Raw genomic sequence first — 115,343 nt, forward strand, 5'->3', positions numbered from 1 at the left:
GCTATTACACCATCAATGTGTCTGTCAGATCCCGGCCTCTTGCTGCCCTCCCCGAAAGGAAGGGCGAATCAATTTCCTTACTTAATTATGCTATCTGTCTCTTGCAATCTCTCAAAGAACTTGTGTAAAAACCTGTTGTCTTTACCCTGTGGCAACCACTGCTGCCGTTTCTTATTTTTCTAAGCCCACTCGTTTGCGGGGTGCAAAGTTCGGAAGTTTTCATCAAACCACCAAAACTTTTTTCAATCTTTTTTTTCTCTCCCCCCTCCGGAACTTCCTTCCGAAGCGGGCTGCAAAGGTAGGAAACATTTCCCTATCCGCAGCAATCTTTTTTCAACTTTTTTTTCGGCCTTTCTCTGCCGTCCGCCTCTCGTTCAGAACCGGGATGCAAAGGTAGGAAGAGTTTCGGAAACCGCAAACTTTATTTCAAGTTTTTTTTCGGCCGCTTCCCGGTGGAAAACCGCTCTCAAAGCAGCCAGGCCGCCTTTTCAAGCACTTACCCTTTCAGTCTCAAGCCCCGTCCCTGCCGAACCGGGATGCAAAGGTAACAACAGTTTTTTGAGTTGCAACACCCTGCTTGAAAGTTTTCCTCACCTGATGCCTAAGTGACAGAAAATGAGCCGCAAAATTTTAAACGCCTCCTGCCTCCGTCCGAGGCCGCCCCCCCATTGGGAACGGGCGCAGAGTCATAACCATTTCCAAGTGGTGAAAAGTTCACCGCCTGAACACTTTTTTTAAACAATGCTTCTAACTCCTTCCTAAAGCAAAAAGCCCGGCACTGTGGGCCGGGCTTTCTGATTTATATGTATAGCTATTAGGCTACATTCATTGCATCTCTCTTTAAAGTGCTTTTTCTGTCTGGTCCTACCGACACTATAGTAATAGGTACCTGCAGATGCTCTTCTACAAATACGAGGTAGTTTTTAAAGGCTTCCGGAAGCTCTTCTACAGAATCTATTTGGTTCAGATCAACTTTCCAGCCTGGCAGCTCTGTATAAATTGGCTTTACACTTCCTTCCTCCAGTGAATGAGGAACCTTATCTGTTATCTCTCCAGAAGGCAGCTTGTAATGTGTACATATATGTATAGTATCGAACTCTGTCAATACATCAGCTTTCATCATGTTGAGCTGCGTTACGCCATTCAGCATGATAGAGTATTTCAGGCTTGGCAGGTCAACCCAACCGCAACGGCGCGGACGACCTGTTGTTGATCCGAACTCTCTACCGGCTTGTCTTATCTCCTCCCCTACTTCATCAAGAAGTTCTGTTGGGAATGGTCCGCTGCCCACACGCGTACAGTATGCTTTAAAAATACCGTATACTTCGCCTATATGTCTTGGAGCTACACCTAAACCCGTGCAAGCACCGGCCACAAGTGTTGTAGATGAAGTAACAAAAGGATAAGTACCAAAGTCTATATCTAACAATGATCCTTGCGCCCCCTCGGCAAGTATACGCTTTCCGTTCTTCAAAGCCTCGTTGATCATGTATTCGCTGTCAACCAGGTTTAATGACTTCAGGTAATTTACAGCATCAAAGAATGCCTGCTCCTGCTCACCCAGTTCCAGCTGCTGACCATAAAACTCAACTGTCTTTCTATGGCGCTCTACTAATTTGTTATATCTCTCCTGGAAATCATCTGCCAGAATATCTCCAACACGTAAACCTACACGACCTATTTTATCCTGATAAGTTGGGCCAATGCCTTTTAATGTAGAACCGATCTTACCGCTTCCCAGTGCTTCTTCTGAAACTCTGTCGAGTATTCTGTGAGATGGCAGGATGAGTGATGCTTTTTTAGAGATGAATAAGTTCTTGGCTGCGTCAACGCCTCTATCTGTTAGCTTCTGCATTTCGGTGCGAAACACGATAGGGTCTAACACTACGCCATTGCCGATGATGTTTTTGATATGTGGATGAAAGATGCCTGAGGGAATTTGGTGTAGTACGTGCTTGGTACCTTCAAACTCTAATGTATGACCTGCGTTTGGTCCGCCCTGGAAACGGGCAACAATGTCATAGGTCGGTGCCAGTACGTCGACGATTTTTCCTTTTCCTTCGTCGCCCCACTGCAGACCTATTAATATATCAACTGCCATTATGGTTTTAGTATATTGATTCCTTTAAGAATTGAGCCGCAAAGTTATCGTTTTCTGCGATAGTAAAAATCGCGTTTAGCTTTGTAACGATAAGCAGCTTACGGATATGATTAGACGGCTTGATGAGCACAAGTTCGCCGCCGCGGTTTCTAAATTTGGTTAAAAGAGATACTAGCACTCCCATACCGCTACTATCCATGAAGCGAACATTAGACAAATCTACGGCACAAAGCAGCACTTTTCCATCCTGCTCCTTATCAACATTCTCTATCATTTGCTGAGTGTCGGTACCTGCTACCAGGTCACCTTCCAGCCTTATAAATAAAATGTCATCCTTCAGCTCTGCCTGATACTTCATGTTGCTTCTCTTCTGTAGCTTTTTTGGCGCGGCAATCGCCGCAAATACCGTATAGATTTAGGGAATGATGCAAGATATGAAAATTTAACAGTTCACCCACCATCGTCTGGATCTGGTGCACGCGCGGATCACAAAACTCTACCACCTTGTGGCACTCGGTGCAGATAACGTGGTCGTGCTGACGGTAACCATATGACTTTTCGTACTGCGCCAGGTTACGGCCAAACTGGTGCTTGCTTACCAGGTCGTTCTCTACCAAGAGGTCTAATGTATTATAAACTGTAGCGCGGCTAACCTGGTAGTTTTTGTTTTTCATACTTATATAGAGAGACTCCACGTCAAAGTGGCCGTCACGGGAGTAGATCTCCTCGAGTATAGCATAACGCTCTGGTGTTTTACGCAGGCCTTTGCTCTCTAAGTATGCGGTAAAGATTTTCTTTACCTCTTCAAATTTGATATGATCTAATGCCATTTCTGTTCTTACTATTATAAGGTGTACAGCTTTTAGTCAAAACGTTCTACTGTAAGCACACCGTTCACTTTACCCATGCGCTGAATAAGTTTCTCTAGGTGGCTGGTGTCATTTACAAACACCATAATATTCCCTTCGAAAATGCCATCATGAGAATCTATGGTAATGGAGCGCATGTTCACTCTTAAACTTGTTGAGATAATCTTTGTCAGGTCGTTTACCAAGCCAACCCGGTCTGTACCTTTAATGCGGATACCTGCCAAAAATGCCAGCTCCTTCTGATCTGTCCATTTTGCTTTGATGATGCGGTTACCGTAGTTCGACATCAGCTCAATGCCACGCTGGCAGTTGGTGCGGTGTATCTCTATACCATCATCCTCGGTCTGGAAGCCAAACACATCATCGCCCGGAATAGGGTTACAGCATGTTGCTACTTTATACTCTATATTAGAAGTGGTCTCCCCGATCACCAACATATCAGAGTTCACGCCCCTGATCTTCTGTACTTCCTTATCAAAGGACTTCAGATCAAGCATAGAAGAGCCTTTCTCGGCCGTGGCTGTAAAGATAACCTCTTTAATATTTTTGATATCAATATGGCCAGTGGCTATTCTATAGTGCAGGTCCTGCAGTGATGGCACATTAAAGAAAGCCATGAGCTTATTCATATTAGCTTGCGTATCCTGCACATGCAGCTGCTCAAGGCGGCGGTCCAACATGGCTTTGCCTTGCTCAGCACGGTTTTTCCGTTCTTCGCGCAGCGACTCCTTTATTCTGGAGCGGGCCTTGGATGTAACTACATACTGCAGCCACTCTTCGTTTGGCTTCTGCTTTTGCGATGTCAGAATCTCTACCTGGTCTCCGTTCTTTAATTTATAGCTTAGCGGCACCAGTTTCTGATTCACTTTAGCCCCCAAGCACTGCAAACCAATCTGGCTATGGATCTCAAAAGCAAAATCAAGGGCAGTGGCTTTATCCGGAAGTATGATCAGCTCACCTTTAGGCGTAAACACAAACACCTCCTCCACAAAAAGGTTTTTACGGAACTCGTCCATAAATTCCAGGGCGTTGGCCGTGTTGTTCTCCAGCATGTCGCGCACCTTGTTAATCCATACTTCAAGTCCGGACTCACCACCCTGCGAACTGTCGGTTTTATACTTCCAGTGGGCCGCGTAACCGCGCTCCGCAATCTCGTCCATTCGCTTGGTACGTATCTGCACCTCTACCCACTGCCCGGATTTACTCATAACAGTAGTATGGAGCGATTCGTAGCCATTGGCTTTAGGCGTGTTCACCCAGTCGCGCAAGCGGTCAGGGTTTGGCTGATAGAAGTCTGTTATAATAGAGTATACCTGCCAGCATGCTGCTTTCTCATTCTCCAGCGGCACGTCAAGTGTAATCCGTATAGCAAACAGATCGTAAATCTCATCAAAGGTGATGTTCTGTTTCTTTATCTTTTTAAGGATAGAGTAAATAGACTTTGGTCTGCCTTTGATATTGAACTTAAAGCCATACTTGCGCAGCTCCTCCTCTATCGGTGATATAAAGTCTTTGATAAACTTATTACGAGCACTGCGTGTCTGGCGAATTTTGTTGGAGATGTCCTTATACGTATCAGTATCGGTATACTTCAGGTATAAGTCTTCCAACTCTGACTTTATAGCGTACAAGCCCAGGCGGTGTGCCAGCGGCGCGTACAGGTACATAGTTTCAGAGGCAATCTTCAGCTGCTTGTGGCGTGGCATACTGTCCAGCGTACGCATGTTATGCAAGCGGTCAGCCAGTTTAATAAGTATAACCCGAACATCGTCGCTGAGGGTAAGCAGCATTTTACGGAAGTTCTCTGCCTGTTGCGACGAGCCATAATCGAATACGCCTGAGATTTTGGTAAGGCCTTCGATAATACGCGCCACACTTGGACCGAACTCACGCTCCACATCCGCAATCTCCATGTCGGTGTCTTCCACCACATCGTGTAGAAGCGCGGCAACGATAGAAGTAGTACCCAAGCCAATTTCCTCAACGGCAATCTGAGCTACGGCAAGCGGGTGGTATATATAAGGTTCTCCGGACTTGCGACGCATGTCTTTGTGCGCCTCCACAGAAGTATTAAAAGCTTTCTTAATTATCTTGGCATCGTTGTCCTTTAAAAAGGGCTTCGCATACCTCAACAGCTTTCTGTAATACCTTAAGATCTCTTTGCGTTCTGCTTCCGGATCAATTGTTGTAACCATATGCAATTCTAGAATAAGCACTTAGCTTTTAATGCAGCCAATAGCTTACTATAAGTATAAGTGGGTAGTGGCTTTATAAGTTTCAAATATATTTCAAATATAATTGATTCTGTGCTGCAATCAATAACCTCCTGTGTTAAAGGTAGTACGATAGCGACTACATATCTCCATTAAAAAATATTTGAAAAAATTTTGGAGCGGGTATTGCAGTTTAAAATTCCTTGTTTACCTTTGCATCACAATAACAAACAAGCACACTTCAAGCGGATGTGGCGAAATTGGTAGACGCACTAGACTTAGGATCTAGCGCTGCGAGGCATGGGGGTTCGAGTCCCTCCATCCGCACAAAACATAAACCCTCAACAGCCATGTTGGGGGTTTGTTTTTAGTAGATATTTCAAAAACAAAAATTATAAAGCCTTGAATATTACATTAAACCAAACCGACAGCACCAACGCGCAACTGAAGGTGGTACTGGAAGAGGCCGATTACGCTCCAAAGGTAGATCAGCAGGTTAAAGAGTACAGCAAAAAAGCACAGATAAAGGGTTTTAGACCTGGTAAAGTGCCTGCCGGTCTTGTAAAGAAAATGTATGGCAAGAGCATCCTGGTAGAGCAGATCAACCAGCTTTTGCAGCAGGAAATCTCTAAGTACATCAAAGAAAACGATGTAAAACTTTTAGGTGAGCCGCTTCCTGAGCCTAACCAGGCTGAGATTGACTGGGACAACCAGAAAGATTTCGAGTTTACGTATGCAGTTGGTTTACTTCCTGATTTTAACCTTCCGTTGGATAAAAGCGTAGAGGGTTACGCTATCGAGGTTGACCAGAAAACAATTGACGAGGCTTACGAAAACCTGAAGCGCCAGTTTGGCAAAACAGTAAATCCTGAGACATCTGAAGAAGGTGACTTTATTTCTGGTGAGCTGAAGCAGGTAGACGGCGAGTTCCAGTCTAAAACACTTATCCCTACTACCCGTGTAGTTGAAGGCAAAGAGCAGTTTGTAGGCGTTAAGGCAGGTGATGTTATCAAGTTCGATATCCGTAAGGCTTTCGGTGATGACAACGCTGCACTGGCACACGTTACTGGCTTAAGCAAAGAGGTAGTAGCTGACCTGAATGGTGAGTTTGAGTTTACTGTAGACAAGATTAACCGTACTGAGTCTGCTGAGCTTAACCAAGAACTTTTCGATAAGCTTTTCGGTAAAGACGAAGTAAAAACAGAAGAAGAGTTTGACGCTAAGATCCGCGAGACCATCAAGGAGAACTATGAGCGTGAGGCTGACAACCTGTTGTATCGCAACATCATCGATACACTAGTTGATAACGTTAATGTAGAGCTTCCAACTGAGTTCTTTAAGCGTTGGATCCAGGTTACGAACGAAGGCAAATTGACTGCCGAGCAGATCGATGAGAACTTCGATAAGTATGTTCGTGAGCTGAAGTGGTCTATGATCAAGAACAAGGTTGTAGAGGAGAACGAGCTGAAAGTAAGCAACGAAGAAGTTGTAAACAGTACAAAGGAGAAAATGCTTGCACAGTTTAACATGCCAGAGGTTCCTGAAGAACTAATGGAGAGCATGAACAACTATGCAAACCAGTATCTGCAGCAGGACAATGGCCGTAACTACATTAACGAGTACGAGCAATTACTAGCCGAGAAGGTGCTAGCTAAACTTAAAGAACAATTAACTGTTGTTGAAAAGACAGTTACTGCTGAGGACTTCAGAAACATGTCGTTTGAATAAGAACGACTTATAAACTATATTTAAAAAAAGGTCCTTTTTTAAGGACCTTTTTTTATTTTTGAGTAAACCGTAAACCTAAACAATATGATGTTTAACAAAGACGAGTTCCGCAAATTTGCTGTTAAAGGCCAGGGCATGAGCGGCCTGGGCGTAGATCAATATATCAATCACGTAGAAGGCAGGGCTATGCATACCATCGAAAGTATGACCCGTTCTGTAATTGAGGAAAGGCCAACTAACTTCCGTGAGATTGACGTATTCTCACGCCTGATCATGGACCGCATTATTTTCCTGGGCACACAAGTAGACGACTTCATTGCCAATATTATCACGGCTCAGCTGCTGTTCCTGGAGTCGGCAGATGCGAAGAAAGATATCCTGCTGTACATTAACAGCCCAGGTGGCTCGGTGTATGCAGGCCTTGGTATCTATGACACTATGCAGTATGTGAGCCCAGATGTGGCTACTATCTGTACTGGTCTAGCTGCCTCTATGGGTGCTGTGCTACTAGCTGGCGGTGCGCCAAACAAACGCTCTGCCCTACCACATGCCCGCGTAATGATTCACCAGCCAATGGGTGGTGCACAAGGCCAGGCATCCGATATCGAGATCACAGCCCGTGAGATCCTGAAACTGAAGAAGGAGCTATATGAGATTCTGGCACAGCACTCAGGTAAAACCTACCAAGAAGTTTATGATAACTCTGACCGTGACTACTGGATGCGTGCAGAAGAAGCCAAGGAATACGGCTTGATTGACGAGGTATTAACTCGCAAAAAAGCGTAAATCTAAAGTCTTACAACATTATCAAAACCCGCCTCAGAAAACCTGTGGCGGGTTTTTGTTTAACTATATAGCCCACTTTTAAGTATAATTTAGGTGCAGAAGCCGTGTCTAATGCTAAAATTTTTAAAAAATTATCAACAGGCATGTGTGGATATCGATTTCACACATATATCTGATATACAATAACTTATAGTCAATTTTAAGAATATAAATTTTAGTATTTAAACCATTTTTTTGTGACAATAGTAATATTTGCATTATGATATTTATGCAAGTATAAATTTCCAATTTTGTACCTTTGTTTAGCTCCGAGACCCGGGGCTGGACTTTTTTGGATCAATCGTTTCGTATGGCTGAAATAACTTGCTCTTTTTGCGGGAAAAATAAGAAGGATGTATCGGTGATGATTTCCGGTATAAACGCGCACATCTGTGACCGTTGTATTGGACAGGCTCAACAGATTTTAAATGAGGAGAATAAGATACGTGCAAACAGCCGTACTCCGAAGTTCAACCTGATGAAGCCGAAAGAGATGAAGACTTACCTTGACCAGTTTGTGGTTGGGCAAGACGAAGCGAAAAAGGTAATGTCGGTGGCAGTTTACAACCACTACAAGCGCCTGATGCAGCCAACGGAGAACGACGATGTGGTGATTGAAAAGTCTAACATCATTATGGTGGGTGAAACCGGTACTGGTAAAACTTACCTGGCGCGTATGATGGCTGGTATACTCCAGGTGCCTTTTTGTATTGCCGATGCCACTGTATTGACAGAAGCTGGTTATGTAGGCGAAGACGTAGAAAGTATACTTACGAGATTGCTACAGGCAGCTGACTATAACGTAGAGGCAGCAGAGCGTGGCATTGTTTACATCGACGAGATTGACAAGATTGCCCGTAAGAGCGATAACCCATCTATTACCCGCGACGTGAGTGGCGAGGGTGTGCAGCAGGCATTGCTTAAACTGTTAGAGGGTACTGTAGTAAACGTTCCGCCGCAAGGTGGCCGCAAGCACCCGGAGCAGAAAATGATCACGGTAAACACAGAGAACATCCTGTTTATTTGTGGTGGCGCCTTTGTGGGTATTGACAGATTGATCAAGAACCGCTTGAATACCCGTCCTATCGGATTCTCTAAGTCTAAATTGGATGATACAGAAGAGAACGAAAACTTCCTGAAGTATATCACAGCACAGGATCTGAAAAACTTTGGTCTGATACCAGAACTTATCGGCCGACTACCAGTAACTACACACTTAAACCCATTAGATAAGGAAACACTTCGACTCATATTACTGGAGCCTAAGAACTCTATCGTGAAGCAGTACAAGCGCCTGTTCGAGATGGAAAACATCAACCTTAGCTTCGACGAAAGCGCGTTGGATTATATCGTAGAGAAAGCATCGGAGTATAAACTTGGTGCCCGTGGCCTGCGCTCTATCTGCGAAGGTATCATGACAGACGCCATGTTTGAGCTGCCGTCTGAAGAAGGCACTAAGGAATTGGTAATTACCGGAGAATATGCCCGTGAGAAATTTGAAAAATCAACGCTAAAGCAGCTTAAGGTAGCTTAGTTTTGACATAAAGTATAAAAAGCAGAAGCCCCGGCTAATAATTTAGCCGGGGCTTCTGCTTTTTATACTTTTAAAGAATCTTTAACCAATTATGGCGTCAGTGAAGTCAGTTGTACTGGTGCAAAGTATAAAGTATAAAGTCTATACTCTAACCATTTCCTCCTTCAGATACCCTACCATTAACTCAGCGGCACGCTCGGCAGTACGGAAGTTACCTATCTTCTTACGCACAACGTCATATCCATCCAGTTGCTTTTTCAGGAAGTACTTATCAAAAAGAATCTGCTTCAGCTCTGCCACAATCTTCTTCGGTGTAAAGTCATCCTGAATTAGCTCAGTAACCACTGATTTATCCGCAATCAGGTTTACGAGTGAAATGTAAGGCACCTTAATCACCATTTTACCAATAAAGTATGAAATAGCGCTGGTTTTATAGCATACCACCTGCGGCACGTTAAATAGGGCAGTCTCTAAAGTAGCTGTACCAGATGTTACCAAGGCTGCTTTTGAGTGCGCCAGCAGGTCGTAGGTCTGGTCGTAAACGATCTTGATGTTTGGGTCTTTATTGTACTGCTCGTAATATTCTTTAGAGAAGTTTGAGACGCCTGCTACAATAAACTGGTAATCACGGAAGGAAGGTAGCACACTTAGCATCACGTCCAGCATGTTCTCTATCTCCTGTTTGCGGCTACCCGGAAGTATGGCAATGATCGGTTTGTTGTGGTATATCCTGTTCTTTGCCCTGAAATCAGAGACAGTTACGTGGTCTGTAACTGAATCACTCACTGGGTTGCCTACATAATCTACCTTGTAATCGAAGCGGCCGTAGAACTCCTCCTCAAAAGGCATAATCACGAACATGCGATCCACCACCTTTTTAATCTTATGCACGCGTCCCTGGTTCCAGGCCCAGATCTTTGGAGAAATGTAGTAGAATACCTTTAGGTTCTGCTTCTTGGCAAATTTGGCGATGCGCATATTAAACCCAGCATAGTCTACCAGTATCACTACATCGGGTTGCCAAGCTCTAATATCAGCTTTACACTCTTTCAGGAAACCCAGAATTTTGCGCAGGCTCTTGAAAACTTCGGCAAAACCCATAAAAGCCATCTCCTGGTAGTGGCGTACCAGATCCATTCCAGCTGCCTGCATCATGTCGCCGCCCCAACCGCGTATCTCCGCGTTGGGATCCTGCAGGCGCAGCTGCTTTATTAAGTTTGAGGCATGTAAGTCACCGGATCGCTCCCCAGCTATAATGTAATATTTCATGCAGTCCGTTCTGAGCTACCTGTATGGGTAATAATAAAAATTGGGATTGTAAACTGAGGGACTATTCCTCACCGAAATACTCTACGTAGTTTCTTGGCGTTTCGTATAGTTTCAGGCTGTGTAATTTTGCTCTGCCTCCGGTAATTTCAGAGATACGTGGCTCCAGGATTTTCCAGAACTCGATGGTCAGGTTTTCGGTGCTGGCCATTTTGCCCTCCATAAAAGGCACATCCATGTTCAGGTTTTTGTGGTCTACCTTTTTGATGATATGCTCACGGATAAGGGTACTCAGCTGTTTCAGGTCAATTACAAAACCCGTATCCGGGTCTGGCTTGCCTTTAACAGTAGTGATAAGTTCAAAGTTATGGCCATGCCAGTTAACGTTGGCACAAGGGCCGAACACTTCTTTATTCTTCGCCAGCGACCAATTCGGGTTATACAGCTTGTGGGCTGCATTAAAGTGCTCTAACCTGCTTACGTAAATCATTTAACCTCTAAAATTGTAATTCTTTTTGAACAGCAAATATACAAAGAAAGGAACACCAAAGAATGAAGTTATGATTCCAATTGGCAGACCTGCAGGCGGATAAATTACACGCGACAGCAAATCGCAAAGCAGCATAAAGAAACCACCCACAAAAGCACAGAAAAGTAAGTTACCACGACCTGTTGCTCCCATCACGGCACGGGTAACATGCGGGATGATCAACCCTACAAACCCAACAGGACCTGAGGTAGCCACCGCAAAACCTGTAACCACCGACACCACACCCATGATCACCCAACGCGTACGAGCTACTTTTACCCCTAGTGCCTGTGCCCGTTCCGAGCCGAGCAAAAGTACGTTTAGTTGTTTCTGATAAAAAAGGAAAAACAGCAAGGCCAGCACTATGGTAACAGCCGGGTACGCCACCAACTGCCATGTTGCCCGCTCAAAACTCCCCATCGACCAGAAGATCACTGATTTTAGTTTACCTTCGGAGTCTGATAGAAAAGTGAGCATGCCTACCATAGCTGTACAGAGAGAACTTAGGGCAATACCGGCTAAAAGCATTTGGCTTGGAATGAGCTGCCGCTTACGGTAGCCAAGTATAACCACCACCAGCGTAACCAAAAAGGCTCCGGCAAAAGCAAACACCGAGGGCAAGTATAAACCAGCCATACTTATCGGCACAAAGCCAAAGAAAACGATAACCGCACCCAACGATGCGCCTGAAGCCGTGCCTAGCAAGTATGGGTCTGCAAGGCCGTTGTTTACCATGGCCTGCATCAAGTAACCGCAAAAGGCCAATGAAGCTCCTACAACAAGAGCCAATATCAGGCGCGGCAAACGCAGATGTAGTATGGCAAAATGTGTGGTGTTGTCAGGGTTATAGTTAAAGAAGGCATCCCAGATAGTGGTGGCATTGGCCTCGAAAGACCCCACCTGCAGTCCCAGGCCCAACACGACTACAATTAGCAGCAGCGCTACTACAAAGTACAAGCCGCGCCCCATCATGGATACAAAAAGCCCTCCAGCTCCCTTAGCGACTCTACCACCCGCGGCCCCGGCCTGGATTGCAGGTTATCGGTTGGGTCGTAGATGCGGTTATTCTGGTAAGCCTTTACTTTACGAAGCTCCGGGTACAGGTTAAAAAACTCTTTTTCCAGCTTCTCTTTAGAGCCGCCCAGCAACACATCAGGGTTAAGTTTAAGGATATATTCACGGGTAAGCGCCGGGTAAGGCTGCTCAAATACTTCTTTTACAGCATTCTCCGCACCTAAGATTTTGAGTTTATCTGAGAAGATGGTATTCTGTCCGTACACGTATATCGGGTCTTTCCAAGTTATGGCCAGCACCTGCTGCGGCTGTGCTACATTTTTATACTTCCGGGCTATGCTTGCCACCTCTTTCCGCAACGAGTCTGCCAGTTGTGTAGCCTGCTGTTCCCGACCCATTATTTTGCCGATGTCCTCCATACCAGTAAAAACATCCTCTACGGTTCTGTACTTCTGGTAGTATACCGGCACACCCAGTTCTTTCAGCCTTTCTGCCACATCTAGCGGGGTAATGCCTTCCACAGTAAAGATCAGGTCCGGCTTTAGTAGCAATATCTGTTCATAGTCTACCGGGTAGTTGTTTACTACGGGTTTGGTATAAACAGCTGCCGGATAGTCGTCGTTTGGTGTTCTGGCAATAATGGTGCTGGTATCAAGTATAGCATACAGCATCTCCGTCATGGAGGAGGCCAGGGAGAACACTCGTTTCGGCTGCCCATTTAGCTCCAGCTTTCTACCCAGATCATCTTCAAGTATGATCTTTTCTGTTGCTGTACCTTTGGGGCTGTCGCCACCACAACCGTTTAGTACAGAAAGTGCAAGGGCAGCAAAACAAAGTATGGTATACTTTAGAAGGGAAAGCTTTGTGTATTGCGCCAAAGTATAGAGGTGTGTTGCCAAGGTTGCGTGGTTTATTTTCGTAAATTTAGCGCAAATTTCGATACAGGCTTAATTATAAACCTATGATAGTAGTAACCGGCGCGGCGGGCTTTATTGCCAGCTGCCTTGTAAGCAGGCTAAACCAAGCCAACTTTAACGACATAGTGGTAGTAGACAACTTTTCAGTCGTTAAAAAAGAAAGCAACTTAAAAGGCAAAAACATAAAAGAATACGTAGACCGCGACGGCTTTTTTGAGTGGCTGGATGAGAATTACGAAGAGGTAGAGTTTATTTTCCATCTGGGTGCCCGCACCGACACCACCGAGTTTAACAAAGATGTGTTCGACCTGCTGAACCTGAACTACTCCAAGAAAGTATGGAATGCCTGCTGCGAGTACCAGATTCCGTTGGTATATGCCTCTTCGGCGGCAACGTATGGTTCCGGCACTTTAGGCTATGATGATGACGAAGCTACTATTCCGCTACTGAAACCGCTGAATCCTTACGGCGAGTCTAAAAACGACTTCGATATCTGGGCACTGCAGCAAACAGCGAAGCCATTCTTCTGGGCTGGCCTCAAGTTCTTTAATGTGTATGGCCCTAACGAGTACCACAAAGGCAAAATGGCTTCGGTTATTTTCCATGCCTATAACCAGATTAAGGAAAAAGGTAGCATGAAGTTGTTCCGTTCGCACCACCCTGATTTTGCCGACGGTGAGCAGATGCGTGATTTTGTGTATGTGAAGGATGTGGTGGAAGTATGTATGTTCCTGATGCGCCACCGCAAAAACTCCGGTATCTATAACTTGGGCTCCGGCAAGGCGCGTACGTTTATGGCGCTGGCACTTAATACCTTTGAAGCCATGGGTGTAACACCAGAAATTGATTTCATGGACACTCCGGAGAACCTGCGCGACAATTATCAATACTTTACGGAGGCTAACATGAGCAACTTACGTTCTATTGGTTACGACAGACCCTTTTATACTTTGGAAGAGGGTGTTAAGGATTATGTGCAGAATTACCTGATTCCGGGGAAGTACTATTAATCTTGATTTATGAATGCTGAATTATGAATGAGTTTGTAGTTCAGCATTCTTTTTACCTACATATCATAAATCCAATAATCAACTCCAAGAGTATGAAATTCCTTTCTGCTGTATTCCTCGCCCTCTTTATTGGTTTTGCTGCCAATGCTCAAGTCCAGAATCCAACTTATGATAAAGCATTGGCCGACTCGCTGGGTGCAGATGATTACGGCATGAAATCGTACGTGCTTGCTATACTTAAGACTGGCAGCAATACCACTACCGACAAGGAAAAGCTAAACGCGTATTTCCGTGGACATATGGAGAATATCGGCAGGCTGGCAAAAGAGGGAAAACTTGTAGTGGCTGGCCCACTTGGCAAGAACGACAAAAACTACCGTGGCATTTTTATACTAGATGTAAAGACTGTAGAAGAAGCTCAAAAGTTAGTAGAAACAGATCCGGCGGTTAAGGCTAAGATTTTTGATGTGGAGCTTTACCCGTGGTATGGCTCTGCTGCGTTGCCAATGTATTTGCCAGCAAGCGAGAAAATAGCTAAAATCAAACCATGACCGGTGATTAAGGGGATTTCAATGATTATAATTGATTCCCTTTATGCTTAAAAAATGTTGATTCAGAAGATAAGATTTTTAAGATTTATACTTTGGGTTGATGAGTCTTCTAAACTCGAGACTTTTCGAGCCAAAGTTTAAGAGTAGGCCAATTTCAAGGTTGTAAGCTTCAAGGTAATTTACTGCTTGTGCCAGGTGTACATCCTCCAATTTAGCAATAGCTTTAATTTCTACTGGTATAACTCCTTCTACTAGAAAATCAACTCTTCTGCCTCCAACCTTTTCTCCCTTGTAAAAGATGGGCATTTCATACTCCCGTTGCACATGCAGTCCCTGTAGTAGCATTTCTTTCTCCAAGGCACGCTGGTAGATCACCTCCTGAAAGCCATTCTTCAAGATGCGGTGAGCCTCCATTGAGGATCCAATAACCTTAGAGGTAATATCAGCATACTTATGGCTTCTGACCTTTTGATCTATCACCTGTAAATCTGCTGCCTGAGAAATTTTATACATGTTTTACCACAAGTCAAATGTTGTATAAAACAACTCAACCCCAAAGTATCAACTATAATTCAACTCCATCGCAATCAATCAATCAATCAATCAATCAATCAATCAATCAATCAATCAATCAATACAGAAGAAATCTATCTAAATCTTTAAAACCCTCTTAATCACCGGTCTAGAAGAGTACCGACACCTGCGTTCTGCCGGTATGTACCGCCCCTATTCCATTGGCTTTACGTCCGTCGTAGTTAAGGGAAATATTCAGGCCGTTACTCAGGCGCTGCTGCACATTAAATGACCAGGTAAGGTTATTACCGGGGCGAAGCGCATTCAGGATTTCATAACCTATGTAAGAGTTCACTTCACTATCATACTTTATATTCACGAAGCGGAAGTTGCCTGTAACTGTGCGTTTGCCAACCTGGCTTAGCTTTGCCTCCAGTCCCAACTCATTAAAAGTTGCCTCCTGTTCATCATCCGTAGGAGCAAACTCATTCTCTCGTAAAGCAAACTGGTAGTTGCCAGTAAACCTTAGGCGTGTGTTCGGCTGGTACGAGAGCTCTGGTGTTAACTCCTGTGATAGAATTCGGAAATTCTTCGACTCCAAAAAGTTGGATTGACTTTCGCGTACAGCCTGCACTGCCCTTAGCTGCGTACTCAGCACCTCATTCAGGTTTAACCTACCTACCAGTTGGTGGCTACCAACATTGCGCGTTTCGGTACCATTGGCTAGCAAAGACTTCTGCTGATTTTGCTGTACCGTATACTCTACCCCATACTGCGGATTGCTCCTATTATAGTACAAAGTATTTCGTAACGACTTCGCCATCGAGATCAGAAATTCATCTTCAAAATCCTGACTAAAAGGGTTAAAGCGGGTACTCAGGTCGCTATCGGTTGTTTTCTTGTCTATACTTACAAAGCTGAGCATCGAAAACTTTGATGCAAATCCTTTTATTCCTTTTTGGCTGCGCCAGCTACGTGGAGTACTAGTATTTAAGCGATACGTAAAGCGATTAATGTAGGCATTTACATACTCATCTGTCGGCAGGAATATTTTAATGTAACGCTGCTGATCTATGGTTTGCGCCTCCAGGTAATCGTTGAGGTCATTAGGGTTGCCGCCCTCGCGCAGGTAGTGCGTGCCCTGCCCTGGCAATGTTTCCCTGAATATAAATATCCGCTTCAGTTCCCGGCCTGTACCCACTGAATAGCTCAACTCCGACCTGAAAGTACCATCCAGAAATCCAGCATTCCAATCTACACGCGACTGCACCGTCTCTTCATCTTTGTTAGCCTCTAAGTCCAACTTACGGTATGTAGCCTGCACAGCCAAATCACTTTCAGGGCCAAGAATAGTCTGAAGTATGGCGTTGTACGTTTGCCCAATTTCTGGTAAGCCGAGCTCCCCTGTTCCGGTTGGTCGCAGATCCTTGCGATGGCTATAGTCTAGCCTGAAACGTGTGCGTGCTGTATCAGCTGTCTCTAAGTACACCACATGCTCATCAAAATACATGGCAGATCCTGTTACAGAGTCTGTGCCAAGCGCCGTTAATTTATTCTTATCAAAACGGTAAATATAACCCGGAGCAACTTTGCCAAAGTTATACTTTAGGCCCACATCTCCACGGTACCACTCTGACTCCCGCTCCTGTTGCTCGCTGTTTAGGATAAAGAAGTTGTTTCGAAGCTCCAGGCGCCCCAGCTTTTTCCAGGCATCGAGGTAATGCTGCACCCCGTCCAGCTGGTCGTCGCGGTGGCGGCGGCTGATGCGGTAGTTAAAGAAATTTACCAGATCCTGCGTTACACCAACCGAGAAATTCAGAATGTGATCTTCAGTTTTAGCAGGGTTCAGAGGCAGGCTCCAGTCACGGTCAAATTCTATAGGGCGGTAACGGTCAATGGGGTTAAAGTGCTGATCCGTATACTCATAGTTCAAGGTACTGTTCAGTTTATACTTGCCTAACCATTCAAACTCCTTTTCCTGAACCGTATAGCCTGCACGCACAGCTTTGCCCTTGTCATCTCTGGAGTCAATATCGGAAAAGCGGTTGAGGTCATTCTCTGACACGGCCCCCTCGGCAAACACATTTATACCTTTCTGGATTTCGTAGTTTCCGCCAAAGGTCATGAGCTGCTTTTTACGAGGCGTGGGCAGTACCCGCACCGGTGCATAGTTACCCCGCGACATCCCATTTACAGGCGCAACCCAACGATATACTCTTCCATTCACAGCATCTGTAGCTACTACATAATCTCCTTGGTTTGCCCCTACTTCGGTAAAGCGCACATTGTAGAAAGCCTCTTCGGGATTGGTGCTGTACACGTAGATGGTAGCCATACTTTGGCCGTTGTTAAAGGTCGTATCGCGTTTAGCATAGAGTACCTGACTTGGATCAAAAGCCACACTGTCTGCACCGGGAGTTACAGCCTGCTCAAGGTTATCGCCTATACTTGCCAGCAGCCTCTTCTGTTCATCCTGCAGGTCTAGGTTTATTAGGTTATTTGGGTTATCGGATTCGTTGTAGTAGTTACCATATACTTTCAGCTTGCCCAGGTTCTGGTAATGGTTCAACGTATAAATTCCACGGCTGTAGTTCTGATCCGAGTATTCAAAATCTACCCTAATGCGGGTATTACGGGTAATAACGTGACGGGTGGTAAAGGTGATCTCAGCCTGGTTATAATCTATTACATAATCATAGTCATAGCCACGCACCAGCAACCGACCATCCAAAAACACGCGCTCAGAGTTTGCCAGCACAATAATAAAACGCTCATTGTTTGGCCCCCGCAATCGGTAAGGCCCCAATACCCCTTCGATGGCATCTATCTGCTGCGAGGCAAACTTACCCTTCGACACCGAGGCTGCCACTGCTGTTACCCCCTGCCGCTCCGGCGTTTTTCCGAAAATAGTTTCGAACGCACCACCCTGAACATTTTTATAGTACTGCAAAAAGTAGGATGGCTTGTTTTGCAGCACCACATCACCAGCAGTTAACTGCCATTGTTTATGGTTAAGGGTGATGTATACTTTGTCAAACTCCTGTAACTGCTGTGTGTTGCCCTCCGGCTGAAAAGGAATATTTTGGTCTGTGATGGCAGCGGTTATACTTATATCATCAGTAAGTTTACCGTCTAACTGCAGGTTAAGTGCAGAATTCACAAACACGTTCTGGGTGTTACCAAACGAGATGCCGCGCGAGATACTACCGGTTTTGTTCAGCCCCGGCGTCCTGAAGATCTCCTCTTTTGTGCTGATATCCTCCTGGTAAACATCTCTCTGGAAAGGGTTCAAATCCAGTTTGGTAATGTCGCGTTTGAAGGCTGGCTTTGTCAGGTTTAGCGGCATTACCCTAAAACACACAAGTACAGAATCAGGCGCCGGAACCATAGTACCGAACCTATCAATTAGAACAGAATCCGGTGCTGGATAACTTGTAAATCGGAACTCCTGGGTATTGTAATTGTAGTCGAATGCAAATTGCTCTTTCAGCGGGTGCACCAGCGAAACGGTGGCAGGATCAATAGTAAGCGAATCAAGTATAAAAGCCTCCTGCGTTACCGGCAGCCACTTGCAGCGCTGGTTGCTAAAGGAGGTTTGGGCTACCAGCGGAAAGCTAAGCCAGAACAGCAGCAACAGCAAGTACAGTCCTCTTACCCTCATACTTCGGCCAGTGGTAAAGAAATGTAAAACGTTGTGCCACTCCCCTCTTCCGTCTCAAACCAAATCTGGCCACCAGCGTTCTCTATTCCTTTTTTAGCCACAGCCAGGCCAATACCAGATCCTGTATACTTGGTACTAAAATTCGGTATAAACACCTTCCCTTTAATCTCCTCCGGAATTCCACTTCCATTGTCTTTGATAGAGATTAATACCTTTTGGTCTGCCTCTTTTGCTAAAACTATTTTGATGTGAGGCTTACGAGTAGCTGGCACAGCCTGAATAGCATTTAACAGTAGGTTGTTGAACGTACGTACCATCAGGTTTTCATCGGCTACTACAATCGCCGCCTCATCATTGATGTTAGTTTCCACTATGGCTGAGGCAGGATCGTTGTGCAGGTCTGCCGACTTACGCAGTGCAGCAGCCACATCAATGCGTTCCTGCTTCGGTTCCGGCATGGTGGTAAAACTGGAGAAGGAAGTGGCTATATCGCTCAGGATGTTTATCTGTGTGATCAGCGTATGTGATATTTTCTCTATCAGTTGCTCTGTGTTCGGTTTCTTCTCCGAGATAGCTTTCTGTAGGTACTGCAGCGAAAGCTTCATAGGCGTAAGCGGGTTTTTAATCTCATGCGCCACCTGCCTTGCCATTTCACGCCATGCTGCCTCCTTCTCCTGCATCGCCAGCTCCTCTTTGTTTTGCTCCAGCGTAAGTAGCATGCGGTTGTACTCGTTCACCAGCATCCCGATTTCATCTGCCCCCTTGTAAGCAAGCATTTCGTTTTTACCTGTAAGCGAAGTACGTTTTAGCTTATCGGCCAGCATGCGCAGCGGAACAGTCAGCGCCCTGGATGCGAAGAAGGTAAGCACCATAAACATGATAAACATCACGGTAAAGATGTTCATGGTCGTAGTCATCAGCTCGATCAGCTTCAGGTCGAGTTCTTTTTCAGAATCAAAAAATGGAATTCCTACAAAGCCAGATAGCATAGCAGGATCGTTATTAACCCGAAGCGGAAGGTAAACTGCATTAAATGTAAGGCTACCCGTCTGCTCATTAACTAGTACTCGCAGCGCCTGCCGCTCCGATATAGCTGCATAGGCATGCGGATTAACTAATTTAGACAACAATCCTGTTTCAAATATCAGCGGTTGGCTTGTCGTTATCAGTTGGCCATTGCGGTCATAGAGATTAATGTCGGTTTCTGATATAGAGGCAATTTCTGAAATACGCTGCTGCAGTTCGCTCCTGCTGTCCATGATGCCTGTACCTATCAGTTCGTTCAGGTTCTCCTGTATCGCTTTACCACGTTGCTCATAGGTTGTCATCAAGTCTTTTTTGTAAGATGCCGTAACCAAACTGGCAATAGCTATACTTACCAGCAACAAAGGCAGCAGAATACCGAAGTTAAGAAATACCTGTATCTTAGTACTGAAATTGGGTCTAAACTCACGCACATACCTGCGTCTGAATAATAATCCTAAGAGGACAAGAAATACACACCCAGCGACAAATATCAGGAAGAGGAACGAAAAATTTGACAGAATTTCACTGGCACTATACTTCTCGTTAGTTACTACAAGCACCTTATCCTTGCCAGCCGGAACACCAAAATGATGATAGTCTCCCTGGTTATGTCCATCATGATAAAACTCAGAATGGCTAATATGCACCGCATCAAAGTGGGTGGCATAATCATACTCTCCTTCGCTATAGCTTAGCTTATTGTTTTCATAAATGGCATAGCTAAGCATATCTATCCTGAAAGGCTGGTCATACTTCTGGCCGCTTAACAGTTCTGGTACCAGACTGTGTGGTAACAAGCGCTTCAGGTTTAACTGGAGTACAATAGTACCTTTCAGGTTTTCGCTCAGGGGTACGGTAATCACTTTATAATATGTGCGGGCATTATACCTGCTTGGGTCTTTCACCAGAAACAAATTGGCTCGCTCAGTCTGTGTCTCTGGTGTATTATACTTCTGAAGCAGTTCCTGCAACGTAGCTGCAGTTGTATCGGCAGTCTCTAAGGTCTGTCCTTCGCTATCAAACAAAAGCACATCCGTCTCATACTTATCAAAGTACTCCTGCAAATATTGTTTTGATATTTTCCTTTTGATAAAGCCGGCATCAATATATGGGCCCTTCAGCTTAGACTGAATAAGCACATCTTTTGATATTTTACCGGATACTTCTTCAAGTAGATATTCTCCAAGTACATCGTTATCCTGCAGCAAATTAGAAGCAAACTGCTGTTTGTAAATCTTTACTTCATCTTGGTAATGATCAAACAATGCAAATGCTCCTATCACAGCACTCACTACCAGAATCAGAAAAAAGAACAGGTAAGTTCTGTAAGGTAAACTGATCGCTTTAGAGTTCTGCGCAGCAACGGTAACAATAAGCCAGAAAAAGGTGCCTACAAGTATAGCCGCGTAAAAATGGAGCTTGAATGCAGCTGTAAGTGTCAGCAGTAGGATTGTAAGTAAGACCAGTACTTTATAAGGCCATAAATAGCTTACTCTTTGCAGCAGCACCGACACAATTGTACTAAGAATATATGTAAATAACGCAATCGCAATAGTATGGATAACCATCACGCCATAGATAATCAATTTATACTTTGAAAACTCCAGCGACTGTGTTACATCCAGCACCAATGGGGAGTTATAGTATAGGCCATGATAAAATTGGTAAAGTACAGCTAGTAAAAGGTAGAAAATGATAATACAGCCAAAAAGATACTGGTACACTTTATTCGCAGGCACAGTTTTGAGCTGAGACAAAATATTGTTCTGCCTAAATAAGTATACTCCTGCTCCTGCCACTACCATTAGCAGCAACATATTCAACGCCAAATCTCCTATCGACGGAGACCAGAAAGAGGCGGCGTACAGTTTAGGATCAAAAAGCTCAACTTCTGTAACAGAGAAAGGAAGATCTAGCAGCAGCAGGGTTAACCTGAACAACAGCAGTAGCACCAGAAAAGTAATTACTCCTTTGTTATGTTGCCCTCGCCTTATCATATTACGTGCAAGCGTACTAGCAAATATTATGAATAGTACTGCCCCTACTAGCAGCAAAGACAGCTCCAGAATATCACGATCTGTCTGCTTCTGCTCTTTTCCGAAATCTAATGCGAATAAAAACTTTTTATCTGCAGTGTAAACGGCTGGCAATTTCTGATTTCGGTCTAGCTCTACTTTAGCATCCATCTTATGTAGAAGAGCTCTTTTGCCGCCGTTATTTGCATTGAAGTCAATGCTTGTTGTTACAGGCACACATACGTTAACATCATATTCATTTGCCTGAAAGGGCACAACTATAAATACACCGTGTTTACTACGTACTGTTGTAATACGTTTTATTGTTTGGGTAATATCCAGATCAGGTACCATAGTATGGTCTGACCAAAACACCAAATTATTATTCTTGTAAACGAAGGTTGGATAGTGTGACTTATTTAAAAGCCGTGAAAAGGAAAGGCTGTCAGACTCGAGGTAATTACCTATCTGGATACCTTCTTGCTTCGCCTCATCTATACATTTCTGCGTACGCAAAGCCACTTCTGACAATTGATCAGTAGCACTGACAACTCTACCAAAAGATGGAGTATTAAAATGAAGCGCCGCCATTGCAGCAAAGCAAAGCAGCGTTAGAATTAGCAGGATTAAGGGCGTTACCTTCTGGTTCACAATATTGTGTTTATCTACGAATTTAAGTAAAACGCAAGATAACCCCTATAAATTCACGTTGTATTTAGCGTTTGCTATAAGTGGGTTTATACTTTACACCGGCAAAAAAGTACAGCATCAGAATGCGTGCATACCTGAAAAGCAGCGGCGTTGTAAACAATACGATCGTTGCTACAGCGCTTAAGTATACCCAAGTAGGAGGATCATTTGCCAGGAAGTAAAGTAAAACACCTACTACCACAACTATACCCACCGACAAGCCATAGCTGATGTACATAGATCCCCAGAAAAGGCCTACTTCTGTTTCGTAGTATAAATTACAAACAGGGCAAGTCTTATGCATGTGGTCGAACTTGCGTAGGTTAAAGGCAGCATGGGTAAACACCTCACCCTGCCTGCACCGTGGGCATTTGCATGCAAGAATTGCGCCTAATTGTTTAGGCTCCGCCACTCTTCTTTTTCTTATTGCTCTTGTACCATAAAAAGCCAACGGTACCGATAAGCAAATAAGGAACAACCATTAGGTAAAGTATACCCGTATTAAGTCCGGAGCCAACTTCTGACTCGGCCTTTTTGCTACCTGTACCAACATTAGACTCTACAGTTGCGCGGCACATAGCACACTGGCTATAAGCTTCTGATGAGAACAGTGCAAATGAAAGCACCAGAGCCATAATGGCAAATATTTTATTTAGTTTACGCTTCATCACTAATTTAACAGTTATGGTCGCTTACTGGTTTAACAGTTATGGTCGCTTACTGGTTTCAAGTATAGTAGGGCGAAATCAACAAATATACTAACACACCCGTGACAGCTACATAAAGCCAGATCGGGAATGTCCATCTTGAGATGCGGCGATGTCTGGATAGTTGATTTGTTATACCAAAGTATACCGACAATAACACCAACGGCACAATTACAATCGCCAGTACAATATGTGTAAGCAGAATGAAGTAATAAATATACTTTAATGCGCCCTCTTCACCGTATATCGTACGCTCACCTAAAAAGTGGTAGGTAACATACGACACCAGGAAAACAGCAGACAAGCCAAAAGCTACCAACATGGCAGCACGGTGCGCCTTTGTGTTATTTCGCTTGATATGATAATAACCTACTACCAGAGCAATTGCTGTACAAGAATTAAGTATAGCATGAAAAGCAGGCAGGAAAGAAACATCTACATTGGCTTCGCCTGATTTTGGCATGAAGAAAAGTATAGCCACCACAATAGGTATAGCTACAGATAGTACTGCGATCAGCGTCAGGAATTTTCTGTCGCGCGCAGAGGTAAGCTCGCTATTTTCTTTTACTGTATTCATCCAGTAACACATTTATTTCGATTACAAGACGATCTACATCTTCATAATCTGTTCCATCATAAATTCCTCGCACACGCTGCTCCTTGTCTACCAGCATAAACTTCTCGCTGTGAATAAACTCCTGCTGCCCAGGCACCTGCTGCACTGGCAGAAAGAATGCCTCAGAAGCTAAGCTATAGATCTTCTCGCGTGGGCCTGTTAAAAAGTACCATTTCTCCGGATTAGCATTATATTGATCAGCGTAGTTTTTCAGAACTGCCGCAGAATCATGCTCCGGATTTACAGTGATCGAAACAAGTTTAATATTGGGATTGTCTCTGTAAGCTTCCTGTACGCGCGTTAGCTGCGACGACATTTTCTTACAAATACCAGGGCAGGTGGCAAAGAAGAAGTCTACCACATAGATATCATCCTTTAGTTCCTCCGACTTTTCAAAGGTCTCTCCTTCCTGAGTGGTAAGTGTGAAGTCAGGTATTCTACGGAAAATAGTATCGCCTTTAGCATCATATACTACCTCACCAGCATCATCAACTACCGGAAAGTATGTTCTCAATGAGAAGTGGTGCTCTCCGAAGGTAGTGATAAATATAAAAACGAAAATAGGCACTAGTAGTAGGAGACCTAATACCAGTGCCTTTATATTACTCATTGTAAATACTGCTAATTAAAATAATTGGTAATTGATTCGAAGTAATAGCTACCCTCTGAAATCAAAGCCACCATTAACCAGGCAACTAGTGCCATCGGAAGTATAATGCACCATATAAGGGCTTTAGTTTCATGCTTCAAGTGCATAAACTCTGCCACAATATAGAAAGCTTTTACTATGGTAAGAATGATAAAGATTGCGTTACGAGCTGTGCCCGCATCCATTGCGAAAGCGAAAGCAAACTCTATTGCTGTAACTACTACTAGTATGATAAAAGTCTTCCAGATAGCCTTTGTCTGTGGCTTTGGAATTTCACCTACAGGAAGATCGTGATCGTGATGCGTTGCCATATTTTCTTCTGTTTTAGCCGGTATTGCTACCGGTTCCTTTTACAGTTATTTTATACTTAAATTCGATTAGATTAGGTAGAAGAAGGTAAATACGAATACCCAAACAAGGTCTACAAAGTGCCAGTATAAACCAACTTTTTCCACCATTTCGTAATGCCCACGATTATGATATACTCCATTTACTGTGTTGATGAAGATCATAATAAGTAGTACAACTCCTGAGAATACGTGCGTACCGTGGAAACCAGTAATGAAAAAGAACAAATCAGCGAACAACGGCGGTCCGTACTGGTTTATGGTTAAGTTAGCACCAAATACGCGTGTACCATCTGCTAACAACATGCCTTCATCAGTACCAGAAATAAAGTGAGCCCACTCCCATGCCTGGCATCCTAAGAATGTAGCACCAAAAAGAATTGTCCAAAGTAACCACTTCTGCACATCGTTTTTATCCATTCTGTGACCGGCTTCAACAGCAAGTACCATTGTTACCGAGCTAAGAATAAGTATCATAGTCATCAAAGCTACGAATGCAAGTGGCAGGTCCATGCCATGTAAACCAGGGAAAGCGTTGAAAACTTTCTCAGGAATTGGCCAGTACTCTGTTGAAAACGTAAATGCTTCCGGCTCACCAGTATAAGGCAAGTGCTTATGGCGCGAAAGACCGTAAACGATTAGAAACGCACCGAACGTAAATGCATCAGAAAGCAGGAAAAACCACATCATCAGTTTTCCGTAGCTCGCCTTTAACGGCTCATTCCCACCGTCCCATGTACCTTTTTTAGGTGCTTCCAGCGTAGTTGAAGTAGACATAGTTTATGTATTGAAAAAAATGTGTTTAGTGATTAATTCTTAAGAATATATACAAATATAGCCAAAGTCCGCCTAAAAAGTGCCAATATACAGTACACAGCTGTATGCGTAGCAAATTCTTAGAGTGAACTTTATACTTTAAGCTACTCACAAGAGTAATCAGAACAAATACAAGTCCTGTAATTAGGTGAAATCCGTGAACTCCTGTTAATACATACAAAAATGAGCCAGACGGGTTACTTGTGGAGCCGCCAAAATATATGTTGTTCTGTACAAGCTCTGCCCATCCATTCCACTGGCCAATCAAGAAAGCCGCACCCAAAACTGAAGTTAATATCAATCCTAACTTAATAGAACTAAGGTTATCCTTCTTTGCAGATACATATGCCCACTGCATCGTAACACTGCTCAGAACGATAATAACTGTATTAATCAACAGTATTGTCGGCAACTCAAACTCTAGCCAGTTACCCTCTTCTCTTCTTACAATGTATGCACTCGTAAAAGCTGCAAACATCATAATAATACTTATAATAATCAACCAGAGCGAAAACTTTAATGGGTGTACGCCTGATGATGTTGGATTACTTTCTATTCTATTATCAACCATGATCATAGATTATACTTTATCTAATACAAAAGCTATCTGCACAATAGGCAGATATAAAAATGAGCCAAACATAATATTCATAGCAGCTTTCTTTGTACAAGTGCGCATGAGGTAAAATGTTTGAGCCAAAAAAAGAACTCCGCATACTACTGCTATCATCGCAGAGGTAGTACCGGTCATGCCAAACTGCAATGGTAGCAGGCTCAATGGGATTAGCATGAGCGTGTAGATCATAATCTGTACTGCTGTTTTCAAGTCTTTTCCTCCAGCAGTGGGCAGCATTTTAAATCCAGCCTTTTTATAATCGTCGTCCAACACCCAGGCAATTGCCCAAAAGTGCGGGAACTGCCAGAAGAATTGAATTCCAAAAAGTATAACTGCCTCTATATCTATAGAACCTGAGGCTGCTACCCAACCTATTAGGGGTGGCATCGCTCCTGGTATAGCACCTACAAAAACACAGATCGGGTTTATTCGCTTAAGCGGCGTGTAGATAAAGCCATACAGTACCAGCGACAATAGTGACAGAGCAGCTGCCAGCCAGTTGAAGTATAGCCCTAGCAAACTCACACCTGCCACACCTATCACAATGCAGAAAACAACAGCCTCACTTATACTTAGCTGCCCCGTCGGCAACGGGCGCTTTGCAGTTCTTTTCATCACCTTATCCAAATCCTTTTCAAGGATTTGGTTTATAATGTTAGCAGAACCAGTAACCAGTAAACCTCCTAGCATCACCATAGCAATGTTTAGAAAAGAAGCACCTGGATAACCTAGTATGTAACCTATTGCACTCGAGAAAGCAACTGTAAAGCTCAGTCTGAATTTCAAAAGCTTAAAGTATGCTGATGCTTTTTGTGCCATAATTATTGGGAACGCAAGCGAATCTGTCGTATGGATACTCATTACTTAGATACAGCTATTGTTTTATGTGCTGCCTTTTTAGAGGCATAATAATAAACTAACAGTAATTGAAACTGCACTCCAAAAAGTAGTGCCGCAAAGGTTAGGTGGAGAGGCTGTAAAAATGCAGGAATTGCAAAGTATGCTAAAACTACACCTATCACTATTTCTATCCCTACCAGCAATAGCATCGTGCTGGTTAATGTGTTCAGCGTTCGATCCTTCAACTTATACAGCATGTAAGCCAGGTACAGGTGCAACGCAAGTATAAGTATTGAGAAAGAGCGGTGTACATAAAATGATGTACTTAACTGCTCTACCCAACTTTCGCGTCCTGCTCCACTCATTGCAAAAGCTACCTGATCCACCTCCTCGCGTACTTGCGTACCAATCAGAATCTGAATAAATGTAACTCCGGCAATTAACCAAAGGTATAAACTGATCCTACCGCTGTAGGTAACCCTACCCTCTAAGGCTTCTCTATTTGGTCTTGTAACAGCGTATTGTAACAAAGCTACCAGCACTAATGCCAGTGCCATGTGTATTGTAACTGTAACAGGTAATAGATTTGTTGATACTACGATAGAACCTAACCAGCCCTGAATTCCTACTAGTATAAAACTACCTAATGCAAGATAAAAGATTGTCTTATCCGTTTTTAGGTATGGTATAGCGTAAAGTACAGTTAGGAAAATAAAAAAACCTATCAGCACACCAACTAAGCGATTCAGGTATTCGATCCAAGTCTTCGTTACATTGAATTCTGTTTCTATGTACTGGCTCGGATGCGAGAAAATAGAAGCTGAGACCTCTTCAAAACCTACTTTGTCGAGAAATCCAGCAAGCTTCTGGTTCTTTTCTATTCGCTTCTGTTTGTATACCTCTAGGTAGTTTTCTGGTAATTGACTAACATCAGTCGGAGGAACCCAACTGCCGAAGCACTTTGGCCAGTCTGGGCAACCCATACCTGAACCAGTACTACGAACGATTCCTCCGACTAATATTAGAAAGTATACAGCAATAACTGTAAGTACTCCTATAGTTTTAAACCTTTTATGAAAAGATTTATTAACCATTAATTGTTATTCTAAATCTCTCTCGCTTGGCAGGTTTGATGACTGCGTCTGTGAGAAAGGTACGTTTTGTGGAATAAAGTCCTCAGATGCACCTGGCTTGCTGTAATCATAAGGCCATCTGTAAACTGTAGGTATCTCACCCGGCCAGTTGCCATGTCCAGGTAATACAGGAGTTGTCCACTCAAGGGTGTTAGCATGCCACGGATTTTGCGTAGCTCTACGGCCTTTAAAGATGCTGTAGATAAAGTTAAATAAGAAGATAAACTGCGCAGAGAAACCGATGATTGCGGCTAAGCTGATGAACGTATTCATATCAGTGAAGATATTGAATGTCTCAAAGCCTGTCCAGTTGTAATATCTTCTTGGGAAACCAGCTATACCGATGTAGTGCATTGGCATGAATACCAGATAAACAGAAATGAAGGTCATCCAGAAGTGAACAGAACCAAGCTTCTCATCCATCATACGACCGAACATCTTGGGGAACCAGTGGTAAACACCGCAGAACATACCAAAGAAAGCCGCAGCACCCATTACAAGGTGGAAGTGAGCCACTACAAAGTATGTATCGTGCAGCTGAATGTCTAGAGCTGAGTTACCAAGTATAATACCAGTAAGACCACCAGAAATGAACAGGGATACGAAGCCAATGGCAAACAACATACCTGTAGAGAATCTGATGTTACCTCTCCATAGTGTCGCAATCCAGTTAAACACTTTAACCGCAGAGGGTACCGCAATAATCAACGTCAGGAACATGAACACAGATCCCAAGAATGGGTTCATACCTGTTACGAACATGTGGTGCGCCCATACTACGAAAGAAAGGATAGCAATACCGATCATAGATCCAATCATCGCTCTGTAACCAAAGATTGGCTTACGAGAGTTAGTAGCGATTACTTCAGAAACTAGTCCAAAAGCAGGAAGAATTACAATGTATACCTCCGGGTGACCTAAGAACCAGAACAAGTGCTGGAACAGGATTGGGCTACCACCTGTATTAGTTAGAGCCTCACCAGCGATGTAGATATCAGACAAGTAGAAGCTGGTTCCGAAGCTTCTGTCAAAGATCAATAGTAGAGCTGCTGAGAACAATACCGGGAATGAAAGCAAACCAAGTATAGCTGTGAAGAATAATGCCCAAACAGTAAGCGGAAGCTTCGTCATAGACATTCCTTTTGTTCTCAGGTTGATGATGGTGGTAATGTAGTTAACACCTGCCAACAGCTGTGATACAATGAAAAGAGCCATTGAAATCAACCACATCGTCATACCTGTACCTGAACCCTGAATTGCCTGTGGTAATGCACTTAATGGAGGGTAAACCGTCCAACCGCCTCCTGCAGGGCCTGTATCCAGGAACAGAGACATAAACATAACTACGCTTGACAGGAAGAACACCCAGAACGAAAGCATGTTCATGAATCCAGAGGCCATGTCTCTTGCTCCAATCTGTAGCGGAATCAAGAAGTTAGCGAATGTACCGCTTAGACCGGCTGTTAGTACAAAGAACACCATGATCGTACCATGCATAGTCACCATAGCGAGGTAAAACTCTGGGTTCAGTTTGCCGTTCTCAATCCATCCTCCCAAAATTGGCTCCAGGAAAGTAAAGGTAGCTTCTGGCCAACCTAACTGTAGACGGAAAAGTATAGAAAGGAAACCTCCAACAAAAGCCCAGAAAATACCTGCAAACAAAAACTGCTTAGCAATTACTTTATGGTCTTGGCTAAAGATGTACTTCTCTAGGAAGTTCTGATCGTGATGGTGATCATGCTCTTCGTGTGCATGATGTACATCTGGATGAATAGATATATCTGTACTAGACATTTTAAAAGTATTTAAATGCTATAATTCTGATTTTACCTCTTCAGCTTTCTCTGTCTTGTTAGCTGCAACTGCTTGCTCACTAGTAGAAGAGAATTTTGCTGCTACCTCAGGGTTTTGCACTGCAAAAGGAGTCTGCTTTGCTAACCAAGCCTGGTAATCTTCAGGCTCGTCAACTATCAAGATGTAGCGCATCGCAAAGTGGCCACGGCCGCAAATCTCAGTACAAGCAAGCTCATATTTGAAATCAGGGTTACCTGTTTCGCTGCGCATTTCGTCAGTAGTTTTTGTAGGTACAAACCAGAACTTTGTTGGCATACCTGGCACAGCATCCATCTTAACTCTGAAGTGAGGTAGGAACACACTGTGGATCACATCGCGAGATCGGATCTTGAAAAGTACAGGCTGGCCTTTTGGCACGTGAATTTCCATTGGCATGAAGTCGTCCATGGCAGCAGGATCACTAAAGTCAACACCAAACTCGTTTGTTGCCGTAATCAGCGTGTGCTTTGCAACTCCAAGTTCGCCATCCGCTCCAGGGTAACGAACCATCCAGTTAAACTGCTTACCCATTACCTCAATTACAACAGCATCCTCTGGAGCTGCACTTGTAATTTTAGTCCAGGTTTTCCAGCCACCAAATACTAATAAAGCCATTACCACTGCCGGTATCATCGTCCAAACTATCTCTAGCTTGTTGTTGTGCGGATAGTAGTAAGCACGCTTGTCGTCTTGGTGCTGATATTTGAAAGAATAGATGAATAAAAGAACCTGTGTAATAACAAACACTATTCCGATAACAACCATTGTTGTCCAGAACAAGTCATCTGTCCACTCACCATGAACAGAGGCTAATGGTAAGTTCATGGTGTCCCATGAATCGGCGAATGACCACGCAAAGGCGGCCCCACCTCCTATTAGGAATAACAGGAACAATGTACTGTTAACGCGGTTGCTGGTTCTCGTTGTACCAACAGCACGCTGTGATGAACCCCTGAAGATAGAGGCTAGCGTACCTATCCTGAACAATAAGAACAGGACAACGAATAATAAAACTATGGATAAACCTATGGCGAACGTAATCATTATATAACGCTTTTAGTATAGTCTCTAAACATGATGGTGAACACTTTCTTCGAGGAACGGGTGGTTTACCGGAACCAGCGAAGCTTTTGTCAATCCCTTCGTGAAAGTTAACAGGAACACACCCAGAAATACCAGAGCAGTACCAATTTCTATAAATCCTAAACCAGCGTCACCCCGAAGTGTTCCAGGCATCATCATTAGGTAGAAATCAAACCAATGACCAATTAAGATGGCTATAGTTACAATCTTTAGCATGATCATCTGGCGCTTTGCATCTCTTGTCATTAGAACAAGGAAAGGGAATGCAAAGTTTATCAAAAGGTTAAAGAAAAATATCCAAGTATACTTCCCATCGCTTCCGCTCAGACGCTCTAAGAAATAGATCGATTCCTCAGGTATGTTTGCATACCATATAAGAACGAACTGAGAGAACCAGATGTAAGTCCAGAAGATAGAGAAGGCAAATACAAATTTTCCTAAGTCGTGCAGGTGGTTTGAATTAACATGCTTCAGGTAACCATTCTGCTTAAGAATGATTACTGTTAATGTTGTAGCAGCAAGACCTGATACAAACCAGCTCGCAAATACATACCAACCGAACATGGTAGAGAACCAGTGTGTATCAATTGATAATACCCAGTCCCATGCTGACATCGAAGATGATACACCGAAGATTACCAGGAATATCGCTGAAATTCTGATGCTCTTGTGGTAATAGGATGTTCCACCGTGGATGTCTTCATTGATAGAAGTTCTTCTTAACCAGTTAAAGAAAAGAATCCACAACGCAAAGAATACAACCATTCTGATCAGGAAGAACCAGAAGTTTAGGTATCCTGACTTACCTGCAATAATTGGGTCGTAACGTGGATCATTTACATCATATAAATATTCATGTGTCCAGTGAAATATATCATGTCCACCGAATAGGAAAACAACTAGCATTACTACTGCACCAATTGGCAGATAATAGCTCAGTGCTTCCGGAATTCTTTTGATCAATACAGACCATCCTGCGTAAGCTACATATTGCACTGCTACGAAGAATGTACCAATAAGGGCAATACCTGTAAAGTATACGTTATTCAACCATAGGTTTACAAATAGTCTTTTAGCCCATGAAGCTGCTTCATGACCAGCTGCGGTAGCCTCACCGTGTCCTTCACCGTGATCAGCTCCTCCGCCTAAGGCCATAAAGATTATCCCTGCTATAAGCAATACAACACCTATAGCTATCATTAAGAAAAACTTATTGTTTGTTTTTCTGGAAATGATGAGTCTTTCTTCTGTCATTATCTTTTAATAATTATGCCTTAGACTTAATTTTTAGGTGTTTCTTTCGTTGGTGTTCCTGCTGGCGTACCAGTTACAGGATTGTCAGTTATAGACTCACCACCAGCCTCATCTCTAACTTCAGAATCAGCGTCTACAGCTGTTGCTGTTTCTCCTTTCTGAAGCTGCTGTACATACATCACAATTTTCCAGCGTTCAGTTGGATCAACCTGAGAGCCATGTGGCATCATGCGGCCTCTACCATTTGTTATTACATGGAATATATGACCAGCAGGAAGAGTTGCTACACGACCTGCAGTATAAGATGGAACTCCTTTAAACTTCTGCCCTACTAATCCTTGTCCATCTCCTTGCTCACCGTGGCATGGAGCGCAAAAGCGCGTATAAAGTACTTTTCCTTCTTCAAGGTTAGCTGTAGTGCGCTGTAATGGGTTTGTTAACTCAACACCTGCAGTTTCAGCATCATCTTTCGACAAATAAAGATTGTATCCCTCTTTACCGCGGGCTACTGTACCAGCAGCAGGTTGGCGCATGTTCATACCGCCTGGGTTATACTTGTTTTCTTTTATTTGTGAATATGGATCAAGAGGAACAGAGTGGTACATATCTGGTGCATACTCTAATCCTGGATCTTGCTCATTACTGCAGGCTACTACCAATGCAGATGAGAAAAGTATAGCTGAGGCTCTAAAACCTATTTTAGATATTCTTTTCATTATTTTATTACCTCCTTCTCATTAACTTCGATTGCACCGTTAGAGCGAAGCAGGTTATTTAAAGCAGACAAATCAGTAACACCTTCTTTTATTTCGATTGCCATTACAAACTTGTCGTCTGTAGAGCGTTTATCGAAAACATTTACACGAAGTGATGGCTTAAGCTTACTCACTATAAAGAAAGTTATTACCATACCGAAGGCTGCACATAATACAGTAAGCTCGAACGTTACTGGGATGAATGATGGAAGTGCAATGTGCGGCTTACCACCAATGATCATCGGCCAGTCGAATCCTAGCATCCAGATTTGCATCCAAAGTGCGAATGATGTTCCAAATAAGCCGCAGAAGAAAGCGACAATTGGAAGTCTTGAGCGCTTGATACCTAATACATCATCAATTCCGTGTACTGGATAAGGTGAAAATACATCGTAAATCTTAGTACCGGCAGCGCGGATGTTTTCGATGGCTGATAACAGCACATCTTCATCATCATAAATACCTAGAACAAACTTTTTATTCATTGCTGTGATGTGGATTAGTATTCAATTCTTTTTCAGTTCCGTGCATGGTTTTATGCGGATGGTGCTTCACTCCTGAAGATGACTTAAGGATAGCCTTAACTTCTGCCATGTTAACCACTGGGAAAAACTTAGCGAATAAGAAGAAAAGTGTGAAGAACAAACCGATTGTACCAACATAAACTCCAATATCAATCATAGTTGGAGAGAACATGGCCCATGATGATGGAAGGTAATCTCTGTGAAGCGATGTTACGATAATTACGAAACGCTCGAACCACATACCGATGTTCACAAAGATGGAGATGATGAACGTCGCTGTTAAGCTTCTTCTGATCTTTCTGAACCAGAATAGCTGAGGCGTAATTACGTTACATGTCATCATCGACCAGTATGCCCACCAGTAAGGACCGAAAGCACGATTGATGAACGCATACTGCTCATACTCTACACCTGAATACCAAGCGATGAAGAACTCTGTAGTATAAGCGATACCTACAATAGATCCTGTCAGGATAATTACCTTGTTCATCGACTCCACGTGCTCTAGTGTAATATAGTGCTCCAGGTGGAAAGTCTTTCTGGTAATGATCATCAGGGTTAACACCATTGCGAAACCTGAGAAGATCGCACCGGCAACGAAGTATGGAGGGAAGATCGTGGTGTGCCATCCCGGAATTACTGACGTTGCAAAGTCAAAAGATACGATGGTGTGTACAGAAAGTACCAGTGGCGTTGCAAGACCAGCAAGAATCAATGATACTGTCTCGTAACGTGACCAAGCTTTAGCAGAACCAGTCCAGCCAAATGATAAAACTGAATAAGCTCTTCTTGCGATTGGGCCTGTTGCTCTGTCTCGGATGGTAGCAAAGTCAGGAATAAGACCGATGTACCAGAATACTAAAGAAACAGAGAAGTACGTTGAGATGGCAAATACGTCCCAAAGAAGCGGTGAGTTAAAGTTAACCCAAAGCGAACCGAACGTGTTTGGCAACGGAAGTACCCAGTAAGCTAACCAAGGACGTCCCATGTGTAGTACCGGGAACATCGCGGCGCAAATTACGGCGAAGATCGTCATCGCCTCAGCTGCGCGGTTAATAGAAGTTCTCCACTTCTGGCGGAATAGTAAAAGGATTGCTGAGATCAGTGTACCTGCGTGACCGATACCTACCCACCATACGAAGTTGGTAATATCCCAGGCCCAGCCTACTGTTTTATTCAATCCCCACTCACCGATACCGTACCAAAGCGTACGATAGCAGGAGTAAATAAATATAGCTAAGCCAACTAACGATACAGCAAGGGCAGCTGCCCAACGTGCGTTGGGCTTGGCCTCCACTTGTCTGCAGACATCATTGGTGATGTCGTGGTATGTTTTCCCCCCCGTTACTAGAGGCTCTCTTATCGGAGATACGTGCTGCATAGCGCTATAGAAATTTTATTTTTAAGCTAAGTTTCTAATTTTTGTCAGGTAAGTTACGTTTGGCTGAACGTTTAGCTCCTCCAGTACGTGGAATGCACGCTCACCTTTCTGACGAGCAAGAACTCTTGAAATACGGCTTTCCGGATCCTTCATGTCTCCGAAGATGATTGCTTCAGTTGGGCATGACTGCGCACAAGCTGTTACAATTTCACCATCTTTCGGTCTTCTGTTTTCACGTTTCGCCTCTAGTTTACCTAGCTGCACACGCTGAACGCAGAATGAGCACTTCTCCATCACACCTCTACCGCGTACAGTTACATCTGGGTTCAACACCATCTTACCAAGATCATTGTTCATTGGCTCGTTAAAGTTGAACTTCTCGTTGTTTGCATAAGCAAACCAGTTGAAGCGACGTACTTTGTAAGGGCAGTTATTAGCGCAGTAACGTGTACCTACGCAACGGTTGTAAACCATTTGGTTGATACCTTCAGAACTGTGCATTGTAGCGGCAACAGGGCAAACTGTTTCGCAAGGAGCGTGGTTACAGTGCTGGCAAAGCATTGGCTGGAAAATAACTGAAGGGTTTTCAGCAGGATTTTCCATCGTAGCATAATCCTTTTCCTCGTGCTCAACTGCGCTGTAATATCTGTCGATACGCATCCAGTGCATTTCGCGACGGTTAAGAACTTCCGCCTTACCAACTACAGGTATGTTGTTTTCTACGTTACAGCTAATGGTACAAGAACCGCAACCAATACATGAGTTAAGGTCGATAACCATACCCCAGTGGTGGTTTTTGTACTCGTAATCATCCCATAGAGAAATTGCAGCTGGCTTTGCAGGGCCTTCGTGCGTAGCAATACGGATGTATTCCGTAACCTCTTTAGGGTTAGCTTTATAATTTGTCAGCGTATTCTCCTGAACAACCAGACGGTCCATGATAGTATGGTGAGTCTGTGTCTGAGCAATTGGAGAAGTAGCACCTGTTTTCTTTAAAGAAACCGGGCTGCTATACGCTACTGTATTATCAATTACATTAGCAATTTGGAAAGCATTAGCGCCAAGGCCATTTGCTACCGGACCTGCTTCCAGACTGCGACCATAACCCATTGCGATAGCTACAGTACCATTAGCCTGTCCAGGTTGTATTAGCGCTGGAAGTTCAAATGTCTGACCTGTTGGCAGTGTAACTGCAAGTACATCTCCTTGCACCACTTCCATTTCTTTTGCCATTGCGATCGGCATCGCTACGTAGTTACCCCAGGTAGCTTTAGAAATTGGATCAGGAAGTTCCTGTAACCATGGGTTGTTCGCCTCAGAACCAGAACCTATACCTACTTTCTCGTATAGTACAGCCTCAATGCCGGCTGGTTTTATATTTCTTACAGTTGTAGATACCGCAACTGTAGAAGGAGCAACTTTCAGCATGCTTGAGCCATTCTCCAGAACGCCGTCATGCACAGCTTTCTCCCAGAACTTGTTAAAGTCACCGGTAGCTACTTTTCTCCAGTTATTGCGGATGTACTCGTAGAAGTTTGTGCTGTTACCACTCCACTTCAACAAGCTGTCCTGCATCTGGCGGGTTGTGAAGATAGGGCTGATTACCGGCTGAGAAATGCTCAGGAAACCTCTCTTCGGCTCGAAATCATTCCAAGACTCCAGGTAGTGGTTATCAGGCGTAACAAAATCAGCAAGAACAGCTGTTTCGTCTACTCTTTCTGCAAAAGATACTTTAAGCGCTACTTTCTTCAAACCAGCTATTACTTTCTCCGCAAGCGGATGATCGTATGCAGGGTTTGAGTTATAAAAGAATATAGCACCTACAGATCCAGCGTTCATCTCATTGATAAGACGAATCATCTGTGCATCATTACCCTGCTTTACAAAATATGGAGAAGCAGAATCAATTGTTGTACCTTCAGCACCTAGTGCTCTGTTTATAGAAGCAACCATTGCCTGTACAGCAGGATCGTTTGAGCCTGATACCACCAATGCTTTGCCTCTGTTAGCTTGCAGGTCTCTGATAGCTGCTGCCAAAGCTTTACCGTCACCGATCTTAGCTGAAGTAGAACCGCCACCAGTTATTGCGTTATAAATAGCTGTAACTACTGCCGCTTCTTCAGAAGGCTTGATAGGCACTCGAACGTCAGCATTACCACCCGTCATCGAAAGTATTGTTTCGAACTGGTAGTGACGAGACATCTCCGGGTTATCGGCGTCAATTTTTCTATTTTGGATGTACTGCTTAGCAAAAGGAACTGGAGCACCCCATGTACCTAAAAAGTCAGCACCAATGCTTACAATGACGTTAGCTTTGCTGAAATCGTAGCCAGGGAAAACACCACCGTTTGCAGCAAGTAATGCTGATGCAGAGTTTGCATCATATACTACGTGTTCGAAGTTACCGAAACGTGCACCGAACTCATCGATCAACTGCTTGGTAGATGGGCTAATGATAGTTGAAGAAACTATAGCAACCTTACCGTTTACAGACGCTAAACGAGAAGCAATCTGCTTATCTACTTCTTCCCATTTCGCCTCTTTGCCTTTGATTAGCGGGAAACGAAGACGGTTATTGTCATAAACACCTAATACAGAAGCCTGTGCTCTTGAGCTTGTTCCGTAAGGCGTTACAGATGAAGAAGGGTTTGGCTCAATTTTAATCGGTCTACCCTCACGCGTTTTAACAAGAATGCTATTATAGTCACCGTTCAGGTAGTAGGTAGAAGCATACCAGTTAGCTACACCTGGCTCTACATCTACCGGTTTGTTTAAGTAAGGTATAGCTTTTCTTACCGGGGCCTCGCACGAAGCCAAAGATACTGCAGCCATACTAAAGCCAAGAAGCTTTAAGAAGTCACGGCGCTGCGTTTTGCCGTTCGAAGTCGAACCTTCACCTTTCGCTTCGTCTAGTGGCAGGAATTCTGGAAACTCGTTATGAGCATGTTTAGCGAACTCAGGAGTGTTATTTAACTCCTCAATTCCTTTCCAGTATTTTATTCTGTCTTGCATATTATATCTAGAAAACTCGAATACTAATTGAAATGATATTGATTAATAGTGGCACTTAGAACACTCTGTACCACCATTCGACGACACCGTAAATGCGCCAGCAGAAGAAGCTTCGTGCAGCTCTACAAGCTTATCGTAGTACTCGTTGCCTTCTGTGTTAAGCGGAGTTTCGCGGTGGCAGTCGATACACCAGCCCATTGTTAATGGAGAATACTGGTAAACAACATCCATTTCCTCAATTGGTCCGTGGCAGGTCTGGCACTCTACACCACCAACTTGTGTATGCTGTGAGTGGTTAAAGTATGCCAGGTCAGGCAGGTTGTGAATGCGCACCCACTCGATTGGCCTGTTACGCTCAATTGCCTTGTAAATTTTCTGAATCTCAGGAGACTCTGTTTTGATTTGGCTGTGGCAGTTCATACAAATATTCGCTGAAGGAATACTTGCACTCTTGCTTTCATATACTGTAGTGTGGCAGTAGTTACAGTTGATTTGGTGCTCACCTGCGTGCAGTTTATGCGAGAAAGCAATAGGCTGCTTTGGCTGGTACCCTTCCTGAATACCGATACCCATAACTTTATCTATAGTGAGATCCAGAAGTACCACCACAAAGATCAACACAACAAGTGTGCGAACAGCATTTGACTTGTAGATCTTAGAGAAGTCGAAACGCTGGTTTACGATTTCATTATCGTACTCATCCAGCGTACGTGTCTTGTTTAGGTAGTTCTTTAAAAGAGATGTGATCAGTAAAAGTGTCACCACTAGAACGATCAACACAACGATAAGCACCACAAGCACAATGTCAAGATAGCCTCCTACTGCTCCAATCGCATCAGTTCCAACGTTCTCACCTGCAACCGCATCCTCAGGACCAGCTACCGGAGCAGAAACAACGCCTTTACCTGATTTGATATAGGCAAGAATAGACTTTACCTCATCATCGCTAAGAGCAAAAGAAGGCATTGCCTGCTTATTGTACTCGTTGTAGATAGCAACCGCATCTTTATCGCCTGCCTGAATAAGTGCCTGAGAGTTTTTAATCCACTTGATCAACCAAGCTTCATTTCTTCTCTCTGTTACACCTTGCAGACCAGGGCCTACAATAACATCAGAACCAGCTGAGTGACAAACAACGCAATTGTTTTTGAACAGGGCTTCTCCAGCATCAATCACGGCAGGATCACCTGCTGGTGTTGCACTAGTAGTTGCACCTTCTGTAGCACCGGGCACTACTCCTTTTGCTGCCACGTCAGCCTGCTCAGCAGCTTGCTCTTGGGCAAAAGCGCCAAAAGAAACTACCAACGCAAACAAGAAGGCAAAAAAGACTTTGGATTTAGTTTTAATTATACAGCTAATCATAGCCAAGATCACTTGTGTGTGTTTAGTATAATGGTGAATTTACTTTACGGGCACAAATCTACTATGCGAATTCCATTAATCAAATAGAATAAGTGTATTTTTGGACTGTTGTACACCCCATACCCCGCAATCTGCCAAAACCTTGTCCATTTAATTGCAAAGGCCTTTTATTTAGAATTATTTTAAATAGAATTGACTTTGCAAAATTGCACTAAAGACTTCGCTTTACCATACTTTTAGGGTATTTGCCAGCCACAGTTTTACACATCCTGTTAGCCCAGAATCGGTCATTCTTACAACCAAACAATTCATAGGATTGTTTGACTATTTTTTAGTTTAGCTTGGGGCCACACTCCTTATAATATATAGGTGTAGGATTATACTTTGTCTTCATCTTATTATTGTAGCAGCTCTACCCGCAGTTACCCCACATTAACTTTTAATGAGGACTTTCATTTGCTATTCAAATTCTTTCCTTCTATATTTGCAGCCTTAAATTCAAAATTATATATCGAACCGAATGGAATTGAGAAATTACGAAACTGTCTTCATTCTGACGCCGTTGTTGAACGACGTTCAGATGCAAGAAACGGTCGAGAAGTTCAGACAGGTGCTTAAGGAAAATGGCGCCGACATTATCCACGAAGAAAACTGGGGTCTTCGCAAACTGGCTTATCCAATCCAGAAGAAGTCTACAGGTTTCTACCACCTGATCGAGTTCAAAGCAACTCCGAGCATTGTGGACGCACTTGAGCTGACTTACCGCCGTGACGAAAAAGTTGTTCGTTTCTTGACTACTGTACTTGACAAGCACGCAGTTGCTTACAACGAGCGCAGAAGAAACGGAGAGTTCAAATCACAAGCTAAAAAAGAGGAGGTTAAAGGGTAATGAGCTTAGTTAACGAAAGAGTACACAAACAAGAAAACCGTCAGAAATACTGCCGTTTCAAGAAGAGCGGAATTAAGTATATCGACTACAAAGACGGTAACTTCCTGCTTAAGTTTGTAAACGAGCAGGGTAAGATTCTTCCAAGAAGACTTACAGGTACTAGCCTGAAATTCCAGCGCAAAGTATCTCAGGCGGTTGCCAGAGCAAGACACCTTGCTATTTTACCTTATGTAACAGATTCTTTAAAATAAGGAGGGCAAACGATGGAAGTAATACTTAAAGATGACGTTAAAGGCCTAGGCTACAAAAACGATACAGTAACAGTTAAGCCAGGATATGGCCGTAACTACCTTATCCCACAGGGTTTAGCGGTTATCGCTAGCACATCTAACAAGAAGGTTGTTGCTGAGAACATCCGTCAGGCTGCTCACAAAGCTGAGAAAATCCAGAACGACGCACAGGAGCTGGCTAACAGTATCGGTGACCTAACTCTTGAGATTCCTGCTAAAGTTGGTGAGTCTGGCAAGATATTCGGTTCTGTTACAACACTTCAGGTTTCTGATGCCCTTAAGGCAAAAGGGTTTGATGTAGACCGTAAGCGTATTTCTTTTGATCAGGATGTGAAGTCTGCAGGTGAATATACTGCAACGCTTAACCTGCACAAAGAAGTGAAGCACCAGGTTAAATTTAACGTGGTTGCTGAATAAGCAGATTAAAAAGACTACTACCAAAGCGTTCTGCCCTACAGGCAGAACGCTTTTTTTTGCCTTCACTCTAAGATCCTTTCCTTTAATAGCCTCAGTTATTTTCAGATTGATCGAAGTTGTTTATAGTTTGATCTCTTACCAATTAGCCCATTATATTTCCTTTTAAAGTTAGGGCATACACTCTCCCACCGTTAGTTCATTTATTCTCCAAGTAAATTACCCCTAATCCTTTTTGAGTATTTTTATATTTTATTCAAATATAGTTATAGTCACATGAAACTTTAACTCATTTCGCTAAGTAATTGTCTACTCAATGTCCCAACAACATTAGATATAGTAAATTAAAAACCAAATAAATACAATACAGTTACTTTATGATAAAATTGATTTGTACTACTGTATTCATTTCTCTTGCTACTTGGGGAAATACAGTGCTCGCGCAAAGTTCGCCTGTTACTTCTGGTGGCACAGCAAGTGATGATGATAAAGCTATTACTATTAGCTACTCATATGGTCAGATATTTTATACTATAAACAGTAATGATGAATTAACAATTACTACGGGTATACAGCAACCACAAATAATTATTATATCAAAAGGCAGGAAAGACAAAGGAAGCACTATTACTGCTTACCCAAATCCATCAACAGATTTTTTTGTGCTCCACATAGATAGTGATTCCTATGAAGATATAAGCTATGCTATTTATAGCTCACAAGGCAGTCTTATAGTAAGGCGTACACCTTTAGTTGCTTCAAAAGTAACCATCTCAACAGACGAATTACAGCGAGGAAACTATTATTTAAAAGTTTTCAATAAAGATGAGCATATCAAGACCCTAAAAATTGTAAACGAAAAATAATATATGAAAAAACTCTTTACACTCTTTTCAGCGATTCTGCTCGCTGTGAGCGTCTATGCTCAGGTTCCTCAGATGTTGAGTTATCAAGCTATAATTAGAAATTCAGACAATGCATTAATTAGTAATTCTTCAGTAAATATGCGAATAAGTGTATTACAAGGATCATCGAACGGTGTAGTTGTTTACGAAGAAACTCAAAATACAAATACAGATGCTAATGGTTTGATCTCAATAGAAATAGGCAAAGGTATAACCACAAAGGGAGAGTTTGCAGCTATCGACTGGAAAACAGGCCCTTATTTTATAAGAACAGAAACTACTTTAACGAAAGGTAAAACTTATACAATTGTAGGAACAAGTCAGCTTATGAGCGTTCCGTACGCTTTGTATGCAGAAAGTAGTGGAACTCCAGGACCGGCGGGACCGGCGGGTGAAACAGGAGCCACAGGACCGGCAGGACCAGCGGGACCAGCGGGTGAAACAGGAGCCACAGGACCAGCGGGACCGGCGGGTGAAACAGGAGCCACAGGACCGGCAGGACCGGCGGGACCAGCGGGACCAGCGGGTGAAACAGGAGCCACAGGACCGGCAGGACCAGAAGGGCCGGCGGGATCTACTAAAATAGCTTTTCTAAGAGATGAGCGCCCGTCTGGAGTACATGGAGGATCATGCGTTGGCTACGTATGGAACACTCGTGTTCTAAACACCTTAGGTGGTGAGACAAGTTTTATATCACTAGCCAACAATAGGTTTACGCTACAGCCTGGTCGTTATTTTATTGAAGTTACTGCACCCACTTATGCTGCATCTTTGTCACAAGCTAAAATAAAAGCTATCGAAACGAATATGGATGTAATGTACGGGAGTACCACCTTATCAAATCCTACATCACCAAGTATAGCAATTTCTATTATTCAAGGTGAAATAATAATTAATACCCCTACAACATTTGAAATTCAGCAAAGATGTGGAGCCGAAAGACTAAATATTGGCCTTGGTGTCGCATCAAGTTTTGGAACAGGAGAAACATATACACAGGCAAAAGTAACTAAAATTGAATAAGTTATAGTTAAATAAATAATAGTTCTAATATTAGAAAAAAGCGTTCTGCCTGTAGGCAGAACGCTTTTTTTTGTACCTTAGGTACTGATTCCTGTAGCCCAAAGTATACTTATTGGGGACTGAAGCTACACGAACCATCAACTGGAAGTATATGTTTTCAGACAGGGCTTCACATTAATACTCAGCCATACTTATACTTGCATTATGTTTCGCACAGAAGTAGTTGTACCCAAATCCGGACTTGACCTGGCCTTAGAGGATAAGGTAGTAACTATTGGTTCCTGCTTTGCAGAAGTGATCGGGAGCAAACTACAGCAAAACAAAGTAGATGTGCTGGTTAACCCCTTTGGCACCATTTTTAACCCGGTTTCGGTGTGCAGGCTCTTAAATGCGGCACTTGGCAGAGAGTATGATTTTGAGCAACACCTGGTGCACCACAACAAGATCTGGCATGCGTATGACCTGCACTCCTCTGTCTCCTCCCCTGACAAAGACCAACTCCTTTCGCAGATTCATGAGCGCCTGCAGACTACAAAACAACACCTGCAGCAGTCATCACTCCTGATTATTACCCTCGGCACGGCAGTAGCATATGAGTTGGTGCAAACAAGCGAGGTGGTGGCCAATTGCCATAAATTACCAGCTAAGAACTTTAACCGCGTGCTTCTTAACCTCGAAGAGACCAAAGTATACTTTGAGGAAACACTGGCATTGCTTAAAAGTATAAACCCAGGGCTAAAAGTGCTGTTAACGGTAAGCCCGGTGCGCCATGTAAAAGAAACCCTGCAAATGAACAGCGTGAGCAAATCCGAGCTGCGCCTGCTCTGCCATTACCTACAGGAGAACAACCCGGATGTACTGTACTTTCCTGCCTACGAGGTTATGATGGATGATCTGCGCGACTACCGTTACTATAAAGATGATATGCTGCACCCAACTTCGCTGGCTGAGAATTATATCTGGGAGAAATTTGTGAAGGCATATTATAATGAGTCATTCCAGCAGTTTACTGTGGAGTGGGAAAAGATTGCGCGCGCGCTTTCCCATAAGCCATTTTACCCGGAGTCGGAGGCACATCAGGCTTTTTTGAAGAGCACAGCCACGCAGCTGCAGCACATCGCAGACAAGTATAAAATTGATGTTGCCGCAGAGCAACACGCCCTGCATCAGCAAACTTTGACACGCTAGAAGCCATACTTATACCTTTTACTGCCTTTCTGGCTAATACTTTTGCTCTTACTGCCCGTAACTAATAATAGCCCTGTTCAGGTTAAATGGTACGTGTATGGCAAAGACAAAGAAAGCAAACCGACTTTTAGACGAAAGTAGCCCTTATCTGCTGCAGCATGCTTACAACCCTGTAGACTGGTATCCGTGGGGAGAAGATGCGCTGAATCGTGCCAAGCAGGAAGATAAACCCATACTTGTAAGTATAGGCTATGCCGCCTGCCATTGGTGCCACGTAATGGAGCATCAGTCTTTTGAGAGCGAAAAAATAGCTGAGGTGATGAACCAGCACTTCGTTTGCATAAAAGTAGACCGCGAAGAGCGGCCCGATGTGGATGCTGTTTATATGGATGCTCTACAGGCAATGGGCTTACAAGGCGGCTGGCCCCTGAACGTTTTCCTGAACCCGGATGCAAAGCCATTTTATGGAGGCACTTATTTCCCGCCACAGCAGTGGCTAACCCTGCTACGCAACATTGCGACGGCCTTTACCCAAAACCGACAGGAGCTGGATACCTCGGCAGAGCAATTTGCCGAACACCTTAACCGCAGCGAACTCGAAGTGTACGGCTTAAAGCAGCATGAGCTGCAGGTGCAGGAAGAGGAACTGAAGCAGATGTACTACACCTTCAGCTCACGCTTCGACAAAAAGCACGGCGGCCTCTCTCCTGCCCCCAAGTTCCCGATGCCTAGCAACTACCTGTGGTTGCTGCGCTACATCCATCATTCCCAAAACGAACAAGCTTTAAAGCACCTGCACTTAACATTGCAGCAGATGGCCTATGGTGGTATCAACGACCAGGTTGGCGGTGGATTTGCCCGCTACTCAGTAGACGAAGAGTGGCTGGTACCGCACTTCGAAAAGATGCTGTACGACAATGGTCAGCTTGTATCACTTTATGCGGAGGCTTACCAGGCTACACGTGAAACACTTTACCATGATGTTGTTTACGAAACCATTGCCTTTGTGGAGCGTGAGCTGAAGAGCCCAGAAGGAGGCTTCTACTCGTCCCTGGATGCAGACAGCGAAGGAGAAGAAGGCAAATTTTATACGTTCACGAAGAATGAACTACACCAGTTGTTCGGATCTGAAGAGCCACTGTTTTCAAAATACTACCATGCCACGGCAGCAGGTAATTTTGAGCATGGCCGCAACATTCTGTACCGCCGCATCAGCGACGAAGCATTTGCCGAAGAGAACGAACTGGAACTGGAGGTGCTGCAGGATATGGTTCAGAATTGGAAAGAGAGAATAATGGAAGTACGGTCCACTCGTGTGCGGCCTGCTTTAGACGACAAAATCCTCTGCTCCTGGAACGCCCTGATGCTAAAGGGGCTCGCAGATGCCTATTATACTTTCGGTAACAAGCATTTTCTGAAGCTGGCTATCCAGAACGCGGAGTTTATACTTAAGAACCTGTGCAAAGACGGAAGACTCTATCACAGTTATAAGAATGGCAAAGCAAGTATAGACGCTTTCCTGGAGGACTATGCCTTACTTACCTCAGCCTTGATACGCTTGTATGAAGTTACCTTTGAAGAAAAGTGGCTGCAAAAGGCAAAAGAGCTGACAGTTTATACTTTGAACAACTTCTTTGACGAGGCTGAGGGTTTGTTTTATTTTACCGATAAATCTTCCCAAAAGCTGATAGCGCGCAAAAAAGAGATCATAGACAATGTAATTCCATCCTCAAACTCTGTGATGGCCATCAACCTGCACCTGCTGGGGCAATATTTTGATGAGCAGCAATACGAAGAACTGTCTGATAGTATGTTGGCAAAAGTAAATGAGCTGATAATTAAAGAGCCCAGCCACCTTAGCAACTGGGCTATACTATATTATTATAAACTGGCTCACCCAACCGAGATAGCCATTGTAGGACCAGAGGCCCCGGAAATGCGCGCCGAGCTAAGCTCATTTTACCTGCCTAACGTTATACTAGCTGGTACACAAGATATAAGCGACCTGCCACTGCTAGAGCACAGAGTGGCTATACAGGGTAAAACAACCGTTTATGTTTGCCAGGACAAAACCTGTAAATTCCCCGTACATACCGCGGCAGAGGCCTTAGAGCAGGTCAGAGGAAAACAGGAAAGTGAGAAATTTCCTGCTCTCTGACAGGTTACCGAAGCACATTGTCAGTTCTGTAAACAAGAAGCTGGCTGTAGTGGCCTCTGTAGTGGTATAGCAGTATACTTAGCAGGCCCAGCACGATAAAACCGTTCAGCAAAAGGCTTTGGTCTGCAAAAAGATGGAAAAGAAAGATGTTACAGCCTATCGGCACAAGTATCAGCAAAGCCATTGGCACAAACCTATTAATAAGCAGCAGGATTCCGGCTGTTAGCTCTGCAGCTTTTAATGGAATAATAACATAAGGCGTGGAAACAAGCACCTGCATGAAAGGCACATGTACAGAAGTAGCACCTAAAGGCTCAATCCCAATTAGCAGCAAAAATCCGTTAATCCCGGCGAAGGCGAAGATAGCCCCCAAAAGTACTCTGGCAATGGTAATAGTGATTTTGGTTTTCATAGAGTTAGATTTTTACCTCTATGACAACAGCCTTTTGGTTTTGTGACAACGAATGAAGAAAATTTTACAAAAAAGTATGTAAATGCTGAATTTTATCCGGATTCCGCACAAAATACATTTCGCTTATTCCGCCTGCGTCTGCTGCCAGAATAGCAATGGTATCTGGTTTACCATTGATAAACACTACAGCAGCAGGTGAATTGTTCAGGTAGGCGAATTTGAAAACTGCCCTGATGCCATTCTTGCTATAAATGCCTTTCAGGAACTTAGATGCGTTTTTCTTGCCATGGATGTTATTAACTGCGGCAGGCACTTTGCCTCCTCCATCTGAGTAAAAAACCACATCTTCTCTTAACTGCTCAATCAGTGTGGTTAGATTGCCGGACAGGCAGGCCTCCTCGAATAAGTTTAGTATCTTCTTTTTCCGCGCCGGATCCACATGGTGGCGTTTAGATGCAGACAGCTTTTCTTTTGCTCTGTGGTATAACTGGCGGCAATGGTCCTGCTTTATTCCAAAGCTATCAGCTAATTCATCGTAAGGCGTACCAAAGCTCTCGCGAAGCAGGTATACTCCTCTTTCCAGTGGCGAAAGCTTTTCCATTAAAAGCATAAAGCCGTAATCCAGTTGCTCGTCGGTAACAGTATAGCCCTCTTTTTGGGGAGTGGTAAGTGGCTCTGGCAACCAGAGTCCGAAGTAATTATCCTGCTCTTGTTTCCGCTTCTTAAGATAATTGAGTGCTGTATTGGCCACGGCCTTTGCCAAATATGCTTTACTGTTAATTACTGCAGCCTCCTGGTGCAGCCATTTTTCCAGTACATCCTGCAGAATATCTTCGCTGTCGGCAACAGAGGCTGTCATTTTATAAGCTATACTATGCAGTAGCGGCCTTACACTTTCAAAAGCTGTAGCTTTATTTACAAGCAATGTGGTCATACCAGAGTCCTATGTAGAGCAAATGTGGCTGATTTTCTGCAAATAAACCATAAAACTGCATTTTACACGTTCTGTACCATTAGCAGTGCCTTAGTTATGTTGCGTTCCAGGATGTCTGCAATTCGGCAACCAAGCATTTAGCATTTACCTCCTTTTTTACGACCTTTGCAGAAGCATCTATACTAACACCCTTTGTCAGAGCTACTAAATTTTAATTACCCGCCGGAGCAGGCTGTGGAGCGTGTCACGTTTTTCGCTGACGTAATTCTGCCGCTGCCTTTGCCGAAGCTTTATACTTACCGCATCCCGTTCGAGATGAACGACGAGGTGATGGTAGGAGCGCGGGTAATTGTACAGTTCGGTGCAAAGAAGGTGCTAAGTTGCATTGTAGCCGAGATCCATCAGAATGCTCCGGCAGACTACCAGGCAAAGTATATTCTGGACGTACTCGATGATAAACCGATCATCACCACACCGCAGTTAAAGCTGTTCAAGTGGATTGCGGATTACTACATGTGCACCCTTGGTGAGGTAATTAATGCTGCCCTTCCGTCTGCTCTTAAACTCAGCAGCGAATCACGCATTCAGCTGCACCCGCACTATAACCCAGAAGAAGACGAGCTTATACTTGCCCCACAGGAAGAGAAGATCATCTATGCACTGCAGCACAACCAGGCACTTACTTTTACCGATATAGGCAACCTGCTGCAGATCAAAAGCTACCACAAGTTTATCAAGTCGCTTATCCAGAAGGAGGCGATCATTATATATGAGCAGGTAAGCGACAAGTTCTCGCCGAAGGTGGTGAAGAAGTTGCGTATTTCCGAGCATTTTGTGCAGGACGAGGGCATGCTGGAAGAGTTGTTTAACCAACTGGCACCACAGCCCAAGCAACTCGATGTGCTGCTGAATTACCTGCAGAAAGTGCCGGTGCACCAGGACATCCACCTGAACTTCAAAGGCATCGAGAAAAGCGAACTGACCAACTCCCCTCACCTGTCGGCCTCGTCTATTAACACGCTGATAAAAAAAGGCGTTTTAGAGCAGTTTGACCAGGTGGTATCAAGGTTTCCCGTGGAGCATCAGGCCAAATTACTGCCTATGACGCTGTCTGAACACCAGGCAAAGGCGAAGGATGAGATTCTGGGGCTGTTCAAGGAGAAAGATACTGTGCTGCTACATGGAGTTACAGGTAGTGGTAAAACAGAAGTATACATCGACCTGATCAAACATGCCCTAGACGGCGGAGGCCAGGTGTTATACTTGTTGCCTGAGATTGCCCTTACTGCCCAGATCGTGCAGCGCCTGATGAAGGTTTTTGGTGAAAAGCTAGGGGTATACCACTCTAAATTTTCTGATAACGAGCGTGCCGAAGTATGGCAGGGTATACTTTCTGGTCGTTTCCAGGTGGTGGTAGGTGTGCGGTCTTCTGTATTCCTGCCCTTCCACGATCTTTCTCTGATCATAATTGATGAGGAGCATGAGGCAAGCTACAAGCAGTACGACCCGGCTCCACGATACAACGCACGCGAAACAGCCTTGATGATGGCACATTTGCAGGGTGCTAAAACGTTGCTTGGTTCAGCCACTCCGTCAGTAGAGACCTATTACAACTGCAAAACCGGCCGCTGGGGACTAGTGGAGATGCATAAACGCTTCGGAGAGGCGCAGCTCCCTGAAATTGAGCTGGTAAACACACGCGAAGAGCAGCACCGTAAAAATATGCACAGCCATTTCTCAGGCAAGCTTTTAACAGCTATTGAGGAGCGGCTTAACCGGAAAGAGCAGGTTATACTTTTCCAGAACCGGCGCGGCTACGCACCCTTCATCAGCTGCGATGAGTGCAGCTGGATACCCAAGTGCAAGCACTGCGCGGTAAGCTTATCGTACCACAAGTATAATAACGAGCTTCGCTGCCACTATTGCGGCTACCACGAACGCATGCCCCACGACTGCCCTGCCTGCGGCGCCACTACCCTTAAAAGTATGGGCTTCGGTACAGAGAAGGTAGAAGACGAGTTAAAGCTGATGCTGCCAAGCGCCGATGTGCAGCGTATGGACTTAGACACCACCAAGAAGAAGAACAGCTATCAGCAGATAATCGCTGACTTTGAAACAGGCAAGACCAATGTGCTGGTGGGCACGCAGATGGTAACTAAAGGCCTCGACTTTGAGCACGTGAGTCTTGTGGGTATACTTAATGCCGATACGATTATCAACTTCCCCGATTTCAGAGCGCATGAGCGCGCGTACCAGCTGTTTGTACAGGTAAGTGGGCGTGCTGGCCGTAAAGAAAAGCCGGGTGCAGTTATTATTCAGACGCGCGATCCGCTGCAGCCAATCTTCAGGAAAGTGCGCAGCAATGATTATTTAAGCCTGTACGAGCACGAAATTGAGGAGCGTTTGCGCTTTGGCTACCCTCCTTTTGTGCGGATGATAAAGGTTACCGTGAAGCATGTGGATGAACGCACTTCCGAAAATGCAGCCATCGTATTGGCCAAAGACCTGACCGACAGGCTTGGGAAACAGCAGGTGCTGGGGCCCGAGGTGCCGTATATCTTTAAAATACGTAACCTGTTTCTGCAGGAGGTGCACATCAAGTTGCCCCGTGAAACCACCAACCTGCGATCTGCCAAAGGCCAGATTGCCCAGGCAATATTTAACCTAAAGCTTCTCCCCGATTTTAAAGACGTGCGGATTGTTGCCGACGTAGATCCCGTTTAGCCTTCCCCTTACTTCTTTTGTCTTATTCTACCTGCTATTGGGCTGGCCCTATGGTGCGTGTGTAAGTTTAACACTTTTTTAACATAAGCCGAAGCAACTAGCCACAGCTGTAATGCATCTTTTAATCATAACAAGTATAAAAAGCATACTTGTGTTAAGGAACGGTTAAAGAAAAGTTAAATGTTACTAAGAATACTTGGCTCGATGCAATACCACACCTATTAAAGGCGTATTAATTATACAACCACGTTACCAGCGCAGCTATCATCTCACCTGCTTAGCTGCTGGTTTTACACACTACTACCAAATATCAAAACCCAATCCTAATTCAAAAACCACTATGAAGAATTTATTGAAATCTGCCGCCATCTTATCATTCACTCTATTAACCGTAACAGCCTGGGCAGGCGACCCCGGAGACGGTTGTGCCTCTAAAAACACTGGACAGAGCTTTTCACAACTACTGGATAACAACAGTATGCGGCTCTGGGAAATTGAGCTGAAACCAGGCCAATTTGCAGATGTGCATGCGCACCCGGGCCAGAAAGCTTATGCTGCTACAAGTGGCACACTGAAGATAACCACTTCGGAAGGTAAAACGGAAGAGATAAAAGTTAGAGCCGGCGATTTGCTCTGGACAGATGCTACCAAGTATAAAACAGTGAATATGGGCTCTGAAGCCTTTAAAGCTGTTGTTTACGAGGAGAAAGCAGAGCAAATTCAGTCTGCGAAAAATTTTTACTCATTTTTTTCGCAAAATTAACAACCACGTCCAAACCGTTGCCGTATAAATAAATACCTTTGGCTAAAAGTTGAAAACCTGAAAGTCTGATTAATCTACCAAGATAATATAGGCTTTCAGGTTTTTCCTTTTCTATAATTTCCCTTTAGGCATCGTTCTTTTTGCGTAGCAGGATGAACAGGTAAATCAGTCCGAATGCCAAGAAAACAACCAACAGGAACACATCCATCCCACTGTAATTCCCTTGTAAGATTCTATAACCGTTAAGTGCTGCAAACACAAAGCATACTACGGTCATCACTATTCTATAAGGTCGACGGTTTTGCATAAAGGGTATAGTTAAGATTTAGGATGAAGGATTACTTTTCTCCTTCCAGATCAGGTAAATGTAAAACAGGCCTAGCACAACAAAGGCACCAACTTTAAAAAGGTCCTGCCATGCATAATTACCTGGCCCTTGAAGCAGTTCTTTTAGCTTAAGCCCTGCAAATAGAAAGCAGACACTAGCCAGTGCCATTCTAATATATGTCCTTTTCATTTATTTAGTTTATACTTCCGAATATAAGCATAAAACCAAAACTTCCTTATTAGAGCGCAAGGTATAAAGCCACGAAAACTGTGATGAGGAAGGCACCAAGTATATTCAGCACAAAGCCAGTCTTCACCATCGTGGCAATAGGCACTTGTTTGCTGCCGTACACGATAGCGTTAGGAGGAGTAGCCACTGGCAGCATAAAGGCAAAGCTACAGGCAATTACAACACCCAGCACCGGATAGAGCAAAGGCATGTTTATCTCCAGTAGCACACCTATAATAATAGGTACGAATGTGATGGCGATGGCTGTATTAGAGCTTACCTCTGTTAAGAACAGCACCAGCAACACTAGTATAAATATGAGCATCAATTGCTGTGTTGGATCTATTATGATAGTAATGCCTCTGCCAATCATATCTGCCAGACCAGAAGACACAACTAATTGCCCAAGTGCCATACCTCCCCCAAAAAGCAGGATAGTATCCCAATCGATTTTAGCTAAATCATCGGAGGTTATAGTGCCTAATCCCTTGTTCTCCTGACCAGGTGGAATAAGGAACAGTAGCAGTGCCGCCAGTACAGCCACAGTGCTTTCAGCGAAATAGGTACTCATAAAAGTATAGGCTTCTTCAAAGCCGAGCAGGTTCAGAAAACCTGGTGCAAGCCAAAGTATAACGGCAAGCACAAACACTCCCATGGTTACCAATTCTCCTTTTTTCAACCGCTCTTTTTTACTAGCCTCTCTCTCAACATAGTCTTTAACCAATTGCTTTTTGTACCCGCTTTTGCTCAGGTAGTAATACATATATAGCAACATGGCTCCATACATAGTAAGTGAAACAGGCAAAGCCATCAGCATCCATTGCAGAAAATCGATGCGTACCCCTTGCTGAGCTAAGTAATTTACACCTATAAGATTCGGCGGGGAGCCTATAATAGTGCTAATACCACCAATAGAGGCGCTGTAAGCAATTCCTAACAAAAAATACACAGCGGCTGAATCACTTCCCTCCTCCTGGCGGCAAACCAGTTGCGTAACACCTAAAGTAAGCGGCAATAGCATAGCTACCGTTACCGAATTACTCACCCACATCGAGAGCACAAAAGACACCAGCGAAAACCCGAGGAATAACCGGAACAGGCTTTTCTGAAAGTATGGCTGCGATAGTATAAACAAGGCAATGCGCTTGTCAAGGCCGTGGCGCGTCATGGAGCGGGCCAGTAGAAAGCTACCGATAAAGAGCAGAATAATCGGATGGCCCAGGTTCTGAAAAGCTGTCTCGATCTCGGCTACTCCTACCATCACTGCCAATAGCACCCCCAGAAACGCCGTCATGGAAAGTGGAATTACCTCTGTCATCCAAAACACCAGGCAGAAAATCATAATGGCAGCCACCACCCGCGCCTCGAAAGGCAAACCTACGGCAAGGTACCAGACAATTATAGCTGCCACAGGAGCCAGTAGCAAACCAATGTTTCTGCGGGACAGGTGCATAGGGTAGAAGTATATTTGCAGGTATAGGTTTTAAAGATAAGACTTTATAGATATATAGTACAGCTATTAGTGTTTGGGTATCTTGTTTTTGCGGCACAAGGTTAAACCACCCTTGCCACTTTACATTACCCTTGCCCTCTGCTTCTAACATACGATACCTGTACCTTTGCAAATAGCAGTACCAAATTCCCCGCCTTAGATAAGGAGGGGTAAGGGTGGTTGGAACAGGCACTGCAGAAAAGCAAAATGGGATCTCGTAACGATTGTCATCCCCCTACCCCCTTTAAGGGGCACCTTTAGCCTTTGCTTTAGCTTCACTACAAGTTTCACAGTCTAAGTCATTCTTCGGACAGGTCGAGACCCGTTCCTACAAAACAAGAGCAGAAACAAAAAGGCTGCTATAACAAAATCTGTTATAGCAGCCTCTCTAAATAAGTGTCTATACGTTATGCTAAATAACGCTCACGCATGATTCTGAGGTGATGGATTTCATGGCCAAGTATAGTATAGCCGATAGCACGAACGCTTATTTCTAAACCGCTGGCAACACCTTTCTGGCTCAAGGCCTCCTCGTCAAAGCTTTTAAACAGTTCAATCGAAGCAGTTCTTACCGCTGTGTACTCAGCAAGTATAGAATTGATGTCACGGCTGTCAGCTTTAGATGGTGCAACATACTTATTCTCATCAAAACCTGGCAGTTCCGTCTTGTCCTGGCGGGCAAAGCGGAGGGCGCGGTAAGAGAAAATACGCTCTGCATCGAGCATGTGCACCAGCAGTTCTTTAATACTCCATTTCTCAGGGGCATAGCGGTGTAGTAGCTGTTCTTCCGTCAGGCCCTGCATTAAGCCGGCAATGTAGGAGTAGCTGGCAGTAAGTCCCTCAATTAAATCCTCTGCTTTTGCCTCATTTATGTAGTTACCAACATAGCCGCTGTACTCATCGGTGGTTGGGTAAGTTATGATCGTAGCCATTTTATACTTTGGTTATTATACCGCGAAGGTAATACATTTTGATTAGCTAATACTTAACAAAAACAAAAGCGCCGCAACCTGAGTGGCTGCGGCGCTTTTAGCTATACGTTTTCTACTGCCCTACAACAAATACGGCATTGCCAAACAGCAATTTACCGCTCTGCCAGAACCCTCTGAACAGCGGGTTGTCGGCCAGGTAAACTACTTGCCCTCTGCCCATGTTCTGGGTGCCAAGTATAAGCGCATCCTGTAGTTTCTGTTTGATATCAGCACCTACAAAACCAGTGGCATAGTTATTCTTTTTCAGCACACCCACATTCCAGCCTTCCTCTAAAAACTGGAAAGTATCCGATGATCGCACCAAGGCAAAGTATGAGTCGCCGTAACCAAAGGCAAGCGGGTGAGTTTTATCCAGATCTACCCGGAACACGCTGCCCTGCACTTCTTCGCGCAGTGCTTCACGCTCACGGTCGGCGTAGGTGCGTAGATTGGCATAAGGGTCCTCTTTTTCCTTTTTGTCTTTTTTATCCTTACCCTCTTCTTCTTTAGCATCCTTCTTCTTCAGGTTAAAGTCTTTTTTACCGGCTAAGAAACCAGCAGCACTCTCCATGGCAATTAATTTACCGCCGCCACGTACCCAAGTCTTTACCTGCTCCAGCGTTTTCTCGTCGAGCACTTTGCTGTAGTTACCAGTTGGTAAGATGAGCACATCAAACTCGTGCAGCGGCACATTGCTAAAGTATGAGGTATTCAGTACTGTAACCGGGTAACCAATCTGCTGCTCAAAGTAATGCCATACTTCCCCGAAACCATAAGGCGACACACCCTCTCCGGACATAACCGCTACTTTTGGCATTTTAAGGTAACGCACACTGCCTGAGCCAAAATCGGCACCGCTGCTTACAAAGCCTGTGCCGGTGGCACTCAGGGTAACATCATACTTTGCAGCCAACTCGCGCACGGTAGCATCCAGCTTATCACTAAGCCTTTCGTTGCCGGTACGGGTAATAATCAATGTGCCTGCTTCATACTTTTGTCCCTCGGTTTCGAATGCTTTCTCGGCCATGCGCACCTTCACGTCCTGCTTCATCAGCTCCGTCAGAAATCGTAAGTCGTTCAGGCTGTTCCAGCGGGCCAGATAGGCGTATGGTTTGGCAATATTTATACTTTGTGCAGATGCTGCAGCCGGCTTGTTGTTGCTTACATCAACTTTGTTTTTAACTGCATAAGCCTGCACTCCATATGCATAAGGCAATGCCCACGAAGTAATATCATAAGTAAGGGAGTCCTCAAGGTTTGCTCTTGGCTCAAACAGTACCTTTACCAAAGTAGACTTTGGCTGATACATACTCACTACCAAGTCGTTCTGGCCTAATTTTATACTTTCGTCTTTGCCGGTACTGTAGTTAAAGCCCTTTGCAGAAGTGTTTTTACCAACATAGCCATACTTTATGCCTTGATTATCGAGGTAAGTTGTCAGTGCTTTTATGTTGCCGGCACTTCTACTGTCATTCTTAATCACAAATGCTTTATAGTCACCTGCTGGTTTGTTCAAGTTATTTTCATGGTACTTTCTGAACTCTTGCTTTAGCTGATCTGCTTTCTCAGAGGTGGCCTTAATAGTAGCCTCGCTGGCAGTAACATGATGTGCAATTCTATCAACCAGTGTAAGCGTATCGCCGTCTTGTTTTTTATAGGCTAAACCTGCCCGGCCTGAACCACCTTGTTCATATGTCATGCCGATAGCACCATTAAAGGTAGGCCACGTATCGCCATAGCTTGGGTAAAACAGGTCGAAGTTTTCGCGGGTAAAGTAAAGCCAGTTGTTTTTGTCAAAGTACTGGCGGTTGTAGTCTCCGATGGTGTTCTGGAACTGGCGCTGCCACGGTGTTATACTTTCATGAAACGGCTTGGCTGCCGGCGAGAAGTAGTATGGCGACTCAGGCCCCATCTCGTGAAAATCGGCGTGCACCTGCGGCAACCAGCTGTTATACTCCTTCAGGCGCTGCTTCGACTCGATCTGTGTCTGCCAGGCCCAGTCGCGGTTCAGGTCAAAATAGTAGTGGTTTGGTCTGCCACCTGGCCACGGCTCCCAGTGCTCCCAAGCATAAGGAGATGCGTTGCCACCTTGGTTTGATGCTTGCTTATACCACTGCACATAACGTTCACGGCCGTCAGGATTTACGCAAGGATCAAGTATAACCACAGCGTTCTGTAGCCACTGCTTTGTCTGCGCATTGCTTGGGTTTACAAGGTCATACAATACCTGCATCACAGCCTCTGAGCTTACCGATTCATTACCATGTATGTTGTAACTTAGCCATACTATGGCCGGCTGGCTGCCTTGTACCTGCCCGTTTTGAACGCCTGCCAAACGTAGGTTATTTTCCCGGATCTGCTCCAGCCTTGGCAGGTTTTCTTCGGAGGCTATATAAGCCAGCAACAGTGGTCGGCCTTCGTAGGTGCGACCATACTCCTGCAGTTTCATGCGGTTTGGCGCCTGCGCTGCCAAGTAGCTTACATAGTCTACAATGCGGGCGTGTGTTGTAAACTGTTTGCCTAACTTATAGCCTAGAAACTGCTCGGGTGTTTTAATAGCTTGCTGCGCCAAAGCAGCCTGCATACTTAGCAGCACAAAGGCTAAAGCGAAAAATCGCTTCATGGTTTGTATCATATTGCTGTTTTTGAAGAATAGAAATACAATCTGGAGATAATTGTTGAATTTGACAAGTATACGTGATTCAGCCATAGAAGCTACATGCAAAGTAAAGGGTCAAGAGATCACGCATGTTTGCTGTTTTTTTCGGTATGCATGCAGATAAAAAGAAAAAAACGCGTACTTTTGCATTCACGAACCTACTTTAAATGTATGTACATCTCAAATTAACTGTACTATGCATAGATTAGGTAGCTGATCAGGAGTACCCGCGCTTTCATACTTAATAAACAAACGATTCATGATCAGTATTCATCAGCCTTTATTGCCTGGCTCAAAATGGCATTATACTTCAGAAACTAAATTAACTAAACTTACATTCAGACCCGGGGCTTTGCTCCGGGTTTTGTTTTTTATACTTATCCTTCTCTGCACGTATTAGAAAATATGCAGCAGATTTTAATTTATTTACTCCGCATTTTAGGTAAGATTGTCACATTTCTGGCCGACTTTGTTGTGCTGTTTTTTGCGGCAGGATTTATCCTTAGCAGCTTTCCTGTTAACAGCAGCTTTGCTCAAACAACCGAGCCTGACTCTATAGAGGTGTATGTGACTTCTAACGGGGTACACACTGATATTATAGTCCCAGTAGTAACTCCTTACATTGACTGGCGCACCAAAGTACCGCTGCACCACTTTGGCAACGTAGACAGTACTTATTCCTATCTCGCTTTTGGCTGGGGCGACAGACGCTTTTACATGGAAACTCCTAAATGGGGAGACTTAAAACCAGGCGTGGCCATGTCGGCGGCATTTTGGCCCACACGTACAGCCATGCACCTGGAGTATATCAAGAACAGGTTGGAGCCGAACAGGCACCAGCGGCCTATACTTATATCACCAGCACAATACAAAAACTTAATCACCTACATCAACAAATCCTTCCAGAAAAAGAACGGCAATTACATGCACATCAGTAATTCCGGCTACTCCCACAACGATACCTTTTACGAGGCACACGGTAAATTTTACCTGTTCAAAAATTGCAACAACTGGGTTAACCATGGCCTGAAGGCTATGAAAGTGAAAACTGCTATCTGGGCTCCCTTCCCATACGCTATCATGCGCCACCTGCGGTAGTTGTACAACCCTTTTTATTGCTGCCCTGCTTTCTAATTAGTGTTAAGCAGCTGAGTTTGTGTTTAATCCTGTTTGGTAATCAATATTTTAAGGAATTATACCTTAACATAAGACCAATCAGAAATTGAAGGGCTTGAGCATCTGCAGATATTATAGAATCTGCATATATTCAAGGCTAAACCTTAAACACAACCACAAACCTATGCAAACCTATACTAAACTGCTCCGCTGGCCTTTGCTGCTGATAGCTTTCTGCTTCAGTGCTTCGGCAAGTATAGCACAGGCTGTTAACCAGGACTCGCTGTACATCCGGCAGAACTACGAAAAAGCAGAGTACCAGATACCAATGCGTGACGGTAAAAAGCTATTCACAGTAGTTTACTCACCAAAAGACAACAGCAAAAAGTACCCGATTCTGATGAACCGTACGCCTTATTCTGTTGGTCCTTATGGTGAGGGATACAAAACCAGCCTCGGACCAAGCACTACACTTATGCGTGACGGCTACATTTTTGTGTACCAAGATGTGCGCGGCACCTATATGTCGGAGGGTGAGTTCGTGAACATGACGCCACATGTTGCCAACAAAAAAGGTAAGAAAGATACCGACGAAAGCACCGATACTTATGATACTGTAGACTGGCTAATCAAGAAACTAGACAACGACAACGGACGCGTGGGGCAATGGGGGATCTCCTACCCTGGCTTTTATGCAGCTGCCGGTCTCATGAGCAACCACCCGGCACTTAAAGCAGTATCGCCACAGGCGCCTATCGCCGATTGGTTCTGGGATGACTTTCACCACAACGGCGCCACGTTCCTTCCACACGCCTTTAATTTTCTAGCTAGCTTTGGTTTGCCACGCCCGGAGCCAACCACCAAACGTAACCCACGCTTCGACCACGGCACGCCGGATGGCTACGAGTTTTTCCTGCGTATGGGGCCACTAAAGAATGCAAACGAGAAGTACTACAAGAACCAGGTTGCCTTCTGGAACGACATGGTGGAGCACCCGAACTACGATAAATTTTGGCAAGACCGCAACATACTACCTCACCTTAAAAACCTGAAAGGCACAGCTGTAATGACTGTTGGTGGATGGTACGATGCAGAAGACCTGTACGGCCCATTGAAGATCTACCAGACCATTGAAAAGAATAACCCAAAGCTGACTAACTTGATCGTAATGGGCCCTTGGGTACATGGAGGCTGGGCTCGCACTGATGGCTCTAGCCTTGGCAACGTGTCTTTTGGGCAGAAGAACTCGCCTTGGTACCAGCAGGAAGTAGAAGCCAGATTCTTTAACCACTACCTAAAAGAAGACGCTAAGACAGAGGTAAAACTACCGGAGGCCATCATGTTTGAAGGTGGCAACAACAAATGGCGCGAGTTTGAAGTATGGCCGCCAAAACAAGCGCAGGAGCGTACGTTATACTTGCATGCAAACGGCAAAATGAGCTTTACTGCACCAACTGCCAGCGAGCCCACTTCTTCAGAATTTATCAGTGATCCAAGCAAACCGGTTCCATTCACAGAGGCTGTTGCTACCGGCATGACGCGTGAATACATGACCGACGATCAGCGTTTTGCCAGCCGCCGCCCTGATGTGCTTACCTTCCAAACAGACGTGCTGACAGAGGACATTACCCTTGCCGGTGAGATTCTGGCCCAGCTAAAAGTTGCCACCACCGGCACCGACGCCGACTGGGTTGTAAAGCTGATTGACGTTTACCCTGATACAGCAAGTGCCACAGCTCATCAGCCTAAAAAACCAATGGGAGGCTATCAGGCGATGGTACGCAGCGAAGTTTTCCGTGGCCGCTTCCGTAACAGTTTTGAAAAGCCCGAGCCGTTCACACCAAACCAGGTAACGCCGGTAAACGTGGAACTCCAGGATGTGCTGTATACTTTCAAGAAGGGCCACCGCATCATGGTTCAGATACAAAGCACCTGGTTCCCGCTAGTAGACAGAAACCCTCAGAAGTACGTGGACAATATCTTTAAAGCCAACGAAGAGGATTTTATTAAAGCTACGCACAAAGTATACCACTCACTGCAGCAGCCAACCAGCTTAAAGGTAAAGGTGCTATAGCTGTATATTACCCTCCTAAGAGGGATGGATTTTAATCCTTTATATCAACTAGCAGATGTAGGTAACTCTATAAAGCAAAAGAGCCAGGTAAAATACCTGGCTCTTTCAGCTTTAAACCCTAATTAGCTTATTTTATTGTTTTAATAGTTTGAAATGGTTGGTTACACTTCCCATTCTGGTTGTCACAAAGTATACACCCTGCGGCAGGTTAGATTCAAGTATCAGTTGCTCTGAGTTCACACCCTTCTCAACCATAATCGTTTTGTGAATCAACTGCTTGCCTACAGAGTTCGACAGAACTATTTCCATCTCCCCATCCTGCTCCGCGTCAATGTTCATCTCTATTTTGTTCACAAATGGGTTAGGATAAACAACAATCTTATTCGTAACGCTGCCAAACTCAACCGCCTTCGGACCAAAGTACTCTACCTGTCCGCTGTGGTCCATTTGCTTCAGTCTGTAGTAGCGTGTACCGTGCTTACCATTCTCCTTGTCAACATACTTGTAGACCTGCTTCTGGCTCGAATTACCGTTTTTCGTCGCCACAAAGTCTAGTTTTCTGTAGTTCTGGCCATCTTCCGACACCTGTACTTCGAAGCCCTCGTTGTCACGCTCCATCGCCGTAGCCCATTCCAGTACCACTTCGTTGCCTTGCTTTTGAGCATTTAGGTAGATGATCTCTACTGGGAATGGCTTAACGTCTGTGTTATTGATAAAGTACCTTATACAACTAACACTATTCAGTATTTCTACTTGAATCTCTGGTTTTTCTGAAGGATTTTGCTCTGTATAAAAGTCCTCTTTACCTCTTTTCACTTCTATCCAATCTCCTGTAGTACGTCTAGACCATATATACTCAGGATTTGTCCCAAATGCATCTGCACTATATTTACTGCGGTCAATTGTAACATCCCACTTAGTCATGCTAGAATTCCAAGTAACAATTAATAAAGGATCTATGAGTGTGGTAAGAGGAGTTACAGTTACGGCACTTGTGGCAGATACGCTTGAGCAAACTTTGCTATCGGTAACTGTCACGGTGTAGTTACCAGCTACATTTGTCATAAAGCTAGCAACATTGCCAGGGTTAGTTTCCCCATTTGATCCACGCCATGTGCTAGGAACTTGCCAGCTATAGGTGTAAGGGCCAGTGCCCGAAGATACACTCGCGGATACTAAAACAGGAGTTGTTTCGCAAGTAGTCGGGTTATTGACTGCAACCATCGGTAGTGGATTTACAGTTACCACCGCATTTCCAGTCATATCCCTAGGGCAACTTGCTATGTTTGTGCCACTCACTGTCGTTGCTCTTACAGTATAAGTACCAGCTAGTGTTTGCAGTGGGAAAGTAATCTCTCCTCCTGTACCAGAAATTGGGCTTCCTACGTTTGAGGTTAAACTGTTTACTGTACGCTGTAGTTGATAGCTAACTCCAGTTTGCGAACTGCTCAATTTAATAGACTTACCTGTTCCTCCGGCGCAATACTCACCACCACCTGAAACTGTCATAAGTTGTGGCAATGCAGTAACATAAACTGTAATCAAACCAAATACTGAGCAGGTGCTGCCGCTTGCTGTAGTAGGCCTGATGCTATAAGTTCCTGCCACAGTCTGGTTCCCGAAGCTGATGGCACCACCTGTACCCGCAACCGGTGACCCTACTGGATTTCCACCAAAGAGTAGTTGATATGAAACTCCTGATTGTGAATTAGCTAAGCCTACAGGCACGCCTGCGCCACCTTCACAGTATGCGCCTCCGCCTGTTAATGTTTGTGGCACAACAACATTAATAGTTACATTATTAGATCTGTTGTTATTTGCACACTTCTTAACAGATTGATTCCGCTCAATGTCTGTAATAAAACGCAGGTACACCTGATCTCCATCAACAAATCCGCCAGCTGCCGCCGCATCTGTTGTAAGTGTGTAAGTATACTTGTCCTTTACAAAATCCTGAGCAGGCCCTAACAACACATCTCCTCTCGAGAGCACAAACTCAACTTTTGTATTTGCTTTCAACCAATCAAAAGCATTGTTAAGATTTGCCGTAAGTGTTACAGAACCATTACTGCATATAGGATTTGGAGCTACTGCTAGTGTGGCAGAATAACCTGGTAGTTCAGCGCTGTACATCCTGTTTGACTGGATTGTTGGCAAAACTGTACCACATTGTGTTAAGTTTACATATACATGGTAGTAGTCCTGAGAAGACAAACCCGCATCAGTTGTGAAGTATAGGTCATTCTTTCTTTCTACATCGTGGTTTTTACCCCACTGATAAGTAGCAGCATCACGGCTTACTATCTTTGCGCTCAGGTCTTTCATCACCTTAGGCTGGAAGAATCTATATGCAAGATTTTTTACAGCCTGTGGCGTATCATCGTTTGGATCTGGTGTATCTGAACCTGGGAAAGGATAGTTCATATTTGGCTCAGGGAAACTAGAAGCCCCTGTTGGCACTGCAGTTCCGTTAGAATAAATAGGCTGGCCATTTGCATCTACTAAATATGGATATATAATGTCTCCTTCTTCAAGATCTCTGTAGATAGTAGTTGTATAAGTAACTTGTACACCGCGGCAAAACGGATGTGGATCTGCAGTAACTACAGCTCTGTAAGTAGAGCGTTTTATGGTTACTGTTTTACTTAAAACAGTCGAGCATTGTGGATTTGATCCAGAAGTGAGGGTATAAGTAATTGTTACAGTCTTTTCTGCTGCCGATCCAAGTAAGGCACAAGCATCAAAGGATGTCTTAACTACTCCATCTATTCTAAAAGTACCTCCTGTTGGATTACTTCCCAGATTTATTATACCTTGTCCTGAGTATACATTAGCAAACTTACCATCTCCGTCGCTGTCGCTGTCGTTTCCTAGAGTAATGCTGTTGATGACAGGATTTGGATTAACGGTAACAGTAATGGAAGCAGAGGGAAGATTGATACAAGTACCTGAACTTACTACTCTTCTAAAGTAAGTTGTAGTTGTTAAGGCTCCTGGTTGGTAATTCTGCAGGTTGTTTGGATTTGGCCCTGCTGCTGTAGTCCATGTTGAGTTATTGGTGCTTTGCTGCCACAAGTATGTATAAGAGCCCGTCCCGCCTGCCGGGGCACTACCTGTAAGCTGAGTTGGTATGCTACCAGAGCATATAGTCTGTGTACCAGAAATTGTGTTATTGCTGATTACTGGTGTTACTGTAACAGCCACTGCCGCACTTGCATTTGAGCACCCTCCACCACTCACAACGCGCCTGTAGTAGATTGTTGTAGTGGTAGTAACAGTAGTGGTTGGTGGTGTATAGGAGGCACTATTAGCCCCAGTTCCCCCTGTTACATTAGCATAAGTGCCAATTTCAGAGCTACTGCTTTGCCACTGGTAGGTGTATGGCGTACTTCCACCACTTAGGCTAGTGCCGCTTGCCTGTCCTAGTGGTGCTACAGCCCCTCCTGAGCAAACTATTTGGGTACCAGCTATCTGGTTACCTGCAATCACAGAATTAACTGTAACAGCTAACGCATTACTTGTGCTTGAGCAGTTCTCAGAAGTTACTATGCGGCGGTAATACATGGTACCAATAGTACCTGTAGATGGCACATAACTTGACTGAGTACTTGTTCCACCTGCATTCACCCATTGGTCTGTGCCATTAGGGCTTTGCTGCCACTGGTATGATTTTGCAGTAATTCCTCCCGTTACAGTACCATCTAGTGCAGATGCTATCGCACCCTGGCAGTAAGTAGTAGTACCTGAGATGCTGTTGGCTGTAATTGCGGGCGTTACTGTAACACCTAACACATTACTAGTATTGTTTGAGCACTCCCCGGAAGTAATTAAACGTCTGTAGTATACTGTACCTGCAGTAGCTGTAGACGGCATATACTTATCATCTGTTGCCCCATTAATATCGGAGAAAGTTCCTGTTGCACTTGAGCTGCTCTGCCACTGGTAAGAGTAAGCTCCTGTACCACCAGCAACTGCACCACCTAATGCTGTTGCTTCCGCACCCTGACAGTAGTTTTGCGTTCCTGCAATCGAATTTGTTGTAATACTTGGCGTAACCGTTACAGCAAATGCTGCACTTATATTAGTACACTCGCCAGAGTTAACTATACGTCTGTAGTACATTATGCCACCTGTTAAAGTGGAAGGAGTATAACTAGCTTGGTTATTAGTACCTGATGCTAAACCCCAAGTGGAATTATCAGCACTCTGCTCCCATTTATAAGTATAACTACCGTTACCCCCGCTGATGGTGCCAGAGCTCAATGCAGTTGCAGTTGCATTTTGGCAGTACTTAGAAGTGCCTGAAATGTTATTCCCTGCAATTAACGGTTGCACTGTAAGTGTAATAGACTCACTTGCAGCATTACAAGACGGGGCACCATTAGTTGTTAGAAGTGTAACGCTTGTTGTACCGGAGAATGAAGCAGGACCCGTAATGGTAGCAGTTGAAGTGGTGATTCCATTTACAGTGCTTTGAGTAGTTCCGGTAACCGTAAATCCGTTTGTAGCACTCCAACTTCCTGTGCCTCCTGAGTATGTACCTGTAACTGTAAAAACATTATAGCCACTAGCAACCTGGCACTGTGTTTCAGGGCTTGAGGTTATATCTGCAGTTGGCTGCGGCAGTACAGTTACTTGGATCGGCTGAGATGTTTTGAAACAATCACTAATATTACCCTCAGTTACATCTTTTACTTTCACGCGATAATAACCGGAAGTATTTGCAACGTATGTATTTGAAGTTACTGGAACTTCAGGTATTAGAGTAAAGCCAGCCTCAGTGTTTGTGGGGCTAAACTCCCACATATACTCATATGTTTGACCTGAAGGTGCAGAGTTTGCACTAATTTGCACAGTTCCTCCTTGGCAGAAAGTTGTAGTTCCAGCGGTGATAGTAGCCTCATTGGGTAATTTAGCAACTATCACAGATACAGTCTTTGATGTTAAAGCACAGCCTTTATCTGTAGTAATAACTACATAATAACTGCCTGTATCTACTGCGCGGAATGTGCTAGTAGTACCTACAGTAGAATTATCATTGGCGTTAAACCATTTATAAGTGTATCCTGAGACAAAATTTGTAACAAGATCTACATAATTACCATCACAGAACTCTGTTGGGCCTGTAGGTGTAATAGTTACATCTGGAAGCGGATTAACAGTTACTGTTACAGTTTTAGGCTCTGACTGGCAACCATTAGTTGTTCCCACAACAGTGTAAGTTGTAGTTGTAGTTGGGTTTGCTGTTACACTTGCTCCAGAAGTTGCGCTTAACCCTGTGGCCGGTGACCATACGTAACTATCAGCGCCACTTGCGGATAAGGTAGTGCTCTGGTTTAAGCAGATTGATGAATTGCCTGTAAGCGATACAGTAGGCTGCTGTTTTATATTTACAACTTTGCTTGCCTTGTTTGTGCAGGAATTTTCGTCTGTGTAACTATATTCCACTGTGTAGCTTCCTGCAGCCAGAACACTTGGATTAAGTTCTGTAATACTTGTTACCACTTCTGTACCGGAACTGTTTAAAATACGGAAGACACCGCCTGAAGGGCTACCTGTTAGTGGAACCTTTGTATCAGAGGTACAGTAGGCCGCTGCTAGATTTGTGGTGATGCTCACTGAAGGTAGCGGGTTCACTGTCGCTGTCACCGGTACGCGTACACTCTCGCACATGGTGCTTGTGTTGTAGCTAGCGGCGTAGTAGGTGGTGGTTGAGCTAAGGCTTGGCGTGGTGTAACTGTTGCCAGTGGCTAAATGGGAACCACCCGAGGCAGCAGCGTACCATCTCACTTCCGTACCGTTGGCGCCAACCGTTCCGCTTAGCGTCACCGCCCCTTGGTTGCATACGGCGGCGCCCACCAAAATTGGCGTACTAGGGATTGGGTTAACCGTAACGGACATCGATGTCGAAGGGGCACCGGCGCAGTTGCCAATTGTGTTAGTCACCACTACGTTATAGTTGCCGCTAGAGGTAGCCCGATAGGTGGAACCTGTGGCGTTATCTATTTTAGAGGTGCCGTTGTACCACTGATAAGTATAGCTACCACCCGCCGGCGTGGCGTTGGCCGTCAGCGTCACCTCCCCGCCTTGGCAAAACGTGGTCGTCCCTGAGGCTGAAACAGTGGCAGAAGGAACTGAGTAAACAGTAGCAGAAATTGGAACTCGTGCACTCTCACACAGAGTAACAGTATTGTAGCTAGCTACATAGTAAGTAACTGTCTGATTTAAAATAGGCGTTTCATAAGTTAAACCAGATGCAAATGCACTACCTCCTGTAGCAGATGTATACCATAAAATTGCGTTGCCACCATTACCAAAATGAGCATACAATGTAACTGAACCAGGACCACACGTAGAGCCATTAGTTATTGCTGGTAAATCTGGAGGAGTAATTATAGTTGCAGTTACGACTGATCTACTACTCTCGCAATTCCCAAATACGGTAGATACGTAGTATGTAGTAGTAGATGCCAAAGATGGTGTAGTATAAGTTGCGCCTGTAGCGCCACTTATTGGAGATCCTCCAGATGCCACTGCGTACCACCTGTAGCTTCCTCCTACTGGAGCTCCAGAAGCAGAAAGCTGCACACTCCCAGCACCACAACGAGAATTAGAAGTAGTTGAAGGAGCCTGTAATGGAGTTTGAAGCACCGTTACAGTTCCTGCGTTTTGCCAGTTATATGAACCATTTTCTCTGTTTGCAACCTCAACTAAAATTGAGCCTTGCACACTGAAATAATTATCAGGAATATTTATAGAGATGGAGTTTTGTGAGGTTCTCTCTACCAAACTAGTATTCAGCAGATCTCCATTGAGTCTAGCTTCTACTTGGTTACCTGTACTTATAATAAATCCTGACCCATTGATAGTTACTTTGTAATTTGTTTGACCAACTGTAGTACAAGTTGGTGTCATACTTGTTACAACTTGCGCCATCGCTACATTGGCCAGCAGCATAAAAAATAGCAGGAGTAGACTAACAACTGATACCTCATAGTACCGTGCCAGGTGCGCTCCAGCAATCAATTGTGTAAAATTCTTTTTCATAAATTAGGGGTTAAAGGTTTGGGGCTAATAGATGGTTTTGGATCTTAAATTTTTACCACATCATATATAACAAAAGCTATATTTGCTTTACAAAAGAGCATAGAATGGCTGAGAATATGATTTTTGCGCTTTCAAGAGCACTAAATCATACTTTAAAAAAGGATAAATTGTCTTTAAACAATTTATTGCAGGAACTTTAAGGCTGCAGGTTTAAATATGAATCAATTTAAACTACTTGCTGAAATACAATTACTTTGTCTTTGGCGTAAACTTATATCATATTTAATATATATTGTTCATTTCTAATATTAATAGGACCTTTCAAAGTTTATTTACACTATAATATTAAAAATGTTACATGATATATTTAAAAAGAATAAGTCTATTGTATACTATTCAATGTCTCACCATACACTTTTAATTAAAAAAGTACCTAAAAACAATATAGCACAAGATTAATGCATCAGAAATTGCACTAGCATATCATCAAAAAAATTTAATTTTTCTTTTAATAGATGATTTAAAAGTATGCTGATTTAGTTTTCTAATACTGCAGTAAATATTTGAATGTATTAACCCACATATGCCGCTAAGACTGCTTTACTCAGGCTTATTCAGATGATGTAATGACAGGCGGAACTCAGGAGGCTGCGATGAAAAGGCGAGCAACAGAATGTATAGAAAGGATATAGCCTTATGCCAAATCGTTAAACCTGTAGCTATTAGGCTGTTCCAAAATTTAGTTAGGATAGGTGCTAGTCCTTAAAAGGGATAAAGGAGAATCCCCTAAAACAGCACAGCCCCACAAATTTGTAGGGCTGTGCTGTTTTAACTACTTCTTCTTTCTTAACAGCAATCTATCTTTGGCTCCGCGGTTTACAAAGTATAAATCCTTCAGACCATCGCTATTAAAATCAGCAACTTTTATACCTATGCCTTCAAGATCCAGGTTCGGCGGCAGAATGTAGCTTGTGCGTTCTGTAAATACTCCTTTGCCATTGTTCAGGTAGGCCCTCACCGGTCTGTTCTTAAAAATATCTACAGTAATCAGATCCAGGTCCTTGTCACCATCTACATCTACAAACGCTCCTTCCATAGTATGTTCTTCCGAAACAGGAAGACGCTTATTGGTATCATCAGTAAACACTCCTTTGCCATTATTAATAAGCAACCTGTTTTGCTTTTGCTTACCAGGCCTGAAAGCCACATTGGCAAAGTATAGATCCAGGTCGCCGTCTCCGTCAACATCGGCTAGTGTTACCTTCCGGGTTTCTTCTGCGGTACTGGCAGGCAATCGCGATGCAGATTCATCTTTAAAGAAGCCTCTGCCATCATTGATCAACACCCTGTTACCATCTTCATTTCCGACAAGCAGATCATCATCACCATCCTTATCAATATCAGCTAGTTTCAAATCCTGGGTTATGTCCAGCAGTTGAGGCAGACGCTGTGACGTTTCATTTTTAAAAGTGCCGTCGCCGTTATTGATATATAGGTAGTTTTGACCTGGAGTATCCTTTGCTGCAGCATTTCCGAATAACAGATCCGGTTTTCCGTCACTATTAACATCCTTTACCAGTACAGCATTGCTTACGCTGTTCAACACAAGGTTGTGACGCATTTCAAAAGCTCCGCTACCGTTGTTAAACCAGAGCTCATGCACCGTGTGGTCTTCTGTAGCAAACACAATATCTAAATCACCATCTCCGTCTAGATCGGCAATGGCGATGTCTTCGCTATCTAGCACGATGAATGGGAGTTGCTCCTGAGGCACTTGCCTAAAGCCTCCTTTGCCATCACCAAACATAACCAAGTTCGGAGCATACTCATTTGCGATCACAATATCCAAGAATCCATCTTTGTTCAGGTCGGCAGCCTCCACATCCATACCCGGACCCGATACTGCCTTCTCCGGCAAGTTAGCGCTGGCATCTACATAAAATACAGAATCCTGAGCGGCAACTGCTTTGGCTGCCTTTTTCTTGGCTTGTGCCGCAGCCGGCATGTCAGCTAAGCCAACAGCAGTGGTTAGCAGAAGGAGAGCTAATGCTTTTTTCATTGCATATTGATTATATATTATCAGATCATTAATAGTAAAACAGCAGAATTGCATAAAGCTGGGATTTACTTGAGTCAAAATATAGCCATTTACAGGAGCAATAGCCAAAGAGCTTGCAGTTTTAGCAATTTAGTAGCGTCACTTTCTTAATCTACTCCAGAATATTTGAAAAACCTTCGCAAAACGGTAAATTGCAATAGCAACTATTCTAACCTAACTAACTAAACTACTTGCATGAAAAACTTTAAAGCGTTTGCGGTTGCTGCTATGCTTGGCCTTAGCCAACTGGCAACTGCCCAACAAACGGAGCTTTCATACTACCTACCTCAAAGTGTACAGTATAACAAGGCCGTACCCACCCCCAAAGAAATACTTGGCTATAATGTTGGCGAATGGCATGTGAGCCACGACCAATTGGCTATGTACATGCGCCAGATGGCACAGCTTTCTGACAGGATTACGATTACAGAGTATGGCCGCACCCACGAAAACCGTCCGCTATACTTGCTTACTGTAACCTCACCGGAAAACCATAAGAACATAGAGGCCATAAAGGCTAACCATAAAAAACTGACTAATCCTTCAGAGTCCGGTAGCCTTAACATCAAAGACATGCCGGCTGTAGTATGGATGGGATATAGTGTACATGGTAATGAGCCAAGTGGAAGCAATGCTTCGTTGTTGTCAGTTTACCACCTGGCTGCAGCCCAAGGACCAGAGATTGAAAAACTTTTAAAAGAAACGGTTATACTTATTGACCCTTCTATTAATCCTGATGGCTTGAATCGTTTTGCCAGTTGGGTAAATTCACACCGAAGTAAAAACCTTATCACCGACAGCAACAGCGCTGAGTTTGAGGAGGCATGGCCACGTGGCAGAACAAACCACTACTGGTTCGATCTTAACCGTGACTGGCTACCGTTGCAGCACCCTGAGTCAAGAGGCAGACTGGCTAAGTTTCATGAGTGGAAGCCAAATGTATTGACAGACCACCACGAGATGGGCACTAACGCTACATTTTTCTTCCAGCCAGGCATACCAAGCCGCAACCACCCGCTGTCGCCGGAGAATGGCTTTAAGTTAACACAGAAGATCGGCACCTATCACGCGAAGGCTTTGGACAAGATCGGATCGTTTTACTATACCGAAGAAAGCTACGACGACTTTTACTATGGCAAAGGCTCTACTTACCCAGATGTAAACGGTTCGGTGGGTATACTTTTTGAGCAGGCAAGTTCCAGGGGCCATGCACAAGAGAGCGTGAACGGTGTACTTTCTTTCCCTTTCACTATCCGCAACCAGTTTACCACTACCCTCTCTACTTTAGAGGCAGCACAGGCTATGCGCGAAGAACTGCTTGCCCACCAGAGAGATTTCTACAAAGAAGCCTACAATGATTCTAAAAAAGCTCCGGTAAAAGCTTATGTGTTCGGGTCTGAACAAGACAAAGCAAGAGCTTATCACTTAGCAGAGATTATCAAGCAGCACCAGATTGAAGTATACAGACCTAAGGAGTCCTTCAAAATAGGAAACACAACTTACACCCCTGAGAATGCTTATATCGTGCCTACCGAGCAGCCGCAGTATAAACTAATCGAAGGGATGTTTGAAAAGCGCACCAAGTTTCAGGACAGCCTTTTCTACGACATCTCTGCCTGGACTTTCCCGCTGGCTTTTGACTTGGATCATGAGGCTCTTTCAAGCAAAAACTTTAAGAGCAACCAACTGGGCCAAAAGGTAGAAAATGTTACTTTCCCGAAAGGTGAGATTGTTGGAGAAAAAAGTAACTATGCCTATGTGTTTGAATGGCATGGCTATTACGCCCCACGTGCACTTAACACCCTGATGGAGCGAGGCATAGTAACCAGAGTTGCAACCGACAAGTTTACAACAGGCAATGGTAAGCAGTTCGACTATGGCACTATACTTATACCTGTAACAGGTCAGCCGGTAAATGCCGACGAACTACACAAGATATTACAACAGGTTGCTAGCGCAAATGCATTACAGATCCACGCTATGGCCACCGGCTTTACACCACAAGGTATAAAGCTTGGCAGCCCGATGATGACAAGTCTGCAGCAGCCGAAGATCCTGATGTTGATTGGTGATGGCGTAAACAGCAATGATGTCGGAGAGGCATGGCACCTATTAGACGAAAGATTCAATATGAAGCCTACTCTTGTTACTACCGACAGGTTTAACCGCATCGGACTGAACAAGTATAACGTGATTGTAATGGCAGACGGCAACTACAACAATATCTCCAAAGACAGGATGCGCAGTTGGGTACAGCAAGGTGGCACTGTAGTAGGAATGGGAGATGCCGTTAGATGGTTAGCCGATAATGGCATTGGCAATATTACCATTAAGAAGAGTGGAAACGGCACCTCTCCACAAAAACCTTATGCAGACATGAGCAACGAAGCTGGTGCACAGGTTATTGGCGGTGCCATTTTCGAGACCAAATTAGATTTGACACACCCACTGGCTTATGGTTACACTGATGCACAGATGCCAATCTTCAGAAGCAACACCCTGTTCTTAGAGCGCTCTAAGAGCCCATATGCTAACCCGGTCATGTATACTTCTAATCCCTTAATGGCAGGTTATATATCTAAGCCTAATTTGCAGCAGGTAAAGAACTCTGCCGCTGTCGATGTTTCGGCAGTAGGTGCAGGTAAAGTTATTGCAATGCCAGATAATCCAAACTTCAGGGCATTCTGGTATGGCACCAATAAACTGTTCTTAAACAGTATCTTTTTTGGCCAGATAATTAGTGGCAGTTCTGCCCGTGCTGAGGACGCACATAATTAAAGCTAATTTAAAATATAAGTCTATTAATGGAGCCCAGGCTGATAGCCTGGGCTTTTTCTTTGCATCATTTTTTGCACAATAAAGCACCCCATCTCAAGGTCATTCTATAGCCACATTAAAATCATTCAATTACCTCACTTACCCTCTTTTATTTAAGCTATAAGACATAGTAAAACTAATAACAATTATTAATATATAAATAATACAAATAATTATCGCATAAACACATGTTACTATATTTACCAAAGTCTCCTGGTATAAAAGGTATTATATACTAATTTACACCGATTTGCAGATTTGGCTGTGTTATAATTTTTGCAATATTGCTAAGGCATTTACAAATCATTATCCAAAAATATACAAAGCTTATTTTAATTATAACTTTAACAATCAAAGTCTAAACTCACAATTTAACTCTTTGAATAGTTATATACTTTAATAAAAATTTTTAACAGCTGATTTGAACTTTATTTTTTCTTAATACCTTTTTTCCGGCATCAGATTTTGTTGAAAACAACGTGCTTATGAGAATACTTTTACCCTTTATCTTTTTTGCTGCATTTTTTATTGGGATAGCGATGCCACAGGCAGTTGCCCAATGTGTAGCACCGTCCGTTTCTTTTCCAGCTGGTAAATCCAGTGTGCAGTACTGTGGACCAACCACTGTTGAGTTTAGTACCAACAGTATAAATCATAAGCCGACATATACAGCAAACGGCGGGACTATAAATTCATATTCCTGGAAAGTTAATGGGATAGTAACCGCAACAGTTGCAAACCCTATTATTAACTTTCCGAATGCAGGAACCTATACCGTTACTGTTACTGCTACCAGCACCTGCGGCAATGTGTCCGAAGTAGCAACTCAAAGCATAGTAGTTGAGGGCTTACCTGATGCTCCGCTTGTGGAGGATGTGTATGCCTGCCAGGGCAGTAAAGCTACTCTTTGGGTGCAGGACGCCAGGGATGAGTTAATTTACAGGTGGTATACCACACCAACAGGCGGCACGCCAGTAGTATGGGGAACATCATACACTACCGGCAACCTCAGCGCAAATGTTACACTATATGTAGAGGCCGTTACACAAAGCGGCTGCGTTAGCGCAACCAGAACTGAAGCTACAGCCTTTGCCTCTTCCATTGTAGGTGGCGCGCAAAGCATTGGAAGCGATCAGGAAATATGCGCTGGCGTAATTCCTGCCATGCTTACCGGTGCTGCACCAACAGCAGGCTCTATAACCTACCAATGGTACCATAGCACAACTAACTCATTAACAGACTTCACCCCTATCGCCACTGGTCGCGATAAAGATTACCAGTCTCCTGCCCTGAACCAAACTACCTGGTTTAAAAGAGTAGCCTACCGGGATGGTTGCGCAGTGGAGTCGAACGTTGTAAAGATTACAGTTAATACCCCGCCTGCCACACCTGTTGCAAGCAATGTAAGTATATGCTCGGGTAACCAGGCAACCTTAAGGGTGGAAAATCCTGATGCATCTGTGGTTTACAGGTGGTACGCATCTGCTACATCTACAACAGTGGTTGGTTCGGGTACAAGCTATGTAACACCAACTCTTACTGCAGACAGATCTTATTGGGTGGAAGCATCTACTACTTCGGCCACCAATTGCTTTAATACTACACGAACCGAAGTAAAAGTAATTGTAACGCAGGCTGTAACTAACAACAGTATTACTGCCGGACAGGCAATTTGTAGCGGTGGCACTCCTTCTAAGCTGATAGGCTCTATTCCTAGCGGAGGAGGCAGCTCTAGCGGCGTAGGAGGTTACATTTACCAGTGGCAGCGAAGCGAAGATGGTACTTTCTTTACTGATATACCAGGCGCTAATGCACCTGATTATGCTCCGCCGGCGCTGCAAACTACTACCTGGTACCGCAGAAAGGTAAGAACATCCAGCCCATGCCCTGAGATCATCAGTAACGCTGTAAAAATAACAGTTACACCACTTCCTGTTTCCATAAACATTGTGCCTCCGTCTATTTGTACAGGCACGCAGGCAACACTTGTTATCACTAACCCCGAAGAGGGCTTCACTTACCGCTGGTACGATGTAGCTGCCGGAAGTCCTATACTTGGTACAGGCACCTCTTATACTACAGTGGCCTTAACATCTGGCAAAACATACTATGTAGATGCTTTAACTGCCGATGGCTGTATTACAACGCGCAGCCCTGTTGATGTTACAGTGTTACCATTACCGCAGAAACCGGTTGTAGACCCTGCACTTGTGTGCCAGGGCAGCAGTGCTACACTGGTTGTTAAAGTAACTGACCCTAACCTATTTTACCGCTGGTTTGATGAGAGCAACACCCTTGTTGCAAGCGGCACCAGCTATACTACACCTCCGTTAAGCGCCAATGCTACTTATCATGTAGAGGCCGTAACAAAAGCATCGCCAGGATGCGCCAGCTCCAGAACATCCGTGGAAGTTACCATCTCTGCACCGATCACTAACAATACTATCTCAGGAGAACAGCAGATTTGTAACGGTGCTACTCCAGTAAGCTTGACAGGCTCATTGCCAGTGGGCGGTAGCGGAGGTTACACTTACCAATGGGAGCGCAGCGAGGATGGTACTTTCTTCACAGCCCTCACGTCAGGCACTGGAAAGGATTATGCACCTGGCGCTTTAACAACCACCACTTGGTATCGCAGAAAAGTTAGAGGCTCAGGCCCTTGCCCTGAAGAAGAAAGTAATATTATCAGAGTTACAGTTAACCCTTTACCTACAGTACCTGTTGTAAACAGCACTACCATCTGTACCAATACCAGTACGACCCTCAGCGTTGTTTCTCCAGATGCAAATGTTACCTACAAGTGGTATTTGGTGGCAACAGCAGGGACGCCTTTCAGAATAGGAACAACTTATACTACTGAGACACTTACATCCAGCAGAACTTACTATGTAGAGGCTGTTTCGGCGGAAGGCTGTGTGAACCCAACCCGCCGCCAGGTGACAGTAAATGTGACGCCACTGCCAAACACACCGCAGGCCGATAACACAGCTATATGCGCAGGAAGCACTGCAACCTTAACAGTGCTTGGCCCTGATGCAACCCTGAATTACAAATGGTACAGTGCACCTGCAAACGGCACATTATTAGCTACCGGCACAAGCTATACTACAGGTGCGTTATCAGCCAGCACAACGGTATATGTAGAGGCTGAAACTGCTCAAGGCTGCACGAGCCCAAGCAGAAGAGCTGTTTACATAGATGTTACGCCCCTACCAGCCATACCTGAGGCAGGCAATGCAACTATTTGCGCCGGCGATATGGCAACCTTGTTCATCAACAACCCAGACCCTACAGTTACTTATAAGTGGTACGACGGAAGCAATTTGCTTACTACCGGCATCTCTTATACTACCGATGTACTTACAAGCAGCACCTCATACTTTGTAGAAGCTGTTTCGAATACTACTACTGCCTGCGCCAGCCCATCGCGCAGAATGGTTACTGTTACTGTAATACCAACAATATCTAACAATACGGTAAGTGGCACCCAGACTATTTGTAGTGGAAGCACACCGGCAAGACTGCCCGGCACATTGCCAAACGGAGGCGGCGGAGATTATACTTACCAGTGGGAGCGCAGTGAGGATGGCGTTAACTTTACAAACATTGCAGGCGCCGTTAACCAAGACTATGCACCGGGAGCACTTACGATCACCACCTGGTACAGAAGAAAAGTAAAAGGCAACAGCACCTGCCCTGAGCATGTGAGCTCGCCGGTTAAAGTAACAGTGGCGCCACTTCCGGCTACACCAGCTGCTAACAATGTAACGGTATGTGCTGGTGAGAATGCTACACTAGCCATACTTTCTCCGGATGCGTCTTTAACTTACAAGTGGTATACTGCTGCAACAGGAGGAAGCGCATTGGCTACAGGCGTTACGTTTACAACCAGTGCTGTAGCTGCCAACACCACCTATTATGTTGACGCTACCAGCGGCACAGGCTGCGTGAGTTCCAGAAAAGCCATCCTTGTGTCGGTAAGGCCATTACCAGACATGCCACTTGCCAGCGACAAAACAATTTGCGCCGGCCAGAAAACTACCCTGTCTGTTACATCTCCGGATCCGACACTGACTTACAGATGGTATAATACGAACGGAACACTATTAGCCACAGGGACCACGTACAACACAGATTTCCTGAGTGCGAGCACAACATACTATTTGGAGGCGTCTAACACGACCAATCCTGTATGTACAAGCCCACGCAAAACAGTAGTTGTAACCGTAAACCCTCAGCCAACAGCACCGATTGTACCGGACGCAACTACCTGCGCAGGCGCTACAGCAGCGCTGGCTGTTCAGTCTCCGGATGCTACTTTGACTTACAGATGGTATACTGTAGCTACAGGAGGTACACCAGTTGCTACCGGCACCACTTATACTACACCTACCCTTACTTCGGGCAGCACTTATTACGTGGAAGCAGTTTCTGGAACAGGTTGCGCCAGCTCAAGAGTAGAGGCTGTTGTTAATGTTACTCCACTGCCAGCCACACCTGCTGCAGACAATGTTGCTGTTTGCGAAGGAGCACCGGCAGAATTAAATGTCAGAAATGCTGATCCAGGCTATACTTACAGATGGTATACAGCAGCTGCAGGTGGCACACTGCTTGCAACCGGCACCAACTACACCATAAGCTCTGTAAGCGCCACAACAACATACTACCTGGAAGCAGTTACGTCAGGCGGTTGTGTTAGCCCGTCAAGAGCAGCCGTAACAGTAAGCGTTACATCTTTACCGGCTACTCCGGATGCAGAAAATGTAACTATCTGTGCCGGCGATAGAACCACGCTTTGGGTTATCAACCCTAACCCGGGTATGACTTACCGCTGGTACGACGGTACTTCGCTGTTGGCTACCGGAGTATCTTACACTACTAATACCCTTACAAGCAGCGCTACTTATTACCTGGAAGCCGTTACAAACACAGCCACAGCCTGTGTAAGCCCATCGCGCAAAGCGGTAACCGTAACGGTAACTCCTGGTATCAGTAACAACAGCATTACAGCTGACCAGAGCATTTGTAGCGGCATTACGCCTGCCCAAATTTCCGGCGCATTGCCAGCTGGCGGTGGAGGCAGTTATACTTACCAGTGGGAGCGCAGCGAAGATGGCGTGACCTTTACAAGTATAGCCGGCGCTACAAATCAGGATTACACTCCGGGAGCTTTAACAATTTCTACCTGGTACAGAAGAAAAGTTAAAGGAAACAGTACTTGCCCTGAACACACCAGTAACGCTGTAAAAGTTACTGTTTCTTCGCTTCCTGCAACACCAAATGCCAATGCGGCTACGGTTTGCTACGGAGAGAGCGCCACACTTAATGTGTCATCGCCTGATGCATCTTTAACTTACAAATGGTATGCAGCAGCTACAGGCGGAAGCCCACTGGCAAGCGGCACCTCTTTTGCGACGGGCACTGTTACAGCAAATACCACCTTTTATGTAGAAGCAACCAACACTGCTGGTTGCGTGAGCAGCAGAAGACCAATAGCTGTTACCGTACGTCCGCTGCCAGAAATGCCACAGGCCAGTGACAAAGCGATCTGTGCCGGTGAGAGAACCACACTTACCGTAGCGTCTCCGGATCCAGGTCTGACATACAGATGGTTTGCTTCGAATGGCACACTACTGGCAACCGGAACTACCTACACAACTGATTTCCTGAACGCGAGCACTACTTACTTCCTAGAGGCATCCAACACCACCAACCCGGTTTGCACCAGCCCTAGAAAGACAGTAGTAGTTACAGTGAATCCGCAGCCAACGGCACCAACAGCACCAGGTGTTACAGCCTGTGCCGGATCAACAGCCGAACTGGCAGTTCAGACACCAGATGCAGCGCTTGTTTACAAATGGTATACTGCTGCAACAGGCGGAACACCGATCAGAACTGGCACTACATACACTACACCTGCTTTAACATCTGCCAGCACCTATTATGTGGAAGCTGTTTCTGCTACAGGTTGTGTGAGCACGCGTACGGCGGTTGCAGTGACGGTGACACCGTTGCCTGCCACGCCGGCTGCTGATAACCTGGCTATTTGTGCAGGTGCTCCGGCCGAACTTACCGTAACAGACGCAGACCCTGCCCTCACTTACAGATGGTATACTGAGGCTGCCGGCGGAACATTGCTTGCCACAGGCAACACCTACACCATCGGATCTCTTGACCAGACCACGACATATTACTTAGAAGCAGTTACAGCCAATGGTTGTGCCAGTGCGTCAAGAGCAACGGTTACGGTAGACGTTACGCCACTTCCGGCAACTCCGGAGGCTGACAATGCAACAATTTGTGCAGGCGATGCCGCAACACTTTGGGTAAAGAATCCAAGCCCTAGCCTGACCTACCGCTGGTACGCCGGCAGCACACTGGTTGGCACAGGATTATCTTATACTACAAATACACTTATCAACAGCGCTACATATTACCTGGAAGCAGTAAGCAATACAGCTACTGTCTGCACCAGCCCGTCGCGCCGAACGGTAACTGTAACAGTAACTCCTGGCATCAGCAATAACAGCATTACAGCTAACCAGACTATCTGCAGTGGCACTACACCTACTGCACTTGCAGGCTCTGTGCCAACTGGTGGCGGAGGCGGTTATACTTTCCAGTGGGAGCGCAGCGAGGACGGTACCAACTTTACTGCCATTGCCAGCGCTACAGCACAAAACTACACTCCTGGCAGCTTAACAACCACTACTTGGTTCCGCAGAAAAGTAAAAGCAGCCAGTTCATGTCCGGAGCAAATCAGTAATGTTGTACAGGTAATAGTATCTCCACTACCGGCTATGCCAGCAGCGAACAATGCTACTGTTTGCCAGGGAGCCACTGCAACATTGAGCGTTGCCTCTCCTAACGCAGCCTTCATTTACCGCTGGTATACTTCGGCATCTGGTGGAAGCAGCCTGGCAACTGGCGACAGTTATACTACCGTTGCACTGGAGAACACGGCTACCTATTATGTAGAGGCCGTAAGCGGCACTGGCTGCACCAGCCCGAGAAAAGCCATCACGGTAACGGTAACAGCTACTCCTGAAACGCCAGAAGCTACAGACAAAACAATATGCGCCGGCCAGACAGCTACGCTTGCTGTTACTGCTCCGATGCTAAGCTATACTTACAGATGGTACAACAGCGGCGGAACACTGGTTGCCACAGGCACCTCGTTCACTACTCCTGCCCTTTCTGCTAACGCTACTTATTATGTAGAAGCAGTTACAGGAGGCGCTTCGGCTTGTGTGAGCAGCCGCAAAGCAGTTGCAGTAAATGTAACAGCGCTGCCTGCCGTGCCTACTGCCGATGATGTAACAATATGTGCAGCTACAACAGCAACGCTTTCTGTTAAAACGGTGGAGCCGGGTATTACCTACAACTGGTACACAGTAGCAACAGGCGGAGCACCGGTAGCTAACGGCACTTCATTTACAACTGGCACCCTTACTTCTAACAGAACATATTACCTGGAGGCAGTATCGGCAAACGGCTGTGCCAGCCCGGCACGCAGAGCGGTAGCAATTACTGTTACACCGCAGCCTGCACAGCCATCTGTGCCAGACTACACAGTATGCTATGGAGAGCGCGTAACAATGGCCGTTGCATCACCAGACGGCACAGTAGTGTATCGCTGGTACGACAGAACAGGAGCACCATTGGCAACAGGCATCTCTTATACAACAGATGCACAGACGGCAAGCACTACTTTCTATGTAGAGGCAGTTACTCAAACTTCACCTGCCTGCGTTAGCCCGCGGGAGGCGGTAAATGTAAACGTGACAACCCTGCCAGCTACTCCGGTTGTAGATAACACAACGATTTGCACCGGCGGCAGCACCACCTTGTTTGTTAAAAACGCCTCGCCTTCGGCAGTGTATAAGTGGTACGATGACAACGAAACCTTACTTGCTACAGGCACTACCCTAACGACAGCAACCCTAACCAACGATGCTATTTATTATGTAGTGGCATCTACTGCTTCGGGATGTGTAAACCCTGCGCGTGCAGTCGTAACAGTATCGGTTACGCAGCAGATCACGAACAACAGCATCTCTGCAGACCAGACCATTTGCAGCAGCGGAACACCAAGCAGATTAGGAGGAAGCCAGCCGGGTAACACGAATGGCAACATCCAGTTTCAGTGGGAGAGCAGCGAAGACGGCACTAACTTTACAAGTATAACCAACGCCACCGGCAGAGATTACCAACCGACTGCCCTTAACGTGACAACCTGGTTCAGAAGAAAAGTAACAGTAGAAGGAAGCACCTGTGCTGCGCATTACAGCAACGTGGTAAAGGTAACGACCATTGCCCTGCCACTTACGCCAGCAGCCAGCAACGTAACGATCTGCGCCGGTGCGCAGGCTAACCTGCGCGTAAGCTCTGTGGAGTCTACTTATACTTACCGATGGTTTGAAACAGCAACAGGTGGTAACAGCATCGCTACCGGAGAGTCTTTTGCAGTTGATGGCCTGACAGCAGACAAAACATACTATGTAGAGGCGATGAACGCGAATGGTTGTATCAGCCCTCGCAAAGCAGTAACAATTTATGTAACACCACTTCCTGCCACGCCTCAGGCCGCAGACAAGATGGTATGTGCCGGTGGAAACACAACACTTAGCGTTACAAACCCGGATACAAAACTGAATTACCGCTGGTTCGATGCAAGTGGCGCTTTGGTAGCCAACAGCTCGTCGTTCACAACGCAGAATCTTACAGCCAATACGGTATACTTTGTAGAGGCTTATACAAACACTGCTCAGGCCTGCGCCAGCCAGCGTAAGATGGTAAATGTGTCTGTAACGGCACTACCAACAATGCCTGAGGCTGATGACGCGTTTGTTTGTGCCGGAGGTGCAGCTACTCTAAGCGTGAAGCAACCAGACGCAGCCCTGACCTACAGATGGTACAGCGCTGCGACAGGAGGCACACCGCTTTCAGCACAGCCTACACTGGAAACAGGAGCACTTACATCTGACAGAACATACTTTGTAGAGGCTGTAAATGCAGCAGGTTGTGTAAGCCCGAGAGAAGCCGTAAATGTTTCTGTAACGCAGTTGCCAGCAGAGCCGCTTGCCTCCAACAAGGCAATTTGTGCCGGACAATTAGTAGAGCTAAGCGTGAACCAGCCGGATGTTAATCTTACATACAGATGGTTCGACAGTGCAGGCAAGCTATTGGCAACAGGAAACAAGTATGCTGTAAGCGGATTAACTGCCAGCGCTACATACTATGTAGAGGCCATGACAGCAACAGGTTGCGCCAGCCCTACCCGTAAAGCAGTGGTAGTAAGCGTATCGCAGCTACCAGGCACGCCAGCGGTAGAGAATGCAGCCATCTGTGCCGGCGAACGAGTAACCCTGTTCGTGAAGAACCCAGATCCTACATTGGAATACCGCTGGTATAACGATGCAGCCGGTACTAACCTGATTGGCTCTGGCATCTCTTATACTTCTACAGATGCGTTGTACTCCGGCAAATCATACTTCGTAGAGGCGGTGAACACAGCAGGATGCGCCAGCGCTACCAGAAAGCAGGTGGATGTACGCGTAACCGGCAAGCCAGGCACACCGGTAGTAAATGATGCTACGGTTTGTGCAGGCGCCAGCGCTACACTAAGCATTACAGCACCGGATGGCGCTATGGTGTACAAGTGGTACGATGTAAATGGCACGTTCCTGCACACCGGTACTACTTATACTACAGTTCCGCTATCATCTAAAGCAACGTTCCATGTGGTGGCAAACACTACTACCACACCGGCCTGCGCCAGCGATGTAGAAGTAGTAACTGTAAACATCACGACTCCACTTACAAACAACACCATCAGCGCCAGCCAGACAATCTGCAGCGCAACAACACCTGCTCGCCTGAGCGGCTCGATGCCTAACGGTGGCACCACTGCAACTATCACTTACCAGTGGGAAAACAGCACAGACGGTGTGAACTTTGTAAGTATAGTAGGAGCCTACGCTCAGGATTATGCACCGGGAGTATTAACTACAGATACCTGGTTCAGAAGAGTAGCACGTGCCGCAGGGCCTTGCAGCGAAACAGTGAGCAATGCCGTGAAAGTGACAGTGATCCCTCTACCGGCCACACCAGTTGCAGACAACCAGCGCGTATGTGTAGGAACCTCTGCTACCCTGAAGGTGCTTAACCCGTCTTCTACAGCCGAGAACATCACGTACCGTTGGTACAATGTTGCCTCTGGCGGAAGTGCATTGGCTTCGGGAATCTCCTTTGTAACACCTGCCCTTTCTGCCAATACTACTTATTATGTGGAGGCTACAAACGGCAACGGATGCATCAGCAGCACACGTCGTGCGGTTCAGGTACTGGTAGACCAGCCAATCACGAACAACACGATCAGCAGCAGCCAGACAGTATGTACCGGCAGCAAAGCCGCAGCCTTGTTTGGCTCACAGCCTGACGGTGGCTCCGGAGCTTATACTTACCAGTGGCAGCGCAGTGCAGATGGTGCAAACTTTACAGACATCTCCGGCGCAACAGGCCAGGGCTACGCACCAACTGAGGACTTTACGAAAACAACCTGGTTCAGAAGAAAAGTAAAAGCAGGAGGACCTTGTACCGAAAGTATAAGCACACCAATCAAGATTGAGGTTGTGTTCTCTCCTACTGCTCCTACTGTAACTTCTGCTGCCATTTGCCCAGGCGTGAGCACCACGCTTACAGCTACTGCAATGGCCGGCTTAACAGTAGAGTGGTATGATGCAGCTCAGGGTGGTACACTGGTATTTGTTGGCAACGCTTATACTACGCCAGTACTTAACTCAACCACATCCTTCTGGGTGCAGGCAGTTAGCAGCAGCGGTTGTGTGAGCAAGCGCCAGGTGGCAAAAGTAGATGTTGTAGGTCCGCAGGTAACAGTGTCTGATGACCTGACCATTATCGAAGGCAAAACAGTGCAGTTAAGTGCAACAGGCGGTGCTGCCTACAAGTGGTCACCGGCTGAAGGTTTGTCTGATCCGAACATCTCTACTCCGGTAGCCAAGCCTGCCAAAACTACTACTTATGTGGTGGAGGTAACTACCCGCGAAGGCTGCGTGGTTACAAAGCAGGTAACGGTAACGGTGCTTCCAAAAATCATCATCACCAACGTGATTACGCCAAACGCCGACGGGTACAACGATAAGTTTGACATCAAAGGCATCGAGAACTACCCTAACGCCACGGTTGAGATCTACACCCGCTGGGGTGAGCAGGTGTTCCAGTCCAAAGGATATCCGGAGGCATGGAATGGCACCAAGAACGGTAATGCGCTGCCAGTGGGAGCTTATTACTACATCATCAAGTTAGACGCCACGTCTGCACCAATTTCAGGAAGTGTAACAATTGTAAAATAATCGCCAGAGATGAAAAGAGTTTTAGCAATAGCCTTGGTTGTTATCGCCGCAGTTGGACAAACGCTGGCGCAACAGAAACCGCAGCACACACAGTATGTGCTTAATAATTACCTTACAAACCCTGCAGTAGGCGGCATAGAAAGCTATGCCGACCTGCGCAGCAGCTTCCGCAGCCAGTGGGTAGGCATAGAGGGAGCGCCACAAACGTTTTATACTACGATACATGCACCGCTAGGCAAGCAGAGCAGTGGTTCGCCGAAGGCCAGGAAACCAAACACCTACGGCTTTTCGAAAAGAAGCAGCTACAAAAAAACCATGCCGCACCACGGTGTGGGTGCTGTTATTCAAGTAGACAAGGCCGGACTATTGAAAGCCTCTACCCTGAACGGAAGCTATTCCTACCATCTGCCACTGACGAATTACTTTACCCTATCAAGTGGTATTTCGGCAGGCTTAACGCAGTACAGTGTAAATACAGTAGAGGCAAACCCGAATGATCCGAATGATCCTTACCTGACAACCACCGCGAAGCTTAACTCCACAAAGCTGGACCTGGGCCTGGGAATGTGGTTGTATACGCCGGACTTTTACATCGGTATTTCGGGGGCACAACTGGTAAAGAGCGGGTCAGATATTCAGGGCGATGAACCTAACCTGAGTTTGCAACCGCACTTTTATACGACTGCCGGTCTGCGTTTCCAGCCAAGCGAGGATCTGGCGCTGGTACCTTCGGTAATGGTGAAAGCCACCACCACCTCTGCCCCGGCCATAGACGTGAACCTGCGTGCGCTGTACAACCAGCAAGTATGGGGCGGCGTAACGTATCGCCACACAGATTCCTGGGCTGCCATGGCCGGTGTTAACCTGAATTACCTGCTGGACCTGAGCTACGCTTACGAAATGGCTACATCCAATTTAAAGCAGGCAACGGTGGGCACGCACGAAGTGGTGCTGGGAATAAAGCTGAACAACCGCAGAAAAGTAATTTGCCCGCAGTTTATGTGGTAAACCCTAACTTATACTTATGACATTACCTTTACCCTAGTTCCTATTACCAATTATGAAAGCTAGTACAGAGGCCGGGGCAGATGCTCCGGCTTTTGCTTTTTATACTCGCCAACTGTTAATAGTGTTAGAAAGTATAAACCATTACCTTTGCAGCATCAACATCAGATAAAGTATAAACCTATGAGTGCTAAAAGCTTTGAAATGCTGTTAGAGTTGGCTTTTGATACAGACAAGCCTGCAGTTTATGAAGAAGGCGCAGCCAATGCTTACCAGCAGTTTGAAAGAGCTTACAGAGACGCTCAGGTAAAAGGAGGCAAGCCAACCGAGGAGTTAAACTTCAGGTTTGAGCGCCTGCGTTTAGGTGTGGCCATTGCCTTTGTAAAAGCTTTTATCCGGTTGTCCGAAAATGAAAAGAGCCATGAGGCACTTGAGGTTTTAGACAGTGCGCTAAAGGCTAAGAACACGCGTGAGATTGACAAGATCGTTCAGAAGCAGATCGGTAAATTTGACCACCTGTACCACGAAATATTTGTGAACGAGCAGCGTGAATATATACTTGGCATGTTTGAGCGCACCCTGGATGCAGCCAGCAAAGAGGAACTGGACGAGCTGATTTTTGAAGGACTTGAGCTGCTGCCTGAAGTAGACTGGGATGCGAAAGATCACGGCGATGATGATGATAACGAGCCACTAGACGAGGAATTTCTAAAGAACCTTTAACGCCAACCCAGACAAGAGAAGTATGGAAATTACGCTGACCACCCCAGCCCTTTTGTTTCCTGCCATATCGCTTTTGTTGCTAGCATACACCAACCGCTTTATTGCGCTGGCAAACCTTATCCGCAGCCTTAAACAACGCTACGCCTCTACACACAGCCACTTGGTGTACGGTCAAATCAAGAACCTGCGCACACGGCTTATACTTATCCGTAACATGCAGGCCTTTGGCATCAGCAGCATTTTTGGCTGCGTAGCCTGTATGTTTATACTTTTTGCCGGCTACAGCACCGCTGGTAAATACCTGTTCGGTTTAAGTATGGTTTTGCTCATGTTCTCGCTGGCACTTGCCCTGCGCGAGATCCAGATTTCTGTAAACGCCCTTCAGCTGGAACTCGACGACCTGGAGGAGGAAAACGAGGAAAGAAGCAGGTAGCGTTTCTTTCTTCATCGGCATATCTCCACTGCAAACATCTTAAGAGAAAGACTTTTCAATCTAACTGAGAGCTTAGTTAAATTTATTTTAGAGCAGCATAAACAGTACCATTTTATACTTGGCTGATTATCCTCAGCCTATACTTCCCCTCTAAACCCACACAATAAAGTATAAATTTTAAGAATAATAGTTATAAAAATAGCATCTTAAAACAGCCAAAGCAGTATAAGAAAATTTTCGGGTAAACCTCTGCTCTTATCTCGGGGTGGTGTTAGCTTATACTTAGCTGCAATAAAATGGCAAAACGTTTTTTACTGCTGTTATTACCTTTCTTTTTGTGCTTCACAGCGTCTGCCACTCACATAGTTGGTGGGGAGTTTGAGCTACGCCATATTTCCGATAACAACTATAGGCTGTTCTTTAATTTATACTTCGACCAGGTAAACGGCAGTCCCGGAGCAAGAGACATGGCCGTAAATGTCAATATTTTTGAGAAAGGGACTAATAGTTTTATCACCAGCATAAGGCTACCCTTCAGGTCAGAGTCTGCGATGAACTACACCAACGTAGGCTGTACCACCAGCGATATTAAAACAACGGTGATGCTATACTATGAAGATGTTTTCCTGGACCCAGCTATTTACACCAACGCTGCCGGATACTATGCTGTATGGGAACGCTGCTGCCGTAACAACACCGTTACAAACATATCAGAGCCGGGTTCTGCCGGTACCACATTTTACATGGAGTTTCCGGCAGTAGTAAAAAACGGCAACGCTTTCAGAAACTCCTCTCCAAAGCTTTCGCCGCCACCTAACGACTATGCCTGTGTTGACGAATTGTTTTACTATAACTTCGGGAGCACCGATGCCGACGGAGACCAACTGGTTTATGACCTGGTTACTCCCCTAAACGGAAACAGCTCCCCCACCAGCATTATTCCGCCCCCAACCAGCGGCCCCTACCAGGAAATAAGTTGGCTGTCCGGATACTCTAAAGACCAGCAGATACAAGGTGACCCGGCAGTTACGATTGATGAAAAGACCGGCAGGCTAACCGTGAAACCAGCCCATACAGGTTTATTTGTGTTTGGCGTACGCTGCCAGGAGTACAGAAACGGAGTAAAGATCGGAGAAGTACGACGTGACTTTCAATTGCTGGTGAAGGCCTGCCGAAAGAATGAAGATCCTATTGTATCGGCTATCACAGATGGCGCGGCTAAAACCTATAAAGAGGGAGAACTGATCCGCATCACTCCCACAAGCTCACGCTGCATTAAAGTATACTTTACAGATCCCGATAAAGACGAGACGCTACGGCTAACAACAAAGCCAGTTAACTTTAACAATAACTACTTCAGCTTTAAAGGCGTAACAACCGGCATGGTGAACACGGCAGGCGGAGAAAAAGTACTGGAAGCGTCGCTGTGCCTGGACAGGTGCTTTGACACTAAAGGACAAACTTACCTGCTTGACCTGATCGTGAGTGACAATGGCGACAATGGATGTGGCTTGCCCAAAACTGATACCCTGCGCCTAAGTATGGTGGTGGAACCGATGCCAGACAAACCACCGGGGCTTAGCTTTTCCACAAACAAAACAGTGTATACAGTAGATGCCGGTGATGTGCTAACGTTTGATGTAACCGGACGCGACCCTGATAACGAAGAGGTAATCATCTCAGCACAGGGCAAGGGCTTTGATCTGAGCTCTCAGGGTATAACGTTTGATTCCAGAACTGGCGTTGGCACGATTACTTCTCCTTTTACCTGGCAGATAACCTGCGAAACTATAAAACAACCCAGTTACCAGATCGAGTTTAAGGTGGTGTCTCCTACCTGCGGCAACAATGTTACCAGAACAGAGATAGTCGAGATAAAGACAAAGCAATACAACATCACAAACAATACGGCATCTGCAGGCCAAACCATCTGTACTGGCGAATCCCCCATCAGGCTAACCGGCAGTTTACCGGCGGGAGGCAACGCGCCTTATGTTTATACCTGGGAGATGAGTACCGCCGGCGCAAGCAACAGCTTTACCCCTGCACCGGGAGCAAACAACGCACAGCACTACAGCCCTCCGGCACTTACGCAAACAACCTGGTACAGAAGAAAAGTTACCTCCGGCCTTTGCACCGAAAGTATAAGCGAGGCAGTCAAGGTCACAGTTAATGAATTGATCAGTAACAACGTAGTGTCGGGAGCTCAGACTATTTGTACCAACACTGCACCTGCCATACTTACAGGCCAGAACCCAAGCGGCGGAAACGGCACTTATACTTATCGCTGGGAGTACAGCCACGAGAGTGAGAGCAGCGGCTTTAAACCTGCCCCCGGAACAAATAATCAGCCGCAATATCAGCCTGGCGCCCTCACCCAAACAACCTGGTACAGAAGAGTGGCTATTTCTGACCCCTGTCCTGCTGTACCAAGCCAGGCTGTAAAGATTACAGTTGTGCCAGTAGTTACAGAGAACATCATTAGCGAAAGCCAACTGGTCTGCTATGACAAAACAACTAAACCACTGGCAGGCAATCAGCCAAAGGGCGGCACCGGCACTTATACCTATCGCTGGGAGTACAGCACCACCAGTGCTACCGCAGGGTTTGCCACTGCTCCAGGCAACAACACCGGCGCGACGTATACCTCAGGACCTTTAACACAAAAGACCTGGTTCCGGAGAGTCGTAGGGTCGGCACCCTGCGAGAGCATTAGCAATGTTATACTTGCTACTGTAGATCCGCTACCTGATATTCCGCTTGCCAGAGGCGCCACTGTATGCCCTAACGAGACCGCAACAATTACGGCAAGCACACCTGTTTCGAGCTATAAACTGGAGTGGTACGACCAGCCAACAGGCGGTGATCTACTACACACAGGCAGCTCTTACACAACACCTGCACTGGCTGCAAGTAAGGACTATTATGTGCAAACGGTTAACAGCAACGGTTGTGCCTGCTCCCCAAGAGTAAAGGTAACAGCCACGGTAGCGCCTCCCGCTGCTGATGCCGGCAAGGACAAGACCATTATTCAGGGCAAGCAAACCGAACTGAGAGCAACAGGCGGCACTAAATTTTCATGGTCTCCGGCAGCTGGTTTATCAGATCCGAACATAGCAACCCCCGTGGCCAGCCCCCGGGAAACGACAACTTATAAAGTAACCGTAACATCGGAGTATGGCTGCGTGTCTACTGATGAAGTAACTATTACTGTGCTGCCTCGCATAGAACCCACCAACGCCATTACCCTAAACGGCGACAACGTGAATGATACCTGGCATATCCGGAACATAGAATATTACCCCAACTGTAAAGTAAAAGTGTTTACTCGCTGGGGCAACCTGATCTACGATTCCAAAGGTTACCAGGAGCCATGGAACGGCATGCACAACGGTAAACCTCTGCCTATGGCTGCTTACTACTATGTTATTGATCTGGGAATGGAGGAAGAACCGATCTCAGGAAGTATAACCCTGATAAAGTAACAGCCTATGAAATCAATTTATACTTTATTCTTCCTGCTTCTACTTTTCGGTACAGTTAGTGCCCAGCAGTTGCCGCAGCACACACAGTACACCCAGAACAACTTTCTGTTAAATCCTGCAGTGGCTGGCATCGAAAATTATATTGACCTGCGTACCAGTTACCGCACCCAATGGGTTGGGTTGGAAGGTGCCCCTACCAGTTTCTACACTAGCCTGCATTCCTCCATCAACAAAAACGACAGAAACACGAAACGTTATAGCCTGCGTAATGGAAGTGCTGGCAAAGGCTCAGGTGCTAATAAGAATAATCGTTTTTACATAAAGCCCCACCACGGAATAGGAGCCATTGCCCAGGTAGATAAAGCAGGACTCCTGAACACATTTTCATTAAGTATGAGCTATGCTTACCATCTGCCCCTGACCAAAAACCTGAACATGTCGGCGGGTGTAACAGCAGGTTTTAAGCAGCTACGGCTAAACAGGAAAGCATTAGATGTTCTAACCCCTGAAGATCCTTTTCTTGCTGGTGATGCAGGGCACATGAATAAAGCTGACCTAGGAGTAGGCTTCTGGATTTACAGCTCGAACTTTTATGTGGGATTTTCGGGGATGCAACTTTTGAGGGGCGGAAAAGAAAATCCCGGTGCAGAGCCTTCCGCAGCACTTCAGCAGCACTATTATGCAACAGGCGGCATCAGGATAAGAGCATCAGAACTGATAACTGTTACTCCTTCTGTGATGGTGAAAACAGCTGAAAATGGTCTTTCGATGGTGGATGCAAATGCAAAAGTAATCTACGGTGACCGTTTCTGGCTTGGCACCTCCTACCGCCACAACGATGCCCTTACCGGAACAGTCGGTTTTTACCTCAACCATATGCTCGACGTCAGCTATTCCTACGACATCACCACATCAGACCTGAACAGGGTAAGCGCCAATAGCCATGAAGTAGTAGTGGGGCTCAAGCTGAACAATAAACAGAAAGTGCTTTGTCCGAAATGGATCTGGTAAGTATAGTTGTGCTGCAAAGCGTTTATGCGCTACCTTTGCACTACGATTAACCGTTTTACCATGACCGATCCAAAGAAGCTGGCCATCAAAGATTTTGTGTACGAGCTGCCAGACGAACGCATTGCTAAATTTCCGCTGCCCGAGCGCGACCAGTCTAAATTGTTGCAGTACCACCAGGGCCAGATCTCAGATCATACTTTTACTGACCTGCCGCAGCTGCTGCCATCTCATACTTTACTCGTGTTTAACGATACCAAAGTCGTTCAGGCAAGGCTGCTGATGCAGAAAGAAACGGGCGGGATTGTGGAGATATTTTGCTTGGAGCCTGTGGCCCCACACCGCGAGGTTCAGCTAGCTATGCAGCAAACCGGCAGCAGCACCTGGAAATGTCTGGTAGGTAATAATAAGCGCTGGAAAAGAGGCCCTGTAAAGCTACAGTTTGAAGGTGGCGAACTGCAGGCGGAGCGTGAGGCACAGCAGGAAGGCCATTTTCTTATCCGCTTCACTTGGACGCCTGCAGACTTAACTTTTGCAGAGGTGCTGGAGCAGTGTGGTAAGCTGCCTTTGCCTCCTTACCTTAACCGTGAGTTGACTGCTGAAGACCATACCCGCTACCAAACGATTTATGCGAATCAGCAAGGCGCCGTTGCTGTACCAACAGCAGGTCTGCATTTTACGGACAGGGTGATGGAGCAACTAAAGCTGCAAAGTATAGATACCGCTTACCTGACACTGCACGTAGGAGCCGGCACCTTCAAGCCAGTGAAAGCCGACACCATGGAAGCCCATGAAATGCACGCAGAGCAGCTGTTTATCTCAAAGGCTTTCTTAGAGAAGTTGCTACAGCATCTAGGTAATCCAGTTATACCTGTGGGCACTACAAGTATGCGTTCTCTTGAAAGTCTTTACTGGTTAGGTTTTAAAGTATGGCAGCAACCAAACCTACCTGTACAGGAGCTGCACGTAACACAATGGCAAGCATACGAAAGTACAGAGTTGCCAACTGCTGAAGAAGTACTAACTGCGCTGCTGAAGTATATGGAGCAGCAGAATACTGATTACCTGCATGCCAGCACCCAGATCATCATAGCGCCGGGGTATACATTTAGAATATGCAACGGTTTGGTTACCAACTTCCATCAGCCTGAGAGTACGCTACTATTGTTGGTTTCAGCTTTGATTGGGGAGAACTGGCGCAAAGTATACCAGCATGCCATGGAGAATGATTACAGGTTTTTGAGTTATGGTGATAGTTCTTTGCTACTGCCGTAGAAACAAGATAAAAATAAAACAGCAAGGGCCACTTCTTCAAGTGGCCCTTGCTGTTTTATACATTTTGCTGGCTTGGGTTTGTAACCCATGTCTTACTTATAGTGTCGGATTTGAAACCCAACTGGGCCAGAGGCCCATACTATAGCTAGTCACGAGCGAAGACGCTCGCGCCATGAGATTTTATTTAAACGCCTTAGCTCCGTTGCCATTCAAGCCATACTCTGAGATCAGGTACACCAGTGATGCCATAGAGGCGGCACCAAGCTGCATTTCGCGGCGGTTTACCTGCTCAAAGGTGTCTATTACAGTATGGTGATAATCAAAGTAACGCTGTGAGTCCGGGCGGAAACCAATTAGGGCTACTGTACCCTGGCCTTTCAATGGACCGATATCGGCACCACCGCCACCACGGGTTAAGTCGTGCAGGCCGTAAGGTGCCAGCAAAGGTTTCCATGTTAGCACCTGTGCATATTGCCCGTCGTTGCCGTCAATGCCGAAACCGCGTGGTGTAAATCCACCAGCATCTGACTCGATAGCCGCAATGTGCTTCTCCCCTTTTGTTTTGGCCTCTTCAGCATACTTACGTCCACCACGCAGGCCGTTCTCCTCGTTCATGAACATCACGGCACGAATTGTACGCTTCGGTTTTATGCCCATCTCTTTGAACAAACGCAGCACCTCAATCGATTGCACACAGCCTGTACCGTCGTCGTGCGCACCTTCACCTAGATCCCACGAGTCCAGGTGACCACCTACCACGATAATCTCATCAGGCTTTTCTGTTCCTTTTATCTCACCAATCACATTGTAAGAAAGCACGTCCGGCAATGTTTCGCAGGTCATGCGCATGTAGAACTTCAGGTTCGGATCATTCTTGAGTAATTTACTTAATTGCTCTGCTCCGTTTGTGCTGATAGCTGCTGCAGGAATCTTGGTTACATCATCCTGATAACGGGTATTTCCTGTGTGCGGCACATCCTGGAAGTCGTTGGTCATAGAACGCACCAGCACGCCAACTGCACCAAGCTTGGCAGCTGACACCGGACCACCGCCACGCTGATCCACAGCACCGCCGTAAGCGGCGCCTGTAATTACATGCGTGTTATCAAAAGGGCGGTTGAAGAAAACGATCTTACCCTGTACTTTCTTCTTACCCAGCTTCTCCAGTTCCTCAAAGCTTTTCACTTCTACTACTTCAGCACTCAGGCCATTCTCGCCGGTACCTACCGAGCTACCTAGGGCACAGATATTTACATCAGCAGTCCCTACTAATTTAGAATTGATAATGCGGCCAACTTCATTGTCGCCACGCACCCAATGCGGCACCATTACTTCTTGCAGGTATACCCTGTCGAGGCCCATTTTCTCCATTACCTGGCGGCTCCACTCTACTGCGGCAGCTGCCTGTGGAGATCCACTTAAACGACCACCAATGTTCTTGGTAAGGTAACGCAGGTTCTCGTAGCTTTCGTAGCTGGTGAGGGCGTTGTCGTAGATGTTTTTGATCGTGGTGGAGTCGGCTTTATAGTTCTGCTGCGCCATAGCCGGCATGGTAACCAGCGCCGTAGCTGCCACTACCGCATTTCGTAAGGCTTTTTTCGTTAGCATTGTTAGGTTTGAGTTTAGTAGTTTAGTTTAGGTGCTTCAAGATAAGAATTTTTGGATTACTCGCTCGGGGTTTGAACATGGAAATATATGGTAGGGTTCCTCTGCTGTTTTGTAGGACTTAGTATAATTACCCTCAATGTCTAGAAAAAGTATAGTCATCAAACCCACACCTTCTCTTTTTAAGAAACTTGTTTGCTCTTAGCTAGCTTTCCGCCTCGCCGGCTGGGCCTTGCTTTTCTCCTTGATGAGAAAAGTAAGCAAAAGAATCAAGACGCTCCAAACTCGCTGAACGCTCGGACAGTGGAGCGTCGTAAAATGCACCTTTCAAAAGTCGTTGCTCCGAACTAAGTTTTCCATTTGTACTTCCATAGCAAAGGCAGAAGCGAAGAAGTGTTGATTCCAGTATCTCTGTGGGGGTAGGGCCCTCTTTAAAGTAGATCCGGTGCCCGGAGGGCAGCGCGTCAGCGCAGGAGGAAACACAGCGGCGATGCAGAGAAACGAGGCCACGCGGCCTTGAGGGCACCAAAGCAAGAGGTGAAACAATATAGCAAGTAAGACTGAGGAAAAGAGCTTGCTACTTAAAATAGCGGAAACAACGCTTACTATAGTAACAACACCAGCTACAGCCACAAAAAAGGCAGATGCTTCACAACATCTGCCTCCTATACTTTACTTCGCTTTCAGCAACTTCTCCAGATCCTTCTTGCTAACATTCAGCAAGCCAACTTCTGGTAACCTCGCGGTTAACTCCCGCCAGTTATCATCTTTGCGGTATACTTCGCGCAGAATCTTGGCAGCCGCATCTACCTGGCCGCTGCTGGCTAAACCTATAGCGTGCCAGTACTTCATCTCCAGGTTTTCCGGAAACATGGCTTCGGCTTTGCCATACTCTTCCATAGCTTTTTGCATCTGCCCCTTTTCGATAGCCAAATCACCGTTGTTCATGTGCTCGTAGGCACGGTGTACTTTTAGCAGTCGCGCCAGTTCATCGAGCGGTTTTTCATGATCGTCTACACGTAAGTCAATGATCTTATCATCCCATGGCTGTTCAGACCTCTGCCCTTTTACCACTACCAGCGCTGCAGACTGTTTACCACGGATATCGCCTCCCTCTTGCTCTGCTGCCTGCATAGCTATCAGCACACGCTCAGCCAGCGGCTGCCCTTCACTTCTCTCGAAAGCCTTTGCCATGGCAGGCCATACTTTGTCGGTCAGCATCATGTTGGCCTGCACAGAGAAGTTCTTACCTGTAATATGCCCGGCATAGCGGATGCATTGTTTACCCGTATGTGTTGCCACGTTACCTTTGGAATCAAGTATAGAAACCTGACGCACCTCACGGGCCTCGTCCTTAGCTAAAAGTATGGCCAGCGCCTCCTCAGCAGTTTTACCTTCTTTTAAAAGCTGTAAACCTAATGGCCCATAAGATTTATTCACAAACGATTGGGTAGCTACCACGCCTACACCAGCCTCTACCCAAGGCACCGCAGTGCCCACCGAAAACCAATGACTTTGCACGCCGACGGCCATTTCTCCGGTTTTAGGATCACGGGCAACAATAGAGTAAGTATGCGCCAGCGGCTCTTCGGCCTTAAACACCTGCGCCTGGCTTTGGGCGGTACCTGTGGCTACCGCAAAGGCTGAACTCAGCATAAGTAAAGTCTTTTTTATTCGGATCATATAATTCTGTTTGTAGCTCTGTTACGGTAAGATAGGCATTTTGTGATAAAGTATAAATGACTGCCAATATAACCTCTGACAAGAATAGAAGTATAAACTGTATTGCACCAATTATGGGTGCGCTGCGAAATCGCAGCAACAAGCAACCTTTTATACATGAAATACACTACACGAGAACGTAAACCGTCGCGCATGGCCGTGCTGATAGACGGAGACAACGCCCAACCCAGCCTTATTGTAAAACTTTTAGCCGAGGTGGGCAAATATGGCCCGCCTACTATTCGCAGAATTTACGGCGACTGGACCACCCCTCAAATGAACGGCTGGAAAGATTGCCTGAACAACCACGCGATACAGCCTATTCAGCAGTTCCGCTATACCGTCGGCAAAAATGCTACTGACAGCGCCCTGATCATAGATGCCATGGATCTGCTGCACAGCGAACTGGTGGATGGCTTTTGCATCGTATCCTCCGACAGCGACTATACCCGATTGGCAACACGAATTAGAGAGGCTGGCATTTTTGTAATGGGAATTGGCCAGCGCAAAACACCCAAACCCTTCGTTAATGCCTGCAACGTGTTCATCTTTACCGAAAACCTTACCGATGACATTGACGAGCGCAAAATTGAAGAAGCTGAAAAGGGGCCTGAAGGCGGCAGCCAAGCCAAACCTAACCCGTTGCCCTTGCTAAAAGAAGCTTTTGTTATGGCCTCAGATGAGGATGGCTGGGCACATCTGGGCGCTATGGGTACAAACCTGCGCCAACTGGACCCTAGTTTCGACCCCCGTACTTTTGGCTATAACCAGCTGCTACAGCTTATCAAGGCGTACAAAGATGTGTTCACAATCCGGAAAGAAGACGATAAGGGCCCATCAGCAGTTTATATAAAACGCAAAGATAAGCGTCGTGCCAAGCCACGGCAGAAAGTGCAGGAGAAGCCGCAGCAGCGTACACAAGTATAACTCTTCACCATTTAAAGCAAAGCTATGCTATGAAAAGTCTGATTTACACCGTTGCACTCTGTCTGCTTATAGTTGTAGCAGCAAAGGCACAAACTAAAACGTCGTGCTGCGTAAAGCCTGCCGCCGATGCAGCAGAAACGACAGAAGCTACTATAAAATTTGCTATGTTGGGTAACGACGAATCTTTCAGAGAGAAGCACGAAAACCCGTTGCCATTCACGTTGGAGAACAAAAAGGGAAAGACCATCACCTACAAAACCCCTGACGGTAAAACAGCAACTGCCTACGAGATAAAAGCTCCGAAAAAGACTGACGAATACCTGTTCGTGTTTCATGAGTGGTGGGGCCTGAACGACTACATCAGAAAAGAAGCGGAGCGTTTTGCTCAGGAACTTGGCAACGTGAACGTGATTGCCCTGGATCTGTATGATGGTAAAGTGGCAACAGAGCGTGAGAAAGCAGCCGAATACATGCAGGCTGTAAAAACCGATCGTGCCAAAGCCATCATCAACGGAGCCATTGCCTATGCCGGAAAAGACGCTGACATTGCTACCGTTGGCTGGTGTTTTGGCGGTGCCTGGTCGTTACAGGCTGGTATACTTGCCGGCGACAAGGCCGAGGCGATAGTCATGTACTATGGCATGCCGGAGCAGAACGTTGAGAATCTGAAAAAACTGGACGCACCAGTACTAGGCATCTTCGCCAGCCAGGATAATTCTATTACACCGCAAGTAGTAGAGGAGTTTAAGCAGAATATGGATAAAGCCGACAGAAAGCTAACGGTAAAAATGTATGACGCCGTGCATGCCTTTGCTAATCCAAGTAACCCGAAGTATAACAAAGAATACGCCGAGGAGGCCCATAAACTTGCCGTAGACTTTATTAAAAAACACCTCGACTAGGATCAGGATTTACAGGATTTTAGGATAAACAGGATTGCCTTCAGAGATTAGAATTTATAAGCATCATGTAGAGATGCAATATTTTGCGTCTCTTTCCTTTTACTAAAGACCTCGCAGCGTGCGCAGCTCCTGCGAGCGTCTAGGGTAGATAAGCTGTAGCTACGAAGAAACAGCCAGATGCTCGCGGGTCATATAGACACCGCGAGATCTTTGTGGCTTATCCTTTATTTCAAGTATAAGATATTCAGCCTCAAAGGCAATCCTGTCCATCCCAAAATCCTGTAAATCCTGATCTGGCTTGCTTTTATTCCTGATTTTTCCTAAATCATAGGTTAAAACCTAAACAAACTAACCTTACAACACTACTCATGAATAAAACTTTGCGCAGAACCGGCTCTGTTGCCTGTTTACTGCTAGCTATGACTGTGGCATCGCCAGAAACCATAGCACAGAAGCAGAAAACGCGCAGCAGCAAACAAAAAGACGCTCCTGCAGCCGTTGATCCTAAACTATATGATGGCATAACCTGGCGCAGTATCGGTCCTTACCGTGGTGGTCGTTCGGCTACTGCGACTGGTGTACCGGGTAAGCCTAACCTATACTACTTCGGAGCAACCGGTGGCGGTGTTTGGCGCACCACCGATGGCGGCTCTACCTGGGATAATATTTCAGATGGCACTTTTGGTGGCTCTATTGGAGCCGTTGCGGTTAGCGAAGCTGATCCAAATGTGATTTATGTAGGTGAAGGCGAGAAAACTGTGCGTGGCAATGTATCCTCAGGGCATGGTGTCTGGAAATCGGTGGATGCCGGTAAAACATGGCAGCACATTGGACTAAAAGACTCTAAGCACATTGGCCGCATCCGTATCCATCCTAAAAACCCGGATATAGTATACGTGGCCGTGATGGGCGACTTATACAAGTCGCATGAGGAGCGTGGCGTGTATAAAAGTATAGACGGCGGTAAAACATGGAAGCGCGTGCTGTTTGCAAATAAAGACGCCGGCGCTGTCGATCTGATCATCGACCCGAATAATAGCCGCAACCTGTATGCCACTACCTGGAATGTGCGCCGTACGCCGTATAGCCTATCTTCTGGCGGACCAGGTTCAGGTATCTGGAAAAGTACAGACGGTGGCGACACCTGGAAAGAGATCTCTAAAAACCAAGGCTTGCCAAAGGGTACATTGGGCATCATAGGCGTAGCTGTTTCGCCGGTTAATTCTGAAAGAGTTTATGCCATGGTAGAGGCTGAAGAAGGCGGCCTTTTCCGCTCCGACGACAGCGGTCTTACCTGGAAAAAAGTAAACGATGATAGAAACCTGCGCCAGCGTGCCTGGTACTATACCCGCGTGTATGCTGACCCGAAAGATGAGGACGTGGTTTATGTTCTGAACGTGTCGTACCATCGTTCTAAAGACGGAGGTCGTACCTTTGAGAGCAGCAATGCTCCACACGGCGACCACCATGACCTTTGGATCGCACCAGAGGATCCATCGCGTATGATCATAGCCGACGACGGTGGTGCACAGGTAACCACAGACGGTGGCATGAACTGGAGCACCTATCATAACCAAAACACAGCTCAGTTCTACCGTGTAACTACAGATAACCATTTCCCTTATCGCATTTACGGTGCGCAGCAGGACAACTCTACTGTTCGTATTTCGCATCGTTCTGACGGATATGCCATCACAGAAGATGATTGGGAAACGACAGCTGGCTCAGAAAGTGCACACCTGGCAGTAGATCCAACAAATCCAGAAATTGTGTATGGCGGTAACTATGGCGGCTTTCTGTCACGAGTAAACCACAGCAATAACCAGGAACGCGTGATAAACGTGTGGCCGGACAACCCGATGGGCCATGGTGCGGAGGGCATGAAGTATAGATTCCAGTGGAACTTCCCGATTCTCTTCTCGCCAAACGATCCTAAGAAACTTTACACCACGTCTAACCACGTGCACGTTACCCATAACGAAGGCCAGTCTTGGGAAACTATCTCTCCAGATCTGACGCGCAACGACTCTACTAAATTAGGTCCGTCTGGTGGTCCGATCACAAAAGACAACACCAGCGTGGAGTACTACAGCACTATCTTCGCCATTAACGAGTCTGCTATAGAGCCAGGTGTGATCTGGACAGGTTCTGATGATGGATTAATACATGTAACGCGCGACAATGGCAAGAACTGGACAAACGTAACACCTAAGAAAATGCCTGAGTGGATCATGATCAACAGCATCGACCCACACCCAACCATTAAAGGCGGCGCTTACGTGGCAGCTACCATGTATAAGTCAGGCGATTTCAGGCCATACCTATACAAGACCACCGACTATGGCAAAACCTGGACTAAGATCACCGATGGTATTCCGGAGAACCACTTTACCCGCGTAGTGCGTGCCGACCAGAAGCGTCCGGGCTTGCTTTACGCTGGTACAGAGTATGGCATGTACATTTCGTTCAACGACGGAGACAGCTGGCAGCCATTCCAGTTGAATCTGCCTATCGTGCCGATCACCGACATGACCATCAAAAACGACAACCTGATCGCTTCTACACAGGGCCGTGGTTTTTGGTTGATTGATGACATTACGCCATTGCACAGCATGAACTCTGGTATAGCCAACAGTAAATTCCACCTGTATAAGCCACTGGACGCTTACAAAATGGACGGAGGCAGCCGTGGCAACTCTAAAACCGCAGGCCAGAACCATCCGGGTGGTGTAATGGTGCACTATTACCTGCCAATGGCTCCGGATTCTGCTACAGTTGTGAAGATGGAGATCATGGATGAGAACGGTAAACTGATCCGCAGCTATGCCAGCAACGCCAAAGAGCGCAACGAGAAGCTGGAGGTGAAGAAGGGTATGAACCGCTTTGTGTGGGATATGCGCTACCCGGAGGCTAGCCGCTTTGATGGCATGATTATCTGGGGTGGTGGCACGCAAGGTCCGAAAGCCATACCTGGTAATTATAAAGCAAAGCTAACGGTAAACAAAGAAAGCCAGGAAACTACCTTTGCCATACTTCCAGATCCTCGCACCAAAGCTAACCCGGAAGACCTGAAGGCGCAGTTCACGTTCCTGATGGATGTACGCGACAAGCTGACTGAAACACACGATGCGATAAAAGACATCCGCACGATGCGTGGGCAGCTGAAGACTTTGACCGGAAACCTGAAGAGCCAGGGCAGCGACTACAAAGCCATTTTAGAATCAGCTAACGCGATTGAGAAGAAGATCACAAAGATTGAGGAGACGCTGTACCAGACAAAAAACAGCAGTGGCCAGGATCCGCTTAACTTCCCTATCCGCCTGAATAACAAACTGGCGAACCTAGTGGGCCAAGTAAGCACCGGAGATTTCCGTCCAACCGATCAGGCCTATGCCTTTAAGAAAGAGGTAACAGCCCAGATCGATGCGCAGTTGAATGAACTGAAGAAAGTGAAGGAGCAGGATGTTCCGGCACTTAACAAGATGATTCAGCAGCAGGGCGTGGACTTTATTAGTGTGAAGAAGAAAGACGAGAAAAAGACTGATGCCAATCCGACTTCATCGGTAAAGGAGTAGCCGGAAGAACTAATAAGTAAAAAGCCCCTGCCACATGAGTAGCAGGGGCTTTTTGTTCTATTGCCCTTGTTGGTTTTCCACCAATAACTTATACTTCAAAGTATCAATTTTATTTCCTTCTACTGCCGCGCAGTTACATAACTCGATAGGCTTACACCAGATATTTTCTTCCATTCGCCAAAGCTGGATTGCTTGGAAAAAACGCTGCCACCTATCTTCCCTCCTAGTGCAATAGCTTGTCTATGTTCATCTTGCTCTGGCAAATACTCAACTCCTATAAAGAAATCCTCCGTCAGGTACAAATCATACTTTGTCAGATCTAAAGTTAGCCAGCCATCTTTCGTTGAAACCTTCTGTATTATATTTTTCTCCACCAGTCTCTCTCCAGGAGATCCGCTATTATTTTTATAAAAGTTAATGCGGAAAATAGCTGAGTCCAGCACTGTACTAGCCAGGTAAAAGTGAGCTGAGAGAACCTCTGCCGGCTTGTTCTTTACTTCTATAAAATTCGCAAATTCGAAAACATCTTTCGACTCCTTTTTGTCAGGCACACCCCAAACTCCAGGCAAGCGCCCGGTAACGCCAAGCTTTCTAATCTTCATTTTGTGGCTTTTGACCACCACCTCCTGCAAAGCCATTGTCTTTTCGCTGAGTTTAATCTGTAGCGGCTTTTTCTTTACTAACTCCCGCACCGGCACCGACAGCTGCTGATAGCCAATAGCAGAAAATGTGAGCGTATCCTGCAGGTGCTGCTGTGGTAGCTTAAGTATAAACCTGCCTTGTTCGTCTGAGGCTGTGCCGATGTTCTTCTTGCGGATGCCGATGTTTACATAAGATAAGTTTTGCCCGCTAGCCTCTGCCTTTACTGTACCAGAAAGGTTTATGTCCTGAGCTTGGGCTAGTGTAAGGGTAAAAACAGATAGTAACGCAAATAGTATTGCCTTCATAGGTGTGGGGTTCATAATGTTTAAATTGCTTCTTCCACTTTCACAACTACAGTCTTCTGCTGTGTTGCATTCTCGGTAGTAGGATAAGGATTTATTTGCAATAGGACAAGTTTATACTTTATTCCGTCAAGGGTGATAGTACTGGAATCCGTCTCGTTGAAGGTCTTGTTTGCACATTGGCCCAGGCATAAGTTCAGGTTTACCGTCTCGCCGTTTTTCGTCCCAAGGCTAAGGGCCACATCAGCTTTTCCGGCCCACATACACGAAACACCAGTAGGGCAGCGGGAGTCGTTTATACTTGCAACCTTTATTACAACCGGATCACCTTCTGCGCCAGACGATCTTTTGGCAATTACCTGCACCGGCACCTCAGGCAACAATTTCAGCTCATCGCCAAAGTATAAAGCGTTGGGCAACGACACGTTCTGTTTGCACCCCAGAAGCAGGACTACAACAGCAAGTATAAACAACAGCTTTCTCATGATCTTTAATCCGCACTAATGGAAATATCAGCCAAAGTAACGGATAATAGCTGTTATTGGTACTTCACCAGCAGCTTTACAGCGGTTTTTTCTCCGCTTCTCTTTGTTGTGGGGTAAGGCAGTACTTCTTTTAATGTGATGTTGTAGCGGGTGCCTCCTACTTCTACATCCAAAGTATGTTTGCTTCGAGCAGGCTCCGGACGGCAATCGCCGATACACATTTGCACCTGCTTTTCTATCTCTGTTCCGCTGGATGCCTTAAGTATTACATTCGCGTTACCAAGCCAGGCACAGATGGCATCAGCAGGACAACGGGAGTCGGTTACAGAATGTAGATACAAGGTAAGGGTTTTGCCATTCTCGCCGGTAATGTTTACCCGCTTTCCAAGCTCCACGGTAAACGTCTCACCCATTTGAGCTTCTGTAGTAAAGTCATCAAATTCATACTTGTTGCATTGCCACAGCAGAAGCATCAAAAGCAGCGGGTACAGGTAGTTTGTCATAGTTTTGTAGGCAGCATTTGTACGGTTTCAAACAGAAGAGCCGCAAAACCTGAAAAAGGTTGCATGGCAAAAATTTGCTCCTGCCTTTTAAACTTTAAATGCATCCTCAAGTCTGACTTAAATTGGAAAACTCACCCTATTGTATGAACTTGTAAGTCGGAAAACGGCAAAAACCAGAAAATGCAGCCCCACACGAAACAAAAAGTTAACAAGCTTAGCGGCACCCTGCGCGAGTACCGGGTGTATCACCGCTATGTAGGCTTAGTAATTGGGCTGTTTGTGCTGATCAGTAGTATAACAGGCATACTTTTAGGCTGGAAGAAAGATGTAGACCTGCTGCAGCCCCCGCTCATAGAAGGACAAACGCCTGACTTAAGCCAGTGGGTTTCGATGGCTGATCTGGCCGCCGCAGCCTATGCCGGCCTCGACTCTGCCCAAAGTATAAAAGACAACCCTATCGACAGGATTGAGGCCCGACCTGAGAAAGGCATGGTAAAAGTGCTTTTTAGCGAAGGCTATTGGGAAGTGCAGTTAGACGGTAGTTCGGGAAAAGTTTTATCGGTTGCCCAACGCCACTCCGACTGGATAGAAAAGATCCACGACGGCTCCATTATCAGCGACCTGTTTAAACTGGTAAGTATGAATCTGCTTGGCCTGGGGCTGCTTATACTTACCGTTACCGGTGCTACGCTTTGGTTCTACCCGAAGCGAATCCGCAAACTCAAAAGCAACTAACACAAATGAATAAAGTACCGGGGCTGTTTTTCCTGCTCCTGATCATATGCCACTTTTGCCTGGCGCAACAAATAAAAGTAGTTGACAAAACAACGCTACAGCCATTAACAGGCGTTGTTATTTCGGCTACAGACAAGTCTGTTGTTACAAATGAAAAAGGGCTGGCGGAACTGAACGGCAGTTTAACCGGCACTTCTCCGCTTAACTTTACTTATGTGGGATATCAGCCCCGCACACTCAGCCTGAAACAGCTACAGGATTTAAACTTTGTGATAGCGCTAACGCAGCAAAGCTATAACCTGAACGAAGTGGTGGTGTCGGCGGGCAGGTTCACGCAACAACAGCAACTTGTGCCACAGCAGGTTGAGGTGCTAAGCCGCAGAGAGCTGGAGTTTTTGAGTCAGCCTACTACTGCCGATGTGGTGCAGCAAACAGGTAAAGTGCTGGTGCAGAAAAGCCAGATGGGAGGCGGCAGCCCCATCATACGCGGCTTTGAGGCAAATAAAGTACTGCTGGTGGTAGATGGGGTGCGCATGAACAACGCCATTTACCGTGGCGGACATCTGCAGAATATCATAACGCTAGACAACAGCATGCTCGATCGTGCCGAGGTAGTGTTTGGCCCCAGCTCTGTAGTTTACGGATCTGATGCGCTGGGTGGTGTGCTGCACTTCCATACGTTGCAGCCTCAACTGGCAACTGATGATAACAAGCTGATCAAAGGCAGCGCCTTTACACGTTACGCTACAGCTCCAGACGAGAAAACGATTCATGCCCAGCTAAACTATGGCCGTAAAAAGTGGGGAAGTCTGACAAGTATAACCGTTTCTGATTTTGGAAACTTAAGGCAGGGCAAGAACCGCAAGAGTGAATACGGCGACTTGGGCATCCGAAATTTCTATGCTGACAGAATAGCCGGCCGCGACACCATGCTGTTGAATTCAAACCCGAACGTCCAACGACCAACAGGTTATACCCAGTTTGATGTGCTGCAAAAGGTGCTGTATAAACCAACTACAAACATAAGCCATACTTTAAACCTGCAACTGAGCACCAGCACCGATGTGCCGCGCTACGACAGGCTAACAGAATATTCTGGAAGTAAACTGAAATTTGCAGATTGGTATTATGGACCGCAGGAGCGTTTATTGACAGCTTATGCTTTGGGGCTTTCTAGAAAAACCTCTCTTTATGATGAAGCTAAACTGGTAACTGCTTACCAAAGGCTGGAAGAGAGTCGCCATAACCGCCGCTTCGGCAAAAACAACTTGTCGCACCAAACAGAGCAGGTACAGGTATACAGCTTAAATGCCGACCTTAGCAAAGGTATAAACCAGCACCGACTGCAGTACGGTATAGAGGCTACATACAACGATGTAAACTCTATAGCTACCGAAGAAAACATTGTATCAGGCGCCATAAAGCTACAGTCGACCCGATACCCCGATGCAGGTTCCAGTATGCACAGTGGCGCCGCCTACTTTACCCACACTTGGGATGTAAAACCATGGTTGATCCTGAGCCATGGCCTGCGCTATAGCTATGTTGGTCTGGATGCGGAGTTTGAAGACAAAACGTTTTTCCCATTTTTAGCGGATGAGCTGCAGCAAAGAAACCATGCACTTTCGGGCAATGCCGGTATGGTTATGTTGCCGGGCAATGGCTGGCGATTTACAGCACTAGGCTCTACAGGCTTCCGGGCACCAAATGTAGATGACCTGAGCAAAGTATTCGACTCTACTCCCGGAAATGTGATCGTACCAAATCCTGACCTGAAGCCGGAGTATACTTACAACCTCGAAGCAAGTGCCTCTAAAAGTATTAAAGAGCGCCTGCACCTGGAACTGGTTGGCTACTACACCTGGTACCGCGACGCCATCACTACTCAGCCGGTGCTATTTAACGGACAGGATTCTATTGAGTATAATGGACAGCTGAGTCTGGTGACAGCTAATGTAAATGCCGGCAAGGCTTACCTCTACGGCTACAGCGCCAGCCTGAAAGCCGATGTTACCGAAGCCCTTAGCCTGAGCTCTTCGCTTAACTATACCTATGGCAGAATAAAGCAAAGCGAAGGTGACATTCCGCTGGACCATGTGCCCCCGCTCTTTGGCCGCACAAGTATAAACTTACAATTAAAGCGACTACGAGCAGAGGCATTTATACTTTACAATGGTGCTAAAGAGCTGGAAGATTATAACCCAAGTGGCGAAGACAATATAAAATATGCCACACCGCATGGCATGCCAAGCTGGTACACGTTGAACTTACGTGCAGCTTACCAGCTTACCCCTCACCTACAGCTGCAAGCCGCCCTCGAAAACATCACCGACAGGTTTTACCGTGTGTTTGCATCAGGTATTAGTGCGCCGGGGCGTAATGTGGTGCTCACTTTGCGGGCAAACTTCTAGGCTTCTCTAATCTCTTCTTTTCTACTGCTATAGCCTCTTTCACAAGTTATTATGGCTTGTTCACTCACATTTTCACACATCACAGTAAAATTTATTTTACATCATGTAAAAAACACTTGACATATGTAAAATATTCTTTACATTTGTATCGAACATTAGCACAAAATAAAACTATGAAAAACCGTTTCCTTTTTCCGCACCGTTTTAAGATGATCGGGTGGATCCTTTTCGTGCCGGCCGTTATACTTGGCTTGCTAATTACACTCCTCGACTACGCTCCTTTTGAGTGGAATGCTACTGTATTTGCTATTTATGATGGAGGTCTGTTTGAGGCCAATAAAGTGATGGCGCTGGTAGAAAACAATGTGTTTGATGAACTAGTAGGCATTGCTGCCATAGTGGGCGGTTTGCTAGCAGCTTTTTCTAAAGAGAAAGACGAGGACGAGTATATCGCGCAGATCAGGCTGGAATCTTTGCTGTGGGCCACCTACATCAACTATGGCTTCCTGCTGTTCTCCATTCTCTTCATTTACGGCTCGGGCTTTTACCAGATTATGATCTTTAACATGTTCACGCTGCTGTTTATCTTCCTGATACGCTTCAATTTCATACTTTACAAATCAGCGAGGGCCGTAGCATGAAGAACAGCATAAAGGTAGAACGCGCCATTCACAGCCTTACCCAGGAAGATCTGGCAAAAGAAATAGGGGTAAGCCGGCAGACTATTAACGCCATGGAGGCCAACAAGTATGTACCCTCTACGGTACTCGCTCTTAAGATTGCGCGCCTATTTAAGAAGCCGGTGGAGGAGATTTTTGAGTTGAGTGAGGAGGATTAGATTTAAGTTAAAACAGCAGAGGCTTGAAAACTATCAGTTAACAAACCTCTGCTGTTTTTCTATTTCAATGCATTTTGTGCCTCTGGAAAAGCTAGCTTTGCCCATTCCAGGTGCATCTTTCCGGAGTAGTGCAGTCCATCACTAGCTACCAAGCTTCTATCTTCTGCTGCTTTCTCAGAAAAGGATGTGATGTTAACAAAAGTAACATCTGCCTTCTGTGCTTCATCGGCGGCTACCGCATTAAAAGCCGCAATTTCTTCAGTTATCTGCTCTCTATTAAAATTGCTGCCATATGGCGTTGCAGCCCAGTTAGGTATAGATAGCACAATAACATTTGAAGGATCTCCTTTAGCCAGACTAATTGATGTCTGCAACAGTTCTCTGAACTCGGAGCGGTAGGTGCTTATACTTTGCTTCCTGTACTGATTATTCACACCAATCATTAACGATACCAAATCGAATTGCTGTTTCAGCCCTTCCTTTCTGATGGCACTGCTAAGTTCTGAGGTAGTCCAGCCGGTACGGGCAATGGTATAAGGATTCCCAACATCTACTCCACTTTCACGCAAAAGGCCCGCTAACAATACACCCCAACGATCTGCCTCAGCCACACTTTCACCGATAGTATAAGAATCCCCGAGGGCAAGATAAGTGTAGGTATGATCTGTATCTATGGCTGGCGCCGGTGTATCTTCTTTGCATCCAAACAAGAAAAGCGGCACAAGCAAGAACAAAGTATAGAACCTTTGTTTCATAAGCGAAATATTATTCATCATATGTTATTGTCATAGCAAACCAACTACTATTACTATTACCAATTAGCAGGAATCGAGCCAATCATAACAGCGTCTGCATTACCAGTCAATATCATTCTAACTGTAAACTTGCCTCTCCCCTTCCAAATTCACGCACAAATCCTTAGATTTAGACACACAAACTGATCTAAACCCTACCATGCAAAAACGTATACTTTCGGTTGCGATGTTGATTGCCCTTTCGGGATGTGCTGTGCAGGCGCAGAAATCGTCATCAAAGCAACCTAATGCTACACCCGCCAGTGAAAGGCTGCAGGCTCAACAGAAGAGGCAGCAACTGGAGCAGGCTTCCTTAGCCTCTAACTTAAAGCTTCGCAACGTTGGCCCAACCGTAATGAGTGGCCGCATCACTGACCTGGAAGTTTCGCCTAAAGACCCGACTGTATTTTATGCTGCCTATGCCTCTGGCGGACTCTGGAAAACTACCAATAACGGACAGTCGTTTGAGCCGCTTTTCGATGAGCAGGCCGTGATGACCATAGGCGATATTGCAGTAGACTGGAACAATAATGAAACCATCTGGATAGGTACCGGCGAGAGTAACTCCAGCCGTTCTTCTTATTCAGGGGTAGGTGTTTATAAGAGCACCGACGGGGGCAAAACGTGGCAGCATATGGGCCTTGATGATACACATCATATTGGTAAAGTTCTCATTCACCCGACTGATCCTAATACTGTGTGGGTAGCAGCACTTGGCCACCTATACTCGCCAAACAAAGAACGCGGCGTGTTTAAAACTACCGACGGTGGCAAAACCTGGAAGAAGACGCTGTACATCGACGACAACACCGGCGCTATCGATTTGCAGGTAGACCCGAAAAACCCTAACAATGTATATGCTGCCTTCTGGCACCGTGAGCGCCGCGCCTGGAACTTTGTAGAAGGCGGCAAGTCTTCCGGCATTCACAAATCTACAGACGGCGGTAATACTTGGACGGATATTAGTACTGCCAGCAGCGGCTTCCCCGACAACGAGAATGTGGGGCGTATTGGTCTGAGCCTGTACCCGGGCAACCCGAACATTATCTATGCCTTGGTTGATAATTATGACCGCCGGCCAGCCGAGAAAAAAGCGAATCAGCCGGAGATGCTCGACAACGATCTGTTCAAAGGCATGACAGCAGAGGCTTTCCTAAAACTGGATGACAAGAGCCTGAATGAATTCCTGGACCAGAACCGTTTCCCGAGAGAAATCACTGCCAAAAGCTTAAAGGCACAGGTAAAGAGTGGTGAGCTAAAACCAGCAGCCCTTTACGATTACCTGACCGATCCAACTGCAGAGCGTTACGCCACTGAGGTGAAAGGCGCTGAAGTATATCGCACCGATGATGGCGGCAAAACCTGGAAGAAAACCCACGACAGCTTCATCAACGACATGTACTCCAGCTACGGCTACTACTTTGGTGTGGTGCGCGTGTCTCCGTTAAATCCTGATAAGATCTATATTCTGGGTGTGCCATTGCTTACTTCTGACGACGGTGGTAAAACGTTCCGCAACATCGAAGGCGAGAACGTACACTCCGACCACCAGGCGCTATGGGTAAGCCCTGACAAACCAGGTTACCTGATTAACGGCAACGACGGCGGTATCAACATTACCTATGACGATGGCAAAACCTGGTTCTACGCCAACAACCCATCGGTAGGTCAGTTCTACTCTGTTGCCGTGGATATGGCCAAGCCTTACAACGTGTATGGCGGTTTACAAGACAACGGCACATGGATGGGACCAAGCAACTATAAGTATAGCCTCGACTGGACAAGCCGTGGAAAGTACCCGTACGAGCGTATTGGTGGTGGCGACGGCATGATGGTGCAGGTAGACTGGCGCGACAATAACATTGTGTACTATGGTTCACAATACGGCAACTATACGCGCCTGAACAAAGCAACCGGCGAGCGTACTTTCATCAAACCAACACACAAACTGGGTGAGACACCACTTCGCTTTAACTGGGAATCTCCTATCCACCTGAGCCGCCACAACCAGGACATTTTATACTTTGGCTCCAACAAATTCCACCGCTCCATGAAAAAGGGCGAGGACATGGAAACTTTGTCTGGTGACCTGACTAACGGCGGCCGCAAAGGTGATGTAGGCTACGGCACCCTTACAAGTATAGACGAGTCGCCGCTGCGTTTTGGGTTGCTATACACTGGCTCTGATGACGGTGTGATTCAGCATTCAAAGGACGGTGGTTATACCTGGACGCGCATCTCTGATAAATTACCGCAGAACCTGTGGGTATCTACTGTTGTAGCTTCGGCGCATAAGCAAGACCGCGTTTATGCTTCACTTAACGGCTACCGCTACGATGATTTTACGCCATACCTGTACGTGAGTGAAGACAATGGTAAGAAATGGGAGCGCATCGGCGGCAATCTTCCTATGGAAGCCATCAACGTGGTAAAAGAAGATCCGAAGAATCCGAACCTGTTGTATGTGGGCACCGATCACGGTTTATACCTCTCTTTAGATAGAGGCAAAACGTTTATGGCCATGAGCAATGGCATGCCAGCTGTTTCTGTCCACGACGTGGTGGTACACCCACGTGAGAACGACTTAGTAGTAGGTACTCATGGCCGTTCCATCTACATTGCGCCAGTTGATCACCTGCAGCAACTTACACCAGAGCTGATGCAGGAGAAACTGCACCTATTTGCCTTTAAGCCTGTTAACTACAGTGATCGTTGGGGCAGCAAGTGGGGTGCCTGGGGCGAGGTGATGGAGCCGGAACTGGTAGTGCCATTCTATACCTCAGCAGCCGGTAACACCACCATCCGCATTAAAACCGACAAAGGCCAGGTGCTGAAAGAGTTTAAAGACGAAAGCGAAAAAGGCTTGAACTATGTAAGCTACAATCTGTCTGTAGATGAGGCTAATTCCAGAGTTTATGAGACCGCTCTGAACACAGGCAAAAAAGAAGGTACTGAAAGTATAAAAGTAGCTCCTGCCGATAACAAGGTAATTTACCTGCAGCCGGGCAAGTATACCGTGGAGGTAGAAAGCAATGGCGTTAAGAAGACGCAGGAATTTACCTTGAAAGCTCCTGAGAGAAGAAGCAGAGGATAAATTATACTTGGTTAAACTATTGAGAAGAGGCAGCTGTTATGGCTGCCTCTTTTTGTTGTAACCTGTCGTGAATAGTTTTCAGTTGGTGTAAACTCACCCCTACCCCTCCCAAGAGGGGAATCATTACTATTATGCGAAACTCCCTTCTTGGGAGGGTAGGTAAACGTAATTTTGGTTAGATAATTAAATTTTTTAAATTATTTCGTAGGGACAGGTCGCGACCTGTCCGTGTTTTGGCTATGAACAGCCATTGCTACATCACTCCCCAGGTTATTCAATGATTTCAATGCTATTTCAGGTTTAGTAACTGCTATAGCTATGTGGCTAAAGCCGTCGTTCGGACAGGTCACGACCTGTCCCTACAAAAGGCCAAACGTAGCGTAGGTATAAATAGGAAACCTGAGGAAGCATCCCTTCGAAGTATGGATATGACTAGTTATGTAACAAATCCGCTTTCAGACTGAACTACTTTACACCTGAGCCGCCACCCCTTATTTTAGGCCCTTCACCATATCATCATCACTTAATAGCAACACACTTACCTGGCTCAGAGTAAACCCCAAGATGTTGCCTTGTAATAATGTCGCATTACCCTGTAAACGTCTGGTGTAATTCAGACAAACTCAGGGTATACGAACCAGTGTTGTGACAGAATGACATAAAAAATGGCACGATTCACCCTTGGCACAAGGGTTGTTATACTACTGGCAACAGAAAAATTGAATTGAGGAACTATATAATAAAACTATAGAATGGGAAAAATAATAGGTATTGACTTAGGTACAACCAACTCTTGCGTTGCCGTAATGGAAGGTAACGAGCCGGTGGTTATACCAAACAGCGAAGGCCGCAGAACTACTCCGTCTATCGTTGCTTTCCTGGATAACGGAAACGGCGAGCGTAAAGTAGGTGACCCGGCTAAACGTCAGGCGATAACGAACCCGCAGAACACAATTGCTTCTATCAAGCGCTTTATGGGCCACAGCTACAACGAAGTTAGCGAAGAGGCAAAGCAGGTATCTTACAAGGTACAGCAGGGTAGCAATAACACCGTGCGTGTTCAGATCGGCGACAGAGAATATACGCCACAGGAGATCTCTGCTATGGTACTTCAGAAAATGAAGGCTACTGCAGAAGATTACCTGGGTACAACAGTAACAGAGGCGGTAATTACCGTACCTGCTTACTTTAACGACGCACAGCGTCAGGCTACAAAAGAGGCCGGCCAGATTGCAGGCCTTGAGGTGAAGCGTATCATAAACGAGCCAACAGCAGCAGCACTTGCTTATGGCTTGGATAAAAAGCACAAAGATCAGAAGATCGCAGTGTTCGACCTTGGCGGTGGTACGTTTGATATCTCCATACTTGAGCTTGGCGATGGTGTGTTTGAGGTACTTTCTACGAATGGTGACACGCACCTTGGTGGTGACGACTTCGACGCTAAGATCATTAACTGGCTGGCAGAGGAGTTTAAAAACGACGAAGGCGTAGACCTGCGTAAAGACCCAATGGCGCTGCAGCGTTTGAAAGAAGCTGCTGAGAAAGCAAAGATCGAGCTTTCTTCTTCTAACGAAACAGAGATCAACCTGCCATACATAATGCCGGTTGACGGTGTTCCGAAGCACTTAGTGCGCAAACTGACTCGCTCTAAATTTGAGCAGCTGACTGACGACTTGATCCGTCGCTCTATGGAGCCTTGCAAGAAAGCGCTTCAGGATGCAGGCCTTTCTACTTCAGACATCGATGAGGTGATCTTGGTAGGTGGTTCTACGCGTATCCCTAAAGTGCAGGAAGAAGTTGAGAAGTTCTTCGGCAAAAAGCCATCTAAAGGTGTTAACCCGGATGAGGTTGTAGCAGTAGGTGCTGCGATTCAGGGTGGTGTATTGACAGGTGAAGTTAAAGACGTACTTCTTCTTGACGTAACGCCGCTTTCTCTTGGTATCGAGACTATGGGAGGTGTGATGACTAAGTTGATTGAGTCTAACACAACGATCCCTACTAAAAAGTCTGAGACTTTCTCTACGGCATCTGACAACCAGCCGTCTGTAGAGATCCACGTGTTGCAGGGTGAGCGCCCAATGGCGAAAGATAACCGTACCATCGGCCGCTTCCACTTGTCAGATATTCCGCCAGCGCCACGCGGTGTTCCTCAGATCGAGGTAACATTCGACATCGACGCCAACGGTATCTTGCATGTAACAGCACGCGATAAGGCTACAGGCAAAGAGCAGAAGATCCGTATCGAGGCTTCTTCTGGTCTGAGCGAGCAGGAAATTGAGAAGATGCGCCAGGAGGCAGAAGCTAATGCAGAAGCTGATAAGAAAGCGAAGGAGGAGATTGAGAAGCTGAACACAGCCGACTCTATGATCTTCCAGACTGAAAAGCAGCTGAAAGAGTATGGCGATAAGTTATCTGCAGGCAACAAGTCTAATATTGAGAATGCATTGACTGAGCTTAAAACTGCACACGGTTCTAAAGACGTGGCTGGTATCGACAAAGCTATCGAGAACCTGAACAATGCATGGAGTGCAGCCTCTCAGGAGATGTACAACGCTACACAGGGTCAGGGAGCTGATGCAGGTGCAGGCGCAGCTGGTGGCAACGGCCAGCCAGGTGGTCAGCAGCAGGCTGATGATAGCGGCGTAACCGATGTAGATTACGAAGAAGTAGACGGCAATAAATAAGCTGAAGCTTTAAGTATAAAGTATAAATCCCCTGTCGAGATTTCGGCAGGGGATTTTTTTGTTTGCTTGGAATTAGCTAACATAGTGTAAACAAAATATCTACCCTTTTTATGAAACGACTTATACTACTTGCCTGCTGCACTTTTATACTTGCAGAAGCCAGCGCACAGGATACTGGCAAATCCTTTTTTGTTACAGCAAGTGCAGGTGGCAGCTACCATAAAGAAAACCAGTTTTCGAAGTCCACATCTTTGCAGCTAAGTACAAGTATAAACTACCTGCTTAAGGAACGATGGGCTTTGGGTTTAGCGGCAGAGAATACCCGTGGCACCATAGAGACAGGCCAAAAGTCTGCGCCAATTAATAGCGGCACTGGCTACACTAATTTCTATAGCGCTGCCGAAACTAAGCTAAAGACATGGTTTTTAGGTCCGCAGGTGCGGTATTACCATCCCTTAACCAGTAAACTATCAGCTTTCGGCGAAGCACAGGCAGGATTATACTTTCAGGCTGCTGAAACCAAAAGTAATTCTGAATCTTATTACTATAGCCCCGGAGGTTATTCTAACCCTTCTGGCACTCCTACTGCAAAAAGCTACAGTGATTCGAAAAATGAAGCACTTTCTGTGAGAGCGGTAACGTCTCTGGGCCTGGTTTACTTCCTGAAGCCACGGTTTGGCCTTGAGCTTAAAACAAGTGTTCTATACTATAACCATGGCCTGGACGACAGCAGACTACCGGACGGGGCAGAGCAGGCAAAGAATTTAGATTTCGACTTAAGTTTAGCTAACTCAAGATTTGGAGCCAGCTTTTATTTCTAATGCTGCTAAAACAAACAGGGCCACTTTTTAGGTGGCCCTGTTTGTTTTATACTACTATACTTAGTCCAGATCTCTGTCCCCTCTTTTCAGCTCCTCCACAGAGCGCATTACCTTATCCTTCAGGCCGGTTTTATACTTATCCAGTTTATCAGCTACAGCAGCGTTTGATGTTCCAATTATCTGCGCAGCAAGTATACCAGCATTCAGTGCACCATCCAAAGCAACAGTAGCCACAGGAACACCACCCGGCATCTGAAGTATAGACAGCACAGAATCCCAGCCATCGATAGAGTTGCTCGATTTTACCGGCACGCCAATCACAGGCAAAGTAGTGATAGAAGCCACCATACCCGGCAAATGCGCAGCGCCTCCGGCTCCGGCTATAATCACTTTCAGGCCACGCTTTTTGGCGTTCTCAGCATACTCGAACATGCGGTGCGGCGTGCGGTGCGCTGAGACAATGGTAAGCTCGTAAGGTACGCCTAAAGTCTCCAGAACTTCGGCGGCAGCGTCCATTACTTTAAGGTCGGACTGGCTGCCCATGATGATGCCAACTAAGGGTTGCGTTGAAGTTTGATCGGCCATGATTTATGCTTTTACTTTGATTACGTTTTTAACTTGTTCGGCACGCTCCTGCGCCTCTTCTACATCTTTACCCAGCACCGTGATGTGCCCCATTTTGCGGGCAGGGCGGGTATACTTTTTACCGTACAGGTGGATGTAAACTCCCGGTACAGCCAAGGCTTCCTGCAGGCCTTCATACCTTGCCTCGCCGTCGTAGCCAGGCTCGCCTAAAAGGTTCAGCATAACGGCAGCGCTTTGAATTTCGGTAGAGCCCAGGGGCAGGTTAAGTATAGCACGCAGGTGCTGCTCGTACTGCGAAGTATAATTTGCCTTTATAGTATGATGCCCACTGTTATGCGGACGCGGCGCCACTTCATTTACCAGTATCTGTCCATCTTTTGTCAGGAACATCTCCACGGCAAGTATACCCACCATATTAAAGCTTTCGATTACACGAGTGGCAATCTCAATGGCCAGGCGCTGTAGTTTGTAAGGCACATTGGCAGGTGCAAAAAGTGAATCTACCAGGTTGTGCTCCGGATGAAAGCTCAGCTCCACCACCGGGAAAGCCGTTACCTCGCCGCTTTCATTACGCGCCACGATCACCGAGATCTCCTTCTCAAAAGTAACCAGCTTCTCCAGCACCGAAGGCTCTTCAAAAGCATCCAGCGTATCTGCTACACCTCCCAATCTTTTTACTCCTCGGCCATCATAGCCTTCTCGGCGCAATTTCTGAAAGGCGGGTAAAAAGTGCAGGTTATCCTCCAGTTCTGCCTTGTCTTTTAAGATCAGGAAATCCGAGGTAGGGATGTTATGTTTCTTGTAGAACTCTTTCTGTAGTCCTTTGTCCTGGATGGTTCGTACTGTCTGGGCATCAGGATATACTTTAACCCCCTCCTGCTCCAGTTTTTCCAGCGCATCGGCGTTTACGTGCTCTATCTCAATCGTAATGATATCGCAGTTCTTCCCGAACTCATACACCGTTTCAAAGTCGCGGAAACTGCCCACATAAAACTCGTTGCAGATGTCTTTGCAGGGTGCGTTCTCATCGGGGTCAAGCACTAAGGTGTAAAGGTTAAAATCAAGCCCGGCCTGCATCAGCATTCGGCCAAGCTGGCCTCCGCCTAGTATGCCCAGTTTTACTTCTCCTTTCATAGGTATGATTTGTTTGAGGTGATCGTTCATCAAAAATAAGGATTATACTTTAAAACGGCTTCAAAAACCCGGCTTTAGCAACAAAGCTTTTGATTTACATCTATTAAAACCTATATTTAAGGCTATACTTTGCTCACCACAAACGCTTTCATGGAAATCATACTTGCCACTTTTTCTGCCCTGTTCTCTGTAGTTAATCCCTTTGGGGCCATGCCGGTGTTTCTTACTCTTACCCAAGACGATACACCAGCCAGCCGCAACCAACAGGCGCTGAAGGCATGTCTATATATGGTGGGAATTCTGGCAGTTTTTTTTCTGGCAGGGCAGTATGTGCTCAACTTCTTTGGCATCCGCATCCAC

The 115,343-nt window shown here is 45.6% G+C and carries 80 protein-coding genes and 1 tRNA gene (1 of these 81 running past the window's edge); 36 read left to right on the top strand and 45 right to left on the bottom strand.

What is annotated here, in order from left to right; translation table 11 throughout:
- Nucleotides 1-814: 814 nt before the first annotated feature.
- From H8S84_RS10925 to H8S84_RS10940, 4 genes are read right to left on the bottom strand one after another with little or no spacing between them, the layout of a single operon-like run.
- A complete protein-coding gene (locus tag H8S84_RS10925) occupies nt 815-2,101 on the bottom strand; it encodes an adenylosuccinate synthase (protein WP_187067388.1) in 1,287 nt (428 codons plus the stop codon).
- A 7-nt stretch (nt 2,102-2,108) separates the two neighbouring features.
- A complete protein-coding gene (locus H8S84_RS10930) occupies nt 2,109-2,459 on the bottom strand; it encodes an STAS domain-containing protein (protein WP_187067389.1) in 351 nt (116 codons plus the stop codon).
- Entirely contained in the window at nt 2,431-2,931 is a 501-nt protein-coding gene (locus H8S84_RS10935; protein WP_187067390.1) for a Fur family transcriptional regulator, read from the bottom strand. Before H8S84_RS10935 ends, H8S84_RS10930 begins: the two co-directional genes overlap by 29 nt.
- A 32-nt stretch (nt 2,932-2,963) precedes the next feature.
- Nucleotides 2,964-5,165: a RelA/SpoT family protein gene (locus tag H8S84_RS10940; protein WP_187067391.1), complete on the bottom strand. Its 2,202-nt coding sequence runs from the start codon at nt 5,163-5,165 to the stop codon at nt 2,964-2,966.
- A gap of 263 nt (nt 5,166-5,428) precedes the next feature.
- Between H8S84_RS10940 and H8S84_RS10945 the strand changes: the two genes are divergently transcribed.
- From H8S84_RS10945 to clpX, 4 genes are all read left to right on the top strand, one after another.
- Nucleotides 5,429-5,510: transfer RNA gene (locus tag H8S84_RS10945), tRNA-Leu, on the top strand.
- Between the two features lie 75 nt (nt 5,511-5,585).
- Nucleotides 5,586-6,911: a trigger factor gene (tig, locus tag H8S84_RS10950; RefSeq protein ID WP_187067392.1), complete on the top strand. Its 1,326-nt coding sequence runs from the start codon at nt 5,586-5,588 to the stop codon at nt 6,909-6,911.
- Between the two features lie 87 nt (nt 6,912-6,998).
- Complete coding sequence (locus H8S84_RS10955) at nt 6,999-7,697, top strand: ClpP family protease (protein ID WP_262890235.1); 699 nt, start codon at nt 6,999-7,001, stop codon at nt 7,695-7,697.
- Nucleotides 7,698-8,046: 349 nt separating this feature from the next.
- On the top strand, nt 8,047-9,270 hold the full coding sequence (clpX, locus tag H8S84_RS10960) for an ATP-dependent Clp protease ATP-binding subunit ClpX (protein ID WP_187067393.1): 1,224 nt from the start codon (nt 8,047-8,049) through the stop codon (nt 9,268-9,270).
- Between the two features lie 141 nt (nt 9,271-9,411).
- Here clpX and lpxB read toward each other — a convergent pair whose 3' ends face one another.
- From lpxB to H8S84_RS10980, 4 genes are all read right to left on the bottom strand, one after another.
- Entirely contained in the window at nt 9,412-10,539 is a 1,128-nt protein-coding gene (gene lpxB / locus H8S84_RS10965) for a lipid-A-disaccharide synthase (RefSeq protein ID WP_187067394.1), read from the bottom strand.
- A gap of 61 nt (nt 10,540-10,600) precedes the next feature.
- A complete protein-coding gene (locus H8S84_RS10970) occupies nt 10,601-11,026 on the bottom strand; it encodes a 6-pyruvoyl trahydropterin synthase family protein (RefSeq protein ID WP_187067395.1) in 426 nt (141 codons plus the stop codon).
- Nucleotides 11,027-12,037: a FecCD family ABC transporter permease gene (locus H8S84_RS10975; protein WP_230407146.1), complete on the bottom strand. Its 1,011-nt coding sequence runs from the start codon at nt 12,035-12,037 to the stop codon at nt 11,027-11,029.
- Complete coding sequence (locus tag H8S84_RS10980; protein WP_222621646.1) at nt 12,034-12,978, bottom strand: ABC transporter substrate-binding protein; 945 nt, start codon at nt 12,976-12,978, stop codon at nt 12,034-12,036. Before H8S84_RS10980 ends, H8S84_RS10975 begins: the two co-directional genes overlap by 4 nt.
- 62 nt (nt 12,979-13,040) lie before the next feature.
- Between H8S84_RS10980 and rfaD the strand changes: the two genes are divergently transcribed.
- Both rfaD and H8S84_RS10990 read left to right on the top strand, forming a co-directional pair.
- Nucleotides 13,041-14,006 (top strand): ADP-glyceromanno-heptose 6-epimerase, encoded by a 966-nt coding sequence (rfaD, locus tag H8S84_RS10985; RefSeq protein ID WP_187067396.1) that lies wholly within the window; start codon nt 13,041-13,043, stop codon nt 14,004-14,006.
- A 92-nt stretch (nt 14,007-14,098) separates the two neighbouring features.
- On the top strand, nt 14,099-14,557 hold the full coding sequence (locus H8S84_RS10990) for a YciI family protein (RefSeq protein ID WP_187067397.1): 459 nt from the start codon (nt 14,099-14,101) through the stop codon (nt 14,555-14,557).
- 78 nt (nt 14,558-14,635) lie between these two features.
- Here H8S84_RS10990 and H8S84_RS10995 read toward each other — a convergent pair whose 3' ends face one another.
- The 20 genes from H8S84_RS10995 to H8S84_RS11090 all read right to left on the bottom strand — a co-directional run bounded on the left by H8S84_RS10995 (nt 14,636) and on the right by H8S84_RS11090 (nt 39,390).
- Nucleotides 14,636-15,070, bottom strand: a complete 435-nt coding sequence (locus H8S84_RS10995) for a GxxExxY protein (RefSeq protein ID WP_187067398.1) — start codon at nt 15,068-15,070, stop codon at nt 14,636-14,638.
- Nucleotides 15,071-15,239: 169 nt separating this feature from the next.
- A complete protein-coding gene (locus H8S84_RS11000; protein WP_187067399.1) occupies nt 15,240-18,731 on the bottom strand; it encodes a hypothetical protein in 3,492 nt (1,163 codons plus the stop codon).
- Nucleotides 18,728-22,423 (bottom strand): ATP-binding protein, encoded by a 3,696-nt coding sequence (locus H8S84_RS11005; RefSeq protein WP_317175439.1) that lies wholly within the window; start codon nt 22,421-22,423, stop codon nt 18,728-18,730. The genes H8S84_RS11000 and H8S84_RS11005 overlap by 4 nt, the downstream gene beginning before the upstream one ends.
- A gap of 64 nt (nt 22,424-22,487) precedes the next feature.
- Nucleotides 22,488-22,766: a DUF983 domain-containing protein gene (locus H8S84_RS11010; RefSeq protein ID WP_187067400.1), complete on the bottom strand. Its 279-nt coding sequence runs from the start codon at nt 22,764-22,766 to the stop codon at nt 22,488-22,490.
- Between the two features lie 94 nt (nt 22,767-22,860).
- The gene (locus tag H8S84_RS11015; protein ID WP_230407147.1) at nt 22,861-23,130 is read right to left on the bottom strand and encodes a hypothetical protein; all 270 of its coding nucleotides are present in this window, start codon (nt 23,128-23,130) and stop codon (nt 22,861-22,863) included.
- A 58-nt stretch (nt 23,131-23,188) separates the two neighbouring features.
- On the bottom strand, nt 23,189-23,746 hold the full coding sequence (locus H8S84_RS11020) for a DUF420 domain-containing protein (RefSeq protein ID WP_187067401.1): 558 nt from the start codon (nt 23,744-23,746) through the stop codon (nt 23,189-23,191).
- Nucleotides 23,724-24,395, bottom strand: a complete 672-nt coding sequence (locus H8S84_RS11025; RefSeq protein ID WP_187067402.1) for an SCO family protein — start codon at nt 24,393-24,395, stop codon at nt 23,724-23,726. The genes H8S84_RS11020 and H8S84_RS11025 overlap by 23 nt, the downstream gene beginning before the upstream one ends.
- An 11-nt stretch (nt 24,396-24,406) precedes the next feature.
- Nucleotides 24,407-24,745 (bottom strand): cytochrome C oxidase subunit IV family protein, encoded by a 339-nt coding sequence (locus H8S84_RS11030; protein WP_187067403.1) that lies wholly within the window; start codon nt 24,743-24,745, stop codon nt 24,407-24,409.
- A 66-nt stretch (nt 24,746-24,811) separates the two neighbouring features.
- On the bottom strand, nt 24,812-25,558 hold the full coding sequence (locus H8S84_RS11035; RefSeq protein WP_187067404.1) for a cytochrome c oxidase subunit 3: 747 nt from the start codon (nt 25,556-25,558) through the stop codon (nt 24,812-24,814).
- Between the two features lie 25 nt (nt 25,559-25,583).
- Nucleotides 25,584-26,174: a cytochrome c oxidase subunit 3 gene (locus H8S84_RS11040; RefSeq protein ID WP_187067405.1), complete on the bottom strand. Its 591-nt coding sequence runs from the start codon at nt 26,172-26,174 to the stop codon at nt 25,584-25,586.
- A gap of 3 nt (nt 26,175-26,177) precedes the next feature.
- Nucleotides 26,178-27,074 (bottom strand): heme o synthase, encoded by an 897-nt coding sequence (gene cyoE / locus H8S84_RS11045; RefSeq protein ID WP_187067406.1) that lies wholly within the window; start codon nt 27,072-27,074, stop codon nt 26,178-26,180.
- The gene (locus H8S84_RS11050) at nt 27,074-28,147 is read right to left on the bottom strand and encodes a COX15/CtaA family protein (RefSeq protein WP_187067407.1); all 1,074 of its coding nucleotides are present in this window, start codon (nt 28,145-28,147) and stop codon (nt 27,074-27,076) included. The genes cyoE and H8S84_RS11050 overlap by 1 nt, the downstream gene beginning before the upstream one ends.
- A gap of 6 nt (nt 28,148-28,153) precedes the next feature.
- Nucleotides 28,154-29,980, bottom strand: coding sequence for a cytochrome c oxidase subunit I (locus tag H8S84_RS11055; RefSeq protein WP_187067408.1), 1,827 nt, complete (start codon nt 29,978-29,980; stop codon nt 28,154-28,156).
- Nucleotides 29,981-29,998: 18 nt separating this feature from the next.
- The gene (locus H8S84_RS11060; protein ID WP_187067409.1) at nt 29,999-31,063 is read right to left on the bottom strand and encodes a cytochrome c oxidase subunit II; all 1,065 of its coding nucleotides are present in this window, start codon (nt 31,061-31,063) and stop codon (nt 29,999-30,001) included.
- Between the two features lie 24 nt (nt 31,064-31,087).
- Nucleotides 31,088-32,356, bottom strand: a complete 1,269-nt coding sequence (locus H8S84_RS11065; RefSeq protein ID WP_187067410.1) for a quinol:cytochrome C oxidoreductase — start codon at nt 32,354-32,356, stop codon at nt 31,088-31,090.
- Between the two features lie 26 nt (nt 32,357-32,382).
- Nucleotides 32,383-33,072 (bottom strand): c-type cytochrome, encoded by a 690-nt coding sequence (locus H8S84_RS11070; RefSeq protein WP_187067411.1) that lies wholly within the window; start codon nt 33,070-33,072, stop codon nt 32,383-32,385.
- Nucleotides 33,072-33,596, bottom strand: coding sequence for a DUF3341 domain-containing protein (locus H8S84_RS11075; RefSeq protein WP_187067412.1), 525 nt, complete (start codon nt 33,594-33,596; stop codon nt 33,072-33,074). The genes H8S84_RS11070 and H8S84_RS11075 overlap by 1 nt, the downstream gene beginning before the upstream one ends.
- Complete coding sequence (gene nrfD, locus H8S84_RS11080) at nt 33,589-35,016, bottom strand: NrfD/PsrC family molybdoenzyme membrane anchor subunit (protein ID WP_187067413.1); 1,428 nt, start codon at nt 35,014-35,016, stop codon at nt 33,589-33,591. The genes H8S84_RS11075 and nrfD overlap by 8 nt, the downstream gene beginning before the upstream one ends.
- Before the next feature lie 21 nt (nt 35,017-35,037).
- The gene (locus H8S84_RS11085; RefSeq protein WP_187067414.1) at nt 35,038-38,028 is read right to left on the bottom strand and encodes a TAT-variant-translocated molybdopterin oxidoreductase; all 2,991 of its coding nucleotides are present in this window, start codon (nt 38,026-38,028) and stop codon (nt 35,038-35,040) included.
- A gap of 42 nt (nt 38,029-38,070) precedes the next feature.
- On the bottom strand, nt 38,071-39,390 hold the full coding sequence (locus H8S84_RS11090) for a c-type cytochrome (protein WP_187067415.1): 1,320 nt from the start codon (nt 39,388-39,390) through the stop codon (nt 38,071-38,073).
- Nucleotides 39,391-39,910: 520 nt separating this feature from the next.
- On the opposite strand from H8S84_RS11090, the gene rpsF reads away from it, so the two are divergent.
- The 7 genes from rpsF (at nt 39,911) to H8S84_RS11125 (ending at nt 46,257) form a co-directional block, all read left to right on the top strand.
- A complete protein-coding gene (gene rpsF, locus H8S84_RS11095; protein ID WP_187067416.1) occupies nt 39,911-40,279 on the top strand; it encodes a 30S ribosomal protein S6 in 369 nt (122 codons plus the stop codon).
- Nucleotides 40,279-40,530: a 30S ribosomal protein S18 gene (gene rpsR / locus H8S84_RS11100; protein WP_007652662.1), complete on the top strand. Its 252-nt coding sequence runs from the start codon at nt 40,279-40,281 to the stop codon at nt 40,528-40,530. The genes rpsF and rpsR overlap by 1 nt, the downstream gene beginning before the upstream one ends.
- A gap of 12 nt (nt 40,531-40,542) precedes the next feature.
- Nucleotides 40,543-40,986, top strand: a complete 444-nt coding sequence (gene rplI / locus H8S84_RS11105) for a 50S ribosomal protein L9 (RefSeq protein ID WP_187067417.1) — start codon at nt 40,543-40,545, stop codon at nt 40,984-40,986.
- A gap of 374 nt (nt 40,987-41,360) precedes the next feature.
- On the top strand, nt 41,361-41,849 hold the full coding sequence (locus H8S84_RS11110; protein WP_187067418.1) for a T9SS type A sorting domain-containing protein: 489 nt from the start codon (nt 41,361-41,363) through the stop codon (nt 41,847-41,849).
- Between the two features lie 3 nt (nt 41,850-41,852).
- Nucleotides 41,853-42,911, top strand: coding sequence for a hypothetical protein (locus H8S84_RS11115; RefSeq protein ID WP_187067419.1), 1,059 nt, complete (start codon nt 41,853-41,855; stop codon nt 42,909-42,911).
- A 204-nt stretch (nt 42,912-43,115) separates the two neighbouring features.
- Nucleotides 43,116-44,099, top strand: a complete 984-nt coding sequence (locus H8S84_RS11120) for a GSCFA domain-containing protein (protein ID WP_187067420.1) — start codon at nt 43,116-43,118, stop codon at nt 44,097-44,099.
- A 97-nt stretch (nt 44,100-44,196) separates the two neighbouring features.
- Nucleotides 44,197-46,257, top strand: a complete 2,061-nt coding sequence (locus H8S84_RS11125) for a thioredoxin domain-containing protein (RefSeq protein ID WP_187067421.1) — start codon at nt 44,197-44,199, stop codon at nt 46,255-46,257.
- Between the two features lie 4 nt (nt 46,258-46,261).
- Here H8S84_RS11125 and H8S84_RS11130 read toward each other — a convergent pair whose 3' ends face one another.
- Together H8S84_RS11130 and H8S84_RS11135 are read right to left on the bottom strand one after the other, a co-directional pair.
- A complete protein-coding gene (locus H8S84_RS11130) occupies nt 46,262-46,669 on the bottom strand; it encodes a hypothetical protein (RefSeq protein WP_187067422.1) in 408 nt (135 codons plus the stop codon).
- A gap of 64 nt (nt 46,670-46,733) precedes the next feature.
- Nucleotides 46,734-47,603, bottom strand: a complete 870-nt coding sequence (locus H8S84_RS11135; RefSeq protein WP_187067423.1) for a sigma-70 family RNA polymerase sigma factor — start codon at nt 47,601-47,603, stop codon at nt 46,734-46,736.
- A gap of 192 nt (nt 47,604-47,795) precedes the next feature.
- Between H8S84_RS11135 and priA the strand changes: the two genes are divergently transcribed.
- Both priA and H8S84_RS11145 read left to right on the top strand, forming a co-directional pair.
- Nucleotides 47,796-50,327 (top strand): replication restart helicase PriA, encoded by a 2,532-nt coding sequence (priA, locus tag H8S84_RS11140; RefSeq protein WP_187067424.1) that lies wholly within the window; start codon nt 47,796-47,798, stop codon nt 50,325-50,327.
- 340 nt (nt 50,328-50,667) lie between these two features.
- Entirely contained in the window at nt 50,668-51,090 is a 423-nt protein-coding gene (locus H8S84_RS11145; protein WP_187067425.1) for a cupin domain-containing protein, read from the top strand.
- 124 nt (nt 51,091-51,214) lie between these two features.
- Here the strand turns inward: H8S84_RS11145 and H8S84_RS11150 are convergent, their stop codons facing one another.
- From H8S84_RS11150 to H8S84_RS11170, 5 genes are all read right to left on the bottom strand, one after another.
- On the bottom strand, nt 51,215-51,397 hold the full coding sequence (locus H8S84_RS11150) for a hypothetical protein (protein ID WP_187067426.1): 183 nt from the start codon (nt 51,395-51,397) through the stop codon (nt 51,215-51,217).
- A gap of 18 nt (nt 51,398-51,415) precedes the next feature.
- Nucleotides 51,416-51,607: a hypothetical protein gene (locus H8S84_RS11155; protein WP_187067427.1), complete on the bottom strand. Its 192-nt coding sequence runs from the start codon at nt 51,605-51,607 to the stop codon at nt 51,416-51,418.
- 49 nt (nt 51,608-51,656) lie between these two features.
- Entirely contained in the window at nt 51,657-53,099 is a 1,443-nt protein-coding gene (locus H8S84_RS11160) for an SLC13 family permease (protein WP_187067428.1), read from the bottom strand.
- A gap of 446 nt (nt 53,100-53,545) precedes the next feature.
- Nucleotides 53,546-54,070, bottom strand: coding sequence for a DinB family protein (locus H8S84_RS11165; protein ID WP_187067429.1), 525 nt, complete (start codon nt 54,068-54,070; stop codon nt 53,546-53,548).
- 112 nt (nt 54,071-54,182) lie between these two features.
- Nucleotides 54,183-56,732 carry a M14 metallopeptidase family protein gene (locus H8S84_RS11170; RefSeq protein WP_187067430.1) on the bottom strand — a complete coding sequence of 850 codons (2,550 nt, stop codon included), beginning with the start codon at nt 56,730-56,732 and terminating at the stop codon, nt 54,183-54,185.
- Nucleotides 56,733-57,173: 441 nt separating this feature from the next.
- On the opposite strand from H8S84_RS11170, the gene H8S84_RS11175 reads away from it, so the two are divergent.
- Both H8S84_RS11175 and H8S84_RS11180 read left to right on the top strand, forming a co-directional pair.
- Complete coding sequence (locus tag H8S84_RS11175; protein ID WP_187067431.1) at nt 57,174-57,866, top strand: TIGR02117 family protein; 693 nt, start codon at nt 57,174-57,176, stop codon at nt 57,864-57,866.
- A gap of 202 nt (nt 57,867-58,068) precedes the next feature.
- Nucleotides 58,069-59,958, top strand: coding sequence for a CocE/NonD family hydrolase (locus H8S84_RS11180; RefSeq protein ID WP_187067432.1), 1,890 nt, complete (start codon nt 58,069-58,071; stop codon nt 59,956-59,958).
- Nucleotides 59,959-60,090: 132 nt separating this feature from the next.
- Here H8S84_RS11180 and H8S84_RS11185 read toward each other — a convergent pair whose 3' ends face one another.
- Together H8S84_RS11185 and H8S84_RS11190 are read right to left on the bottom strand one after the other, a co-directional pair.
- On the bottom strand, nt 60,091-67,005 hold the full coding sequence (locus tag H8S84_RS11185) for an Ig-like domain-containing protein (RefSeq protein ID WP_187067433.1): 6,915 nt from the start codon (nt 67,003-67,005) through the stop codon (nt 60,091-60,093).
- An 832-nt stretch (nt 67,006-67,837) separates the two neighbouring features.
- Complete coding sequence (locus H8S84_RS11190; RefSeq protein WP_187067434.1) at nt 67,838-69,064, bottom strand: FG-GAP repeat domain-containing protein; 1,227 nt, start codon at nt 69,062-69,064, stop codon at nt 67,838-67,840.
- A gap of 234 nt (nt 69,065-69,298) precedes the next feature.
- Here H8S84_RS11190 and H8S84_RS11195 point away from each other — a divergent pair, with 234 nt between their 5' ends.
- The 8 genes from H8S84_RS11195 (at nt 69,299) to H8S84_RS11230 (ending at nt 91,224) form a co-directional block, all read left to right on the top strand.
- On the top strand, nt 69,299-71,881 hold the full coding sequence (locus tag H8S84_RS11195; RefSeq protein WP_187067435.1) for a M14 metallopeptidase family protein: 2,583 nt from the start codon (nt 69,299-69,301) through the stop codon (nt 71,879-71,881).
- A 524-nt stretch (nt 71,882-72,405) separates the two neighbouring features.
- The gene (locus H8S84_RS11200; RefSeq protein WP_187067436.1) at nt 72,406-83,295 is read left to right on the top strand and encodes a gliding motility-associated C-terminal domain-containing protein; all 10,890 of its coding nucleotides are present in this window, start codon (nt 72,406-72,408) and stop codon (nt 83,293-83,295) included.
- A gap of 9 nt (nt 83,296-83,304) precedes the next feature.
- Entirely contained in the window at nt 83,305-84,303 is a 999-nt protein-coding gene (locus H8S84_RS11205; protein WP_187067437.1) for a PorP/SprF family type IX secretion system membrane protein, read from the top strand.
- A gap of 180 nt (nt 84,304-84,483) precedes the next feature.
- The gene (locus H8S84_RS11210) at nt 84,484-85,023 is read left to right on the top strand and encodes a hypothetical protein (protein ID WP_187067438.1); all 540 of its coding nucleotides are present in this window, start codon (nt 84,484-84,486) and stop codon (nt 85,021-85,023) included.
- Between the two features lie 22 nt (nt 85,024-85,045).
- Nucleotides 85,046-85,456 (top strand): DUF2721 domain-containing protein, encoded by a 411-nt coding sequence (locus H8S84_RS11215; protein ID WP_187067439.1) that lies wholly within the window; start codon nt 85,046-85,048, stop codon nt 85,454-85,456.
- Between the two features lie 296 nt (nt 85,457-85,752).
- Complete coding sequence (locus H8S84_RS11220; protein WP_187067440.1) at nt 85,753-88,941, top strand: Ig-like domain-containing protein; 3,189 nt, start codon at nt 85,753-85,755, stop codon at nt 88,939-88,941.
- A gap of 6 nt (nt 88,942-88,947) precedes the next feature.
- Nucleotides 88,948-89,952 carry a PorP/SprF family type IX secretion system membrane protein gene (locus H8S84_RS11225; RefSeq protein ID WP_187067441.1) on the top strand — a complete coding sequence of 335 codons (1,005 nt, stop codon included), beginning with the start codon at nt 88,948-88,950 and terminating at the stop codon, nt 89,950-89,952.
- A gap of 24 nt (nt 89,953-89,976) precedes the next feature.
- Nucleotides 89,977-91,224 carry an S-adenosylmethionine:tRNA ribosyltransferase-isomerase gene (locus H8S84_RS11230; protein WP_230407148.1) on the top strand — a complete coding sequence of 416 codons (1,248 nt, stop codon included), beginning with the start codon at nt 89,977-89,979 and terminating at the stop codon, nt 91,222-91,224.
- 180 nt (nt 91,225-91,404) lie between these two features.
- Here the strand turns inward: H8S84_RS11230 and H8S84_RS11235 are convergent, their stop codons facing one another.
- Together H8S84_RS11235 and H8S84_RS11240 are read right to left on the bottom strand one after the other, a co-directional pair.
- Nucleotides 91,405-92,832: a M20/M25/M40 family metallo-hydrolase gene (locus H8S84_RS11235; RefSeq protein ID WP_187067442.1), complete on the bottom strand. Its 1,428-nt coding sequence runs from the start codon at nt 92,830-92,832 to the stop codon at nt 91,405-91,407.
- A 669-nt stretch (nt 92,833-93,501) separates the two neighbouring features.
- Nucleotides 93,502-94,485, bottom strand: a complete 984-nt coding sequence (locus H8S84_RS11240; RefSeq protein WP_394367997.1) for a DUF1028 domain-containing protein — start codon at nt 94,483-94,485, stop codon at nt 93,502-93,504.
- Nucleotides 94,486-94,668: 183 nt separating this feature from the next.
- Here H8S84_RS11240 and H8S84_RS11245 point away from each other — a divergent pair, with 183 nt between their 5' ends.
- The 3 genes from H8S84_RS11245 to H8S84_RS11255 all read left to right on the top strand — a co-directional run bounded on the left by H8S84_RS11245 (nt 94,669) and on the right by H8S84_RS11255 (nt 99,955).
- A complete protein-coding gene (locus H8S84_RS11245) occupies nt 94,669-95,478 on the top strand; it encodes an NYN domain-containing protein (protein WP_187067444.1) in 810 nt (269 codons plus the stop codon).
- Between the two features lie 29 nt (nt 95,479-95,507).
- Nucleotides 95,508-96,380 (top strand): dienelactone hydrolase family protein, encoded by an 873-nt coding sequence (locus tag H8S84_RS11250; RefSeq protein ID WP_187067445.1) that lies wholly within the window; start codon nt 95,508-95,510, stop codon nt 96,378-96,380.
- A gap of 368 nt (nt 96,381-96,748) precedes the next feature.
- Complete coding sequence (locus H8S84_RS11255) at nt 96,749-99,955, top strand: WD40/YVTN/BNR-like repeat-containing protein (RefSeq protein WP_187067446.1); 3,207 nt, start codon at nt 96,749-96,751, stop codon at nt 99,953-99,955.
- A 119-nt stretch (nt 99,956-100,074) separates the two neighbouring features.
- On the opposite strand, the gene H8S84_RS11260 is transcribed toward H8S84_RS11255, so the two are convergent.
- Genes H8S84_RS11260 through H8S84_RS11270 form a run of 3 tightly spaced genes read right to left on the bottom strand, consistent with a single transcriptional unit; the run spans nt 100,075 to nt 101,887 of the window.
- Nucleotides 100,075-100,902, bottom strand: a complete 828-nt coding sequence (locus H8S84_RS11260; protein ID WP_187067447.1) for a carboxypeptidase-like regulatory domain-containing protein — start codon at nt 100,900-100,902, stop codon at nt 100,075-100,077.
- A 20-nt stretch (nt 100,903-100,922) separates the two neighbouring features.
- The gene (locus H8S84_RS11265) at nt 100,923-101,384 is read right to left on the bottom strand and encodes a hypothetical protein (protein ID WP_187067448.1); all 462 of its coding nucleotides are present in this window, start codon (nt 101,382-101,384) and stop codon (nt 100,923-100,925) included.
- A gap of 53 nt (nt 101,385-101,437) precedes the next feature.
- A complete protein-coding gene (locus tag H8S84_RS11270) occupies nt 101,438-101,887 on the bottom strand; it encodes a hypothetical protein (RefSeq protein WP_187067449.1) in 450 nt (149 codons plus the stop codon).
- A gap of 180 nt (nt 101,888-102,067) precedes the next feature.
- Here H8S84_RS11270 and H8S84_RS11275 point away from each other — a divergent pair, with 180 nt between their 5' ends.
- The 4 genes from H8S84_RS11275 to H8S84_RS11290 all read left to right on the top strand — a co-directional run bounded on the left by H8S84_RS11275 (nt 102,068) and on the right by H8S84_RS11290 (nt 105,871).
- Nucleotides 102,068-102,622 carry a PepSY-associated TM helix domain-containing protein gene (locus H8S84_RS11275; RefSeq protein ID WP_187067450.1) on the top strand — a complete coding sequence of 185 codons (555 nt, stop codon included), beginning with the start codon at nt 102,068-102,070 and terminating at the stop codon, nt 102,620-102,622.
- Nucleotides 102,623-102,627: 5 nt separating this feature from the next.
- Complete coding sequence (locus H8S84_RS11280) at nt 102,628-105,033, top strand: TonB-dependent receptor (RefSeq protein ID WP_187067451.1); 2,406 nt, start codon at nt 102,628-102,630, stop codon at nt 105,031-105,033.
- 173 nt (nt 105,034-105,206) lie between these two features.
- Nucleotides 105,207-105,674 (top strand): hypothetical protein, encoded by a 468-nt coding sequence (locus tag H8S84_RS11285; protein ID WP_230407149.1) that lies wholly within the window; start codon nt 105,207-105,209, stop codon nt 105,672-105,674.
- Entirely contained in the window at nt 105,671-105,871 is a 201-nt protein-coding gene (locus H8S84_RS11290) for a helix-turn-helix transcriptional regulator (RefSeq protein WP_187067452.1), read from the top strand. Before H8S84_RS11285 ends, H8S84_RS11290 begins: the two co-directional genes overlap by 4 nt.
- A gap of 59 nt (nt 105,872-105,930) precedes the next feature.
- Here H8S84_RS11290 and H8S84_RS11295 read toward each other — a convergent pair whose 3' ends face one another.
- Nucleotides 105,931-106,626, bottom strand: coding sequence for an SGNH/GDSL hydrolase family protein (locus H8S84_RS11295; protein WP_187067453.1), 696 nt, complete (start codon nt 106,624-106,626; stop codon nt 105,931-105,933).
- Nucleotides 106,627-106,825: 199 nt separating this feature from the next.
- On the opposite strand from H8S84_RS11295, the gene H8S84_RS11300 reads away from it, so the two are divergent.
- From H8S84_RS11300 to H8S84_RS11310, 3 genes are all read left to right on the top strand, one after another.
- A complete protein-coding gene (locus H8S84_RS11300; protein WP_187067454.1) occupies nt 106,826-109,759 on the top strand; it encodes a WD40/YVTN/BNR-like repeat-containing protein in 2,934 nt (977 codons plus the stop codon).
- A 752-nt stretch (nt 109,760-110,511) separates the two neighbouring features.
- A complete protein-coding gene (gene dnaK, locus H8S84_RS11305) occupies nt 110,512-112,443 on the top strand; it encodes a molecular chaperone DnaK (protein WP_187067455.1) in 1,932 nt (643 codons plus the stop codon).
- A 110-nt stretch (nt 112,444-112,553) separates the two neighbouring features.
- On the top strand, nt 112,554-113,264 hold the full coding sequence (locus H8S84_RS11310; protein WP_187067456.1) for a hypothetical protein: 711 nt from the start codon (nt 112,554-112,556) through the stop codon (nt 113,262-113,264).
- 60 nt (nt 113,265-113,324) lie between these two features.
- Here the strand turns inward: H8S84_RS11310 and purE are convergent, their stop codons facing one another.
- Nucleotides 113,325-113,849 carry a 5-(carboxyamino)imidazole ribonucleotide mutase gene (gene purE / locus H8S84_RS11315; RefSeq protein WP_187067457.1) on the bottom strand — a complete coding sequence of 175 codons (525 nt, stop codon included), beginning with the start codon at nt 113,847-113,849 and terminating at the stop codon, nt 113,325-113,327.
- 3 nt (nt 113,850-113,852) lie between these two features.
- Nucleotides 113,853-114,983: a 5-(carboxyamino)imidazole ribonucleotide synthase gene (locus H8S84_RS11320; RefSeq protein ID WP_187067458.1), complete on the bottom strand. Its 1,131-nt coding sequence runs from the start codon at nt 114,981-114,983 to the stop codon at nt 113,853-113,855.
- A 129-nt stretch (nt 114,984-115,112) separates the two neighbouring features.
- On the opposite strand from H8S84_RS11320, the gene H8S84_RS11325 reads away from it, so the two are divergent.
- Nucleotides 115,113-115,343, top strand: the 5' end (the start) of a protein-coding gene (locus H8S84_RS11325; protein ID WP_230407150.1) for a MarC family NAAT transporter. It continues 414 nt past the right edge of the window; 231 of the gene's 645 nt are visible here — the first part of the coding sequence; it begins with the start codon at nt 115,113-115,115; the stop codon falls past the right edge of the window.

Source organism: Pontibacter cellulosilyticus (genome assembly GCF_014306105.1).
Lineage (GTDB): Bacteria > Bacteroidota > Bacteroidia > Cytophagales > Hymenobacteraceae > Pontibacter > Pontibacter cellulosilyticus.

What these genes read in the sequence shown, in the direction of transcription:
- H8S84_RS11190 (WP_187067434.1), bottom strand. Translation starts at nt 69,064, where the DNA reads ATGAAAAAAGCATTAGCTCTCCTTCTGCTAACCACTGCTGTTGGCTTA.
- H8S84_RS11245 (WP_187067444.1), top strand. Translation starts at nt 94,669, where the DNA reads ATGAAATACACTACACGAGAACGTAAACCGTCGCGCATGGCCGTGCTG.
- H8S84_RS11110 (WP_187067418.1), top strand. Translation starts at nt 41,361, where the DNA reads ATGATAAAATTGATTTGTACTACTGTATTCATTTCTCTTGCTACTTGG.
- H8S84_RS11025 (WP_187067402.1), bottom strand. Translation starts at nt 24,395, where the DNA reads ATGAGTAATATAAAGGCACTGGTATTAGGTCTCCTACTACTAGTGCCT.
- H8S84_RS11280 (WP_187067451.1), top strand. Translation starts at nt 102,628, where the DNA reads ATGAATAAAGTACCGGGGCTGTTTTTCCTGCTCCTGATCATATGCCAC.
- H8S84_RS11265 (WP_187067448.1), bottom strand. Translation starts at nt 101,384, where the DNA reads ATGAGAAAGCTGTTGTTTATACTTGCTGTTGTAGTCCTGCTTCTGGGG.
- H8S84_RS11035 (WP_187067404.1), bottom strand. Translation starts at nt 25,558, where the DNA reads ATGTCTACTTCAACTACGCTGGAAGCACCTAAAAAAGGTACATGGGAC.
- H8S84_RS10955 (WP_262890235.1), top strand. Translation starts at nt 6,999, where the DNA reads ATGTTTAACAAAGACGAGTTCCGCAAATTTGCTGTTAAAGGCCAGGGC.
- H8S84_RS11230 (WP_230407148.1), top strand. Translation starts at nt 89,977, where the DNA reads ATGCGCTACCTTTGCACTACGATTAACCGTTTTACCATGACCGATCCA.
- H8S84_RS11295 (WP_187067453.1), bottom strand. Translation starts at nt 106,626, where the DNA reads ATGAAACAAAGGTTCTATACTTTGTTCTTGCTTGTGCCGCTTTTCTTG.
- lpxB (WP_187067394.1), bottom strand. Translation starts at nt 10,539, where the DNA reads ATGAAATATTACATTATAGCTGGGGAGCGATCCGGTGACTTACATGCC.
- H8S84_RS11270 (WP_187067449.1), bottom strand. Translation starts at nt 101,887, where the DNA reads ATGACAAACTACCTGTACCCGCTGCTTTTGATGCTTCTGCTGTGGCAA.
- H8S84_RS11180 (WP_187067432.1), top strand. Translation starts at nt 58,069, where the DNA reads ATGCAAACCTATACTAAACTGCTCCGCTGGCCTTTGCTGCTGATAGCT.
- rfaD (WP_187067396.1), top strand. Translation starts at nt 13,041, where the DNA reads ATGATAGTAGTAACCGGCGCGGCGGGCTTTATTGCCAGCTGCCTTGTA.
- H8S84_RS10970 (WP_187067395.1), bottom strand. Translation starts at nt 11,026, where the DNA reads ATGATTTACGTAAGCAGGTTAGAGCACTTTAATGCAGCCCACAAGCTG.
- H8S84_RS11275 (WP_187067450.1), top strand. Translation starts at nt 102,068, where the DNA reads ATGCAGCCCCACACGAAACAAAAAGTTAACAAGCTTAGCGGCACCCTG.
- H8S84_RS11260 (WP_187067447.1), bottom strand. Translation starts at nt 100,902, where the DNA reads ATGAAGGCAATACTATTTGCGTTACTATCTGTTTTTACCCTTACACTA.
- H8S84_RS11310 (WP_187067456.1), top strand. Translation starts at nt 112,554, where the DNA reads ATGAAACGACTTATACTACTTGCCTGCTGCACTTTTATACTTGCAGAA.
- rpsF (WP_187067416.1), top strand. Translation starts at nt 39,911, where the DNA reads ATGGAATTGAGAAATTACGAAACTGTCTTCATTCTGACGCCGTTGTTG.
- H8S84_RS11145 (WP_187067425.1), top strand. Translation starts at nt 50,668, where the DNA reads ATGAAGAATTTATTGAAATCTGCCGCCATCTTATCATTCACTCTATTA.
- H8S84_RS11120 (WP_187067420.1), top strand. Translation starts at nt 43,116, where the DNA reads ATGTTTCGCACAGAAGTAGTTGTACCCAAATCCGGACTTGACCTGGCC.
- H8S84_RS11075 (WP_187067412.1), bottom strand. Translation starts at nt 33,596, where the DNA reads ATGAATAAAAAGTTTGTTCTAGGTATTTATGATGATGAAGATGTGCTG.
- nrfD (WP_187067413.1), bottom strand. Translation starts at nt 35,016, where the DNA reads ATGCAGCACGTATCTCCGATAAGAGAGCCTCTAGTAACGGGGGGGAAA.
- H8S84_RS11220 (WP_187067440.1), top strand. Translation starts at nt 85,753, where the DNA reads ATGGCAAAACGTTTTTTACTGCTGTTATTACCTTTCTTTTTGTGCTTC.
- H8S84_RS11215 (WP_187067439.1), top strand. Translation starts at nt 85,046, where the DNA reads ATGGAAATTACGCTGACCACCCCAGCCCTTTTGTTTCCTGCCATATCG.
- H8S84_RS11115 (WP_187067419.1), top strand. Translation starts at nt 41,853, where the DNA reads ATGAAAAAACTCTTTACACTCTTTTCAGCGATTCTGCTCGCTGTGAGC.
- H8S84_RS11205 (WP_187067437.1), top strand. Translation starts at nt 83,305, where the DNA reads ATGAAAAGAGTTTTAGCAATAGCCTTGGTTGTTATCGCCGCAGTTGGA.
- H8S84_RS11210 (WP_187067438.1), top strand. Translation starts at nt 84,484, where the DNA reads ATGAGTGCTAAAAGCTTTGAAATGCTGTTAGAGTTGGCTTTTGATACA.
- H8S84_RS11250 (WP_187067445.1), top strand. Translation starts at nt 95,508, where the DNA reads ATGAAAAGTCTGATTTACACCGTTGCACTCTGTCTGCTTATAGTTGTA.
- H8S84_RS11020 (WP_187067401.1), bottom strand. Translation starts at nt 23,746, where the DNA reads ATGAATACAGTAAAAGAAAATAGCGAGCTTACCTCTGCGCGCGACAGA.
- H8S84_RS11285 (WP_230407149.1), top strand. Translation starts at nt 105,207, where the DNA reads ATGAAAAACCGTTTCCTTTTTCCGCACCGTTTTAAGATGATCGGGTGG.
- H8S84_RS11165 (WP_187067429.1), bottom strand. Translation starts at nt 54,070, where the DNA reads ATGGCTACGATCATAACTTACCCAACCACCGATGAGTACAGCGGCTAT.
- rpsR (WP_007652662.1), top strand. Translation starts at nt 40,279, where the DNA reads ATGAGCTTAGTTAACGAAAGAGTACACAAACAAGAAAACCGTCAGAAA.
- H8S84_RS11090 (WP_187067415.1), bottom strand. Translation starts at nt 39,390, where the DNA reads ATGATTAGCTGTATAATTAAAACTAAATCCAAAGTCTTTTTTGCCTTC.
- H8S84_RS11000 (WP_187067399.1), bottom strand. Translation starts at nt 18,731, where the DNA reads ATGAGGGTAAGAGGACTGTACTTGCTGTTGCTGCTGTTCTGGCTTAGC.
- H8S84_RS11300 (WP_187067454.1), top strand. Translation starts at nt 106,826, where the DNA reads ATGCAAAAACGTATACTTTCGGTTGCGATGTTGATTGCCCTTTCGGGA.
- H8S84_RS10995 (WP_187067398.1), bottom strand. Translation starts at nt 15,070, where the DNA reads ATGTATAAAATTTCTCAGGCAGCAGATTTACAGGTGATAGATCAAAAG.
- H8S84_RS11010 (WP_187067400.1), bottom strand. Translation starts at nt 22,766, where the DNA reads ATGCATAAGACTTGCCCTGTTTGTAATTTATACTACGAAACAGAAGTA.
- H8S84_RS11030 (WP_187067403.1), bottom strand. Translation starts at nt 24,745, where the DNA reads ATGGCAACGCATCACGATCACGATCTTCCTGTAGGTGAAATTCCAAAG.
- H8S84_RS11200 (WP_187067436.1), top strand. Translation starts at nt 72,406, where the DNA reads ATGAGAATACTTTTACCCTTTATCTTTTTTGCTGCATTTTTTATTGGG.
- H8S84_RS11135 (WP_187067423.1), bottom strand. Translation starts at nt 47,603, where the DNA reads ATGACCACATTGCTTGTAAATAAAGCTACAGCTTTTGAAAGTGTAAGG.
- H8S84_RS11240 (WP_394367997.1), bottom strand. Translation starts at nt 94,485, where the DNA reads ATGCTGAGTTCAGCCTTTGCGGTAGCCACAGGTACCGCCCAAAGCCAG.
- H8S84_RS10975 (WP_230407146.1), bottom strand. Translation starts at nt 12,037, where the DNA reads ATGATGGGGCGCGGCTTGTACTTTGTAGTAGCGCTGCTGCTAATTGTA.
- H8S84_RS11130 (WP_187067422.1), bottom strand. Translation starts at nt 46,669, where the DNA reads ATGAAAACCAAAATCACTATTACCATTGCCAGAGTACTTTTGGGGGCT.
- H8S84_RS11065 (WP_187067410.1), bottom strand. Translation starts at nt 32,356, where the DNA reads ATGACAGAAGAAAGACTCATCATTTCCAGAAAAACAAACAATAAGTTT.
- H8S84_RS11235 (WP_187067442.1), bottom strand. Translation starts at nt 92,832, where the DNA reads ATGCTAACGAAAAAAGCCTTACGAAATGCGGTAGTGGCAGCTACGGCG.
- clpX (WP_187067393.1), top strand. Translation starts at nt 8,047, where the DNA reads ATGGCTGAAATAACTTGCTCTTTTTGCGGGAAAAATAAGAAGGATGTA.
- H8S84_RS11125 (WP_187067421.1), top strand. Translation starts at nt 44,197, where the DNA reads ATGGCAAAGACAAAGAAAGCAAACCGACTTTTAGACGAAAGTAGCCCT.
- rplI (WP_187067417.1), top strand. Translation starts at nt 40,543, where the DNA reads ATGGAAGTAATACTTAAAGATGACGTTAAAGGCCTAGGCTACAAAAAC.
- H8S84_RS11170 (WP_187067430.1), bottom strand. Translation starts at nt 56,732, where the DNA reads ATGAAGCGATTTTTCGCTTTAGCCTTTGTGCTGCTAAGTATGCAGGCT.
- cyoE (WP_187067406.1), bottom strand. Translation starts at nt 27,074, where the DNA reads ATGAGTATCCATACGACAGATTCGCTTGCGTTCCCAATAATTATGGCA.
- H8S84_RS11185 (WP_187067433.1), bottom strand. Translation starts at nt 67,005, where the DNA reads ATGAAAAAGAATTTTACACAATTGATTGCTGGAGCGCACCTGGCACGG.
- H8S84_RS11290 (WP_187067452.1), top strand. Translation starts at nt 105,671, where the DNA reads ATGAAGAACAGCATAAAGGTAGAACGCGCCATTCACAGCCTTACCCAG.
- H8S84_RS10940 (WP_187067391.1), bottom strand. Translation starts at nt 5,165, where the DNA reads ATGGTTACAACAATTGATCCGGAAGCAGAACGCAAAGAGATCTTAAGG.
- H8S84_RS11320 (WP_187067458.1), bottom strand. Translation starts at nt 114,983, where the DNA reads ATGAAAGGAGAAGTAAAACTGGGCATACTAGGCGGAGGCCAGCTTGGC.
- dnaK (WP_187067455.1), top strand. Translation starts at nt 110,512, where the DNA reads ATGGGAAAAATAATAGGTATTGACTTAGGTACAACCAACTCTTGCGTT.
- H8S84_RS11150 (WP_187067426.1), bottom strand. Translation starts at nt 51,397, where the DNA reads ATGCAAAACCGTCGACCTTATAGAATAGTGATGACCGTAGTATGCTTT.
- H8S84_RS11050 (WP_187067407.1), bottom strand. Translation starts at nt 28,147, where the DNA reads ATGGTTAATAAATCTTTTCATAAAAGGTTTAAAACTATAGGAGTACTT.
- purE (WP_187067457.1), bottom strand. Translation starts at nt 113,849, where the DNA reads ATGGCCGATCAAACTTCAACGCAACCCTTAGTTGGCATCATCATGGGC.
- H8S84_RS11085 (WP_187067414.1), bottom strand. Translation starts at nt 38,028, where the DNA reads ATGCAAGACAGAATAAAATACTGGAAAGGAATTGAGGAGTTAAATAAC.
- H8S84_RS11175 (WP_187067431.1), top strand. Translation starts at nt 57,174, where the DNA reads ATGCAGCAGATTTTAATTTATTTACTCCGCATTTTAGGTAAGATTGTC.
- H8S84_RS11160 (WP_187067428.1), bottom strand. Translation starts at nt 53,099, where the DNA reads ATGCACCTGTCCCGCAGAAACATTGGTTTGCTACTGGCTCCTGTGGCA.
- H8S84_RS11225 (WP_187067441.1), top strand. Translation starts at nt 88,948, where the DNA reads ATGAAATCAATTTATACTTTATTCTTCCTGCTTCTACTTTTCGGTACA.
- H8S84_RS11060 (WP_187067409.1), bottom strand. Translation starts at nt 31,063, where the DNA reads ATGATTACGTTCGCCATAGGTTTATCCATAGTTTTATTATTCGTTGTC.
- H8S84_RS11055 (WP_187067408.1), bottom strand. Translation starts at nt 29,980, where the DNA reads ATGTCTAGTACAGATATATCTATTCATCCAGATGTACATCATGCACAC.
- H8S84_RS10925 (WP_187067388.1), bottom strand. Translation starts at nt 2,101, where the DNA reads ATGGCAGTTGATATATTAATAGGTCTGCAGTGGGGCGACGAAGGAAAA.
- H8S84_RS11040 (WP_187067405.1), bottom strand. Translation starts at nt 26,174, where the DNA reads ATGATCATGGTTGATAATAGAATAGAAAGTAATCCAACATCATCAGGC.
- H8S84_RS11015 (WP_230407147.1), bottom strand. Translation starts at nt 23,130, where the DNA reads ATGAAGCGTAAACTAAATAAAATATTTGCCATTATGGCTCTGGTGCTT.
- H8S84_RS11195 (WP_187067435.1), top strand. Translation starts at nt 69,299, where the DNA reads ATGAAAAACTTTAAAGCGTTTGCGGTTGCTGCTATGCTTGGCCTTAGC.
- H8S84_RS10930 (WP_187067389.1), bottom strand. Translation starts at nt 2,459, where the DNA reads ATGAAGTATCAGGCAGAGCTGAAGGATGACATTTTATTTATAAGGCTG.
- H8S84_RS11255 (WP_187067446.1), top strand. Translation starts at nt 96,749, where the DNA reads ATGAATAAAACTTTGCGCAGAACCGGCTCTGTTGCCTGTTTACTGCTA.
- H8S84_RS11070 (WP_187067411.1), bottom strand. Translation starts at nt 33,072, where the DNA reads ATGAAAAGAATATCTAAAATAGGTTTTAGAGCCTCAGCTATACTTTTC.
- H8S84_RS10990 (WP_187067397.1), top strand. Translation starts at nt 14,099, where the DNA reads ATGAAATTCCTTTCTGCTGTATTCCTCGCCCTCTTTATTGGTTTTGCT.
- H8S84_RS11155 (WP_187067427.1), bottom strand. Translation starts at nt 51,607, where the DNA reads ATGAAAAGGACATATATTAGAATGGCACTGGCTAGTGTCTGCTTTCTA.
- H8S84_RS10935 (WP_187067390.1), bottom strand. Translation starts at nt 2,931, where the DNA reads ATGGCATTAGATCATATCAAATTTGAAGAGGTAAAGAAAATCTTTACC.